97 protein-coding genes and 3 tRNA genes (1 of these 100 only partly in view) are annotated in these 91,344 nt (G+C 34.8%); 68 read left to right on the forward strand and 32 right to left on the reverse strand.

Translation table 11 applies throughout. The features are described from left to right. The 3 genes from RLT85_RS00835 to RLT85_RS00845 form a co-directional block, all read left to right on the forward strand. Window positions 1-872: the 3' portion of an efflux RND transporter periplasmic adaptor subunit gene (locus RLT85_RS00835; protein ID WP_311400144.1), read on the forward strand. Its footprint begins 865 nt before the window's first position; 872 of the gene's 1,737 nt are visible here — the last part of the coding sequence; its start codon lies off the left edge, out of view; it ends in the stop codon at window positions 870-872. 80 nt (window positions 873-952) lie between these two features. Continuing rightward, window positions 953-2,812, forward strand: a complete 1,860-nt coding sequence (locus RLT85_RS00840) for a PLP-dependent aminotransferase family protein (protein WP_311400145.1) — start codon at window positions 953-955, stop codon at window positions 2,810-2,812. A 151-nt stretch (window positions 2,813-2,963) separates the two neighbouring features. Continuing rightward, window positions 2,964-5,021: an acetate--CoA ligase family protein gene (locus RLT85_RS00845; RefSeq protein WP_311400146.1), complete on the forward strand. Its 2,058-nt coding sequence runs from the start codon at window positions 2,964-2,966 to the stop codon at window positions 5,019-5,021. A gap of 71 nt (window positions 5,022-5,092) precedes the next feature. Here the strand turns inward: RLT85_RS00845 and RLT85_RS00850 are convergent, their stop codons facing one another. Then, window positions 5,093-6,904: a hypothetical protein gene (locus RLT85_RS00850; protein WP_311400147.1), complete on the reverse strand. Its 1,812-nt coding sequence runs from the start codon at window positions 6,902-6,904 to the stop codon at window positions 5,093-5,095. 396 nt (window positions 6,905-7,300) lie between these two features. Here RLT85_RS00850 and RLT85_RS00855 point away from each other — a divergent pair, with 396 nt between their 5' ends. Beyond that, the gene (locus RLT85_RS00855) at window positions 7,301-7,798 is read left to right on the forward strand and encodes a hypothetical protein (protein WP_311400148.1); all 498 of its coding nucleotides are present in this window, start codon (window positions 7,301-7,303) and stop codon (window positions 7,796-7,798) included. A 177-nt stretch (window positions 7,799-7,975) separates the two neighbouring features. Here the strand turns inward: RLT85_RS00855 and RLT85_RS00860 are convergent, their stop codons facing one another. Further along, complete coding sequence (locus tag RLT85_RS00860; protein WP_311400149.1) at window positions 7,976-8,563, reverse strand: hypothetical protein; 588 nt, start codon at window positions 8,561-8,563, stop codon at window positions 7,976-7,978. A 383-nt stretch (window positions 8,564-8,946) separates the two neighbouring features. On the opposite strand from RLT85_RS00860, the gene RLT85_RS00865 reads away from it, so the two are divergent. The 9 genes from RLT85_RS00865 to RLT85_RS00905 all read left to right on the forward strand — a co-directional run bounded on the left by RLT85_RS00865 (window position 8,947) and on the right by RLT85_RS00905 (window position 17,733). Beyond that, window positions 8,947-10,029, forward strand: a complete 1,083-nt coding sequence (locus tag RLT85_RS00865; protein WP_311400150.1) for an NAD(P) transhydrogenase subunit alpha — start codon at window positions 8,947-8,949, stop codon at window positions 10,027-10,029. A 7-nt stretch (window positions 10,030-10,036) separates the two neighbouring features. Continuing rightward, window positions 10,037-10,339, forward strand: coding sequence for an NAD(P) transhydrogenase subunit alpha part 2 (locus tag RLT85_RS00870; RefSeq protein ID WP_308864192.1), 303 nt, complete (start codon window positions 10,037-10,039; stop codon window positions 10,337-10,339). Between the two features lie 5 nt (window positions 10,340-10,344). After that, window positions 10,345-11,736, forward strand: a complete 1,392-nt coding sequence (locus tag RLT85_RS00875; protein WP_311400151.1) for an NAD(P)(+) transhydrogenase (Re/Si-specific) subunit beta — start codon at window positions 10,345-10,347, stop codon at window positions 11,734-11,736. A 28-nt stretch (window positions 11,737-11,764) separates the two neighbouring features. Continuing rightward, a complete protein-coding gene (locus RLT85_RS00880) occupies window positions 11,765-12,880 on the forward strand; it encodes a sensor histidine kinase (RefSeq protein WP_311400152.1) in 1,116 nt (371 codons plus the stop codon). Then, window positions 12,880-14,220: a sigma-54-dependent transcriptional regulator gene (locus RLT85_RS00885; protein WP_311400153.1), complete on the forward strand. Its 1,341-nt coding sequence runs from the start codon at window positions 12,880-12,882 to the stop codon at window positions 14,218-14,220. Before RLT85_RS00880 ends, RLT85_RS00885 begins: the two co-directional genes overlap by 1 nt. A 403-nt stretch (window positions 14,221-14,623) precedes the next feature. After that, window positions 14,624-15,904, forward strand: a complete 1,281-nt coding sequence (locus RLT85_RS00890) for a Glu/Leu/Phe/Val family dehydrogenase (protein WP_311400154.1) — start codon at window positions 14,624-14,626, stop codon at window positions 15,902-15,904. Between the two features lie 138 nt (window positions 15,905-16,042). Beyond that, on the forward strand, window positions 16,043-16,414 hold the full coding sequence (locus RLT85_RS00895; protein WP_311400155.1) for a GreA/GreB family elongation factor: 372 nt from the start codon (window positions 16,043-16,045) through the stop codon (window positions 16,412-16,414). A 5-nt stretch (window positions 16,415-16,419) separates the two neighbouring features. Beyond that, window positions 16,420-16,827, forward strand: a complete 408-nt coding sequence (locus RLT85_RS00900) for a hypothetical protein (protein WP_311400156.1) — start codon at window positions 16,420-16,422, stop codon at window positions 16,825-16,827. Window positions 16,828-17,328: 501 nt separating this feature from the next. Then, window positions 17,329-17,733 (forward strand): DinB family protein, encoded by a 405-nt coding sequence (locus RLT85_RS00905; RefSeq protein ID WP_311400157.1) that lies wholly within the window; start codon window positions 17,329-17,331, stop codon window positions 17,731-17,733. A gap of 60 nt (window positions 17,734-17,793) precedes the next feature. On the opposite strand, the gene RLT85_RS00910 is transcribed toward RLT85_RS00905, so the two are convergent. The 3 genes from RLT85_RS00910 to RLT85_RS00920 are packed head-to-tail and all read right to left on the reverse strand — an operon-like array spanning window position 17,794 to window position 18,879. Next, the gene (locus RLT85_RS00910; protein WP_311400158.1) at window positions 17,794-18,183 is read right to left on the reverse strand and encodes a rhodanese-like domain-containing protein; all 390 of its coding nucleotides are present in this window, start codon (window positions 18,181-18,183) and stop codon (window positions 17,794-17,796) included. Further along, the gene (locus RLT85_RS00915) at window positions 18,173-18,559 is read right to left on the reverse strand and encodes a rhodanese-like domain-containing protein (protein WP_311400159.1); all 387 of its coding nucleotides are present in this window, start codon (window positions 18,557-18,559) and stop codon (window positions 18,173-18,175) included. The genes RLT85_RS00910 and RLT85_RS00915 overlap by 11 nt, the downstream gene beginning before the upstream one ends. A 5-nt stretch (window positions 18,560-18,564) precedes the next feature. Then, window positions 18,565-18,879, reverse strand: coding sequence for a rhodanese-like domain-containing protein (locus tag RLT85_RS00920; protein ID WP_311400160.1), 315 nt, complete (start codon window positions 18,877-18,879; stop codon window positions 18,565-18,567). Between the two features lie 468 nt (window positions 18,880-19,347). Here RLT85_RS00920 and RLT85_RS00925 point away from each other — a divergent pair, with 468 nt between their 5' ends. From RLT85_RS00925 to RLT85_RS01035, 23 genes are all read left to right on the forward strand, one after another. After that, on the forward strand, window positions 19,348-20,742 hold the full coding sequence (locus RLT85_RS00925) for an anthranilate synthase component I family protein (RefSeq protein ID WP_311400161.1): 1,395 nt from the start codon (window positions 19,348-19,350) through the stop codon (window positions 20,740-20,742). Window position 20,743: 1 nt separating this feature from the next. Beyond that, a complete protein-coding gene (locus RLT85_RS00930) occupies window positions 20,744-21,310 on the forward strand; it encodes an anthranilate synthase component II (protein ID WP_311400162.1) in 567 nt (188 codons plus the stop codon). A gap of 10 nt (window positions 21,311-21,320) precedes the next feature. After that, on the forward strand, window positions 21,321-22,313 hold the full coding sequence (trpD, locus tag RLT85_RS00935; RefSeq protein ID WP_311400163.1) for an anthranilate phosphoribosyltransferase: 993 nt from the start codon (window positions 21,321-21,323) through the stop codon (window positions 22,311-22,313). Then, on the forward strand, window positions 22,313-23,116 hold the full coding sequence (trpC, locus tag RLT85_RS00940; protein WP_311400164.1) for an indole-3-glycerol phosphate synthase TrpC: 804 nt from the start codon (window positions 22,313-22,315) through the stop codon (window positions 23,114-23,116). Before trpD ends, trpC begins: the two co-directional genes overlap by 1 nt. 10 nt (window positions 23,117-23,126) lie before the next feature. Next, window positions 23,127-23,738 (forward strand): phosphoribosylanthranilate isomerase, encoded by a 612-nt coding sequence (locus RLT85_RS00945; protein WP_311400165.1) that lies wholly within the window; start codon window positions 23,127-23,129, stop codon window positions 23,736-23,738. Continuing rightward, complete coding sequence (gene trpB, locus RLT85_RS00950; RefSeq protein ID WP_311400166.1) at window positions 23,735-24,922, forward strand: tryptophan synthase subunit beta; 1,188 nt, start codon at window positions 23,735-23,737, stop codon at window positions 24,920-24,922. The genes RLT85_RS00945 and trpB overlap by 4 nt, the downstream gene beginning before the upstream one ends. 89 nt (window positions 24,923-25,011) lie before the next feature. Continuing rightward, the gene (gene trpA / locus RLT85_RS00955) at window positions 25,012-25,797 is read left to right on the forward strand and encodes a tryptophan synthase subunit alpha (protein WP_311400167.1); all 786 of its coding nucleotides are present in this window, start codon (window positions 25,012-25,014) and stop codon (window positions 25,795-25,797) included. 99 nt (window positions 25,798-25,896) lie between these two features. Then, window positions 25,897-26,040, forward strand: a complete 144-nt coding sequence (locus tag RLT85_RS00960; RefSeq protein ID WP_311400168.1) for a hypothetical protein — start codon at window positions 25,897-25,899, stop codon at window positions 26,038-26,040. 534 nt (window positions 26,041-26,574) lie between these two features. Then, window positions 26,575-27,225: a flavin reductase family protein gene (locus RLT85_RS00965; protein ID WP_311400169.1), complete on the forward strand. Its 651-nt coding sequence runs from the start codon at window positions 26,575-26,577 to the stop codon at window positions 27,223-27,225. Next, window positions 27,212-27,340, forward strand: coding sequence for a DUF2256 domain-containing protein (locus RLT85_RS00970; protein ID WP_311400170.1), 129 nt, complete (start codon window positions 27,212-27,214; stop codon window positions 27,338-27,340). Before RLT85_RS00965 ends, RLT85_RS00970 begins: the two co-directional genes overlap by 14 nt. A 2-nt stretch (window positions 27,341-27,342) precedes the next feature. Then, a complete protein-coding gene (locus RLT85_RS00975) occupies window positions 27,343-28,644 on the forward strand; it encodes a DASH family cryptochrome (RefSeq protein WP_311400171.1) in 1,302 nt (433 codons plus the stop codon). A gap of 2 nt (window positions 28,645-28,646) precedes the next feature. After that, complete coding sequence (locus RLT85_RS00980) at window positions 28,647-30,182, forward strand: cryptochrome/photolyase family protein (protein ID WP_311400172.1); 1,536 nt, start codon at window positions 28,647-28,649, stop codon at window positions 30,180-30,182. A gap of 185 nt (window positions 30,183-30,367) precedes the next feature. Continuing rightward, entirely contained in the window at window positions 30,368-30,610 is a 243-nt protein-coding gene (locus RLT85_RS00985; RefSeq protein WP_311400173.1) for a hypothetical protein, read from the forward strand. Between the two features lie 162 nt (window positions 30,611-30,772). Then, window positions 30,773-30,928, forward strand: a complete 156-nt coding sequence (locus RLT85_RS00990; RefSeq protein WP_311400174.1) for a lmo0937 family membrane protein — start codon at window positions 30,773-30,775, stop codon at window positions 30,926-30,928. A 50-nt stretch (window positions 30,929-30,978) separates the two neighbouring features. Further along, a complete protein-coding gene (locus RLT85_RS00995; protein ID WP_311400175.1) occupies window positions 30,979-31,119 on the forward strand; it encodes a hypothetical protein in 141 nt (46 codons plus the stop codon). Between the two features lie 57 nt (window positions 31,120-31,176). Then, window positions 31,177-31,872 (forward strand): hypothetical protein, encoded by a 696-nt coding sequence (locus RLT85_RS01000; protein WP_311400176.1) that lies wholly within the window; start codon window positions 31,177-31,179, stop codon window positions 31,870-31,872. Between the two features lie 80 nt (window positions 31,873-31,952). Next, window positions 31,953-33,221 (forward strand): kynureninase, encoded by a 1,269-nt coding sequence (gene kynU, locus RLT85_RS01005; RefSeq protein WP_311400177.1) that lies wholly within the window; start codon window positions 31,953-31,955, stop codon window positions 33,219-33,221. Window position 33,222: 1 nt separating this feature from the next. Continuing rightward, complete coding sequence (locus tag RLT85_RS01010; protein ID WP_311400178.1) at window positions 33,223-34,620, forward strand: FAD-dependent oxidoreductase; 1,398 nt, start codon at window positions 33,223-33,225, stop codon at window positions 34,618-34,620. Window positions 34,621-34,646: 26 nt separating this feature from the next. Continuing rightward, window positions 34,647-35,408 (forward strand): 2-keto-4-pentenoate hydratase, encoded by a 762-nt coding sequence (locus RLT85_RS01015; RefSeq protein ID WP_311400179.1) that lies wholly within the window; start codon window positions 34,647-34,649, stop codon window positions 35,406-35,408. An 80-nt stretch (window positions 35,409-35,488) separates the two neighbouring features. Beyond that, complete coding sequence (locus RLT85_RS01020) at window positions 35,489-35,920, forward strand: RidA family protein (protein WP_311400180.1); 432 nt, start codon at window positions 35,489-35,491, stop codon at window positions 35,918-35,920. After that, window positions 35,907-37,364: an aldehyde dehydrogenase gene (locus RLT85_RS01025; protein ID WP_311400181.1), complete on the forward strand. Its 1,458-nt coding sequence runs from the start codon at window positions 35,907-35,909 to the stop codon at window positions 37,362-37,364. Before RLT85_RS01020 ends, RLT85_RS01025 begins: the two co-directional genes overlap by 14 nt. 23 nt (window positions 37,365-37,387) lie before the next feature. Continuing rightward, window positions 37,388-38,470, forward strand: coding sequence for an amidohydrolase family protein (locus RLT85_RS01030; RefSeq protein WP_311400182.1), 1,083 nt, complete (start codon window positions 37,388-37,390; stop codon window positions 38,468-38,470). Then, on the forward strand, window positions 38,470-39,111 hold the full coding sequence (locus RLT85_RS01035; protein ID WP_311400183.1) for an O-methyltransferase: 642 nt from the start codon (window positions 38,470-38,472) through the stop codon (window positions 39,109-39,111). The genes RLT85_RS01030 and RLT85_RS01035 overlap by 1 nt, the downstream gene beginning before the upstream one ends. Here RLT85_RS01035 and RLT85_RS01040 read toward each other — a convergent pair. From RLT85_RS01040 to RLT85_RS01070, 7 genes are all read right to left on the reverse strand, one after another. Beyond that, window positions 39,088-39,663: a phosphatase PAP2 family protein gene (locus RLT85_RS01040; protein WP_311400184.1), complete on the reverse strand. Its 576-nt coding sequence runs from the start codon at window positions 39,661-39,663 to the stop codon at window positions 39,088-39,090. The genes RLT85_RS01035 and RLT85_RS01040 overlap by 24 nt on opposite strands. A gap of 6 nt (window positions 39,664-39,669) precedes the next feature. After that, window positions 39,670-39,942, reverse strand: coding sequence for a Sec-independent protein translocase subunit TatA/TatB (locus RLT85_RS01045; protein WP_311400186.1), 273 nt, complete (start codon window positions 39,940-39,942; stop codon window positions 39,670-39,672). 69 nt (window positions 39,943-40,011) lie between these two features. Next, window positions 40,012-42,327, reverse strand: coding sequence for a M1 family metallopeptidase (locus RLT85_RS01050; RefSeq protein WP_311400187.1), 2,316 nt, complete (start codon window positions 42,325-42,327; stop codon window positions 40,012-40,014). Between the two features lie 27 nt (window positions 42,328-42,354). Then, a complete protein-coding gene (locus RLT85_RS01055) occupies window positions 42,355-42,861 on the reverse strand; it encodes a DUF6702 family protein (RefSeq protein ID WP_311400188.1) in 507 nt (168 codons plus the stop codon). Then, complete coding sequence (locus RLT85_RS01060) at window positions 42,848-43,633, reverse strand: carboxypeptidase-like regulatory domain-containing protein (RefSeq protein ID WP_311400191.1); 786 nt, start codon at window positions 43,631-43,633, stop codon at window positions 42,848-42,850. Before RLT85_RS01060 ends, RLT85_RS01055 begins: the two co-directional genes overlap by 14 nt. A gap of 85 nt (window positions 43,634-43,718) precedes the next feature. Beyond that, window positions 43,719-44,492: a BamP family beta-assembly machinery protein gene (locus RLT85_RS01065; RefSeq protein ID WP_311400192.1), complete on the reverse strand. Its 774-nt coding sequence runs from the start codon at window positions 44,490-44,492 to the stop codon at window positions 43,719-43,721. A gap of 30 nt (window positions 44,493-44,522) precedes the next feature. Next, on the reverse strand, window positions 44,523-45,314 hold the full coding sequence (locus RLT85_RS01070; RefSeq protein WP_311400193.1) for a BamP family beta-assembly machinery protein: 792 nt from the start codon (window positions 45,312-45,314) through the stop codon (window positions 44,523-44,525). 102 nt (window positions 45,315-45,416) lie between these two features. Here RLT85_RS01070 and pepE point away from each other — a divergent pair, with 102 nt between their 5' ends. Both pepE and RLT85_RS01080 read left to right on the forward strand, forming a co-directional pair. After that, window positions 45,417-46,121, forward strand: a complete 705-nt coding sequence (pepE, locus tag RLT85_RS01075) for a dipeptidase PepE (RefSeq protein WP_311400194.1) — start codon at window positions 45,417-45,419, stop codon at window positions 46,119-46,121. Then, window positions 46,121-47,032: a glutaminase gene (locus RLT85_RS01080; RefSeq protein ID WP_311400195.1), complete on the forward strand. Its 912-nt coding sequence runs from the start codon at window positions 46,121-46,123 to the stop codon at window positions 47,030-47,032. Before pepE ends, RLT85_RS01080 begins: the two co-directional genes overlap by 1 nt. Window positions 47,033-47,065: 33 nt before the next feature. On the opposite strand, the gene RLT85_RS01085 is transcribed toward RLT85_RS01080, so the two are convergent. After that, a tRNA-Gly gene (locus RLT85_RS01085) sits at window positions 47,066-47,138 on the reverse strand. A gap of 173 nt (window positions 47,139-47,311) precedes the next feature. On the opposite strand from RLT85_RS01085, the gene RLT85_RS01090 reads away from it, so the two are divergent. The 11 genes from RLT85_RS01090 to RLT85_RS01140 all read left to right on the forward strand — a co-directional run bounded on the left by RLT85_RS01090 (window position 47,312) and on the right by RLT85_RS01140 (window position 54,909). Beyond that, the gene (locus RLT85_RS01090) at window positions 47,312-47,599 is read left to right on the forward strand and encodes a GNAT family N-acetyltransferase (RefSeq protein ID WP_311400196.1); all 288 of its coding nucleotides are present in this window, start codon (window positions 47,312-47,314) and stop codon (window positions 47,597-47,599) included. A 1-nt stretch (window position 47,600) separates the two neighbouring features. Next, window positions 47,601-48,041, forward strand: a complete 441-nt coding sequence (locus RLT85_RS01095) for a GNAT family N-acetyltransferase (protein WP_311400197.1) — start codon at window positions 47,601-47,603, stop codon at window positions 48,039-48,041. Beyond that, window positions 48,038-48,778: a M15 family metallopeptidase gene (locus RLT85_RS01100; protein ID WP_311400198.1), complete on the forward strand. Its 741-nt coding sequence runs from the start codon at window positions 48,038-48,040 to the stop codon at window positions 48,776-48,778. The genes RLT85_RS01095 and RLT85_RS01100 overlap by 4 nt, the downstream gene beginning before the upstream one ends. Window positions 48,779-48,846: 68 nt before the next feature. Beyond that, on the forward strand, window positions 48,847-50,358 hold the full coding sequence (gpmI, locus tag RLT85_RS01105; RefSeq protein WP_311400199.1) for a 2,3-bisphosphoglycerate-independent phosphoglycerate mutase: 1,512 nt from the start codon (window positions 48,847-48,849) through the stop codon (window positions 50,356-50,358). Beyond that, window positions 50,355-50,954, forward strand: coding sequence for a TlpA family protein disulfide reductase (locus RLT85_RS01110; protein WP_311400200.1), 600 nt, complete (start codon window positions 50,355-50,357; stop codon window positions 50,952-50,954). Before gpmI ends, RLT85_RS01110 begins: the two co-directional genes overlap by 4 nt. A 5-nt stretch (window positions 50,955-50,959) precedes the next feature. After that, a complete protein-coding gene (locus RLT85_RS01115; RefSeq protein ID WP_311400201.1) occupies window positions 50,960-51,370 on the forward strand; it encodes a BT0820 family HAD-type phosphatase in 411 nt (136 codons plus the stop codon). Window positions 51,371-51,376: 6 nt separating this feature from the next. Next, window positions 51,377-52,180 (forward strand): type I methionyl aminopeptidase, encoded by an 804-nt coding sequence (gene map, locus RLT85_RS01120; RefSeq protein ID WP_311400202.1) that lies wholly within the window; start codon window positions 51,377-51,379, stop codon window positions 52,178-52,180. After that, window positions 52,155-52,742 carry an HNH endonuclease gene (locus RLT85_RS01125; protein WP_311400203.1) on the forward strand — a complete coding sequence of 196 codons (588 nt, stop codon included), beginning with the start codon at window positions 52,155-52,157 and terminating at the stop codon, window positions 52,740-52,742. Before map ends, RLT85_RS01125 begins: the two co-directional genes overlap by 26 nt. Further along, the gene (locus RLT85_RS01130; protein WP_311400382.1) at window positions 52,742-53,512 is read left to right on the forward strand and encodes a class I SAM-dependent methyltransferase; all 771 of its coding nucleotides are present in this window, start codon (window positions 52,742-52,744) and stop codon (window positions 53,510-53,512) included. Before RLT85_RS01125 ends, RLT85_RS01130 begins: the two co-directional genes overlap by 1 nt. Before the next feature lie 76 nt (window positions 53,513-53,588). Beyond that, window positions 53,589-54,104 carry a tetratricopeptide repeat protein gene (locus tag RLT85_RS01135; protein WP_311400204.1) on the forward strand — a complete coding sequence of 172 codons (516 nt, stop codon included), beginning with the start codon at window positions 53,589-53,591 and terminating at the stop codon, window positions 54,102-54,104. Between the two features lie 100 nt (window positions 54,105-54,204). Then, a complete protein-coding gene (locus tag RLT85_RS01140; protein ID WP_311400205.1) occupies window positions 54,205-54,909 on the forward strand; it encodes a TlpA family protein disulfide reductase in 705 nt (234 codons plus the stop codon). A gap of 159 nt (window positions 54,910-55,068) precedes the next feature. On the opposite strand, the gene cls is transcribed toward RLT85_RS01140, so the two are convergent. From cls to RLT85_RS01155, 3 genes are all read right to left on the reverse strand, one after another. Continuing rightward, window positions 55,069-56,523 (reverse strand): cardiolipin synthase, encoded by a 1,455-nt coding sequence (gene cls / locus RLT85_RS01145; protein WP_311400206.1) that lies wholly within the window; start codon window positions 56,521-56,523, stop codon window positions 55,069-55,071. Next, window positions 56,524-57,480 (reverse strand): lytic transglycosylase domain-containing protein, encoded by a 957-nt coding sequence (locus RLT85_RS01150; RefSeq protein WP_311400207.1) that lies wholly within the window; start codon window positions 57,478-57,480, stop codon window positions 56,524-56,526. Window positions 57,481-57,576: 96 nt separating this feature from the next. Next, complete coding sequence (locus RLT85_RS01155) at window positions 57,577-58,290, reverse strand: alpha/beta hydrolase (RefSeq protein ID WP_311400209.1); 714 nt, start codon at window positions 58,288-58,290, stop codon at window positions 57,577-57,579. Between the two features lie 158 nt (window positions 58,291-58,448). On the opposite strand from RLT85_RS01155, the gene RLT85_RS01160 reads away from it, so the two are divergent. Further along, window positions 58,449-58,748, forward strand: coding sequence for a GNAT family protein (locus tag RLT85_RS01160; RefSeq protein WP_311400210.1), 300 nt, complete (start codon window positions 58,449-58,451; stop codon window positions 58,746-58,748). On the opposite strand, the gene mtaB is transcribed toward RLT85_RS01160, so the two are convergent. Beyond that, on the reverse strand, window positions 58,745-60,079 hold the full coding sequence (gene mtaB / locus RLT85_RS01165) for a tRNA (N(6)-L-threonylcarbamoyladenosine(37)-C(2))-methylthiotransferase MtaB (RefSeq protein ID WP_311400383.1): 1,335 nt from the start codon (window positions 60,077-60,079) through the stop codon (window positions 58,745-58,747). The genes RLT85_RS01160 and mtaB overlap by 4 nt on opposite strands. A 259-nt stretch (window positions 60,080-60,338) precedes the next feature. Between mtaB and RLT85_RS01170 the strand changes: the two genes are divergently transcribed. The 3 genes from RLT85_RS01170 to RLT85_RS01180 are packed head-to-tail and all read left to right on the forward strand — an operon-like array spanning window position 60,339 to window position 63,102. After that, a complete protein-coding gene (locus tag RLT85_RS01170; protein ID WP_311400384.1) occupies window positions 60,339-61,901 on the forward strand; it encodes an ABC transporter substrate-binding protein in 1,563 nt (520 codons plus the stop codon). 45 nt (window positions 61,902-61,946) lie between these two features. Further along, window positions 61,947-62,741, forward strand: a complete 795-nt coding sequence (locus RLT85_RS01175; protein WP_311400211.1) for a HipA family kinase — start codon at window positions 61,947-61,949, stop codon at window positions 62,739-62,741. Beyond that, window positions 62,719-63,102, forward strand: a complete 384-nt coding sequence (locus RLT85_RS01180) for a DUF3037 domain-containing protein (protein WP_311400212.1) — start codon at window positions 62,719-62,721, stop codon at window positions 63,100-63,102. Before RLT85_RS01175 ends, RLT85_RS01180 begins: the two co-directional genes overlap by 23 nt. Before the next feature lie 113 nt (window positions 63,103-63,215). On the opposite strand, the gene mltG is transcribed toward RLT85_RS01180, so the two are convergent. The 3 genes from mltG to dapF are packed head-to-tail and all read right to left on the reverse strand — an operon-like array spanning window position 63,216 to window position 65,555. Beyond that, window positions 63,216-64,259: an endolytic transglycosylase MltG gene (mltG, locus tag RLT85_RS01185; RefSeq protein ID WP_311400213.1), complete on the reverse strand. Its 1,044-nt coding sequence runs from the start codon at window positions 64,257-64,259 to the stop codon at window positions 63,216-63,218. After that, window positions 64,249-64,782 carry a GNAT family N-acetyltransferase gene (locus tag RLT85_RS01190; protein WP_311400214.1) on the reverse strand — a complete coding sequence of 178 codons (534 nt, stop codon included), beginning with the start codon at window positions 64,780-64,782 and terminating at the stop codon, window positions 64,249-64,251. Before RLT85_RS01190 ends, mltG begins: the two co-directional genes overlap by 11 nt. Continuing rightward, on the reverse strand, window positions 64,776-65,555 hold the full coding sequence (dapF, locus tag RLT85_RS01195; protein WP_311400215.1) for a diaminopimelate epimerase: 780 nt from the start codon (window positions 65,553-65,555) through the stop codon (window positions 64,776-64,778). The genes RLT85_RS01190 and dapF overlap by 7 nt, the downstream gene beginning before the upstream one ends. A gap of 125 nt (window positions 65,556-65,680) precedes the next feature. On the opposite strand from dapF, the gene RLT85_RS01200 reads away from it, so the two are divergent. The 6 genes from RLT85_RS01200 to RLT85_RS01225 all read left to right on the forward strand — a co-directional run bounded on the left by RLT85_RS01200 (window position 65,681) and on the right by RLT85_RS01225 (window position 73,592). Further along, window positions 65,681-67,096, forward strand: coding sequence for a trypsin-like peptidase domain-containing protein (locus tag RLT85_RS01200; RefSeq protein WP_311400216.1), 1,416 nt, complete (start codon window positions 65,681-65,683; stop codon window positions 67,094-67,096). 127 nt (window positions 67,097-67,223) lie between these two features. Then, a complete protein-coding gene (locus RLT85_RS01205) occupies window positions 67,224-68,669 on the forward strand; it encodes a glyceraldehyde-3-phosphate dehydrogenase (RefSeq protein WP_311400218.1) in 1,446 nt (481 codons plus the stop codon). 163 nt (window positions 68,670-68,832) lie between these two features. Continuing rightward, window positions 68,833-69,426: a hypothetical protein gene (locus RLT85_RS01210; RefSeq protein ID WP_311400219.1), complete on the forward strand. Its 594-nt coding sequence runs from the start codon at window positions 68,833-68,835 to the stop codon at window positions 69,424-69,426. A 15-nt stretch (window positions 69,427-69,441) separates the two neighbouring features. Continuing rightward, window positions 69,442-70,119, forward strand: coding sequence for a tRNA (guanosine(37)-N1)-methyltransferase TrmD (gene trmD / locus RLT85_RS01215; RefSeq protein ID WP_311400220.1), 678 nt, complete (start codon window positions 69,442-69,444; stop codon window positions 70,117-70,119). A 114-nt stretch (window positions 70,120-70,233) separates the two neighbouring features. Continuing rightward, the gene (gene rplS / locus RLT85_RS01220) at window positions 70,234-70,590 is read left to right on the forward strand and encodes a 50S ribosomal protein L19 (RefSeq protein WP_311400221.1); all 357 of its coding nucleotides are present in this window, start codon (window positions 70,234-70,236) and stop codon (window positions 70,588-70,590) included. A 782-nt stretch (window positions 70,591-71,372) separates the two neighbouring features. After that, window positions 71,373-73,592, forward strand: coding sequence for an NADP-dependent isocitrate dehydrogenase (locus RLT85_RS01225; RefSeq protein WP_311400222.1), 2,220 nt, complete (start codon window positions 71,373-71,375; stop codon window positions 73,590-73,592). Window positions 73,593-73,955: 363 nt separating this feature from the next. On the opposite strand, the gene RLT85_RS01230 is transcribed toward RLT85_RS01225, so the two are convergent. The 6 genes from RLT85_RS01230 to RLT85_RS01255 all read right to left on the reverse strand — a co-directional run bounded on the left by RLT85_RS01230 (window position 73,956) and on the right by RLT85_RS01255 (window position 78,861). Then, window positions 73,956-74,231 carry an ATP-dependent Clp protease adaptor ClpS gene (locus RLT85_RS01230; RefSeq protein ID WP_311400223.1) on the reverse strand — a complete coding sequence of 92 codons (276 nt, stop codon included), beginning with the start codon at window positions 74,229-74,231 and terminating at the stop codon, window positions 73,956-73,958. A 53-nt stretch (window positions 74,232-74,284) separates the two neighbouring features. Beyond that, window positions 74,285-75,118 (reverse strand): 50S ribosomal protein L11 methyltransferase, encoded by an 834-nt coding sequence (prmA, locus tag RLT85_RS01235; RefSeq protein WP_311400224.1) that lies wholly within the window; start codon window positions 75,116-75,118, stop codon window positions 74,285-74,287. 2 nt (window positions 75,119-75,120) lie between these two features. Continuing rightward, complete coding sequence (gene tpiA / locus RLT85_RS01240) at window positions 75,121-75,870, reverse strand: triose-phosphate isomerase (RefSeq protein WP_311400225.1); 750 nt, start codon at window positions 75,868-75,870, stop codon at window positions 75,121-75,123. A gap of 10 nt (window positions 75,871-75,880) precedes the next feature. After that, window positions 75,881-76,957 carry an ABC transporter permease gene (locus RLT85_RS01245; protein ID WP_311400226.1) on the reverse strand — a complete coding sequence of 359 codons (1,077 nt, stop codon included), beginning with the start codon at window positions 76,955-76,957 and terminating at the stop codon, window positions 75,881-75,883. A 248-nt stretch (window positions 76,958-77,205) separates the two neighbouring features. After that, entirely contained in the window at window positions 77,206-78,303 is a 1,098-nt protein-coding gene (locus RLT85_RS01250; protein WP_311400227.1) for a BT_3928 family protein, read from the reverse strand. A gap of 6 nt (window positions 78,304-78,309) precedes the next feature. Further along, on the reverse strand, window positions 78,310-78,861 hold the full coding sequence (locus RLT85_RS01255; RefSeq protein WP_311400228.1) for a DUF1599 domain-containing protein: 552 nt from the start codon (window positions 78,859-78,861) through the stop codon (window positions 78,310-78,312). Between the two features lie 67 nt (window positions 78,862-78,928). Here RLT85_RS01255 and folP point away from each other — a divergent pair, with 67 nt between their 5' ends. The 3 genes from folP (at window position 78,929) to RLT85_RS01270 (ending at window position 81,740) form a co-directional block, all read left to right on the forward strand. Beyond that, window positions 78,929-79,747, forward strand: a complete 819-nt coding sequence (gene folP, locus RLT85_RS01260; protein ID WP_311400229.1) for a dihydropteroate synthase — start codon at window positions 78,929-78,931, stop codon at window positions 79,745-79,747. Window positions 79,748-80,047: 300 nt separating this feature from the next. After that, a complete protein-coding gene (cdaA, locus tag RLT85_RS01265) occupies window positions 80,048-80,833 on the forward strand; it encodes a diadenylate cyclase CdaA (RefSeq protein ID WP_311400230.1) in 786 nt (261 codons plus the stop codon). A gap of 169 nt (window positions 80,834-81,002) precedes the next feature. Next, a complete protein-coding gene (locus tag RLT85_RS01270; protein ID WP_311400231.1) occupies window positions 81,003-81,740 on the forward strand; it encodes a DUF3667 domain-containing protein in 738 nt (245 codons plus the stop codon). Between the two features lie 20 nt (window positions 81,741-81,760). On the opposite strand, the gene RLT85_RS01275 is transcribed toward RLT85_RS01270, so the two are convergent. Further along, entirely contained in the window at window positions 81,761-83,530 is a 1,770-nt protein-coding gene (locus tag RLT85_RS01275) for an ABC transporter ATP-binding protein (protein ID WP_311400232.1), read from the reverse strand. Continuing rightward, window positions 83,520-84,275 carry a tRNA pseudouridine(38-40) synthase TruA gene (gene truA / locus RLT85_RS01280; protein ID WP_311400233.1) on the reverse strand — a complete coding sequence of 252 codons (756 nt, stop codon included), beginning with the start codon at window positions 84,273-84,275 and terminating at the stop codon, window positions 83,520-83,522. Before truA ends, RLT85_RS01275 begins: the two co-directional genes overlap by 11 nt. A gap of 75 nt (window positions 84,276-84,350) precedes the next feature. Here truA and RLT85_RS01285 point away from each other — a divergent pair, with 75 nt between their 5' ends. The 5 genes from RLT85_RS01285 to RLT85_RS01305 all read left to right on the forward strand — a co-directional run bounded on the left by RLT85_RS01285 (window position 84,351) and on the right by RLT85_RS01305 (window position 88,240). Then, a complete protein-coding gene (locus tag RLT85_RS01285) occupies window positions 84,351-84,845 on the forward strand; it encodes a metallophosphoesterase family protein (protein WP_311400234.1) in 495 nt (164 codons plus the stop codon). 504 nt (window positions 84,846-85,349) lie between these two features. Continuing rightward, window positions 85,350-85,907 carry a GLPGLI family protein gene (locus tag RLT85_RS01290; RefSeq protein ID WP_375712327.1) on the forward strand — a complete coding sequence of 186 codons (558 nt, stop codon included), beginning with the start codon at window positions 85,350-85,352 and terminating at the stop codon, window positions 85,905-85,907. Window positions 85,908-85,939: 32 nt separating this feature from the next. Continuing rightward, entirely contained in the window at window positions 85,940-86,629 is a 690-nt protein-coding gene (locus RLT85_RS01295) for a carboxypeptidase-like regulatory domain-containing protein (protein ID WP_311400235.1), read from the forward strand. A 551-nt stretch (window positions 86,630-87,180) separates the two neighbouring features. Further along, complete coding sequence (locus RLT85_RS01300; protein WP_311400236.1) at window positions 87,181-87,594, forward strand: hypothetical protein; 414 nt, start codon at window positions 87,181-87,183, stop codon at window positions 87,592-87,594. Further along, window positions 87,560-88,240 (forward strand): hypothetical protein, encoded by a 681-nt coding sequence (locus RLT85_RS01305; RefSeq protein ID WP_311400237.1) that lies wholly within the window; start codon window positions 87,560-87,562, stop codon window positions 88,238-88,240. The genes RLT85_RS01300 and RLT85_RS01305 overlap by 35 nt, the downstream gene beginning before the upstream one ends. 155 nt (window positions 88,241-88,395) lie before the next feature. Here the strand turns inward: RLT85_RS01305 and RLT85_RS01310 are convergent, their stop codons facing one another. Then, the gene (locus RLT85_RS01310; protein ID WP_311400238.1) at window positions 88,396-88,806 is read right to left on the reverse strand and encodes a DUF4293 domain-containing protein; all 411 of its coding nucleotides are present in this window, start codon (window positions 88,804-88,806) and stop codon (window positions 88,396-88,398) included. A 206-nt stretch (window positions 88,807-89,012) separates the two neighbouring features. Between RLT85_RS01310 and rho the strand changes: the two genes are divergently transcribed. After that, window positions 89,013-90,647: a transcription termination factor Rho gene (gene rho / locus RLT85_RS01315; RefSeq protein WP_311400239.1), complete on the forward strand. Its 1,635-nt coding sequence runs from the start codon at window positions 89,013-89,015 to the stop codon at window positions 90,645-90,647. Window positions 90,648-90,874: 227 nt separating this feature from the next. Here rho and rpsT read toward each other — a convergent pair whose 3' ends face one another. From rpsT to RLT85_RS01330, 3 genes are all read right to left on the reverse strand, one after another. After that, window positions 90,875-91,123: a 30S ribosomal protein S20 gene (gene rpsT, locus RLT85_RS01320; RefSeq protein WP_311400240.1), complete on the reverse strand. Its 249-nt coding sequence runs from the start codon at window positions 91,121-91,123 to the stop codon at window positions 90,875-90,877. Window positions 91,124-91,155: 32 nt separating this feature from the next. Then, window positions 91,156-91,227 (reverse strand) — tRNA-Glu (locus tag RLT85_RS01325). A 43-nt stretch (window positions 91,228-91,270) separates the two neighbouring features. After that, window positions 91,271-91,342, reverse strand: a tRNA-Glu gene (locus RLT85_RS01330). Between the last annotated feature and the right edge of the window lie 2 nt (window positions 91,343-91,344).

The following is a 91,344-nucleotide window of genomic DNA, read 5'->3' on the forward strand; positions in this document are numbered from 1 at the left end:
ATCCTTTACTCAATAATGCGACCCGTACGGTAACGTTAAGAGCAACGCTTAAAAACACAGATAATTTATTTAAACCAGGAATGTTTGTGACTGGAAAACTGGAAGGTTCTACAGAAAATGCAAGCGAAAGAATTTCTGTTCCTTCAAGCGCGGTGATGTGGACGGGAGAGCGATCTTTAGTTTATATAAAAACCAATCCCAATTCTCCCGTTTTTGAAATGCGGGAAGTTTCAATTGGTGCTCGTACTGGAGAAAATTATGTAATTAAAGACGGCTTAACAAGCGGAGACGAAATCGTAACGAACGGAACTTTTACAGTTGATGCCGCAGCACAATTACGAGGCAAAAAATCTATGATGAATAAGGAGAAAGAAGATAAATCGGCAGAAAATATGCTTGATATGAAAATCAATCTATCAGTAAGCTTTCAGAAGAAATTCATAGAAGTTCTCCCTCCCTATCTTGAAATGAAAGATGCGTTTGTTGCCAGCGATGCCGCTCAAGTTTCTGTTTCCGCGAAAGCGACATTAAACGTATTAAAGTCTTTAAAATTAAGCCAATTAGGAAAGATGGAACAAGCACATATTCAGAAAAGTATAGAGATGCTTAGCGCCATCGCGCAAAGTGTAGCTTTAGAAAACCAACGCGAGCATTTTGTAATTCTAAACGAAAATATGATTCCAATCGCGATGAATATTGAAAAAGCTGACCCAGTTTTTTACGTTCAAAAATGTCCTATGGCAAATAATAATAATGGCGGCATGTGGTTGAGTACCGAGAAAGATATTCTGAATCCGTATTACGGGGAGGCGATGCTCACTTGTGGAAGTGTGATTGATTCGGCTTTGGGAAATGCGGTCAAAGCACCATAGTTTAGCATAAGTTTTTGAAAAATTATAAAACTAAAAAGACTAGATCATGTATATTATCGACCTCACAAAAGATTATAATTATGAAGGAAAATAAAATAGTAGCTTATCTCAATGATGTCCTAGAAAATATACCATCTGACTGGTTAAATTTAACTACACATCGCCTAGATATTTATAAGGAAGAATTGGCTAAAACCGATTTTTTAGAACAATTTGAAAATTTATATAAGGATTATAACTCCAAAACATCTGCTTTAAGTAAATTACCTACTGCCTACGACTATATACGATTAGGCCATCCCCTATCGTGTATTCTAGAATGGGCAATTGCTAACTTAAATCATTTAGATCCAGAACATGTGATTAGTTTTTCCTCTAAAACGATTCCAATTTTAGCGATTCTAAGAAAAAATTCATTAGAACATAAAAGCACACAAATTCTCTATAAAGATGAAATCCCTGAGGAATTTGATGCGGAGCTAGTACAGCGCGTTTATGGATATCAATTTGAGCTAAAAAAAGTGGAAAAACCAGAAGATATTTCCGCGTTTGACGGCAGCAGCATTTTTATCTCGCAAAATGATGAAATGGGTAGCATTGATCTTAATGCTGATATCGATTTTTTCATCAGCGTCCAAGACCAGCTCGGAAGTATTTTACTGATCAATGGAGCGCAGAATCAACATTACATTTCAGACATTCAACACGTGCGAAGAAGAGAAACCATTGCTATGACTCCTGCTGATTCTCTCACCGCTATTAAATTATTATTGAATAAGTCTTCTATTGAAATTGAAAAAAATAAAACCGATAAGCATAAAAGAGAGACAGACAAAGCACAAGTTTTAGCTTCTATCGCCGCCATTACGGGATCTAACACAAAAGGATTGGTTGCCTCAAGTGGACTATCTATGCAATATGCGATTATGATGGGGCTCGTTAATGATGCCATTGAGAATCATAATGGAAAAGCTATTAAATTTATTGTTCCGCCAAATTGTTACGGTGGTACAAACGATCAAGCGCGACGCGTTGCAGCTTCTTTAGATCATGTGGAAGTGGTGGATTTGCCAGTGGATGGAGATAATGATATGGTTAAAAGTATTGACTCTATTTTAGATCAAATAGCTAAGGAAGATGCTGTTCCTTATATTATTGCTGAAATCCCTACCAATCCTAGAGTGGAAGTTCCTAATCTTAAAAAGTTAAAAGAGGTTCTAAGTGCAGAACGTAAAACTGGAAATGACGAGATTGCAATACCTCCCGTTTTTATTTTAGATCAAACTTTTTGCCCAAATTATCACTTTCTAGGAGAAGGGGAAATACTTTCCGCAGTGAGAACCATTTCTTATGTTAGTGGATCCAAATTTCCTAGTGGCGGAAAATGTACTGCCGGCTATTGCGTAGGAAATACACATACGGAAGGGCTCATGAACCATATAGAAAAGCATCTAGAACTTTGCGATAATGAAGCCACCTCGCTTCAATATGAAATATTGGCTAAGCAAATGCCTTCTATGAATCAGAGAATTGCTGATGCGTATACTAACACGCGTGAATTTGTAGACTTTATCCACGATGCTTTACCAACAGCAAAAATTAACTTTGTATCAGAAGAATTAGCAAAACACGGCTTTACTCCGTCTGTATTTTCATTAGACCTTCCCACCAAGGGCGATACAGAAGCCGAAAAGGAAGCGTATAAAAGAAACTTAAATCTCAAATTAATCAATTTAATGATTTCTGAAATTCCAAAGGAAAGCAAGTTTTGCGTGAGCTACGGGCAATTAAAAGGATGCTATTGGACTATTCCCGCAACCTCTACTCAGGGAACTACGAAAGAAGGCGATAAAGATTATATAGTTCGGGTTTCAGTTTCTCCTAATTTAGATCTTGAACTTCATAAAAAAGTTTTTTTGAAATTTGTTGAGAGCATCTAAGTTTTGGATGAAGTCAAAAATAAATTACTGCCAATTCCTTATACAGAATTGATAAAAGTATAAGGCAATAAAAAGGCCTGAAGTATGACAATTGTTAGCTTTAAAATTAAAGTATCTTATTACTATTGTGTTCCTATAATTTATAATAATTATGATCAACAAACAACTTCTACAACCTGAAAGTATAGTAGTCATAGGCGCTTCCAACGACATTAAGAAACCTGGAGGCAATATGCTAAAAAATATAATTTCAGGTGGTTTTAAGGGAGAATTAAACGTCATAAATCCGAAAGAGGAAAAGGTTCAACATATTAAAAGCTATACCTCTGTTCATGAAATCCCTAAAACGGATTTAGCAATTCTGGCGATTCCAGCGAAATATTGTATAGAAACTATCAAAATTTTAGCAGAAGAAAAGAACACGAAAGCTTTTATTATTATTTCCGCAGGTTTTGCAGAGGCAGGAGAAGAAGGTAAAAGGTGGGAACAAGAAATAGAAAAAACCGTGAACAGCGTAGACGGCTGTTTAATTGGTCCCAATTGTATTGGTGTTATTACCAAAAATTATAAGGGGGTTTTTACAGCTCCCGTTCCTCCTTTTCAACCCAAAGGCTGCGATCTTATTTCGGGTTCTGGTGCTACGGCGGTCTTTATTATGGAAGCCGGAATGGCATTGGGTGTTTCTTTTGCGAATGTTTTTTCCACGGGTAATGCCGCACAAACTAGTGCAGAAGACATCTTAGAATATATGGATCTTCATTTTGATCCAGAAGTAGATCCTTTAGTGAAACTGCTCTATTTGGAAACTATATCCGATCCAAAGAAGCTTTTGAAACACGCTTCTTCTATTATTAAAAAAGGTGCTAAGATTGCTGCGATTAAAGCTGGAAGTACTGCGGAAGGAAGTCGCGCGGCCACTTCACATACGGGAGCAATTGCAAGCAGCGACATGACGGTGCGTGCATTGTTTAACAAAGCAGGAATCGTATACTGTAGTAGTAGAGAGCAACTTTTGAGTGTTGCAGCGATTTTCAATTATAAAAAATTACAAGGAAAGAATATTGCTATCATTACCCACGCTGGAGGCTCTGCCGTGATGTTGGCCGATCAACTTTCTAAAGGCGGACTTAAAGTTCCCGAAATAGCTGGTCCAGATGCAGAAAAGCTAAAATCTTTTTTATATCCTGGCTCTTCCATTGCCAATCCTATAGATTTTTTAGCGACAGGAACAGCCGAACAGCTGGGAATTATTATTGATTATTGCGAACATAAATTTGATCAAATAGATGCGATGATCGTAGTATTTGGAAGCGCTGGCCTGTTTGATGTAGAAAATGTGTACAATGTGCTAAGTGTAAAACTTGAAATATGCAACAAACCCATTTTTCCAGTCTTACCATCGGTTGTAAATGCACAACGAGAAATTCAATCTTTTTTGAAGAAAGGCCATATTCATTTTCCCGATGAAGTTGTTTTAAGCAAAGCTCTTGCTCAAGTTTTCAATACGCCTGAACCTATGCCTGAGGAAATTTCAGGATTTGAAATAGACACTAAAAAAATTAGAAAAGTAATTGATTCCGCTTCCGAAGGATATCTTTCCACTTCTCAAACTGTCGATTTGTTGGATGCGGCGAGCATTCCACGTGTGCAGGAAATCGTGGAAAATTTAAAAGAAAAATTGCTTGCTGCGATACAAACCACAGACTTTCCCATCGTAATGAAAGTGGTTGGGCCAATTCATAAATCGGATGCGATGGGCGTGGTGATGAATATTGCCAATAAAGATGAAGCTAGCGAAACCTTTGATGTCCTCATGAAAATTGAAGCTGCAACCGCTGTGATGGTGCAGCCACAATTGGTAGGATTAGAATTATTTGTTGGTGTGATGAAAGAACCCGGGTTTAACCATACTATTTTATGTGGTCTAGGCGGAATTTTTATTGAAGTTTTAAATGATGTTTCCGCAGGATTGAGTCCGATTTCTAGAAATGAAGCTGAAAAAATGGTACAATCTCTCCGTGGTTATAAGCTTATTCAAGGTGCCAGAGGAAAAAAAGGTGCCAATGAAGGCATATTTATAGAAATCATTCAACGGCTTTCTGCTTTAGTAGAAGCGGCACCAGAAATTTTGGAAATGGATATTAATCCATTAATTGGTACGCAACGCGCCATTACTGCGGTGGATGCGAGAATACGAATTGGAAAATAAAAAAATCCACTTTCATAAAAATAAAACTTTATGAAAATGGATTTCTAACTCGTTTATAGGATTGTAGTATTTTATTTAGCGGTCTCTAAGAGATTTTCCCGTACAAGAAGAATTTCATGTTGAGCTTCTTTTAAATCTTCTTCCAGTTGAATTCTATTTTTTATCACATAATTTGTCGCCATTTCACGATAGTGTTCTATCCCGTCTAAAAGATTCTCACTAAACTTTTTCCAGTTTTTAAAATCGCGGGGAGATGCGTTGTAAGACCTCTGGATTTCCTTTTTTAGAAAATCAATATAAAGTTTCAATTCTGTGACAAACATAGAAGTTCTATTGAGATTTTGCATAGCATCACTTCTCCCGTAAATATGATTGGTCATTTCTTGAAGACTGCTAATTTTAGAGAAATTAACAATATTTGGACCAGGACATATGGTAACCGCAGTTAATTTTTTTAGAAAAGGAGCTTCATAACTTATAGGCGCCGCATTACTCAAACCAACACAAAGACATTCTTTGCTTAAAACATCTTCCACTTGTTGCGTATATTCTACTTCAGGTAGATCTAGGGTTTTCAATTGTTCTAATTTCAATTTTTGGTATTTTCTAGAAGCCGTACATATAGGGGTTTTGGTAAATTCCGTATTAGATTCTAAAAGCTTTTCGGTACAAGGACTGCCAGGTTTTTCGTTTTCAATTCTACCCAAACGCTCTTTTTCGGCAGTAGTTCCTTTTAGATAATTAAACTCCACACCTAAGGGAGAAGCTTTGCTTCGTACCACATCATTCTCTTTCGATTTTGCTAATAAATCTAAGGTATTTTCATCTACAGTAGTAGCTTCAGGACATAATAAAAATGGCGTTCCCCATCCGGTACCGTCCACTCCATAATAATTTTGCAGCAAAAGATCTTCTTCACTAGTTCCAATTCCGCCTTGAACCGTAATTTTAATAGGATGTGGATGAGAGAAACCTGTTTGTCCTTTTGCGATAATTGCAGGGTTATAGAGTTCAAAAATGCTATTCTGTAATTCTTGTTTTTTCTCTTTAAATTCCTGAAGAATGGGTCCCATAAGCAAACCTTGCGTAGCAAAAACATGACCGCCGCAATTGAGTCCAGATTCAATTCGGAATTCACTCACCCAAATTCCTTTTTTTGCCAGGTATTTTCCTTGAATCAATGCTGAACGATAATCGCTTACTTTAATAATTACTTTCTTATGAAAACCACCCCACTCGTAGGCATCAAAAGCCGTGAATTCTTCCATATAATTATACAAACGCGGATTCATTCCTGCGGAAAGAACTACAGCAGAGTTGCTTAACTCACAGTCGGCATATCCCTTTAGAGCCGTAACGGCATCGGATCCATTTTCTATAGGTTGCTTATTTTCATCTAATTGTTCTTTGTCTACTTTGGTCATAATATTAACCTCGATAGCGCCAGGCAGCATACTTTCTCGTAAGAATTTTTCAGCTTTTTGTTTTTCTTCAGAATCAAATAAAGAAATCCATTCGTGGTATTTCTCCTTTAGAGAGCTAGTCTCTGGAAGCATTTCAAAATATTTCACAATATCTGAACCCGTTTCAAAAGCAGAAGATTTTAAATTTTCAATTTTTGAATTTACAATGCGTTGCATCAAATTGAGATAATCTGTGATGCGGCGCGATCTAGAATGCTCTTCTTTTATGTCAATTGGAGTATATGTATCTTCGGTTTGTTGGTAATAATGTTTTCGCATTACTTCAATCAAATTATCTTCAATGATAGAAATTACTGAGTTTATTCCGAAGTGAGCAACTTTTATGGGAGAATCAATGGTATAAGCAATTCCCATTACAGGAATGTGAAAGCTATGTATGCTAGGCGTTTGAGTTTGCATTTAAATAAAATTTTAGTTCAATTATGTAAAGGTTGAAAATATCATTCCGTAGAAATATGATTTAAATCACCATTAGTTAATAAAATTTTAAGATGAAAATGAAGGTATCGTTAATGTTTCTCAAGAATAAAACTAGCATCAAGTCTTCAGAAATAATTCAGAAAAAAAATCAGAAAAAATCATCTCATCTATTGAGAATAGTGGCTGCTTAAACCCATGAGTTTCATCTCCAAGTGTAGAAGAATATGTATCTTTAAGCTTTCAAACAGATACTAAAAAAGTAGCTTTTAAACGAGAGTGGATAGAGTGAAAATAACAAGATCATCGCATATTTCTTCGGAATTAATTTACAGTAAACTATTTAAAATCAATTTAATATATTAAAAATAAAAGATTATGAAAAAAACAATTCTAACTACTGCCATCATTTCAGCGCTTTTAATAAGTTGTAATGAAACTAAAAATGAAAGCAAAAATACAGAGGAAGCAACTGAAGTTATCGAAAAAGACCATACCAAAGAAATGGCCGCAGAATCCCATGATGCTATGAGCAATGCTTGGGTAGAGGAGATAAAATTAGACGATGGTAACAAGTGGGAGGCCAATACGGAAACAACAGATGGTGTTGATAAAATGCTAAACCTTGTAAAATCTAGCAAAACAGAATCAGTAGAAGAGTATCACAGCCTAGCATCAGATTTAAATGAAACAAAAAACTTTGTAGTAAAAAAATGTACAATGGAAGGTGCTTCCCACGACAATCTACATGTATTCCTTCACCCACTTATTGAGAAAATTAATGCTTTGGGAAAGGTTTCAACTACAGAAGAAGGAGTAAAAATTAAAGAGAGCATTCGAGAAAACTTAAAGAATTACTATACTTATTTTCAATAAATTAAAGTTGCCTACATAGAGTCGCAAAGCACTTATGTAGGCAGTTTTTATGAAATGTATTCTATTCTTAATTTACACCTCAGGATATTATTCCTAAATATTGATGTAGTATTTCATATGTATTCTCTTTTCCTATTTTAAAGAATAGAGTCTTGCTTCCTTTGCTAAGTTAAAAACCTATTTACTAACTGGCGTAATCATGATATGCGAACGGTGCGTATCTGCATCCATTAACCAAGGCATTCCTGGAGCTTCAGGTTTTGTAGGGAGACCAGTACTTTCGCCCGTCATATAAGGCTTATAAAGTACGTATCTAATTTTGCTATCTTCAAGTTCTCCTGTTTGATCATTGTAGCCATTTTCTTTTCCTGTTAAAACGTAAACCATAGAAGGTTCAGCAGGCATTCTCAAAGTTTTAGCATCTATTTCTTTCTTACGGATTTCACGTTTTTCTAGATTTGATTTACCTTCAGTAGCCAATTCTCGACCACGAGCCATAAAGGGCTCCAATTCTTTAGCATAACATGCCACATGTATACCTTCTTTTTTAGGATCGTCTGCTAAACATACCATCCCATTGCTCCCTGATCGTAGGGTTATAAGTTTTCCTTCTTTATTGTATCCAAGCACAGTCGCCTCTTCTTGATACATTTTAGGTGCAGCTAGAATTGCTATTTCTATCTGAATCTTTTTTGATGAAATATCTCCTTGTGAAAATGCGGAAAATGCAAAGGCAAAAGCAAACAGAGTGAGTAGTTTTTTCATAATTAGAATTTTTTAAATAAACCTATAAGATACGAAAATTTGAAAGATAATAAAACTTCCTTAAGACAGAATTCAATTCCGTAGAAATAGAATACGCTAGCAAATTTAATAATATTATATAGGTTAAAAAGTACTCCATAAAAAATCAAATTCATCAAAGTTGAAAATTCACCTCAAATGTTATTCTTTATTTCAAGTGACTATTCATGGTTCTCAAGGAATCAATCGGGTAAATTCTACCCAGTTTTAAATAAATGTCGATATTTGACAAAATTCTTACACTCAACTTCTTAAGCTTTAAATAAACGATAAAATAAGTTTATGGTATAAAAATTGGCAAGAAGCTGTTCAGAAATAAGCTAACAACCTATTGAAAAACATCTATGAAACACCATTTAGGTCTAATTAAAGAGCCTTCTTACGAAACAAGAGTTGCTTTCTTACCTGAAGAGGTAAAAAAACTAATCGACAAATACGAAGTCAAAATTAGTATAGAAAAAGAGTACGGATCTCCATTAGGCATACCCGATGCGGAGTACACTACCGCTGGTGCTACTATTAGTTCTAAATCTGAAATTCTGCAAAACTCAAACCTCATTCTCTCTATAAATGATGCGATGGGAGAACAAGAAAGTATTCCTGCGGAAACTTCTTTTATTGGTATTTACAATCCGTTATTTTTTCCTGAACGCCTTCAGAAGTACAAAAACCAGCAAGCTTTGGTTTACAGTTTAGACCGACTCCCACGCACCACTTTAGCGCAAGCGATGGATGTACGTTCTTCTTTAGATGCGCTTTCTGGTTATAAGGCGGTTTTAAAAGCCACAGATTATTACACCAAAGTTTTTCCTATGATTACCACCGCAACAAAAACGCTGAAGCCTGCTCGGGTTTTGGTGCTTGGCGCTGGAGTAGCGGGATTACAAGCCATTGCTACCGCAAAACGTTTGGGTGCTATCGTACACGCTTTTGATGTAAGAAAAGCTGCAGGAGAAGAAGTGAGAAGCTTAGGTGCTCAATTCATCGAAATTGAAGGAAATAAAGAAGAAACCAACGCTGGAGGTTATGCTGTAGAACAAGCAGATGATTATAAAAAGCGTCAGCAGGATCGTATCAACGAACAACTTCTCGCTACAGATTTGGTGATTTGCACAGCCAATATTCCAGGAAAAAAAGCGCCTATTCTTGTAGATGAAGACGGAGTTAAAAATATGCCTTCGGGCGCTGTAATTATAGATTTGGCAGCAGAGCAAGGTGGTAATTGCAGTCTCACCAAAAATAATGAAATAGTGAATTACAATTCGGTTAAAATTTTGGGCGATTCTCACTTATCTAGAGAACTTCCAGATGCCGCGTCTCAATTGTTATCGGGTAACTTTTTCAACTTTATCAAACACATGATAGAAAAAGGAGCAGACAACGATCTTATCACTGCCACTCAAGTCATTCAAACAGAAAATACTTAAACCAACTATGGAATTTTTAGAAAATAATTTAGAAGCCATTTACATTGTATTGCTTTGTGTTTTTATAGGCATAGAGGTACTCTCTAACGTTCCCGCTGTTTTGCACACGCCACTTATGTCTGGTGCCAATGCCATTAGCGGCGTAATTACCGTAGGTGCCATTGCTTTGGTGCTTAGTTTGCCAGAAGATGCTCATTGGGGCGCTCAAGTTTTGGGAGGAATCGCAGTGTTTTTAGGAACCCTCAATATTGCCGGAGGTTTTTTAGTCACCCGCAGAATGTTAAAAATGTTTACCACTAAAAAGTCTTAAGCCTTATGAGTATTTTAATGAATATTGGCTATTTAATAGCCTCGTTTTCTTTTATCATCGGTTTAAAATTAATGAGCTCTCCAAAGCACGCCAATAAGGGTAATACCATTGCTGCTGCGGGAATGTTGATTGCCTTACTTAGTGTTTTCACCGGAGTTGTTACAGATAATATCAACTACACCAACCTTACGATTATCCTCGTCGCTATTTTACTCGGAGTCGTGGTAGGAAGACAAATGGCCGTGAAAGTAAAAATGACAGAAATGCCTCAAATGGTATCGCTGCTCAATGCCACAGGTGGTGGTTGTGCGATGCTTTTAGGTTGGATTGAAGCCATACAAATAACTTCGTTTATTGGAGTTGGATCTCAGGTGCTTCTCAATTTAGGAACCCTTACAGGAGCTATCGCTTTTTCTGGAAGTGTTGTCGCTTATTTAAAACTCGCAGGAAAACTAAAGGATTACAACTCGGTGGTAGTTAATGTAACTTCCAAGCTTTTAATTTTTATGTGTATCGCACTTCCTGTAGCCTATGCAACCCAAGTTTTATCTATCTCTTTTTATGAATTGACGATGGTTTTATTAGCATTAGGTTTAATTTATGGAATTTTATTTGTGGTGCCTATTGGCGGAGCAGATATGCCTGTGGTGATTTCTTTACTGAATTCTATTACAGGAATTGCTACGGCTCTCGCCGGACTTTTACACGATAACAAAACCATGATTGCAGGTGGTATTTTTGTGGGAGCCGCAGGAATTTTTCTAACTATTTTGATGTGTAAAGCGATGAATCGTTCTCTATGGAAAGTCATTGCAGGTACTAGTAAAAGTAAAAAAGCGGGAACTGCATCTGCACAGGAGCAAGAAATTCAAGAAACCAATGTAGCCGAAACGGTTACCAAACTGCTTCTTGCCAATAAAATCGGAATTATTCCAGGTTACGGAATGGCTGTTGCCCAAGCTCAACATACGTGTTTTCAGCTTCAGAAATTATTGATGCAACAAGAAAAATCCTTAGATTACATTATTCATCCCGTGGCCGGAAGAATGCCAGGACATATGAATGTGCTGTTGGCCGAAGCAAAAATTGAGTATGAATACCTCAAAGAAATGCACGAAACCAATGACCATATGGAAGAGTATGATTTATTATTGGTGATTGGAGCCAACGATGTGGTGAACCCAGTTGCAGAAACCAATCCTGAAAGCCCTATTTATGGGATGCCTATTATTAAAGCACATTTAAGTAAGAATGTAATTGTCTTTAAACGTAGTATGAATCCAGGATATGCAGGTATTCCTAACGAATTGTTTGAGAAAGAAAACTGCCAAATGCTGTTTGGAGATGCACAAACTAACTTGCAAGAAATCGTTCAGCAATTGAAAGTTTTAAGCTAAGATTTTATAAAATCAGTAGAACATAAAAATGCCTCCTAAAGACAAAAAGAAACCTATGGATACCAATCAAAATTTAGCAGAGCGGGTGAAGGAACTAAGTTGTCTTTATGAGGTTTCTTCTATTTTTCAGGAACACGATCAACAAGACACCAAAAGCATTTTATATAAGGTTGCGCAAGTACTTAAAAAAGCTTTGCGTAATTCGGTTGAAGCTTGTGTTGAAATTGAAACTCCTAAACACCATATAAAAACCGAAGAAATTCTTTCAGATAAAGTAAGCCAATCCAGTGCTATTTTTCTGTTTAAAAAGCCTTCAGGAACTATTTATATTCATTACCCTACTTCTCAGTTTCAAGAAGTGGATTTTTTGGAAGAAGAACAAAAGTTACTGAATAAGGTAGCTTATGAAATTAGTATTTTTATTGAAAAAAGAGAACTTCAGGAAAAAGAAGAATGGTTGCAGCGCAGTGCTCAACGCAACGATCGCTTGGCCATATTAGGAGAAATTACTGCGGGCATCGCGCATGAGCTCAATACCCCCTTAGGAAATATGCTAGGCTTTGCCGAGTTTATTGAAGAGCAAACTACAGATGCTTCGATTAGGCGCGACAGCAAGAAAATTATAGAAGCTGCTATTTTCTCTAGAGAAGTGGTGAAAAAATTGATGTTTTTCGCTTGTGAAATGCCGCAAAACCGAGAACACATCAATATAAAACCTGTGGTAGAACAAGCGCTGAGTTTATTAAGTCAGAGTTTTAAAAAAGGAGAAGTACATGTAAAGTTGGTAGCAAAAGAAGATGTAGAATCTCAAATTGACAGTATTCAACTTACGCAAGTTTTATTTAACTTGTTGATCAATGCTATTTATGCTTCACCGCCAAACAGTACGATTACTTGCAGTTTAACGCAGGATGATGATCGTATTTATATCGATATCGCCGATCAAGGAAAAGGAATTCCAGATAAGTTTGCTAAAAAGATATTTGATCCTTTTTTTACGACCAAACCCGTAGGTGAAGGTTCTGGCTTAGGATTAAGTGTGGTGCACGGAATCATAAAAAGCCACAAAGGAACGATTAGCCACAGCCACAATACACCCAAAGGAACCATTTTTGAAATAAGCATTCCAAAACAATATAATTAATGACTTTAAAGCGTGAAAATATTTTAATTGTAGATGATAACTATGATATGCTAGAGGTGTTGCAACGCAACCTAAAGGCATTGAATTACCATATTTATAAAGCTTCTTCTGTAGGAGAAGCGCTAGATATTCTCAAGCTTTCTGCCATCGACTTATTAATTACCGATATTCAGATGCCTGAAGTGAATGGTCTCGAATTATTAAAATTTGCGAATGAGCACTACCCTTTTCTTCCCAAATTGGTGATTACAGGATTTCCATCGGTTAATTCTGCCGTGGATGCTATTCAATCTGGCGCAACAGATTATTTGGTAAAACCTTTTACCAGTAAAGAGTTAAAAAGCTTGGTGCAAAAGTCGTTAAAAAACAAGAAAGCGAGTCCGATTCAATTCAGTAAAAAAAACAAAGAAAACAGCGAAAGTTCTTTCGTCTATGCTGGAATTATTGGTAAATCTACTCCCATTCAAAAAGTAATTGAAAGCATTGAACGGGTAAAAAATAACCGTGCTACAATTTTAATTCAAGGAGAAAGCGGTACAGGGAAAGAACTTATTGCACGTGCCATTCACTACAAAGGATCTTTTGCTGGCAATCCTTTTATTGCGGTGAATTGTGGTGCTATTCCTGAAAATTTGTTAGAATCTGAATTATTTGGATACGAAAAAGGATCTTTTACGGGAGCCAATCAAACCAAAGAAGGCTTTTTTCAAGCAGCCAATTCAGGAACCATATTTTTAGATGAAATTGGAGCAGCTTCCGCCAGTGTACAAGTACGTTTATTACGGGTTCTACAAGAAAAAGAAGTGACTAAAGTGGGCAGTACAAAACCTCAAAAAATTCAAATTAGAGTTATAGCCGCCACCAATGAAGATGTATATCAGCAGGTAAAACAAGGGATGTTTAGAGAAGATCTATATTATCGATTAAATGTGGTAGACATACATGTTCCCACTCTTCAGCAGCGAAAAGAAGATATCCCTTTATTGGCGCAACATTTTTTAACCAAATACGCTAAAGAATATGCTAAGGATAAGCTAAAACTAAGCGATGGCATATATAAAGTATTTCAGCGATATGCTTGGCCAGGCAATATTCGAGAACTGGAAAATTGCATTCAGAAATTGATTATTATGAATGACAATCAAGCCGACTTACCCCAACTTCCTGCGCACTTTAAATATAAAATAGAAGCTTCTGGAGAGGAAAAATTTGTAGCTTTAGAAGAAATGGAAAAACAATATATTCAAAAAGTATTATCTTCGGTAAATAACAATAAAACCAAAGCTGCGGAAATCTTAAAAATTAACCGAAAAACATTGCGGAACAAACTGGAAACTTAGAAGCTTATTCTATGTTTATTTTTAGGAAACTTAATGAACTTAATTCCTTGAAATTATACTACATTTATAATTGCTAAGAAAATAGGAAAGCTTCCCTAAAGAAAATCGGTACATAATTCTTCTTCTGGGTAAATATAACTCGGTTGTTCTAAAATTTTAATTTACAAAAACCCACCTAAATCATTGATATTCAGTTTTTTGTATAAATTAAAAATGAATTTAGAAATAATGGTACACCTATTGAGCAAAACTTAATTATAATATGAAAAGTTAACGCATAGATTAGTTGATTAAATATCAAGCTTACGTTTAAAATTAATTCGGAATTGTGATGTACGGCACTACATTAACGGATAAGAAAATAATATAACTCAAACTTTTACTGCTAAAATTATAAATAATTATGAGCGAAATCAAAGAGAAGAAGCCAGCCACTATGTATGAAAATGTGATGCAACAATACAATCAAGTTGCAGACTCCATGGGGCTAAATAAGAATATAAAAAAAATATTAGGGATTACCAATAACGAGATTATCGTCAACTTCCCTGTGAGAATGGATAATGACGAGGTCAAAATTTTTACAGGGTATCGCGTTCAGCATAATAATGCTTTAGGACCTTATAAAGGAGGTTTGCGTTACCACCCAACCATTGATGTGGATGATGCTAGAGCTTTAGCGATGTGGATGACTTGGAAAACTTCTCTAGCGGGTCTACCATTTGGTGGCGCCAAAGGAGGAATTAAATTAGATCCTAGAGACTATTCTATAAGAGAATTAGAAAGAATTACAAGAAGATTTACATATGCCTTAGGAGATAATATTGGACCAGATCAAGATATTCCTGCTCCAGATGTTAATACCAATGCACAAACGATGGCTTGGATATTAGACACTTATATGTCTACCAAAGCACCATCTGCTCGTTCTCAAAATAGTCATATTGTTACTGGGAAACCCGTAGGATCTGGCGGATTAGAAGGTAGAGATCGTGCCACTGGATTTGGAGTTTTTCTTACCATTAAATTATATTTAGCTTCTCAAGGAAAAGACTTAAAAGATAAAACGTTTATTGTACAAGGTTTTGGGAATGTAGGACAATGGGCTTCTCGCTTTATGGTAGAAGAAGGTGCCAAATTAATTGCAGTGCAAGATGCGCATGCTACGCTGTACCATAAAGAAGGAATTGATCCTATAGCGCTGGCAGAACATACCAAGCCAAGAAAGGGATCTATTGAAGGTTTTGAAGGGACAGAAGAAATTAAACCAGAAGATTTCTTTGGTTTAGAATGTGACGTTCTTATTCCTGCAGCTTTAGGAAATCAAATCAATAGAGACAATGCACCTCTTATTCAAGCCAAAGTAGTTGCTGAAGGTGCCAACGGACCAGTTACTGGAGAAGGTGAGAAAATATTATTAGAACGTAACATCATCATTATTCCAGATATTCTATGTAACTCTGGCGGGGTGATTGGTAGTTATTTTGAATGGCTTCAAAATAGACACGGTGAGATTTGGCAGCTAGATGAAGTGATGCAAAAAATAGAAAAGAAACTTACAGAAAACTTTAAAAAAGTAGAGAAAGCTGTAAAAGAAAATAAAGTAGACTGGAGAACTGCAGCGTACATTATTGCTATTTCTCGTATTGAGCTGGCTTATACGCAAAGAGGAATCTTCCCATAAAAGTAATTTTAGTTAAAAATACTTGTGATGCGTAACTTTAGAGGTTTATAGTACATTCATAAACTTTATTGAGCTAAAATTATAGCGCAGCACAAGTACTTTTTTAATGCAATTTTGAATATGAAATATGAAAATTTAATGATAGAAAAAAAGGAATTTGGTTTGATTAAAAGAATCATTTCCTTAGGTCGTTATCAACAAGATGATACGTATAGAACTTCTATATCTAAGTTGAAAGAAGAATTAACCAAAGCAAAAGTGGTTAAAGAAAAAGACATGCCAGAAGATGTGATTCGCTTTAACTCTTTAGTAACGATCAAGACTCCGTCTTTAGAAAAAACATACCAATTGGTAACCCCAGAACATGGCGATTTAAAAAATAATAAAATTTCTTTTTTAGCTCCCATGGGTCTCGCCTTATTTGGTTATGCTAAAGATGATGAGATTACTTGGCATTTTCCCTCTGGAGAAAGTGTAATTAAAATTATTGATGTAAAACAGACCACATAAATACCATGGAAAATCCTATACAAGAACACCACGACGACGATGATATTCAAAGAATCAATCTTGAAAAAGATGTGAATGAATGGAATAAAGAAATTGAGTTTATACAACAAGAACTTATTTTTTACTCTAAATTATTAGACTCTGAGCTTGTTAGAAAAGCAAATGCAAATGCAGAAGAAGAATCTTATATTTTAAAATCAGTTAAGCAACTTACAGAGAAAAACAGTCAGTTTCAATTGCAATTGCTAGATTTCGAAAACAAATCAGAAGATATTGTAGAGTGCGAAGACGTACAATGCGAAACTTTCTTTCTTAACGAACACTTTACCTTTAAGCAAAAACTTATTGATCATGTGGCAAAAGTAAGAACGGTTAAAAAGAAGATTTTTGATTTTTTTGAGTCCAATTTGTAATAAAGTATAATTTACAAAACACCAAACCCATAGAGCAATTGTTGTATGGGTTTTTTGCTTTTAAGTTGAATTATTTTCTCGCTTTCGCGGAATTTGTTCCGTAAAGAAAAGAGACATTCTTGTACTATTTATGAACCTAACTAAATTTTAATCCTTTCTATAAAACGTATTACCACGGAATAATTTATTTAAAATGAGCTTAACAACAATTCAGATGTGACCTAAATTTATTCATATATGAGGTGCGAAAACGGATGATAGTTTTCTATTCTAAGATTCACACAGTTCTTTTGTTATGAACTAAATTTCATGTTTTATATATTCATTATAGCAATCCAAGATACAAGTTGTATTTTAGCTGATATTAATGCCCTCTCTCTAACAAAACACATGAAAGTAGCCCATTTACCCACATCAGATTTTGAACATTATCTAAAAAATTACCTGCAAAAAGTTCCAGATCTTTCCGTATTGGAGAGTTTGGAATAAAGTAGGAAGTTAGTGACAAACCTATACAAGGAGATGTCTTTTGAAACATTAATATATAGGTATGCAGAAGATAAATGGACTCCAAAAGAAATGCTGCTGCACCTTATCGATAGCGAAAGAATATTTTGCACGAGAGCTTTAAGGTTTGCAAGAAAGGACAAAACTCTATTATCTGGCTATGATCACGAAGATTTTGTAAAAGAATCTGGAGCCAACACGCGTAGCCTAGAAAGTTTATTAGAAGAGTATAATATGCAAAGACAGAGCTCTATACTTCTATTTAAATCCTTTACTAAAGATATGCTGCAACGTAAAGGAAACGCCAACGGTCTCGAAGTATCTGTAGCGGCATTGGGATTGATTATTTCTGGTCACGAATTGCATCACGTACAAATTTTAAAAGAACGATATCTATAAAACTAAGAAGCGGAACTGAGTAAAAATCAATTCCGCTTTTCTTTTTTAATGTAATTCTGTTTACTCCAAATTATCTTTATAGGTCCAGGCTTCATACCCACCTTCCAATTCATATATTTTCTCGAAACCAGCTTTCTTAAGAATGCTCGCACATTTTTCGCTTCTTCCACCTGTTCTACAGTACACCGCAACAGGTTTGGTTTTATCTAAACCAGAAATATTAGCCTCAAAATCTTCATCATATATAATGTTTTGAGCATCGGTAATGTGTCCAGATTCGTATTCGTTAAAGTCTCTTACATCAATCAACTGCGTTTCATCTAAGCTTATAATTTTTTTCATTTCTTCCGAAGAAACCATATTCACTTGGTTACCTTTCGACTCTGTACAAGAATTAAAAGTTAGAAAAGTGCTGAGTATAAAAAGAAACATCCAATTGTTATTTTTCATAGGTATTCGTACTATTCAGATTACTTTCCCAGCTTGAATAGCTGTCCATTACAAAGTAAACCAGTTTAAAATCCGCTTTAAACAAAACGGAAGCCGCTTTCATCGCCTCATCTTCCTTTTCGGCATATACTACTATAGTTTTGTCTTTATCAAAATCTTTCATAGTATCTTGAAAAGCATCCGTAAATTCTACATTTTGCGCACCAATTATATGGTCTTTTTCATAGCTTTGTCTATCCCGAAGATCTATCACAAGAAGGCTTTCTTCTTTCATGGTCTCCTGCAATTCTATAGGAGTGATAGATTTCATCTTCTTGGGCTCACAGCTTATAAATATGACTGCGATAAATCCTAATAAAAGAAGCTTTCTAAACATCTGTCTCAATCTTGTTCTGTTTTTCCCTTCCAATCAGAAAAACCACCTTGTAAATTATGCGTTTTCTCAAAGCCCATTTGATCTAGTATTTGACAAGCCTGCGTACTTCTTCCGCCAGCGCGACAATATACATAATACTCTTTAGATTTATCGAGCTTATGAATTGCGTCCATAAATTCTTGAGGTTGCTGAATATCAATTAAAGTTGCACCAGGAATATAGCCTTCATCCCACTCTTCTTGAGTTCTTACATCCAAAATTTCTACATTAGCTTCATTTTTGATTGCTTCTTGCCACTCTTCTTGTGTTAAATCTTTCATCTATGCTATTATTTTAGTAAAGCGCAAATTTACTATTTTAAACTCAATTGAAGTATGCGGGCTGTAGGAAGTTGTAAAAAAGTTGTACCCTTCTCCTAAATTTTAGAGCACGCAAAATATTCTATGTAAAAAGTCTTAATTTGTAACAGTAGAAGCATCACCATAGAGTTAAATTAATTCTAAGAAAACATCAACTTGACCTACATCAATCTACTCATAATCAAACAAGTAATTTCTATTAAAACGATCCTGACTCGAAATAAATCTAAAATTTTATTTTAAAATCTTGTAGAAAAAGAAAAACGTATATATATTTGCAGTCATGTTTATAACAACTGTATATACTTGGTGGTGGAATAACTTACGTCAAATGTCGTGAGCTAGCTACTAGTTTGTATAATCTATTATATAAAAAAGGCTTGTCATTTACGACAAGCCTTTTTTCATGCCTAAAATTAAATTATTGCTATGTACACATTAACGACTTCATCCAAAAAAATAATCGCAGATACCATCACTCCTGTGAGTATTTATCTAAAATTGAGAGATAAATATCCTCATAGTATTTTATTAGAAAGTAGCGATTATCACGCAAATACTAATAGTTTTTCCTATATCTGTTGTAATCCCATTGCTTCTATAGAGGTTAAAAATGAAATGATTCACATTCAGTATCCAGATGGAAAATCAGAAAATAAATCGATTACAGACCAAGTTAACGTGATGAAAGAAATTCAAGCTTTCGCGGAAGAATTTCAAACTGAAGATCAGCCGTATTCCTTTATTCATAATGGTTTGTTTGGTTATACGGGCTATGACGCCGTTAGGTATTTTGAAGACGTACCGATTGAACAAAAAGAAAATAAGTTAGATATTCCTGATTTGTATTATGCCGTATATCAAAATATCATTGCTATTAATCATTTTAATAATGAAGCTTACTTATTTTCTCATACCTATAAACAAGAAGACAATTTAGAGGAAATCTATAATTTAATAAGCATTCAAGATTTCGCCGAATTTAATTTTGAACTTAACGGAGAAATCACCTCTAATATAGATGATGAAACTTACCGTAATAATGTCTTAAAAGCAAAAGAACATTGTGCGCGAGGAGATGTATTTCAGCTTGTACTTTCCAAACGCTTTTCACAAAAATACAAAGGAGATGATTTTAATGTATATCGTGCCTTAAGAAGTGTTAACCCATCTCCCTACTTATTTTATTTTGATTATGGTAATTTTAAAATTTTTGGTAGCTCTCCTGAAGCTCAAATTGTGATACAAGGAGACCTTGCTGAAATTCATCCCATTGCAGGAACTATAAAACGCACGGGGGATGATGAGAAAGATGCCACTGCTGCACAACAACTGGCGAAAGATCCTAAAGAAAATAGTGAACATGTGATGCTCGTAGATTTAGCTAGAAATGACCTAAGTAGAAATTCTTCTGAAGTTAAGGTGGAAACCTACAGAGAAATTCAATTCTTTTCTCACGTTATTCATTTAGTGAGTAAAGTAACAGGAAAAAAGAAAAAAGACATTCCTAGCTTACAATTAGTAGCAGATACCTTTCCTGCAGGAACACTTAGCGGAGCACCAAAACACAAAGCACTTCAACTTATCGAGAAATATGAAACTGTTAACCGTACTTTTTACGCTGGTGCAATTGGAGTAATGGATTTTAAAGGAGATTTTAACCACGCCATTATGATACGAACTTTTCTAAGTAAAGATCATCAACTGCATTGGCAAGCAGGAGCAGGAATTGTAACCGATTCTACTCCAGAAAATGAATTACAAGAAGTCTATCATAAATTAGCCGCTCTTACAAAGGCTTTACATATCGCAACACAACTTTAATATGAAAAAAATTTTAGTCATAGATAATTACGACAGTTTTGTGTATAATCTGGTACATTATTTAGAAGATCTTAATTGCCAAGTCACCGTCAAGCGGAATGACCAACTTTACCTAGAAGAGGTAGAAGATTACGATAAGATTTTACTTTCTCCTGGACCAGGCATCCCTAATGAAGCAGGTTTATTAAAAGAGATTATCCAAACTTACGCCGGTACAAAACCCATGTTGGGCGTTTGTTTAGGACAACAAGCAATTGCAGAAGTTTTTGGAGGGAAAATTAACAATCTAGATAAAGTATACCACGGGGTTGCAACTTCTATCGACATTATAGAGGAGGAATCTGTCTTGTTTAAAGATCTTCCCAAAAAACTTGAAGTAGGCCGGTATCACTCTTGGATAGTTCAAGAACTTCCTGATGTTTTAATTCCCACGTCTTATGATGAAAACGGACAAATTATGTCTCTAAAACACAGAGATTTTCCTGTCTTTTCGGTACAATTTCATCCAGAGTCGGTGTTGACTCCGTTAGGAAAAAGAATACTAGAGAATTGGGTAAATCACGCTTAAAAATCATGCAATGAAAGAGGTTTTAAACAAATTAACGCACCACCAAATCTTAACCAAAGAGGAGGCTAAAGAAAGTATACTTCAAATTTCTAAAGGAAGTTACAATCCCACACAAATTGCTTCTTTTCTAACCACGTACATGATGCGAAGTATTCGAATTGAAGAATTAGAAGGTTTTAGAGAGGCTTTATTAGAACTTTGTATTCCTATTGATCTATCGGCTTATGAACCTATTGATTTATGCGGAACAGGTGGAGACCATAAAAATACCTTCAATATTTCTACGCTGGCTTCTTTTATTACCGCAGGAGCAGGAGTTGCCGTTGCAAAACATGGCAATTATAGTGTATCCTCAATTAGTGGAAGTAGCAATGTTCTAGAATCATTGGGGGTTAAATTCTCTAATGATGAGAAGTTTTTACAACAATGTATAGATGAAACCAATCTTTGCGTTTTGCATGCACCACTATTTCATCCCGCTATGAAAGCGGTGGCGTCTGTGCGAAAAGATTTAGCCGTTAAAACCTTTTTTAATATACTGGGGCCCATGGTAAATCCCGCTTTTCCCAAAAAGCAAGTTGTAGGTGTTTTTAGTCTAGAATTGGCGAGGATGTATCACTACTTATACCAAAAGACCTCTAAATCTTATACTATAGTTCACGCTTTAGATGCTTATGATGAAGTTTCTCTTACTGGCGATACAAAAATTTTCACCCCTAGTAAAGAAAATGTTTTAACACCTCAAGATTTTGGCTATTCCAAAATTAATCCACAAGAAATTTATGGCGGTAATTCTGTAGAGAAGGCAACAAAACTTTTTTATACTATCCTTAGGGGAAAAGGAACCGAGTCACAAAATGCCGTAGTGATTGCTAATTCCGCTTTAGCGATAGCAACTGCCAAAAATATAAATTTACCAGAAGCCTTAGCTGCTGCAAAAGATTCTCTACTTTCTAATAAAGCCTTAAACGTATTACAGAGAATTCAAAAAATTAGTGCCTAATGGAAAACATATTAGATAAAATAATACAACAAAAAAAGAAAGAGGTTATGCTTAAAGAAAGTCTCGTTTCTCGTAAACAACTAGAACATAGCGAACTTTTTAAACGCCATACTTTTTCATTGAGTAAACAAATAAAAACTTCTCCTTTAAGTTTTGGAATTATTGCAGAACATAAAAGACGATCTCCATCTAAGTCTAGCATAAATACTTCTTTACTGGTTCAAGAAGTATTGGAGGCTTATGAAAATGCCCGTGTTAGCGGAGCTTCCATCTTAACAGACAACAGTTTCTTTGGTGGTTCCATAGAAGATTTACTTTTAGCGAGAGCTACCGTAAAACTCCCACTCTTAAGAAAAGATTTTATTATAGAAGAATATCAAGTGATAGAAGCCAAAGCTTTTGGTGCAGATGCGATTTTGCTTATCGCTGCGGCATTAACTAAACAACAAGTAAACTCTTTAAACAAATTAGCTCAAAACTTAGGTTTAGAGGTATTATTAGAAATTCATAACCTTAAAGAACTAGAGCAGAATATTGATGCTCCCGTACAATTAATTGGAGTTAATAATAGAGACTTAACAAGTTTTGAAGTAAACATAGAGAACAGCTTAAGCTTAATTAAAAATATCCCAGAAGAAGTCGTAAAAATTTCTGAAAGCGGAATCAATTCTGCGGAAGCAATAAAAACCTTACACGATGCAGGATATGATGGTTTCTTAATTGGAGAACATTTTATGAAAACCCATGCTCCAGGAAATGCTGCACACGAATTTATAAAAGAAATTTCCCAACTTATTGTTTAAAAAAGAAGCTATGAAAATTAAAATTTGCGGAATGAGAGAGTCAGAAAATATGAAAGAAGTTGCCGCGCTTTCTCCAGATTATATAGGCTTTATTTTCTATAAAAACTCTCCCCGTTACATCACACAAATTCCTACAAATGGTCCACATCAAATTAGAAAAACTGGGGTTTTTGTAAATGAAGAATATGATCAAATTATGAAAAAAGTTGAGCTATTTGGTTTGCAAGCAATTCAATTGCATGGAGAAGAATCTGTAGAATTATGTGAAAAATTGGGAGATCAAAACTTAGAAGTCATCAAAGCTTTTTCTGTAGACGACGACTTTAATTTTGAGAAAATCCATTCGTATCAAAAAGTTACCGACTATTTTTTATTTGATACCAAAGGAAAAAAATATGGAGGAAATGGCCATGCTTTCAACTGGAGTAGGTTACAAAATTACACCCTCAATCATCCATTCTTTTTAAGTGGAGGAATTGGTTTAGAACACAGCGAAGAAATCAAAAAAATATACGATTCCTCTCTACCATTAGCAGGAATAGACCTTAACAGCAAGTTTGAAATAGCCCCTGGAATAAAAGACATCCAAAAATTAAATAAAATGAAAGAATCTCTCTTATGAAAAATTCATATCATATCAATAAAAAAGGCTATTATGGTGAGTTTGGAGGTGCATTTGTACCCGAAATGCTTCAACCTAATTTAGCCGAATTAAAAGATCACTATCTAGAAATTCTTCAGGATAAAAAATTTCAAAAAGAATTTCAAGATCTGCTACAACATTACGTTGGCAGGCCTACTCCGCTCTACTACGCAAAACGCTTAAGCAAAAAATATAACACTAAAATCTACCTCAAAAGAGAAGACCTTTGCCACACCGGCGCACATAAAATAAACAATACTGTAGGACAGATTTTGCTAGCCAAACGCCTAGGAAAAAAAAGAATTATTGCCGAAACAGGTGCCGGCCAACATGGTGTAGCTACAGCGACCGTTTGCGCGCTTATAGGTTTGCCTTGCGTCATTTATATGGGCGCTATAGATATGGAAAGGCAAGCGCCAAATGTTGCTCGCATGAAAATGTTAGGTGCCACGATTGTTGCTGCTACATCGGGCAGTAAAACTTTAAAAGACGCTACCAACGAAGCCATTAGAGACTGGATTCAAAATCCTAGCGACACCCATTATATTATAGGTTCTGTAGTGGGACCGCATCCCTATCCAGATTTGGTGGCGCGATTGCAAAGCGTGATTTCCAAAGAAATTAAAACGCAACTTTTAAAAGCCGAAGCTAAAGCAAATCCCGATTATGTGATTGCCTGCGTTGGTGGCGGCAGCAATGCTGCAGGTGCATTTTTTGATTTTCTCGAAGATGAAAAAGTAAAGCTTATCGCTGTAGAAGCTGCGGGAAAAGGCATAAATTCTGGCGAAAGTGCAGCTACTTCTATCTTAGGAAACGTAGGAATCATTCACGGCAGTAAAACTTTGTTAATGCAAAATAAAGACGGTCAAATCACCGAGCCTTATTCTATTTCGGCGGGATTGGATTATCCTGGCGTAGGTCCCTTACACGCACATTTATATCAAACCAAAAGAGCAGATTTTATGGCCATTACAGATGATGATGCGATGAAAGCCGGACTTCAATTGTCACAACTAGAAGGCATCATTCCCGCGATAGAAACTTCCCACGCCCTAGCGGTTTTAGAACAAAGAAAATTTGAAAAAGATGAGATTGTAGTTATCAATCTATCTGGGCGTGGTGATAAAGATTTACAAACCTATATCGATTATTTTAATTTTTAAGGGCGTTCGAGCGGGTCATCCGCTATATCTTTTGCTTTTTTCAACGCAAAAGGATGCCGCTTCTACCCCTAACGCAAAAAAAAACAGTAATGAATAGAATACAAACACGATTACAACAAAACAAAAAAATTCTCTCTATATATTTTACAGCAGGTTTCCCTAAGTTAGAAGATACAGTACCTATTATTAAATCTTTAGAAGAGAATGGAGTAGATATGATAGAGATTGGGTTACCGTTTAGCGATCCGCTAGCAGATGGACCAAGCATACAATCCAGTTCTACGCAAGCGCTCAAAAACGGAATGACTTCCAAAATTCTTTTTGAGCAACTTAAAGATATCCGCGAAAGCGTAAAAATTCCCTTATTAATTATGGGTTATTTTAATCCTATTTTTCAATATGGGGTAGAAAAATTTTGTAAAAAATGCCAAGAAATTGGTATTGACGGACTTATAATTCCAGACCTACCTCTAGAAGTTTATGAAGAAGCGTATCAATCTATTTTTGAGAATTATGGTCTTTTACATATTTTCCTCATCACTCCGCAAACTTCCGAAGAACGTATTAGAAAAATTGATGCTATTTCTAAAGGTTTTATTTATATGGTAAGTTCGGCAAGTGTAACTGGAGGAAAAAATAATTTTGGAGAAGAACAGCTTCAGTATTTTGAACGTATTTATAACCTCAACTTAAAAACTCCAAAAATAATTGGATTTGGAATAAGCAATAAAAATAGTTTTTTGCAGGCAACTCAATTTTCTAATGGAGGGATTATAGGTTCTGCCTTTGTAAATTTCTTAAAAGCAAATTCAATTGAGCAAATAGATACTTTTACACGCAAATTTAATTCTATTAAAAAATTAATTACAAACTAAACTCCCTACTTCACATATGCTTAACAAGAAATTACCAGTGTTTTAATAGAAATAATTTTTTCTATTAGTTATCTTTAGCTTGAATCAAAACATTAAATTATGGGACGTATTGAAGATAAACATAAAGAAAGAAAGAGCAAAGACGTAGATAATCCTTTAGGAGAATTAGGAAATAGAAATGAAAAAACAAATAAGGTAGACATCGATAAAAAAACGATTAAAGGACAACAAAATAAGGAATAGTACTTTATTTAATAGGTTTTATAAGCTATCTAGAAAGCGACAAGTTTTACATCAACTTATTGTTTTCTAGATGGCTTTTTTATTTGATAAAATTATAACTGTATATCCGTTTAGTTTCCAGTATAATCAAATAATAGTTTTAATGTCGTGTCGAGCGGAGTCGAGACGCTTTTGTTTAACCTTTCGACTCCCCGCCAGAATGAATTCTTTCGGGCTGACGCTCAAAATGACAAAAACTAATTTGAGGAATGAAAGCGGATAAACAATCGGTTCTATAAGCTATTTAGAAAGCGACAAGTTGTCCATCACCTTATTGTTTTCTAGATGTTTTTTTTATGGTAATATTATAATCATAATCCAGTTGATTTTTAAAAATTATTTAAGTTTAATTTCTTTCACCATCTTAGGTATAATTTTATGTTTCGTATTGAATTTTTCAAGTTTAGAATATGAAACTATTTATTTTGTTTAATTTTATTATATTTTTGTTAAACAAAATTGTAATTTAGGCTTCTTAAATAAGGAGTCCATTTTATGAAATTTTTAGACCACAAAGATATAGATCAACTGGAAAGCAGATTTAGAGCGCATTTTATCAATAGCCTTAGCGGAATTAAATCGGCCAATCTCATTGCAACAAAATCAGAAAATAATATTAGTAATGTTGCCATTTTTAGTTCGGTCATTCACTTGGGAAGTCATCCCCCACTATTAGGTTTTATCTTAAAACCTGCCGCCGTGAAAAGAAATACGTATGACAATATTGAAAAGACTGGTTATTTTACTGTAAATCATATTTCTGAAAATCTTATTAAAGATGCGCACCATACTTCAGCAAAATATGACGGAGAAACTTCTGAGTTTGATAAAACGAGCCTTACAGAGCTTTATCAAAAAGATTTTTTTGCTCCTTATGTGAAGCAAGCACAAATTCGAATAGGTTGCTCTTTTCAAAACAGTTATTTTATTGAAGAAAATGGATGCTATATGATCATTGGCAAAATAGAGCAGGTTTTTTATCCAGAAGCAATTCAAAGTAAAGAAGGATGGATCAACCTTGCAATGGCTAAAACTGTTGGGGTTAATGGTCTAGATGCTTATGCTAAGCTTAGTATCTTAGACCGTTTTCATTATGCAAAACCTAATAGCGAAACCACTTCTAAACAGGACGATGAAGAAATCTAAACTACCTACAAAAATATGTCCCGTTTGCCAACTCCCGTTTACTTGGAGAAAAAAGTGGGAAAAAAATTGGGACGACGTAAAATATTGCAGTGAAAAATGTAGAAGAAACAAATAACTATGAAAACAGGATTAATTTGGTTTAGAAACGATTTAAGAACTAGGGACCAATTGTCTCTCTATAAAGCACAGCAAGAGTGTGACAAACTAATTGCAGTGTATTTTTTTAATCCAAATCATTATGAATTGACTAACTATGGCTTTAAAAAAACAGAGAAATTTAGAGCCCAATTCTTAATAGAAACGGTAGAAAATCTGAGAGAAAATTTAAAGAAACTTCACATAAGCCTACTTGTCTTTAAGGAACAACCTCACGAAGTAATAGATAAATTAATACAGGAGTTCTCTATAGAAGATATTTTTTATCAAGAAGAATGGACATCTGAAGAGGTACTGGAAGTAAAAAAAGTTAAAGATTCGGTTTCAAATAATGTTGCTTTTAATTCCTCTTACGATCAGTTTTTGATAGAACCTCCCGCTTTGCCATATTCTGATTTTGAAAAAATTCCGGAAGTATTTACGCGCTTTAGAAAAAAATTAGAAAAAGATTGGCAGGTCTCTTCATGCACTCCGCAAATAAAAGCTTTCCCTTACGGTAACTTAATTCAGCAAACTACAGCAATTCCTACTTTAGAAGAATTAGGTTTACTTAGTTTTGAAAAAGATTCCAGATCTGCTTTCCCGTTTAAAGGCGGAGAAGAAGAAGCACTTAATCGACTCTTCAACTACGTGTGGGAAACCGATCGTATTGCAGTCTATAAAAAAACGCGCAACGGACTTTTAGGAAAAGATTATAGCTCAAAGCTTTCTGCATGGTTGGCCAACGGATCTATTTCCGCGAAAGCGATCTACTGGGAAGTGAAGAAGTATGAAAAAGAACGTACCAAAAATCAAAGCACCTATTGGCTTATTTTTGAACTCTTATGGCGTGATTATTTTAAATACATATCTCTTAAACACGGCGCTAGCATTTTTAAATTGCAAGGAATTTCCTCTAAAAATTTAGAATGGAATCAAGATAAAGAAGCTTTTGAACGATGGAAAAATGGTACCACCCAAAACTCTTTTATAAATGCCAATATGCTGGAAATTAGAAAAACCGGGTTTATGAGTAATCGCGGTCGGCAGAACGTGAATAGCTATTGGGCAAAGGAGTTATATCAAGATTGGCGCATAGGCGCGGCTTATTTTGAAAGTATGCTTGTAGATTATGACGTACATAGCAATTGGGGAAATTGGATGTACAATAGCGGAGTGGGAAATGATCCCAGAGATCGCAAATTCCATATAAAATCCCAAGCAGAACGTTATGATCCTCGTGGAAAATACCAACAAACTTGGTTGCAGGAAAAACTGTTTTAAAAATGAAAAAATTACGATTAATCTTAGGCGATCAGTTAAACTACAAGCATTCTTGGTTCTCTCAAAAAGACGATGATGTTCTCTATGTGATGGCAGAAATGCTACAAGAAACTAACTATGTAACTCATCATATTCAAAAAGTGGTAGGCTTTTTTGTTGCGATGCGAAATTTTAAAGATCATTTTAAAAATTTAGATCACAACTTTAAGTATTTCTCAATTCAAGATAAAGACAACTTACAGAAGCTTCCTAAAATTATTTCTGAATTGGTAAAAAAACATCAAATTAAAAAATTTGAATATCAATTACCTGATGAGTATCGATTAGATGTACAATTAAAAGAAATATGCGACAGTTTAACTATTAAAAGTCAGGCTTTTTCTACAGAGCATTTTTTAACTTCTAGAACAGATCTTGCTCATTTCTACGAAGGCAAAAAGCAAATGGTAATGGAATATTTTTACCGCGATATGCGAAAGAAATATGATATTCTAATGCAAGATTCCAAAACACCAGAAGGAGGAAAATGGAATTTTGACAAAAGCAATCGCAATAAATGGAAAGGAGAAATTGAAATTCCTAAAGAGAAAGGCTTTCGCAAAGAGGTGACGTCTATAGTAAATGAAATAGAGGATGCAGGAATTAAAACCATGGGAAATATTGACCCAAAGCATTTTAATTGGCCTACATCAAGAGAGGATTCGCTTAAAGTATTAAATTATTTTTGTGATGAATTATTGGTTCATTTTGGAGATTTTCAAGATGCGATGCACACCCAAGAAAAGTTTTTGTTTCATTCGCGCTTATCTTTTGCTCTCAACACCAAAATGCTTTCGCCAAAAGAAGTGATTGACAAAGCTGTAGAGGCTTATTATGATCAAAAAGACGTGATAGAAATTTCACAAATTGAAGGCTTTGTAAGGCAAATTCTGGGCTGGAGAGAATATATGCGCGGTATTTATTGGAAAGAAATGCCTAATTACCAACATTCTAATAATTTGGATAATCAGCAAAAATTACCTAATTTTTACTGGACAGGAAAGACCAGAATGAATTGTTTGCACCACGCTATAAGTCAGAGTTTAGATGAAGCATACGCGCATCACATACAACGTTTAATGATTACAGGAAATTTTGCATTACTTACCCAAACGCAGCCAAATGAAGTAGACGCCTGGTATTTAGGAATTTATATAGATGCGATTGAGTGGGTAGAAATGCCCAATACTAGAGGAATGAGTCAGTTTGCAGATGGCGGTTTGGTAGCTACCAAACCCTATATTTCTAGCGGTAGCTACATTAATAAAATGAGCAATTACTGTAAAGATTGCGATTATAGCGTGCATCAAAAGGAAGGGGAAAAAGCCTGTCCTTTTAATTCTTTATATTGGAATTTTCTCGATGATAAATATGATATATTAAAAGACAACGCTCGTATGCGAATGATGTATAGTGTACTCCACAAAATGGATAAAACAACTTTGAACAAGCATAAGCAAAGGGCGGCAAAAATTATTGAGAACCCAGATAATTTTTAAAGACAATAGATTAAACCTTAAATGTGAGATCATTACAATTGATTAAATCTAAGACTTTTTAGAATTGATTTTTTACAAAATCTTTTTTAACATAAGACACTTAAAATTCCTAAAGAATGGTTAATAAGGTATTTAAGCATTCACAAAAAGCTTAAGTTTAATCTTAACCTTTAAAAACATAAAAGATGGATCAAGAAAAGTTAGACCACATGCGTTCGGTTTTAGATAAACTAGAAGACATTAAAAATAGTCAAGAAAGTATAATTGATAAAATTAATCATGTGATTACAGATCTGTTTCAGCATCCCGATGAAAAACTAGAAAAAGTGATGGAAGATGCACATCAAAAATCTTCAGATAATGTAGATGCAGTTCGGGAGGCGTTGGAAGCCTACGAAATGAGAATTAATAAAATTGAAAACGAATAATAGACTTAATTTTCTCTTTTTATTCTAAGCCTTAATTTGGATAAAATTTTATGATAAAACTAAAATCAATATTAAAAAACAGTTAATAAGTCGTTAAATTAGATTCGAATAATTGTTTATTGGCATACATTTATTCCATACTAACTAATAAAATAGAATATTATGAGAGATTTAGTTTGGCTAATTGTGGTAATTTTAGTGATAGGATGGCTTGTAGGTTACTTTGCTTTTCCAGATTTAGGAAGCATTATACATATACTACTTGTTTTGGCTGTTATTATGATTATTTATAAGCTTATTACAGGAAGAAATGTTTAAATGGTAGCATTTAAATAGTAACTTTATAACATTAATTAAAATTTTAAATTATGAATATCAAGAAATTATTTTTAGGCCTATTTATTATGGGAACTGTTGCAACTACATTTACAAGTTGTAGAAGTGAAGGAGAAAAAGTTGCTGATGACATTGAAGATGTTGCAGATGATGTTGGTGATGCAGTAGATTAAATTATAAAGCCTCTAATTTTAGAGGCTTTTTTTTACCTTTCCATTAAAGAAAAATTCATGAAAAAAATACTACTTTTCCCATTATTCGCCATTTTGGTCTTCATTTTAGGAAGTTGCGAAGAATCCGCAGAAAAAAAAGCGGAACAAGTTCAAGATAAAGATTCGAAAGAAATTTCATTATTGCAAAAAATAGCCAATGCCAACGGTTTTCAAGAATGGAAAAATGTGGACCATGTTTCTTTCACATTTAATATAGATAGAGATACTACTCATTTTGAAAGATCGTGGGAATGGAAACCAAAAGAAAATAAAATAAAAATGTTAGCTTCTAATGATACGTTAGAGTACCACACCAACCACGTAGAAAAAGATTCTACATTGGCTAAAGCAGATCAAGCTTTTATAAATGATAAATACTGGTTGCTATTTCCATTTCAACTGGTATGGGACCAAGGGTTTACCCATTCGATTAAAGAGAATGTTATCTCTCCGCTAAAGAATGAAAAAGTAACGGAATTAACGATAGATTATAATGCGGAAGACGGTTACACACCTGGAGATCGTTATAAAGTTTATATCGATTCTAATTATACGATAAAAGAATGGGCATATTATCCTGGGGCTAGCAAAGAGCCTCGTATGACTACCACTTGGGAAGACTATGAAACTCAAAAAGGAATTAAATTTGCCAAAACGCATAAAGACAGCACAGCTAATTTTAAACTTTACTTCACCAAAGTATCAATTCGGTAATTGAGTTTCTATTTATGAAGAACACTCATTAATTATTGCTAAATTTGTAGTAAACCTACCAGTTTAGAAAATAATCAATAATGACCAACTATAAAGACACGCTAGAATTTGCTAAAGAATTAGACCAAAAAGATCCTTTAGCCGATTTTAGAAACCAATTTCATATTCCTACCAATCCAGATGGCTCTCAGCAAATTTATCTTTGCGGAAATTCATTAGGATTACAACCTAAAAAAACCAAAGAATACCTTCAAGAAGAATTAAACGATTGGGCTAATTTAGGTGTTGAAGGACATACCGAAGCCAAACATCCTTGGATGCCTTACCACGAATTTTTAACCGAAAAAATGGCTAAAATCGTAGGAGCAAAATCCAGTGAAGTAGTCATGATGAACACCTTAAGCGTTAACCTTCATTTAATGATGGTCAGCTTTTACCGTCCTACTTCAAAAAAATATAAAATTCTTATTGAAAGTGATGCTTTTCCTTCAGATAAATATGCGGTAGAATCTCAATTGAAACTACACGATATAGATCCTAAAGACGGACTCGTCTTATGGAAACCTAGAGAAGGAGAGGAATTATGCCGACTAGAAGATTTAGAGAAAATCATGAAAGAGCAAGGTGATGAAATTGCTTTAGTAATGATTGGAACCACCAATTATTATACGGGACAATCTTTTCCTATCAAAGAAATTACAAAATTAGGGCATCAATACAGCTGTAAGGTTGGTTTTGACCTTGCTCACGGAGCAGGAAATATTCAGCCGCAGCTTCACGATAGCGAAGCAGATTTTGCGGTTTGGTGCAGTTATAAATATTTAAATAGTGGCCCAGGAAGTGTGGGAGGCTGCTTTGTACATGAAAAACACGCCAACGATAAAAATCTAAAACGCTTTGCTGGTTGGTGGGGACACAACAAGTCTACACGTTTTAATATGCGTCACGATTTTGACCCTATTCCAGGAGCAGAAGGTTGGCAATTAAGCAATCCGCCTATTTTATCTATGGCAGCCATTAGGGCTTCTTTAGATGTATTTGATGAAGCAGGATTTGATAATATTAGAGAAAAAGCCGTAAAACTTACTGGTTTTTTAGAATATTTATTGCTCCAAATTAAGGATGATCGCATAGAGTTGATTACCCCTACAAATCCGCAAGAGCGAGGTTCACAAATCTCCATCAAACTTAAAGGAGTTACAAAACAATTATTTAACGATTTGATGAAAGCTGGAGTAATTAGCGATTGGAGAGAGCCTAATGTAATTAGAATTGCCCCTATCCCACTCTACAATTCTTACCAAGATGTATTTGGTATGGTTCAAATTCTAAAAAAATCACTGAAATAATATGAAAGAACAAGAACACATTCTAGTGATTGGTGCAGGTCTCTGCGGAAGTCTTCTCGCTTTAAGATTAGCTCAGAGAGGTTATAAAGTAAGCTTAGTCGAAAAAAGACCCGATTTAAGAAGCACCGATATTTCTGCAGGAAGATCCATTAATTTAGCATTTTCAGACCGTGGTATTAAAGCCATGAATCTTGTTGGATTAAAAGGAAAAGCAAAAGATTTGTGTATTCCTATGCACGGAAGAATGATTCATAATCTAGAACAAGAAGAATATTTATCTCGCTATAGCGGATTAGAATCAGAATACATCAACTCCATTTCTAGATCAGATTTGAATGCTTTATTACTTGATGAAGCCGAAAAAATGCCCGATGTAAATATTTTATTTAATCAAGCTTGTATCGATGTAGATTTACAAAATGCTAAAGCTACTTTTGAAGATTTTACAAGTAAAGAAAAATCTACCATAGAAGCCGATATTATTTTAGGTACCGATGGTGCTGGCTCTGTGGTGAGAAAGAGCATGTTAGAGGATAATCTATTCTTATTCAGCTTTTCTCAAGATTATTTGTCTCACGGTTACAAAGAGCTTACTATTCCTGCCACAAAAGATGGAGGTTTTAGAATAGAAAAGAACGCGTTGCACATTTGGCCAAGAGGCGAAAATATGGTGATTGCACTCCCTAACCTTGACGGAAGTTTTACCGTAACGCTATTTCTATCTTATGAAGAAGGAGAAGATAATTTTAAAAGTCTAGACACTTCCGAAAAAGTAAAAGCCTATTTTGAAAAGATGTATCCTTCCGCGGTAGCGCATATGCCTACCCTAACAGAAGATTTTTTCAACAATCCTACAAGTCCATTAGGAACCGTAAAATGTTCCCCTTGGAATAGCTTCGGAAAAGTGATGTTATTGGGAGATGCCGCTCACGCTATTGTTCCGTTTTACGGACAAGGAATGAATGCTTCCTTTGAAGATGTGGTGGTTTTTGATGAGATTTTAGATAACTATGAAGGAGACTGGCAAAAGGTTTTTAAAGAATATCAGAAAAAGAGAAAAGTAGACACCGATGCAATTGCTGAATTGGCTATTGATAATTTTCATGAAATGAAGGAGCACACCGCTGCACCTATATTTCAGAAAAAAAGAAAATTAGAAACTGCATTTGAGCAAGAATTTCCAAAAGAATATGCTTCAAAATATAGGCTGGTGACTTTCCAAGAAGACATTAGCTACTCTGAAGCCTTAAAAAAAGGAAGAGCACAAGATAAAGCCATTTTAAATTTATTGGCTCAAGATAAAATAGATGAAAATGCTTCTTTACAAGAAAAACTTCATTTAGTGAATAAGGAAACGCAAGAAATATTAGAAGAAGATGCCGTTTTAAAAACAAACTAATTTTAAAATAGCAAAAGCCATTTATTATGAATAACGAAGAAATTGCAAAAATACTTGACCAAGCTGCAAAAGATGCAACGGCAGTAGGACAAATGGGTGAGAAACACGACTTTTCCCTAGAAGACGCCTATGAAATACAACGTCATTCTATCAATAGACGTTTGGATCGCGGAGAGAAAATCACAGGATTTAAACTAGGATTTACCTCACGTGCAAAAATGGAGCAAATGGGAGTTCACGATCTTATTTGGGGAATTTTAACCGATGAAATGGAGTTAAAGCCTCAAGAAGAAGTGAATTTAGACCGATGGATTCATCCAAGAGCAGAACCAGAAATCGCGTTTAGAATTTCTAAAGACATTGAAGAGTCTATTGGGTTAAAAGAGATTCACAAGTACGTAGATGCAATGGCTCCAGCCTTAGAAATTATAGATTCTAGGTACGAAAATTTTAAATTTTCTTTAGAAGATGTGGTGGCAGATAATTGCTCTTCCACAGGATATGTAGTTGGGGATTGGCTAAATTTAAATACAGAAATTTCCGATTTAGATATCGACTTACGTATCAATAAAGAAGTAGTACAGTCTGGAAAAACATCGGCTATACTTAACAATCCGCTTCAATCTTTAGTAGAATTAAGTAGGCTGGCTTCTAAAGCAGGAATCATAATTCAAAAAGGACAAGTGGTTTTAGCGGGAGCAGCGACTGCAGCGGTTTACTTAGAAAATAATCAGCATATAGAAGCGCACGTAGAAGATTTAGGAAATATTTCATTTCAAACCAAGTAAAAGTGAGATGGTAAGATTTGGGAAATAAGTTGAGAGAACACAATATGTAAACTCCGCCTCTTACCTAAAAAAATACAATTATGGATAAAGGAAAAGTAATTGAAGGCAAAGCAAAACCAAGAGGAAAATACCCACACGTTAAAAGAGTGGGAGATTTTATCTTTGTTTCAGGAACCAGTTCACGTCGTGCTGATAATACATTTGCAGGCGTAGAAGTAGACGAAATGGGAACCACAAGTCTAGATATCAAAAAACAAACCGCTGCGGTATTAGAGAATATAGATAGTATTCTTCAGCAAGAAGGAGCGAGTTTAAAAGATGTGGTAGACGTGACCAGCTTTTTAGTAAATATGAACGATTTTAAAGGTTACAATGAAACTTACGGCGAATTCTTTGAGCCCGAAACTGGCCCTACCAGAACCACCGTTGCCGTTCACCAATTACCACATCCTCATTTATTGGTAGAAATAAAGGTGATGGCTTATAAAAAGCAAGCTTATGCAGGACATTAAAAATTTTATTGGCGGCAAACTTCAAAACTCATTGAACAATAAATGGTTGGATAATTACAATCCTGCCAATGGGGAAGTTTACTCAAAAATACCTGCTAGCAATGCAAAAGATGTAGAGCTAGCGGTAGAAGCAGCACAAAAAGCTTTTCCCATTTGGTCACAATATACTGTAGAGCAACGTAGTAATGCCCTTCATGAAATCGCCGATAAAATTGAAGAAAACCTCATCGCTTTCGCGGAAGCAGAATCATTAGATAACGGCAAACCTTTAAGTTTGGCGCTAACGATTGATATTCCTCGAGCCATAAGTAACTTTAGATTTTACGCCCAAGCCATTACACAGTTTGCCAGTAAATCCCACGAAACTGTAGGCACCAATAGCATCAATTTTACATTAAAAAAACCTATAGGTGTGGTGGGTTGCATTTCTCCGTGGAATCTTCCCTTGTATTTATTCTCTTGGAAAATAGCGCCAGCTCTAGCCGCAGGGAATTGCGTGGTAGCTAAACCGAGTGAAATCACGCCAATGACGGCTTTCTTACTAAGTAAAATTTGTAAAGAAACCTGTTTGCCAGAGGGCGTGTTAAATATTGTTCACGGCACTGGTCCAGGTACTGGGCAGGCGATTGTAGAACATCCAGAAATTAAGGCTATTTCTTTTACAGGAGGCACCAAAACTGGTGAGATGATTGCTAGAACTGCAGCGCCCATGTTTAAAAAATTATCTCTAGAGCTTGGCGGAAAAAATCCTAACCTCATTTTTGCCGATTGCGATTATGATAAAATGCTACAAACTACACTCAAATCTTCTTTTGCCAATCAAGGACAAATTTGCCTTTGCGGAAGTCGAATTTTTGTAGAAGAAAGCATCTACGAAAAATTTAAAACCGATTTTGTTTCCGAAGTAAAAAAATTGAAAGTAGGACCACCTTCCGAAGCATCAAGTAATTTAGGCGCTTTGGTGTCTAAAGAACATTTAGAAAAAGTGTACAAGCACATTCATAGTGCACCTCAACAAGAAGCTACTATTTTATGTGGCGGAAATAAAGTAAAGGTGAAAGACCATGAAAATGGCTACTACCTAGAACCTACGGTGATTGAAGTGAAAAGCAATTCCTGTGACCTCAACCAACAAGAAATTTTTGGCCCCGTAGTAACCCTCATGCCTTTCTCTTCAGAAAAAGAAGCTTTAGCTTTAGCCAACGATGTTCGCTACGGACTATCGGCCACAGTTTGGACCAACAATCTCAACCGTACCATGCGACTTAGCAATACACTAGAAGCAGGCATTGTTTGGGTAAACACATGGCTCAACCGCGATTTAAGAACTCCTTTTGGCGGTATAAAAGATAGCGGTGTAGGTCGTGAGGGCGGTTTCAATGCTTTAGAATTTTTTACCGAACCCAAAAATATTTGTATACAATACGCCGACGAAACCCATTAACCACTACATAACCTAAGCATCCTATGAAAAAGAAACTTCGCATCAACGGACATTCACATTTATTACCTTATCCACATCAAATTCCTGCTTTTATGAAAGAAAAGGAAATCTTTTGGGTAGATGAAGAGCGTAAATATATGCTCCAAAAGAACTGGAAAAGACCTGTGACCGATTCTAGTTTCTTTTTAGATGAAAAATTAGAATGGATGGAGCGTTATAATATTGATCATGCGGTAGTTCTCAATCTTTCCCAACTATACGGAAATGGTTTACGCGTAGAAGAAATGAAAAAAGCATTGCGTTTTCAAAATGATTTTAATGCCAAAGTGCAGCGAGATCATCCTTCTAAATTTACCTGTGGCTTTGTAGTACATCCTGGTTTTGTGAGAGGAGCCTTGTGGGAAATTGAACGTTGTGTAGAAGAATTAGGAATGCAGTTGCTATGTCTCCCAACGCATTATATGGACAGTATTGGAACATGGCGTTGTATTTTTGATGAAGAAAATGAGCCCATTTTTGAAATGGCAAGTAAATATAATTTAGCGGTAGAAATACACCCGTATGACGGAGAGAAATTTATTTTACTAGAAAATACGTCTTGGCGTTTTCACTTAATATGGATGCTGGCTCAATGTGCAGATGCGTATCACTTTTTAACGCTAAATGGCTACCCAGATAAATATCCTAATATGCGTGTTTGCTTTGCTCACGGCGGTCAATTAGCACAAATTAACCTAGGAAGAAGAATACAAGGTTTTGACGGTAGAGCTGATTTATTTGAGGGAAAAACGCATCCGAGGAAATCTGTAGGCCATAAAAATATCTTTTTTGATACCTTGGTACACGACACAGGTTCTTTAAAATTATTGGTAGAAAATCAAAAACCAAAACAAATTATTGCTGGTTTAGATGATCCTTATCCATTGGGAGAAATGGATAGTGAGAAGCAATCTTCTTATCCTGGCAAAATATTAGATTTAGCCGTAGAAAGAGATATTTTAACACAAATTCAATGTGATGATATTTGGGAAAATAACGTGATTCAGTGGTTGTGTGGTGATGATCAAGAAGCTAAAGATAAATTGGTAAAACGAATCACGGGCTAATGCATTTTTTATCGGAAGAACTTAATCATTATATAGAGCAGCATTCTCAAAAAGAACCCGAATTGCTTCAGCAGTTGCATCGAGAGACGTATCAAAAAATCTTGCAGCCACGTATGTTAAGTGGCCATTTTCAAGGTAGAGTTTTAAGTATGTTAGCAAAGCTTATTGGGCCTAAAAACATATTGGAAATAGGAACTTACACGGGGTATTCTGCTTTATGCTTAGCGGAAGGAATGCAAACTAACGGAGTTTTACATACCATAGATAAAAACGAGGAGTTGGTTGATTTTCAACGTAAGTATTTTAATCATTCTTCTTGGGGAAGTCAAATTCATCAGCATTTAGGAGATGCTTTAGATCTTATTCCTAATCTAGAAGAAAACTTTGATTTGGTATTTATTGATGCCGACAAGCAAAATTATCCCAATTATTTTGAACTTATTTTACCAAAAATGAATTCTGGAGGAATTATTTTATCAGATAATGTGTTGTGGAGCGGAAAAGTAATAGAAACTTTAAAAAAAGGAGATGTAGACACAGAAGCTTTACTTCATTACAATAAGCTACTTAATAAAGATCCAAGAGTAGAAACAGTACTTTTACCTATTCGGGATGGATTAACTGTTACCCGGGTACTTTAATTTGGTATCGATAAGTTTTTTATAGAGTAGATACACAATAATAGCGCAAATTAATCCAACAATAGCTCCGCCTAAAATATCGCCAGGATAGTGTACTCCCACATAAATTCTACTGGTAGCGAATAAAATTGGCCATAGATAGATGATATAAATCCATTTCCATCGTTTTCTTAACATCAAAACTAAAAACGTACTAATAGCTACAGACGTGGAAGTATGTCCAGAAACAAAACTATAATAACTTGGTTCTTGAAGTATTCTTATTACATCTTTAAACTCGGTAACATTATTGGGTCTCACTCTAGCGATAGTAGCTTTAATAACACGCGTTACCCCAAAACTAACGGCAAAACTGGCTAAAAATGAGAGTATGCCAATGATAATATTTTTTCCGCTGTGAGAAATGATTACTAATGCAAAGAATAAAATATAAAGAGGAATCCAAGTTTGTTCTTGCGTGACAAAAATCCAAAAGTCATCAAAGCGTTCTATTCCTAATCCGTTAAGATAAATAAAAAGGTCACGATCCCATTGCTTCAACTGTCCAATCATAGGTGATTATCGCTTTCTACTAATGGAACCTGTAATTTCGTCAATTTCTTGTTTTACCTTATCTACTTCTTCCTTAATATTCTTACCGCCCATTTCTCCTATTTCTTTATTAGAAGTAATTTCTGATTTAATATCATTGGTCGCATCTTTAACAGTGCGTATGCCTTTCCCTAATCCTCTAGCGATTTCAGGAATTTTATCTGCGCCAAATACCATCACCAATATAAAAACGATAAAGGCTATCTCGGCACCACTTATAAAAAAAGGTAGTATTTGCATGAGACAAATATAACATGAAAAAAAAAGCTGACTCGTTAAAGTCAGCTTAAAAATTAAATCTGTTCCGTATTAATCATTCTTTTTCTCTTTTTTAAATTTTTCAAACTCGTTACTTTCCTTTTTTTGAGGCCAAGAATTGTTGGCAGTATCTACATCTGCAGTTTCCATATCTGGATCTACTATTACAGACTCTAATTCTTTATTGGTAGCCAATACGCGAGTTACTTCTTTATCATTTTTTCTCCAGATTTGTGCGGGATACGTCATCTTTTCTGAAGTACCATCTTTATATTTATATTCTACGATAAGTGGCATTACAAGACCTCCTGGCTTATTGAATTTAATTTGATAGAAATGTTTAGGAATAGTCATATTTTGACGTTCTTGTTCCGTAAAGTTATCCATCATAAAAGATTTTAACTTAGGCGCATTTTCTTCTGTAGATTTACTTTTCATTGCTGAAGTAAATTCGTCGCTATCTTCTTCTACCACGTACAAAGCATCCACTTGAGAAGGATCTTCGACCCCATAGCGCTCCAACATTTCTTTACCTGCTTTTGTTGGCGCGTCTGTTACATAGTAAGATTTTACGTCTTCTACTCCAATATCTACAAAATCTGTGGTGTAAAACCAGCCTCTCCAATACCAATCTAAATCCATCCCTGAAGCATCCTCCATGGTTCTAAAGAAATCTTCTGGTGTTGGGTGTTTAAACATCCATCTTTTAGAATAAATTTTAAACGCGTGATCAAACATTTCTTTTCCCATCACGGTTTCTCTTAAGATGTTTAAGGCTGTCGCAGGTTTACCATAAGCATTATTCCCTAATTGATGAACTTGCTCTGGATTACTCATAATAGGACTAATAAAATCTTGATTCCCCTTCATGTAATTGGTGATTTTTGAAGGTTCTCCCCTTCTTGAAGGATAGTTTTCTAAGGGCGCAATCGCTTCAGGAAATCTCTTTCCAAACTTCTGTTCAGATACAAACTGCAAGAAGGTATTTAAACCTTCATCCATCCATCCCCATTGGCGTTCATCGCTATTCACAATCATTGGGAAAAAATTATGTCCTATTTCATGAATAATTACACTCACCATTCCAAATTTGGTGCGCTCGCTATAGGTTCCATCTTCATTAGGACGTCCATAATTCCAACAAATCATAGGATATTCCATCCCTTGATTTTTGGCATGAACCGAAATTGCTTTGTGGTAAGGATAATCAAAAGTCATATCGCTATAACTTGTCAACGTATGCGCAACTGCTTTGGTAGAATACTCTTCCCATAATGGGTTTCCTTCTTTAGGATACAAAGAAACTGCCATCACTTCACGATTTCCTATTTTGACATTTTGCATGTCCCAAATGTACTTTCTAGAGGATGTAAAAGCAAAATCTCTTACCATATTGGCCTCAAACTCCCAAGTTTTAGTCCTGTTAGAAAAACCCTTTTCAGCTTTTTCTGCCTCTTTCTGGTTTACAATTACTACTGGCTTATCAAAAGATTTCTTTGCCTGCTCGTAGCGATTCATCATGGTTTTAGAAAAAACATTTTTTCTATTTTGCAATTTCCCTGTAGCATCTAAAATATGATCTGCAGGAACGGTAATTTTTACTTTATAATCTCCAAAGGGTAAAGCAAACTCACCGTCACCCCAAAATTGATAGTTTTGCCACCCTTCTACATCGTTATAAACTGCCATTCTTGGAAAAAACTGAGCAATCACATAAGCGTAATTGCCATCTTTCTCGAAGAATTCATATCCAGAGCGGCCTCTATTCTTTACGTGATCATTAATATTATACCACCATTTTATAGAAAACTCTATATCATCTCCCGGCTCTAAAACCTTAGGAAGATCTACACGCATCATCGTTTGATTGATGCTATAATTTAGCGGAGATCCGTTTTGAGTTACTTTTTCTATATTAAAACCTCCATCAAAAGGCTCTTCTATAAATTGAGAAACAAAACGACCGGTTTGATTCACCTCAGAAATTCCATTGCCGTTTTGTAGTTCAGATTTACTATCTTTTGCTCGTATATTTTGATCTAATTGCACCCATAGATATTCCAACTTATCTGGAGAATTATTGGTGTACGTAATCGTTTCTTCCCCATATAATTTCTGATTTTTATCATCTAAAACCACTTCCATATCATAGTCGGCGGTATTTTGATAATATGCCGGGCCTGGAGCTCCAGAAGCTGTTCTATATTGATTGGGAGTTGCAAACTCTTGGTACAACTGTCTAAACTTATTGGTGTTGGTGTGTCCTTGTTTTGCTTCTTCTTTTTCAGGTGTATCCTGCGCAAAAACAGTCACACTTGCCATGGCAAAAATGAAGGTAATTGCTATTTTAAAATATTTTCTATTCATAAAATATAGTTTTAAGTATTGATGGTTTTAATCAAATTTTATTACATCTGTTGGTTTATCCTTCACGAACAAAAGTGATTTTGTTTCGCCATGTTTTTCAAAATGAACCAAGTTTTTTTGATCTTCAAACAAATCAGTTAACAGTAGGTTCGTGATTTTTACCGAAGAAAATTCTCTCACCTTCTCAATTTCAAAGTAACAAATAATCAAATCGTCTTCATAGCGCTTTCCTATAAAATTAAGTTTAAGATCTTGATTATGAGTATTTATCTTTAATTTTTTTCTGAAATACTTCTCAATATAAGCATTGTTTACTGCAAGATCTTGATCTCTTAATAACTCTACCTTACTGTCATAGCGAGTTTGAAGTAATTTCTGAAAATCGTCTACAAAAATGCGAGTGATGAGTTGAACCGAAGAAGATTCTTCCACATATTCTGCATTGGTAACACTTAAGTAAAACTTATGGGTTCCTCTAAAAGAAAAGCAGGAACAGATTAAAAGTAAAAAAATAAGTTTCTTAAGGTGTTTCAATATTAATTTCTTTAAATTTATGATAGCTCATAGCGGTTTCTTTTAAAAACTTGATTAAAGCTAAAGTGGGCTTTTCTTTGACTATCAAATCTTTAAAAGGTTTAAAACCGATGCAATAATAAATAAAATCTTCGATTAGAGCTTCTGGTATTTTTAATTCTTCGGTGTAAAAATCAATTGGAAAAATGTAGTAAGCTTTTTCCATCGCTGCTTTTTCGTTTTCGTAATCCAATTGACGGTATACCATCGCCAATCTCCCCGAGAAATAATTAATAATGGGGTCTATAGGAATAATTCCGCCGCCGGTAATGGTTGCAGTGTAAATTCTTCTTTCGGCTAGAGTAGATCTGTTTTTTACTACGGGTAATCCAAAACTAGCCGCATTTAAATAAGGCTGAGTTTCTATAGTTTCTACATCTTTATCGAGTAATCCCGTTAGATAAAGATCAGAAATATTCACTTCTTCCAACTCATTCACCAAGGGCAATAAATAGATTCTTTTTTCTCCTGTAAAGTCTTCCGCAGCGACGGTAATTTGATACGGTTCATATTGCAAAGAAGAAAAAAATAAAGTATCCCCTGCTTTCGCGGAAATTTGAAATCTCCCATTCGCATTGTTTATGGTTCCTTTTTTAGAATTTAGATTCACCACATTTACCTCTCTAATTGAAATAGAGTCCGCTATAATTTTTCCAGAAAAAACTCTTTTTTGCGCGTAAATAGCTCCTGAAAACAACAAAAAAGCAATTAAGACAGGAATGTGTGATTTCATAATTTTACTCGTTCTATGGTGTTATTTTTCATTACAAAAGGCTTCTGCTGCGAAGGAAAACGATATAATTCTGCTTCAGAAAAAACTATTCAGAATTTTCTTTTTTAAATTTCTTGTATGCTGTTTTTTGATTTCTAAAAAAATCAATCATCACAAAAGGATCTTTTTGATTGACGGTTGTTTTAAATTCTTCTTGATTAGAACAGAAATACAAGAAATCGTCTATCAAAATAGGATCTATCTTTAGGGTTTCCACAAAGAAATTATTAGGAACCAAGTGCTTGCTTTGTTGAATAAGCAGTTCTAAATCTGCATATTTCTTTTGTCTATTTAGCATTTCCATTCTTCCGCTAAGGACATCAATTAAAACTCCTATAGGTCCGCCAGAACTTGCTGTATAAAGCCTGCGTTCTTCCACAGTTAACCTAGGAGCAGTTCTAATGGGGATGCCCAAATCTTGGGCGCTTAAGATAGGCTGTAACTCCATATTATTAGCATCTGCCAATAAATCTCTTGTTAAAGTTAAGGAGGAAATATTTACCTCTTCCAGCTCATTCACCATTAGAAAAAGAATGATTTGGTTGTTTCTCTTCTGAAGCATTTCTGAAGTAATTTCTACGGTATGAGGTTCATATTTTACCGAAGAAAAAATAACCTTATCTCCTTCGCTTGCTTGAATAGAAAATTTACCAGAAGCGGCATTTACCGTTCCCAATTTATTCGTATAATTGACGATATTCACCTGAATTTCTGCAATAGAATCGGCTACAATAGTTCCAGAAAATTCTTGGTTATTTTGCGCATTAGTTTCCCAGAAACTACAAATACATATAAGGAGAAAAAGGTAGTTTTTTAACATAAAAAGAGTTACTTCTCTCTTAAAGACGCTTTAATTTTCTTGTTGTTGCATTTTGTAGGCTTTGCTTTTTTCAATTAAAAACTCAATGAGATCCAATTCATTGCCTTTTTCTAGCATGCGCTCTTCCAATCCATTTTCTTGTGCGTAGAAAATAAATTCATTTATATTTTCTTTCTTTACATCTAGGTTACGCTTAAAAAAATCGTCGTTATATACTTTTCTTACAGATACATCCATATCTTCTGCCGTAAGCTTTCTCTCTTTTGTATTAGAATTGAATATGGTTCTGAAAATATTAGCAAAATTAAGACCGTTGGTGAGGTAACCTTTATCCATGGCGATATTCTCCACTTTAGAATCTTTATCGTCTCTAAACTTATAAGCGTAGGTATTTACCATTTCTTCCGAAGATAATTTTGTACGATCTACGTTTACGGTCGTAATCTTAGCAACATCAGCTTGTACATTTCCAGAAAGATCATAAGGTTTTAGAGTTATTTCCTCCAATTCATTAACGGCCTCGCTAATTTTTATATTAATGGTTTTATTCTTAAGAACTCCCGCATCTATAGTTACTATAAATTTTTGGTATTGTATAGAAGAAACCATAAGCCTATCATTTAAGCCTACCTTGATGATAAACTCGCCGTATTTATTGGTGGAGACCCCTTCGGTAGTGTTCATATTATAAATATTAATATCTCCAGCATCCATATAACTATCTACACTCACTTGTCCTTTAATAAATACGCGATTTTCAATTTGAGCTTGAATAAAGCTTAAATTCAGCAAAAAAATCAGTAATAATAATTCTTTTTTCATAATGCTTAGGGTTTTAAGTAAATCTTATAGAAAACTTAAAAGAGTAAAATTTCTTTTTTGTAGCTTTTCAATACTATAAATTTACATAAAAAAAATCGATATATGAATTGTATTATTGCCAGTACTTCTACTGTTCACGGTAGTAGCTATTTAGGTTATTTTCATGATGCCTTAACGGAATTATTTACAGGAGTGAAAGAAATAATTTTTATCCCCTACGCAAGACCCGGTGGTATTTCTCATAAGGAATACACTAAAAAAGCGCAGGAAGGATTAAAGTTTTTAAATATTGACGTTGTGGGATTGCACGAAAAAGAAAATCCCAAGCAAGCGATTGAAAATGCGCAAGCAATTTTTACTGGCGGGGGAAATACATTCTTATTGGTTTCCCAATTGTACAAAAATGATCTTATGAACAACTTAAGCGATAAAATAAAAGCAGGATGTGCTTATTTGGGTACTAGTGCAGGCAGTAACATTTGCGGAAAAACGATGCATACCACCAATGATATGCCTATTGTTCACCCGCCTTTGTTTGACACGTTGGGATTATTTCCGTTTAATATCAATCCGCATTATTTAGATCCAGACCCTAATTCTACCCATAAAGGAGAAACTAGAGAAACGAGGATAAAAGAATTTCAGCAGCAGCACAAGATTCCTGTTGTTGGGTTGCGGGAAGGAAGCTGGATTCGCATAAAAGATCAAGATTTAGTTTTAAAAGGAGACTTAAACGCTCGCGTGTTTATTCCGCAGAAAGAAGCTATAGAAGTGAAGCCTAATCATTCTTTTAAAAACTTATCGTAATGGATTATCAAACCCTTTTAAATATAATTGAAAAAGATTTAGAAACTTTTGAGCATGAAGGAAAAGTAGCCGATTATATTCCTGAACTTGCTTTTGTTCCCGGCGATAAGTTTGGAATGCACCTGCATTGTATCAATCAACAAGATTACTCCATTGGCGATAGCGAAGAGAAGTTTTCTATACAAAGTATTTCTAAAGTGTTTAGTCTAGCTTTGGCTAAAATGCATAAAACCAAAATATGGCATCGGGTGGATGTAGAACCCTCAGGAAACCCTTTTAATTCTCTTACACAATTAGAAATGGAAGCTGGAATACCACGAAATCCTTTCATTAATTCTGGGGCTTTGGTAATTTCAGATATTTTGCTGAGTTGTTTGAAAAATCCCAAAGAAGAACTGTTAGAATTTGTAAGACATCTAGCTCAAGATGATGATATTTATTACGATGAGGAAGTGGCTATTTCTGAGAAAAAACACGGATATAGAAATGTAGCCTTAGTGAATTATATGAAGGCTTTGGGAAACATCAATAACGATGTAGACGACATTTTAGATTTTTATTTTTACCAATGTTCTATTGCTATGAGCTGCAGTCAATTAGCAAAAGCCTTTATGATGTTTGCAAATAGCGGAAAAAATATAGGAACTCAAGAGCGAATACTAAAACCTAAAAGTATTAAACGAATTAACGCTATTATGCAAACTTGTGGTTTTTATGATGAGGCAGGAGAATTTAGTTTTAGAGTAGGTTTACCAGGAAAAAGTGGTGTTGGTGGTGGTATTGTAGCGATTCATCCGCATCATTACACGGTGGCAGTTTGGAGTCCTAAACTTAACCCTAACGGAAATTCTGAAAAAGGAATGCGCGCTCTAGAAGAATTGACTAGTCTTACTGGATTATCTATTTTTTAACATAAAAAAAGCCTCTTAAGAAAGAGGCTTTAGAGCGGGAGACCAGGTTCGAACTGGCGACATTCAGCTTGGAAGGCTGACGCTCTACCAACTGAGCTACTCCCGCATTGCGAGGGCAAATATAGTAACTATCTTTAATTTGAAGCAAATAAAAATTTAATTTTTTTATAAAATTGATTTATTTTGCAATCCAAGCATATATCTTTTCTAAAATAACTCTAAATTAGAACAAAAAATTAGAACAAAAGATGGATATCAATTTTAAAAAAATTTCTACTTATGGATCAATCAATTAAGCATAAAGAGAATGAAACCAATGGCATTTTTTATTTAGAATTAGAGAATAAAATAGTATCTGAACTCACTTACGTAAAAAAGGAACCCAATATTTTGATTATTGATCGTACCGAAACCAAAAAGGCGGAAGAAGGAAAAGGTTTGGCTTCAAAATTAGTAGAATATATAGTTATGTATGCTAAGGAGAATAATTATAAAATAGATCCGCTTTGTCCTTTTGCTGAAGTAAAATTTGATGAAAACGAAGCCTATCAAAAAATAAGAGCATAAGTTGAACATAGAAATGAAAGAAGTAGATGCTGCGGTAGTTTTACCTATACGCCAAAAAGTACTTAGAGAAGGAAAGCCTATAGAAATGTGTAAAATGCCTGGAGATGAACTTTCGTCAAGCATTCATTTAGGTCTTTTTTACGAAAATAAATTGGCAGGAATTGCTACTTTAATGGTAGATGCACATCCAGATTTCCCCGATCTTTCTCAATTACGCTTGCGCGGAATGGCGGTTTTGCCCGAATTCCAGAAAAAGCAATTAGGTAAATTATTAATAGAAGAAGCGATCAATATTTCTCAAAAAAAACATGCTGACATTCTGTGGTTTAATGCTAGAGAAACGGCCATTGGATTTTATGAAAAATTTGATTTTTCCGTAAAAGGAAATGGGTTCCTCATTGAAGACGTAGGCAATCATTTTTTGATGTATAAAGAATTATGAATAGAAGAAATTTTATAAGCAAAAGTACTGGCACAGCCGCAGTTAGCCTACTTCCAGTCTCTTTTTGGAGCTCTCTTTGGCTGCAAGAATTCACAATAGAAGAACTTACAGGAAAAGCGAATGTATCATTTTATGGTAAAAATTATCAACTTCGGAAAGAAGTAAACAAAGCATTTTTAAAGATGCAAGCCAAAGCTAAAAAGGAAGGGATTCATATTCAAATTGTTTCTGCTTATCGCAGCTACGAACGACAAACACAAATTTTTAATGCTAAATTTAATCGGTATACCAAACAAGGTTTATCTGGAAAAGATGCGGTCAATAAAATTATTGAATACTCTACCATTCCAGGAACTTCTAGACATCATTGGGGAACCGACATCGATATTATTGATGCCAACGCCAAGCAGCCTAAAAATGTTTTAATGCCGAAAAATTATAGTGAAGATGGTCCTTATTGCGATATGAAAATCTGGCTAAATAAACACAGTGAAAAATTTGGCTTTTATATAGTGTACACAGATAATCCCAAGAGAAAAGGTTTTTATCCTGAACCATGGCATTTCTCCTATAAGAAAACTTCTGTAGCGATGTTAAAAGCCTATCAAGATATAGATTTTAAAAAAATCATCACTCAAGATACAAATCTTAGAGGAAGAGAATTTTTAACGGAATCGTTTTTAAATACGTATAAAAAAGAGCATATTTTAGATATTAATCCGGCATTACTTCCGTAAAGTAATTTTAGCATAACTTTATATGAGAAAGAGCACTAACTTCTTTAACTTTGCGACAAAACAAAATCATGTCGAACAAAGCTATTTTAGTCATTTTAGATGGCTGGGGAGAGACAAGCAATAAGAGTGTATCTGCTGTAGACCGAGCCAATACTCCTTTTATAGATTCCTTATATAAAAAATATCCACACGCTTTATTGCGCACCGATGGGGAACATGTAGGCTTGCCTAAGGGGCAAATGGGAAATAGCGAAGTAGGACATCTTAATCTGGGAGCAGGAAGAATTGTATATCAAGATCTTGCCAAAATAAATAAAGCCGTAGAGCATAAATCTCTAGGCTCAGAGCCTGTTTTAGAACAGGCTTTTGATTATGCGATAAGTCACGAGAAACCTATTCACTTTATAGGTTTACTTAGTGATGGCGGAGTTCATTCTCACATCAATCATTTAAAGGGACTGTTAGAGTCTGCGCACACGTTTGGCGTTAAAGATAAATACGTACACGCTTTTACCGATGGTAGAGATGTAGACCCTAAGTCGGGATTAGGTTTTGTAAAAGATTTACAAAGTGACTTAGAGAAAACGGATAGTACTTTAGCTTCTGTCATTGGAAGATATTATGCTATGGATCGTGATAGACGCTGGGAAAGAACCAAAAAAGCCTATGATTTATTAGTAAATGGCGTGGGAGAAGAAACTTCTTCTGTATTAAGTCATATTCAAAAAAGTTATGAGAAAGATATAACCGATGAGTTTTTAGAACCCATTTTAGTAAATACGGAAGGAAAAACTCATACCATTGAAAAAGGAGACGTTGTCATTTTCTTTAATTTTAGAACTGATAGAGGTAGGCAATTAACGCACGCTTTGACGCAGGAAGACGTGGCTCAATATAATTTAAAGAAGCTTCCGTTGTATTTTGTGACGATGACCAATTATGACGATACTTTTTCTAATATTAACGTGGTATTCAATAAAGATCACATCAAAGCAACTTTGGGAGAGACCCTAGAATATGTAGGAAAAACCCAGTTAAGAGCTGCAGAAACAGAGAAATACCCTCATGTTACTTTCTTTTTCTCTGGCGGAAGAGAGACACCGTTTAAAGGAGAAGAACGCATTTTAGTACAATCGCCAAAGGTTGCAACTTACGATTTGCAACCCGAAATGAGTGCGGTAGAATTAACCGATAAGCTCGTAGATAAGATTGAAGACAACGATAAAGATTTTATTTGTATTAACTTCGCTAATCCAGATATGGTAGGACACACTGGTGATTTTGACGCAGCGGTTAAGGCTTGCGAAACTGTTGATGCTTGTTTAAAAAGAGTGGTAGAAGCGGGAATGGAGAATTATAACTTTATTATCCTAGCAGATCATGGCAATAGCGAGAAGATGAAAAACGAAGATGGTTCTGCCAATACAGCACATACTACCAATCCTGTACCTGTTATTTTAATTTCTTCGGAAGAAAAACAAATAAAAGACGGAATTCTAGGCGATATTGCTCCTACCCTTTTAGAGCTCATGGAGGTCAATAAACCCGAGTTGATGACGCAAAATAGTTTACTAGTATGAAAACAACAAGCCTCTTTTTAATCGTCGCATTAGCCTTCTTTTCTTGCAAAAGCAATGAAGAGGTGCAAAAAGAAACTACACATACTACAAGTGTAACTACAAGTGTAAAAACAGAGGCAAAAAATTCTTCCGAAGTAAAAATTTCTCCGCAAGAGGAGGAGTACACAGGAATTATTACCGAAGAGGATCTTACATCTGGAATTTTAAAAGTTTGGTTTATGCCTGGCTATGAAGCTTACGATCCAGATCAAGAAACTGTAGATAAAATTGATAAAAATATTGACGACTACAGTATAAAGGTATTTATGGGAACCTGGTGTTCCGATAGTAGGCGCGAAATTCCAAAATTTTTTAAATTATTAGATAGAATAGATTACAATCAAAATAACTTGGAGGTAATCACTACTGATTTATATAAAACAACAAAACAAGGATACGAAAAAGAGTACAACATAGACTTTGTTCCTACCATTATTTTTATTGATAAAAATGGAGAAGAAGTAAATCGTTTTGTAGAATTTCCACAAGAATCCTTAGAAGAAGATATTTTAAAAATTGTAACCAACCAGCCTTATACAAATAGTTACGCAGATTAAATATTATGACAAATAATAAATCCTTATTGATAGCAGTCGACTTTGATGGTACCATTGTAGAAAATAAGTATCCTAAAATTGGAGAACCGACTATTTTTGCTTTTGAAACTTTAAAAAAGCTTCAAGAAAAAGGTCACCGATTGATTTTGTGGACGTACCGATACGGAAAAGAGCTAGATGAGGCTGTAAAATTTTGTGAAAAACACGGTGTTGTTTTCTATGCTGTGAATCAAAGTTTTCCAGAGGAGGAATACGATTCTAAAGTAAGTAGAAAAATCAATGCAGATCTTTTTATCGATGATAGAAATATTGGAGGATTAGTGGGATGGGGTGAAATCTATCGAATAATCCTAGAGGAAAAACCAGAACATTTAAAACCTAAAAAAAAGAAAGGTTTATTTTCCTTTCTTAAATAAAAGTATATGATTATAACTAAAACCACAGAAGAGATTGAATTAATGAGAGAGAGCGCTTTAGTAGTATCTAAAACTCTTGGAGTGATTGCTAAAGAAGTAAAACCAGGTGTTACCACCTTACAATTGGATAAGCTTGCGGAAGATTTTATAAGATCTGAAGGTGCCATTCCCGGTTTTTTAGGTCTTTATGACTTCCCCAACTCTCTATGCATGAGTCCCAACGCACAAGTTGTTCATGGGATACCTAATGATGAGCCGCTGCAAGAAGGAGATATTATTTCTATTGACTGTGGAGCAATTAAAAATGGGTTTTATGGAGATCACGCTTATACTTTTGCCGTGGGAGAAGTGGATGAAGAAGTGAAAAAATTATTACAAGCAACCAAAGAATCTTTATATAAAGGAATTAGAGAGTTTAAAATTGGAAATCGTGTGGGCGATGTAGGTTATGCCATTCAAAAATATGCCGAAGACCACGGTTACGGTGTAGTAAGAGAATTGGTAGGACATGGTTTAGGAAAAACAATGCATGAAGATCCAGAAATGCCCAATTACGGAAAAAGAGGAAGAGGAAAGAAATTTGTAGAAGGAATGGTCGTTGCCATAGAACCTATGATTAATATGGGAACAAAGAATATAAAACAACTTAAAGATGGTTGGACAATTCTTACTCGAGATGGTAAACCTAGTGCGCATTTTGAACATGATGTAGCATTAGTAGACGGTAAGCCAGAGCTCTTATCGACATTTGATTACATTTATGAATCTTTAGGAATTGAAAGTGATGAAGAAAGAGAATTTAGAAAATAAAGAAAGTTTCTATCTTAACAATAATCTCTTAGAAGAATGGAAATTTTATTTTGAAGATAACTGGGCAGAAGGCTATGAAGTAGCCCTTTCTAGCAAAGGCAGGATAATGAATTTTGTAAGGAGTAAAGGGGGAAAAATTCTTAAAGGCAGCAAAATTAATGGCTATCCTATCTTTAATACACGTTTAAAAAACGGAAAAAGAAATAATTTCTATACGCATAAGATAATGGCAAAAGCTTTTCTGGAAAAGCCAGAGGATGGTTTATTTGTAATTCATAAAAATTATGATAAAACCGATAATAATCTAAATAACTTGCAATGGGTAAACCGAAAACAATGGGAAGCTCATCAAGACAATAATCCAAAAGTTATCGCAAAAAGAAAAAGTAAAAGTAGAAGCTTCTCTAAACTCAGTTTTGGCCAAGCAACTATTCTTAAGAAAAAACTTTTAGATCCTAATAGACGAACAAGATTAAAAGTACTGGCCAAACAATTTGGAGTTTCAGAAATGCAATTGCACCGTATTAAAACTGGAGAAAACTGGGCTGATATAAAAGTATGATCAAAAAAGGATTTCGGTTTATTCTAAACCACATTCCCAGGCCTATACTTATTAAATTAAGTTATTTGGCAAAACCCATTTTGGCGGTTGGTCTTAGGGGTGATAAATATACAGATCCTATTGACGGTAAAAGTTTTTCTTCTTTTTTACCTTACGGATATGTGCATCAACGTTCTAATGTATTATCACCTTCCACCTTATCTTTAGAAAGGCATCGTTTATTGTGGTTATATCTAGATAGAAAAACAGACTTTTTCATCAAGCCGCGAAAAATGCTTCATTTTGCGCCAGAACAGGCATTTTACAAAAAGTTTAAAAACTTAAAACATCTAGATTATACCACCACCGATTTAAATTCACCTTTGGCAGATGTAAAAGCCGACATTTGTGAGCTTCCTTTTAAAGATAATAGTTATGATGTTATTTTTTGCAATCACGTACTAGAGCATATTCCGAATGATGATGTGGCTATGGAAGAATTGTATCGGGTTTTAAAACCTGGTGGCTTTGCTATTTTGCAAATTCCGCAAGATCTAGAACGAGAAATCACTTTTGAAGATGATAGCATTACCGATCCAAAAAAAAGAGCTGAAATTTTTGGTCAATACGATCATGTACGAATTTATGGTCAAGATTATTTTACGAAGCTAGAAGCAAAAGGTTTCGAGGTAGAGCAAATCTGTCTTGGCAATGAGCTTACTTCAGCAGAAATTGACCGCTATCGCATTAATTCAAAAGAAATTCTACCGGTTTGTCGTAAACCTATTTAAAAACTAGAATACTTCACATATAAATAGTCAAAATTTTCATTTCTTTTATACCTTTGCGCTTCCTAAAAATGAGATCATGTATCACAAGAATATAAAACTTTTTTTAGCTGCCGCGATCATCGCATTTGCAGTGTACCAATTTATTGAAGGGAATATAGGAAACGGGATTGCTCTCATTCCGCTTGCGGGAATTTTTGTCTTTTTATACTTCAAAAATGAAATGATTCTTTTGGCTTTTATGCGTTTGAGAAAGCAAGATTTTGAAGGTGCAAAAAAATGGTTGGATAAAATTAAAGATCCTGAAGCTGCTTTAACTACCAAACAACAAGGTTACTATTACTATTTACACGGTCTTATGTTTTCTCAAAAAAATATGACCAAAGCTGAAAAGTATTTTAAGAAAGCCATTAAATTAGGACTTTCTATGAGTCAAGATTTAGCGATGGCCAAACTAAACTTAGCGGGTATTGCTATGTCTAAAAGAAGAAAACGAGAAGCACAAATGCTGTTGAAGGAGGCTAAAAAAGCAGATAAGCATGATATGCTTGCTGATCAAATCAAAATGATGAAACAGCAAATGAAAAAAATATAAATTTCTTACTAAAAATACACACTTAAATCATTTATTTAACAAAAAATCTCGGCTTTGTCGGGATTTTTTGTATCTTCAAGTGAATCTTAACAGAATAAGTGTGAAATTATTTCTACAAATTCTATGTATTGGCTTATTTAGTGTATCTGTTGCAGCTCAAACACAGGAAAGAAAGGTATTTTTTTCTGAAGCTGTAGGGATTCATGTGCCCAAATATAAAAAGAAGGCACAAAAGGCCTACCGAGAAAGGAATACAGAATACGCAGAGTTCTTGTTCGATTCTATTGTAAAAAATCATCTCGCAGGTACTTATATTGATAATTTTAATATCAATTGTATCAAAAAAAGCAGGAAATGCTTCAATGATTTTAAAAAACCAATTTACTTAACCACATATGCTTCATGGTGTGTTCCGGGGAAAGGCGAAATACCTGCACTCAATGAACTGGCAAAAAAATACAAAGATAAAATTGATTTTATTGTTCTTTTTTGGGATCAGAAAAAAAAGGTAAAAGAGGTTATCTCCGATTATAAACGATTTATCGATATTGTATATGTAGATGAATTAGAAAATAAAGATGCCTATATCGTAAAGACAATGAAGCATTCTTTGGGTTTTCCTACCACCTTTTTTATAGGCTCTGATAAGAAAATAATTCATATTGATCGTACGGCAAAACTTCCATATACAGATCCTTTCGAAAATTCTTACAATCTTAATTTCAACAGTTTATCTTCGGGAGTTTCAGAGATCTTGGCTCACGAGGAAGAGCTTCTGGCAAATACTCCGTTTACTTTAGATTGAGAACTCTAGACAGTTTAGCAGTGTGTTGGTAATATCTTTGTTTGTCATTTAGAACGCAGCTTGTGGAGTAAAAAATCTTTATTCCGAAAAAAGAATTTCTCCTACGGGAAAATAAAAGCTTATTATAATTTTAATACTTTTTTAAACTACAGTCCAATTCTATAATAAAGGAGCCCAAAGTCTACAAAAAGATTCTTTTAAACGCATCCTAATTCCTCTTTCCTTCCAAGTATCCATATCTACAGATTCACATTCTTCTATATCCTTTTCATATATAGAAATCATCTTTTGGCTAATTTCTGCATTATAAATTAAAGCATTTACCTCAAAATTAATTTCAAAACTTCGATAATCCATATTAGAAGTTCCCACAGTAGTAAACTCTCCATCAACCACCATAGATTTGGCGTGAATCATTCCCTTACAATAATGATACACTTTAATATCTGATTCTAAAATATCTAATATGTACGAGTTTGTCGCATATTTTGCCGCCCAAGAATCTCCTTTTTTGGGAATCAAAAGTTTTACCTCTACACCTCTCCTACTAGCAGTTTTTAAAGCGGTTAAAATTTGATCATTAGGTATAAAATACGGAGTGGTAATATGAATACTTTTATTGGCAGAATTTATTGCGGTAAATATTGCCTCCATAATGTGTGGCCAATTAGAATCTGGTCCACTAGCTGCAATCTGCACTGCTACTTCTCCTGAGTTTTCCATCTTCGGAAAAAAGCGATCGATGATTTTTATTTCTTGGTTGGAAACAAAATTCCAATTCAGTAAAAAATGCGATTGTAAAGACTTTATCGCATTACCCTCTATGCGAAGGTGCGTATCTCTCCAATATCCCTTTTTACAAGGGTTTACGTAATCATCAGAAATATTAACTCCGCCCACGTAACCTAAAGTGCCATCGATAATCGCAATTTTTCGATGATCTCTATAATTTAATTTTCGAGTTAAATTAGGAAACCAAACCGGCATAAAGGGAAAAATCTCAATTCCAGCAGATTGCATTCGCTTTACTTGTTTTCCGTTAAGAATACTTCCTACATAATCATAAATTACTCTTACCCTAATGCCTTCTTGAGCCTTTTTACATAAAATTTTTATCAATTGAAGCCCAATACTATCTGAATTAAAAATATAATACTCCAGATGAATATGGTCTTTGGCTTGTTTTAAATCGTTAAAAAGAGATTCAAATTTTTTCTCTCCATTGAGAAGTATTTTTACATCATTTCCAAAAGTGAGCGGTTTCTTTTGGTTATTTTGAAGAAGTTTGACAATATTCACATGGCTATTTAAAAAACTATCTTCATATTTTTCTAGTTTTTGCTCTCCTAGTAAAAGCTTCTTTTCCCATCTCTTTACTCTTTTATCGTTAAACACTTTGCGACGTTTAAACATCTTATCTTTTCTATATTCTTGTCCGAAGAAAAAATAAATCAGTAAACCTACAAAAGGGAGTACGATAAGCGATAAAATATAGGATACCGTGGTGATGGGATTTCTATTATTTAAAATAATAAAAAACGCCGTACCAATTGCTATCACATAATTGAGGATAAGCAGACTAAAAAAAACATGATTCTGAATAAACTCTAGCATCTAAGGCTTATAAGTATACGTGCCCTTTTCTGGAATCTCAATTTGATATGCCTTCCTAGATGCATTATTAAGATGAGCTTCTCTTAACCAAGGATTATGAATTTTTAAAATTTTATAATTGATTCCAAATTCTTTCGCAAACTTACCAAAATCGCTTACCGCAGTATCCACTTTTACCTGATTTACCTGAATGGGTTCATACAAATCATCTTCCGTAAAGTTAAATCCATAATTTCCTGGATCACTCAATATTGTTTTCAAGGCTAAAATTCTAAAAACATATCTTCCAGTTTCGCTGTTTAAAAGTAGATCGTAGTAATCGTGCACATATTGGCGATCTTGTTGACGCGTAATCCCATAGTTACCAGCATTATAAGCCGCAGCTGCCAAAGTCCAACTTCCAAACTTAGCTTTAGACTCTAATAAATATTTACAAGCGGCTTCTGTAGATTTTTGAATATGGTAGCGTTCATCTACGTTTTCATTTACTTCTAAGCCGTGTTCTTTCGCAGTAGATTTCATAATCTGCCAAAATCCGGTTGCGCCTGCTGGAGAAACAATTTGTGTAAGTCCGCTTTCTGCTACTGCTAAATATTTAAAATCATCTGGAATACCGTGTTTCTTTAAAATTGGCTCTATGATAGGAAAGTACTTTTCTGCCCTTTTAATTAAAAGCAAACCGTTAGATTGCCAGTAGGTATTTACCAACAATTCTCTATCCATACGTTCTTTAATATCTGGGTTTTCTGTTGGCACTTTTTCACCTGCAAAATTCAAATTCTCAGGAATAGCTAAAGCATAGATGTTATAATCTTTTACTGCCTTTTCAGGATCTTTTTGTTGTAAGATGTACTCTTGGGGAGCAGGAAGTTGTGTAAAAGAACTTATGGCTTGCACTCCTACTCCTGCAACGGTAACCGCGCCTATAATGGTAACTATATTTTTTATTGCTTTCATTGCGTATTTTTATATGCTCTTGGAAGATTCTCAACTGCTATTTTACCAAATTTTAGTTCAAATTTTCCTTTATGATTATTTTTTTACAGTCTAACTTTATTTCGGTTTTACCGACTCTTTTTCTACTTTCTTCTTCTTCATTTTACCTTCCAAAATAAGTTCGGGTAAATGCTCATTAAACCACCTAAATCTATCTACCACCATAATGTGAGTTCCATTTTTAATCGTGATACAATCTTTTATATTCTTATGCGGAAAAATGATATCCTTATCTCCGTGAATATGAATCACATTAGGCAAAGTATCTTCTTGATCCCAAAACAACATTTGCTCTAAAGCCCAATCTATATAAGTTTGGTCACTTACAGATAAATATTGCTGGTACAATTGTGCTCTTTTGGTTAAATAATTTCCTACCGGCAATTTTTCTAAACCTTCTATCTTATCCACTAAACTTGTAGGTAAAATTTTGTAAAGTGCTGTTTTCTTAGCAAAACGCATAGATGTTGGCAATTCAAATTTATTCTTTACCGTAGAAATTAAAATTAATCGCTTTACGCGGATTTGCTTACTCATCTCCTGTACAATAACTCCGCCAAAAGAAACTCCAATCAAAACAGGATTTTCATGATGGACGTCTGCTAACATTCTGGTCGTATACTCTTTTAAACTTTCCTTAAGAATGGGAATCTTCCATTCTAACCAATGCATCTTAAATTGATTTTCGGGTAGTTTTATATGCTCAAATATACTTGGATTCGCCGCCATTCCAGGCATAAAATAAACGTGAATCAACTTATCTTGGTTCATCTTTTAACACGGGTTTACACTAAAACGATAAAAATATAGAGTAAATTTACAGGTAAAAATATTTGATAAATTCGGTTTTACCACAAATAAAAGGTTAAAACTAAATCAATTTTATTTTTACTTCACCCCATTTCAATATAGAACCTAATTTACCTATTATGGAAACCATCGAAGTTAAAGACAATGAATTTTTACGACAGTTTGAAAGCCTCGTGGAAGAAGAGTTAATCACCCTCGAATATTCCAAACAAGAAAGAAAAATTTTCTTATCTAAAATACAGATTTCTGACGAAAAAAGAGAAAACGGTACTCTAGAAAAATTTTTAACGGCCGTTTTTGACCATATAGAAGAAGCGAGCCGCATTCGAGTTGTACCTACCAGTAAAGAGGTGGTTAAGTTTTTTAGAGCCAACAAATCTAAATATTCAGATTTGCTTCCTATTGGAATGAATATTTAAGCCATCACTTTTTCTTTAGCAAACTCAAAACGTACCAATCCATCTTCATCAATTTCCGTTAAGGTAACTTGATACAAGGTATTTACATAAGATGGATCCCAAGGCATTTTTACTTTTACGTAGTTTTCCGTAAAGCCGTGAATATACCCTTCCTTATTTTCACCTTCAAAAAGTACTTCTAAGGTATTTCCTAGCTGACTTTCATAAAATGCCCGACGTTTTTTAGCGGAAAGACCTCGCAACATTTTGCTTCTCTTCTTTCTCACTTTAAGCGGAACAGCATTTTCCATTTCGGCTGCAGGCGTATTATCTCTTTCAGAATAGGTGAAAACGTGCAAGTATGAAATATCGAGCTCGTTTAAGAAGTTATAGGTTTCTAAAAAAAATTCATCTGTTTCTCCCGGAAAGCCAACAATCACGTCTACCCCAATACAAGCATTTGGCATCACGCGCTTAATTTGCGTTACGCGATCTACGTACAAACCGCTCATATAACGACGTTTCATCTTTTTGAGTAATTCATCGCTTCCGCTTTGCAACGGAATATGAAAATGCGGCACAAACGCATTGCTTTGCGCTACAAAATCTATAGTTTCATTTTTTAACAAATTAGGCTCAATAGAAGAAATACGCAATCTTTCAATTCCCTCCACCTCATCTAGAGCTTTTACCAAATCTAAAAATGTATGTTCGTGGCGTTTGTTGCCAAACTCTCCTTTTCCATAATCTCCAATATTTACACCGGTGAGCACAATTTCTTTAATATTTTGCTCAGAGATTTCTTTAGCATTTTGAAGCACATTCTCTAAAGTGTCACTTCTAGAAATACCTCTGGCCAACGGAATAGTACAATAGGTACATTTATAATCACAGCCGTCTTGCACCTTTAAAAAGGCACGCGTACGATCTCCAATACTGTAAGAACCCACATAAAAGTCGGCTTCATCAATTTCACAGGAATGCACTTCTCCCATGTCGTTTTTAGTAAGATCGTTCAGGTAATCGGTGATTTTAAACTTTTCGGTAGCGCCGAGTACTAAATCTACGCCGTCTACATCTGCTAATTCTTCTGGCTTTAATTGGGCATAACATCCAATAGCTACTACAAAGGCATCGGCATTTACTTTTTGAGCTTGCTTTACGATGGTTTTAAAACGCTTATCGGCATTTTCGGTAACGCTACACGTATTGATCACATAAATATCTGCCCTCTCTGTAAATTCTACTTTAGAAAAACCTTCATTTTTAAAAGTTCTGGAAATCGTAGAAGTTTCAGAAAAATTTAATTTACAACCTAAGGTGTAAAAAGCCACTTTTTTATTTTCGTGCATCATAAAGCTCTTTCGTAATCTTTTAGTAATATTGCTTTTAAAGTAAAATCCTAAAATGTAAAGGAAATTTTTCCGCCAAACGGAAAGAGTTCAAACTTCCTTTCAAACATTTATCAAAGGAGTCTTCATCTTTGGTTTACATACCAACTTCTGAATTACTTTAAAAATGCGTGCAAATATACGACCTTAAATTTTTATACTCAAATTGAATAGAATTGCTTGCTTCATAAAAACCAACTATTTAGCCTTATTATTTCTAATGATGCTTTTCACCTCTTGTGAAAATACCTCAACTGCCAAAAAAGACCATTTGGTTTTTAGGTATAATGAGCACGCCAACATTACTTCTCTAGATCCTGTTTTTGCCAAAGACCAGCGTAATATTTGGGCTTGTAACCAACTCTACAATAGTTTAATTCAGTTAGATGACGAACTCAATACGCAACCTGATATTGCTAAATCTTGGGAGGTTTCTAAGGATGCAAAAACCTACACTTTTCATTTAAGAAAAGATGTTTATTTTCATGAACACCAAATTTTCGGAACCAAAAAAACGAGGAAAGTAACTGCTAAAGATGTGGTATATAGTCTTGAGCGCTTAACCGATTCTAAAATTGCTTCTCCCGGAAGTTGGGTTATGCAACAAGTAAAAAACATTTCTGCCAAAAATGACTCCACGCTTGTCGTCGAATTAAATCAAGCATTTCCTGCTTTTTTAGGTTTACTTTCTATGAAATATGCCAGCATTATTCCTACGGAAATGGAAGAACTCGATTTTAGAAAAAATCCTATTGGCACGGGACCTTTTCATTTTAAACGCTGGGAAGCCAATGAAAAATTAGTCTTTAGAAAAAATGATCTTTATTTTGAAAAAGATAAAAATGGCAAGGCGCTTCCTTACCTCGAAGCTGTTGCCATTACTTTTTTACCCGACAAGCAAAGTGAATTTTTACAATTTGCTCAAGGAAAAATAGATTTTCTTAGCGGATTAGATCCTTCCTATAAAGATGAATTATTAAATGCAAAAGGAGAATTACAACCCAAGTATCAACAGCGCATTCAAATGTTACGCGCGCCTTATTTAAACACCGAATATTTAGGGCTCTATCTAGATTACCCTTCTGCGGAGTTAAATTCTCAAAAGTTGCGTCAGGCTATCAATTATGGTTTTGACAGAAATACGATGATCACTTATTTAAGAAACGGAATTGGCACTCCAGCTACTTCAGGATTTATCCCCAAAGGCTTGCCTGGATTTTTAGATTCTACGTATTACGAATACAATCCGCAGAAAGCGAAGGCACTTATCGAGGCATTTAAAAAAGAGACAGGAGAACAACATCCTAAAATAAGCATTAGCACCAATGCTTCATATTTAGATTTGTGCGAATACATTCAGCGGGAGTTACAAAAAGTAGGTTTGCAAGTAGAAATCGATGTGATGCCTCCTTCCACTTTACGTCAACAACGCTCGGCAGGAAAATTAGCTGCTTTTCGTGCCAGTTGGATCGCCGATTACCCCGACGCAGAAAACTACCTTTCCTTATTTTATAGTGAAAATTTTTCTCCGCAAGGTCCTAACTACACTCACTTTTCTTCTGAAACTTACGACGAAATCTACCGCCAAGCTTTAGAATTGGGAAACTTGGAACAAAGGATTCCGCTTTATCAGCAAATGGACTCTATTATGATGACTCAAGCAGCAGTAGTTCCTTTGTATTATGATGAAGTAATTCGGTTTACGCAAAATGATGTGGAAGGTCTAGGAATTAATCCCATCAATTTATTAGATTTAAAACGGGTAAAAAAATTGAAGGAGTGAGAATCCTAAATTTCTCTACGTATCTTTACAAAAAAATTACCTGAAATGAGTCGTCGTATAGAATTGAGAAACGTAAATGTTACGCGCTACATCACGCCTTTACGGGAAGGAGGATCGCTGCCCGCGGTAGCTGATGCCGATGACGGATTTAAATATGTGATTAAATTTAAAGGTGCTGGTCACGGTGTAAAAGCTTTGATTGCCGAATTGATTGGCGGCGAAATTGCAAGAAAATTAGGTTTTAAAGTTCCAGAATTGGTCTATGCACATCTAGACGAAGCTTTTGGAAGAACCGAAGCCGATGAAGAAATTCAGGATTTATTAAAAGGAAGTCAGGGTTTAAATTTAGGCTTACACTTTTTAACGGGCGCCATCAATTTTGATCCTGTAGTCACTACAGTAGATGCCCAACTAGCCTCAGAGATTGTATGGCTAGATGCATTTATCACTAACATAGATCGTACGTTTAGAAACACCAATATGCTTATTTGGAATAAGGAGGTTTGGCTTATAGATCACGGTGCCGCCTTATATTTTCATCATTCTTGGACCAATTGGGAGAAGAGCGCTCAAAGCGTTTTTCCTTATATTAAAGATCACGTTTTATTGCCTCAAGCCAGTCTTTTAGCCGAAGCAGATCATAAATTAAAGCAATTACTGAGTCCAGATGTATTGCAGAAGATTGTCAACCTAATCCCTAAAGAATGGTTAACTTGGGAAGGTACTCCAGAAACCTCAGAAGAGATTAGGAACGTTTACTATAAGTTTTTAACGACCCGCTTAACCTATTCTAATTTATTTTTAAAAGAAGCACAGCATGCAAGGGAAACACTTATATGAATATACCATCGTTAGGATTGTACCCAAAGTAGAACGTGAGGAGTTCTTTAATGTTGGGATTATCTTATATGCTAAACAAAGCAAGTTTATTGATATGCGCTATCATTTAAATCCTCAAAAACTAAACGCATTTTGTCCTGATCTAGATCTAGAGCAAATCAAAAAAAACTTAGAAGCTTTTAGAGCGATAAGTTTAGGTCAAAAAGAGGCTGGTCGTATTGCCGAAATGGATATGGCTTCGCGTTTTAGATGGCTTACCGCGACTCGTAGCTCTGTGATACAAACCTCCAAAACACATCCTGGCTTTAGCGATTCTCTCCCCGAAACGGTGCAATGTCTTTTCAACGAATTGGTATTATAACATCAGTATTTTTTGCGTTAGGGATTGCAATGGAAATCCTTTTTCTTTCTTTTTGAAAGAAAAAGATTGTAGTGTAAAGCCCGACCCGCTAGGGTAACGCCCATATAAAAAAACTATCTTTTAATTCCCATTTTGTTGATCCAGCGCACATAATCTTGGCGGTTATTATTGTGCTGCCTTAACGTCTTGGCGAACTTATGATAACCAGGATTTTCTGGATTTGCCACAAAATAAAAGTAATCGTGGTTTTCGTTTTGCAGCACCGCATCGATGGATGAAATATCTGGCATCGCAATAGGCCCAGGCGGTAACTCTCTGTTTCTATAGGTGTTATAAGGGGATTCTATCTCTAAATCTTTGTATAAAACACGTTTAATTACGGTATCAAAATCATTGTTTGCTTTTTTAACAGCATAGATTACCGTTGGGTCAGCGTCTAATTTCCAACCATTTTTGTGTCGGTTCATATAAACTCCCGCCACTCTTTTTCTTTCATCTACTTTGGCAGTTTCCTTTTGCACAATAGAAGCGACTACGCTTACTTCCTTAGGATTCAGATTTATTTTTTTGGCTTGCTCTAAACGAGAAGTATTCCAAAAGCGATGATATTCTTTAAGCATTCTTGCTCTAAACGCTTCTGCGGAAGTGTTCCAATACAATTCATATTGGTTGGGAATGTACATAGAAAGTGCAGTCTCTGCCGAAAAATCGTTTTCCTTTAAAAAAGTAGCATCTTGCATTACGGTGAGTAAACTTAGACTGTCGGGTTCTATTTGTTGCGCCACTCTTCCTGCCAAATTCTCTAAGCGCTCTTGGTTATTAAAAATCACAGAAACCGGTTCATTTTTACTTCTAAGCGTATTGATGATCTCATTATTATTCATTCCTTTTTTAAGAATAAATCTTCCTGCTTTTAAATGAGAAACATATCCTTTTCGCTTTGCCACCTGATCAAAATCACTTAAATCTTTTACCAAAGGTTTTAATTCTTCTAAAACGTCTTGGTAAGAATCCTCACTAGACACATATACTGAGGCTTCTTGCTCAGAAAATTGAGTATTGGGAGAAAAGATGGTGTTATAAATAAAATAACTAAAAATAGCGATCACTACCACTCCTAAAATAACGATTATTACTAATATTTTTTTAATATACATGCTTAATTAATTGGTATAAGATTTCATTTTTATAGGTGCCATCTACAAGCATCCAATCTTTTTTTGTTCCTACTTGCACAAATTCAGCTTTTTTAAAAAGCTTCCTACTTGGCATATTATCCTCTGGAATATTGGCGTAAAGTTGGTGTAATTTTAGATGAGTAATCGCATAATTCGTCAGCAATTTTAAACTTTCTAAAGCAAAACCTTTTTGTCTCATTTTAGACGAGGCAATTACAATGCCTACTCCTGCTCTGCGATGAGCAGGATCAAAATCAAAAATATCTATAAACCCCAAAGGTTTTTGAGTTTCTTGAGAAATAATAGCCAAACGTAATTGCTTGGTTTCATAAATATCTAAATGGCTACTTTCTAAATACTTTCTAAGTATAAATTTAGAGAAAGGAACTTGCGTTTCGCTTACTTTCCACAAACTTTCATCATTTTCTACTTCTTCCAAAAAAAGCAAATCTTCTGGCTCTAAAGCTCTTAAATATACTAATTTTCCTTTTAATGTTAACATAGAATACTGCCTTCAAAAACAAATTGAGCCGGCCCCGTAAGCCATACATTTTTATAATTTCCATTCTCTTCGTCAAAGCTAACGGAAAGACTTCCGCCTTGAGCGACGATGGCAACTTTATCATTTTGAATTAGTTTTGCTTTGTGCGCAGCGATCGCCACGGCAGTTACGCCTGTTCCACAAGACAAAGTTTCATCTTCCACGCCTCTTTCGTAAGTTCTCACTTGCAAATAATCCTCTTGAGGGCTTACGAAATTTACATTCACACCTTCTTTTTTATAGTCTTCGCTGTAACGGATTTTTGCTCCGGTTTCTTTAATATTCAGCTGATCTACATTTTCCATAAAACTCACATGATGAGGAGAGCCCGTATCTAAAAAATAAGCATCATTTACTTTCTCCACCTTCAAAACATCTTGCATTTGCAAGCTTACCAAATGCTCTTCAATACGAGCAGAATGTTTCCCATCTATCGCCGTAAAAGTGGCTTTTTCTTTAATGACACCTAAGAACTGAGCAAATTTCACGAGACATCTTCCGCCATTTCCACACATGGTGCTTTCATTTCCGTCAGAATTAAAATATACCATTTTAAAATCATCCTCAGGATCTTCAGAAGCTTCTAGAAGTATGAGTCCGTCTGCTCCAATACCAAATTTACGGTCACACAAAAAAGCGATGCGTTTGGTATCATTTTTGAAACTATGATCCCGATTATCAATCATGATAAAATCATTTCCGGTTCCTTGGTATTTATAAAATTTTAATGTCATTTCTTCGTTTAGTAAAATGCAAAGATACAATTTCCTAGCATAGAAAAAGACGTTAAAGTGACGTTAACCAAAGAAGGAATAGAAATTGATTTAGTTAATTTTAATATTTAAAAAGCGAAACGATTATGAAAAAAATATGGACGCTAGTCATAGTATCAGTTCTAGGTGGAGCGATTACTTTGGGCGCTTACAAAATGTTTTTGGAAGAAGATGGCGTACAAATTACCACCTCTTCTCAAGAAAAAACCTCCCCTATTAACTATGTTTCTAATTCTAATTACAGCAAAAACTTTAGCAGTAAAGATGCCGATTTTACAAAGGCTGCTGAAGAAACGGTGCATGCAGTAGTCCACGTAAAAAATGTAGCCATAGGAAGAAGTCCTGGCAGCATTGCTGAATATATGGAATATATGCGAAGCGGAAAAAGAAGCAGCCCTACTCAGCGTGCGATTCAGGGAGCAGGCTCTGGAGTAATTATTACGGAAGACGGATATATTGTAACTAACAACCATGTAATTAAAGGCGCTTCAGAAATTGAAGTCACCTTAAATAATAACCTTACGTACAAAGCAAAAATTATTGGAACCGATGAACGCGCCGATATTGCGTTGATAAAAATAAACGCAGACCAATTGGATTATCTTCCTTTTGGGGATAGCGATCAAATAAAATTAGGAGAGTGGGTTTTGGCCGTAGGAAATCCTTTTAATCTTACTTCTACTGTAACTGCTGGAATCGTGAGCGCGAAAGGTCGTGATTTGAGCAGAGGAGATCAACGTATGCAATCTTTTATACAAACCGATGCTGCGATAAATCCTGGAAATAGTGGCGGAGCTTTGGTAAATATTAATGGTGAACTTATTGGAATAAATACAGCCATCACCTCACAAACGGGTAGTTATATTGGTTATGGTTTTGCCGTTCCCAGCAATAATGCTAGAAAAATAATAGAGGATATTTTAGAGTACGGAGACGTTCAGCAAGCTATTTTAGGAATTACAGGCGGTACTTTGAATCCTGAAGCTGCCAAGCAATACAAACTTTCTATTTCTCAAGGAGTTTATATTAATTCTACAGAAGACGGCGCGAAAAAAGCGGGACTAAAAGAAGGAGATCTTATTACTAATATAGACGGTATTAGAATTAGAAAATTAGAAGATTTAACTTCTTACATTCAAACTAAACGGCCTAATGACGAAGTGCAAATCAATTATTTACGCAACGGAAGCGAAAAAATCACCAAAGTAAAACTTACCAAATTTGAAACCTTTGTCATTGAAGCGGCGGGAATAGAAATTACCAATGCGGGAGAATCTTTCTTAAGTCAATTTAATTCTACTGGTGGGGTGAAAATTTACCGACCATTATCTGATCAAATTGATATTGCAGTAAACGAATTTATCATTACCAAAGTTAACGATCAAAAGGTAAGCGATGTAGAAGACGTTAAAGAAATTCTCAAAAACATTCCGCAAAATCAAGTGACTAAACTTACATTTATGAACAAACGAGGGCAAGAAGAAAGCTATATTTTTAGGTAGAAATCTTATCAGAAAAAATTTTTAAAATCCTCTCTTACAAATACGTGAGAGGATTTTTGCTTTTTAGCCTATGAATATGGTTTAAATAATTATTTTTGCACGACCTTAAATCTTAACACAACATAAAATGAGTCAAAACGAGAAATACGAAAAGGAACTTGCTTTTCAAGCAGATAGAAGGAAAGCTACGGTAGAATTTATTAAAACCGTAAATGATTTATGGTATGATAAAGCGATAGAGCTTGTTCTTTTCAAAAATCAATTGATTGATAAAAGCGTTAGCGAAATTCTAAACCTGCACGAATATGCAGGAGAATTTGTAGAAAAACCAGTTTCGATATTTGACTCGGTTGAAATTGCTGAGGCTATTAAAACCATTGACCTTCCGCCAGCAAAATTGGATATCGGAAAACTAACTTATGAGTACCAAAAAGAAGCAGACAAATACAACAATGCGACTGCTTTTGTAAACGGGAAATTGGGAGAAGCCAAAAACTACGAAGATATAGAACCAAAAGATGTAGTTTTATATGGTTTTGGTAGAATTGGAAGGCTATTGGCTCGGGAACTCATGTCTAAAATGGGCAAAGGAAGTCAGCTTCGTTTAAGAGCTATCGTTCTAAGAGGAAAAATCGACGAAACTGTTTTAGAAAAAAGAGCATCTCTCTTACGAAGTGATTCGGTTCACGGAGATTTTTTAGGAACCGTTTCTTATTCCGTAGAAAAAAGTGCTTTAATTATTAATGGGACTACGGTTCATATTATTTCTGCCAACCAGCCCGAAGATATTGATTATACAGAGTATGGCATCAACGATGCTTTAGTGATTGATAATACAGGTGCTTTTAGAGATGATGAAGCTTTAAAAAGACACTTAACCAAAGGAGCTAGCAAGGTTTTACTAACTGCTCCAGGAAAAGGAGTTCCTAATATCGTACACGGCGTTAATCACAAAGAGCACAATCCAGATGAGGTTTCTATCTTCTCTGCCGCTTCTTGTACCACCAATGCGATTACGCCAGTTTTAAAAGCCATTGAAGATTCTTTAGGAGTAGAGCACGGTCATTTAGAAACCATACACGCTTACACCAACGATCAAAACTTGGTAGACAATATGCACAATAAATACAGACGAGGTCGTGCAGCCGCATTAAATATGGTAATTACAGAGACGGGTGCAGGAAAAGCAGTTGCCAAAGCACTACCTGTATTAGAAGGGAAATTAACCTCTAATGCTATTCGTGTTCCAGTTCCTAACGGTTCTTTAGCTATTTTAAACTTAAACATTAAAAAAGCGGTTACTTTAGACAAGTTAAACGACATCTTAAAGAAATATGCTTTGGAGGGAGATTTAGTAGAGCAAATTAAATATTCTATAGATAACGAATTGGTTTCTTCAGATATTGTGGGTTGTTCGGCGCCATCAATTTATGACAGTAATGCTACAATCGTGACCGAAGATGGTAAAAACATTATCTTATACATTTGGTACGATAACGAATACGGTTATAGCCACCAAGTTATTAGGTTGGCAAAATATATTGCCAAAGTAAGAAGATTCACTTATTATTAATAGACATATAACGTACTAGAACCTACTGTTTTCGCAGTAGGTTTTTTTATTAGAAAAAAGAAAGCATAAATTAGTATCTTTGCCGCTTTAAAATTGAACTCAACTTATATACAATAAGTAATAATTTTAAGACGTTGTGCTTACAAACTATAAAATACCTGAAATGAAAAAATCGTTTTTTAGCTTCTTTCTTGTTCTATTTCTTTGCGGAAGTGTTTTCGCTCAAGAAGAAGATTCACAAGAAAAAGATAACTCCATAAACGCACAGTTTACAGAGATGATTGAGGACGCCAACAACTATCAAGAATATAAAGTTGTTAAGCAGTTTAAACTTAATCAGCTTCAAAAAAACACCGTACAAGAACTTGAAGGTTTAAATAAAACCATTAAAGCTTCCAGTGATACGATTCAAAACCAAAGAAAAGAAATCGCTAAGCTTCAGCAGAAGTTAGACGAAACTAATGAAGATTTGGCTAACATTACACAAGAAAAAGATGACATTCAATTTTTGGGAGTTGCCACCAATAAAGGAACCTACCAAACTACCATGTGGGTGATTATTTTAACTCTTGTGCTTATTCTTTTGTTCTTTATCTATAAATTTAAGAATAGTAATGTACTTACTAAAGAAGCAAGAAAAAACTTAGCAGAAAATGAAGCTGATTTTGAGGAATTTCGTAAAATGTCGCTGGAAAAACAACAGAAACTAGGAAGAATGCTTCAAGACGAGAAAAATAAACAAGCTAATAAAAGCTAAAAACAGGTCTTAAGCATGCGAATAGATATCATCACGGTTGTCCCAGATATTCTTAAAAGTCCTTTTGAAGCTTCTATCTTAAAAAGAGCTATAGAAAAAGGTTTGGTAGAAGTGCATTTGCATAATTTAAGAGATTATGTAACCGATAATTACAAGCAAATTGATGATTATCAATTTGGTGGAGGTGCAGGTATGGTGATGATGGTAGAACCTATTGATAAATGCATTTCTCATTTAAAATCGCAACGCGATTACGATGAGGTCATTTATATGACTCCAGATGGAGAAACGCTCAACCAAAGTATAGCCAATCAACTTTCTTTAAAAGGAAATATTATTTTGCTTTGCGGACATTATAAGGGAGTAGACCAACGCGTGCGTGATCACTTTATTACCAAAGAAATTTCAGTAGGCGATTATGTACTAAGTGGCGGAGAGTTGGGGGCTGCCATAGTTTGTGATGCGGTGATTCGATTAATTCCAGGTGTGTTAGGGAACGAAACCTCTGCCTTAACAGATTCTTTTCAGGATGATTTGTTGGCACCACCTATTTATACTAGACCTGCCGAGTACAAAGGCTGGAGAGTTCCAGAAGTGCTAACTAGTGGTAATTTTGGGAAAATTGAAGCTTGGAGAGAAGAACAAGCCTACCAAAGAACACAAGAGAAAAGACCCGATTTATTAAAAGATTAAATAGATAAGCTTGTTGAATTAAAAATAAATATTATTTTTGCACTCGCTTCTAGATCAACCTCTGGCGATAATCGCGAATGTTGTTTTAGTTTTACTTAAATACTATAAAAAATTATGGAATCGTTAATCCAATTTGTACAAGACGAATTCGTTACTAAGAAAGAATTCCCAAAATTTGCAGCAGGAGATACTATTACAGTATACTATGAAATTGCAGAGGGACAAAAAACGCGTACGCAGTTTTTTAGAGGAGTGGTTATTCAAAAGAAAGGAACAGGAACAGCACAAACGTTTACAATTCGTAAAATGAGTGGAACTGTTGGTGTAGAACGTATTTTCCCAATGAATTTACCTGCTCTTCAAAAAGTAGAAATTAATAAAAGAGGTAAAGTTCGTAGAGCTAGAATTTACTACTTTAGAGAACTTACTGGTAAAAAAGCAAGAATTAAAGAGCGTCGCTTAAAGAAGTAACCTCCAATTCTAATCATTAAAAAGTCTTCCTCTACGGAAGACTTTTTTATTAACAATTCATCGTGTCCAACTTAGATGTTCGATCGCTCCGCTTTTAGATTATAGAAGCTAGACTTAACTGGAACCACCTAGAAAACTATAATTTAATTTTTAAATAATAGTTACTTTCAGAATGATTAGCCTAGCCTAAAAAAAGAACTGCGTATCCGTTTAGTCTCCAATATAATCAAATAATAGTTCTAATGTTGTATCGAGCGGAGTCGAGACGCTTTTGTTTAACTTTTCAACTCCCCGCCAGAATGAATTCTTTCAGGCTGGCGCTCAAGGTGACAAAAACTACTTTGAGAAATGAAAGCGGATAAATAAAAAAAGGAATGTATAATTATTTAACTACTTTCTCTTTCACTTCCATCACTACTGCTAAAATAGCAAAGTAATGTCGCATGAAAACTCGTTCATTCTCCTCCCGAAGTTTCGGGAATATTTTCCCACCCGTGCCAGTCGGACGGGTTGCTCATACATTCCCTAGCTTAGACTATTCGGACAAATCGCAGTGTCCTATAACGAAAAAACAACTTAGCTTTATTTACGAAATTTAAAAACTAATTTAGCATATGCTGTTTGCCATTTTTAAAGCTTTAACAGACTAATAATAATTAACAATATTCTAATAGTTTAACACTTTCAACCTGGAGGCTAATTCCTTATATTTGTGAAATTAGAGTAGTAGATTTCTATCTTCTATTCTTTTTAAATATTAATTAGTAACATAAAAATGAACTATGGCAAACCAATCCAAAATTATATATACCAAAACCGATGAAGCTCCATTTTTAGCAACGCATTCTTTATTACCCATCATAGAATCGTTCACCAAATCTTCTGGCATCGATGTAGAAACCAAAGATATTTCTTTAGCTGGTAGAATATTAGCTCTATTTCCAGAAGTGTTAACTAGCGATCAACGTGTACCAAATGCCTTGCAAGAATTAGGAGAATTAGCAAAAAAACCAGAAGCTAATATTATTAAATTACCTAATATTAGTGCCTCTGTACCGCAATTAAAAGCTGCCATAAAAGAATTACAAGAAAAAGGCTACAAACTTCCAAACTATCCAGATGAGCCAAATAATGCTCACGAGGAAGATGTAAAAGCCAAATACAATAAAATTAAAGGTAGTGCCGTAAATCCTGTTCTTCGTGAGGGAAACTCAGACCGTCGTGCACCCAAAGCGGTAAAGAATTACGCTAAAAAGAATCCGCATAGAATGGGAGCTTGGAGCAAGGATTCTAAGACGCACGTTTCTACGATGACACACGGTGATTTTTGTCATACCGAAAAATCTCTAACGATTGAGAAAGCAGGAAATGTAAGTATAGAACATACAGATAAGAATGGGGATGTTAGTATTTTAAAAGCCAAAACAGAACTTCTAGAAAAAGAGATTATTGATGCTTCTGTGATGAGCAAAAAAGCATTGCTAGATTTCTTAACAGCGCAGGTGGAAGATGCTAAAAAGCAAGGCGTTTTATTCTCGCTTCATATGAAAGCTACGATGATGAAGGTTTCAGATCCTATTATCTTTAGTCACGCAGTACAAGTATTTTTTAAAGATGTTTTTGATAAATTCGGAAAAGAATTAGAAGAAGCTGGAGCAGATACAACAAGTGGTTTTGGTGATGTCTTATTAGCCATTAACAGCTTACCCGAAAATCAGCAAAAAGAAGTGAACGCTGCTATTGAAGCAGAATATTCTAAGCGTCCTTCTCTAGCCATGGTAGATTCTGATAAAGGAATCACTAACCTACACGTTCCAAGTGATGTAATTATTGATGCCTCTATGCCAGCAATGATCAGAACTTCTGGACAAATGTGGAATACCGATGGAAAAACACAAGACACTAAAGCTGTAATTCCAGACTCTAGCTACGCACCTCTTTACCAAGCAACAATCGACTTTTGTATTGAACATGGAGCTTTCGATCCTACCACTATGGGAACCGTTCCTAATGTTGGATTAATGGCTCAAAAAGCCGAAGAATATGGTTCTCACGATAAAACATTTGAAATTCAATCTGATGGGGTCGTTAAAGTGATTAAAGACGGTCAAACCATTTTAGAACATGAAGTAGAGCAAGGTGATATTTGGAGAATGTGTCAAGTAAAAGATGCACCTATTCAAGATTGGGTAAAACTTGCTGTAAACAGAGCAAAAGATACGCAATGGCCAACCATATTTTGGTTAGATAAAGACAGAGCGCACGATGCAGAATTAATCAAAAAGGTAAACTTGTACCTTAAAGATCACGATACTGAAGGTTTAGACATTCAAATCATGTCTGTTGAAGAAGCGACTACATACACTTTAAAACGTGTGAAAGAAGGAAAAAATACCATTTCTGTGACAGGAAACGTATTAAGAGATTACTTAACAGATTTGTTCCCAATTTTAGAATTAGGTACCAGTGCAAAAATGTTATCCATTGTTCCTTTAATGAATGGCGGCGGACTTTTTGAAACGGGTGCAGGAGGTTCTGCTCCAAAACACGTTCAGCAATTCTTAGAAGAAGGTCATTTAAGATGGGATTCTCTGGGAGAGTTTTTAGCTTTAGCGGTTTCCTTAGAACATTTAGGGAAAAAATACAATAATAAAAAAGCGCTAGTTCTATCTGAAACCCTAGATGATGCTACAGATAAATTTTTAGCCAATGACAAATCCCCGTCTAGAAAAGTAAACGAGATAGATAACCGCGGAAGTCATTTCTTCTTAGCGATGTATTGGGCCGAAGCTTTAGCAAATCAAGATAAAGACGCCGATCTTAAAGCTGAATTTGCTGAAATTGAGAAAGTGATGAAAGAACATCAAGAAAAAATTCTTTCTGAATTAATTGATGCACAAGGAAGCCCCGTAAATATTAAAGGATATTATAAACCAGAAGAAAAACTTGTTTATGATGAAATGAGAGCGAGTAAAACTTTAAATAAGATTATTAATAAGTAATTGTAAATCCATTTAGTGTGCAATATAATTAAAAAAATAGTTTCAATGTCATGTCGAGGGGAGTCGAGACGCTTTTGTTTAACCTTTCGACTAAAGCCTGTCTTGAGCGATAGTCGAAAGGCTCAACGTGACAAAAACTAATTTTAGGCATAAAAATCTATATAAAAACAAGTAATCTATTTACTCTATAAAACCAAAAAGAAGCTGTCTAAAAAGTTTTGAAAACTGTCATTCTGAATTTATTTCAGAATCTCATCATACTGGTACACAAAATAGTATGAGAACCTGAATCAAGTTCAGGTTGACAGAAATTGACTTTTTAGACAACCTCTTTTTTATATTTATTAGCGAAAACTAAGAAAGCTAATGTATTTCTGCACTAATTCCTGCATCTAAAAGCTGGCTGCATCGGGGTTTTAAATCATCATAATCACCCGTTTTTACAGCACATTTTCCTTTATAGTGAATAAGCATAGTACATTGTTCTGCTTGTAACGGGTCGTGATCACATGTTGCAATTAGCATATCGATAACGTGATCAAATGTATTTACCTCATCGTTAAATACAACAATTTCATTTTGCTTATTTACTTTTTCTTTAATCTCTACTTCTTCTAAAACATCTTCTTGTACACTCATTCTATTCCATTTTTCTACTTTACAAAAATAAAGCTATTTAGCTACTTCATCAATTATTTAACAAATTTTGCTGCGGTCCAGTTTTCTCGAACCAAATGATTGTCAAAATTTAAACCTAGGTCTTTACATTTATCGGTAATAATTTCTAAGTCTTCTTCGTAGAATCCGCTTAGATAAATTTCGCCATTTTCCGTTAAGCAATTGGCGTAAGTGGGTAGATCATTTAGTAAAATATTACGGTTAATATTAGCGATAATCATGTCGTAAGTTCTTTCCATTAACAATGCGGCATCTCCTTCTTCTACTTTAATAGTTTTACAGTTATTGCGTTCCACATTCTCTAATGTATTTAGGTAACACCAATTGTCTATATCAATTGCTTCTACAGGCTCTGCACCTTTCATTGCAGCGAGAATCGCTAAAATTCCAGTTCCGCAGCCCATATCCAATACGCTTTTGTGGCGCATATCATCTTTTAAAATATGCTGAATCATCATATGCGTCGTAGCATGATGACCTGTTCCAAAAGACATTTTAGGTTCAATTACAATATCGTATTTGGTGTCTTTCTTAGGGTGAAAAGGCGCTCTTACTTGGCAAATATTATCTACCATAATGGGAGAAAAATTATTTTCCCACTCTTCATTCCAATTCACTTGCTCAAACTCTTGAAGCTTGTAACTAATTTTAAAATTGTCATTTTCTAAAATGTCAATTTCTTTCACTAATGCTTCCTCGTGATTGTCTTTAATAATGTAGGCTTCAATTCCATCTTCGGTTTCTACAAAACTATCAAAACCGATTTCTCCCAATTCTGCGATTAAAATATCAGAAGCCGGCTGAAGCGGTTCTATCTTAAAAAAATAACCTATATATACAGGAGTCATACTTAAAATGAATTAATGATTTGTGTGAAATCTTGCGCTTTAAGAGCTGCTCCACCAATGAGTCCGCCATCTACATCTTTCATCGCAAAAATCTCTTGTGCATTGTTGGGTTTCACGCTTCCGCCGTATAAGATGGAAACCTTTTCCGCTACAGCGGAAGAATACGTATTGGCAATCATTTTTCTAATCTCGGCGTGCATATCTTGTGCTTGCTGCGGACTAGCAGTTTCTCCCGTTCCTATTGCCCAAACGGGTTCATAGGCAAGAGTAATTTTATCCCATTCGCTCTCAGCTAATTCAAAAACGCTATCGGTTAATTGCTTTTTAACTACTTCTACGTGCTTATCACTCTTTCTAGCTTCCAACTCCTCCCCTATGCAAAAAATGATATGCAATCCGTTAGCTAAAGCCGTTTTTACTTTGGCTGCCAACAACTCGTGGCTTTCTTTATAAATACTTCTGCGTTCGCTGTGTCCTAAGATTACCGTTTTTAAGCCTAAGCTAGTCAGCATTTTTGCCGAAACTTCTCCGGTAAACGCTCCGTTTTCTGCTTCATGCATATTTTGAGCCGCCACTTCTATGTGGCTGTCTTCTAATAATTCTTTCGCAGGGTAAAGATTGGTGTACGATGGCGCTACCATCACTTTTACATTTTCTTTAAAGTCTTGCTTTTTTAAATCGTTTAACAAGGTTTTCATCTCTTGCACATCACAATTCATTTTCCAGTTTCCTGCAACAATTTGGTCTCTCATAATTTTTATTTTAAGTGTTGGCGATTTTTGGATCTAACCAACCATAAATAATATCTACAAAAATATTAATAAGTATAAACATAAGCGCAATAATTAATACCGCTCCCATAATTACAGGCAAGTCTAAAGTATTTAGCGCATTTACAATTTCTTTTCCTAGGCCATTCCAGCCAAAAATATATTCTACAAAAACCGCTCCTGCTAGCATCGATGCAAACCAACCCGAAATTGCGGTAATCACAGGATTTAATGCATTTTTTAACGCATGTCTTCTTATGATATTCGGCATAGACAATCCTTTGGCCTTCGCCGTTCTTATGTAATCTTGTTGTAAAACTTCTAACAGCGAATTTCTCATCAACTGGATTACCACCGCCAGAGGTCGAATCCCCAAAACAATGGCTGGGAGAATCAGATTTTTAAGCACCAAATGATTTTTTTCTCCAAAGTCGTCTAGTTCGTATAAGCTTCCGGTGGTGTTTAAATGTGTGTATTCTCCCAGCACATAAGCAAAAAACCATGCGAAAAGTATGGCACTAAAAAAGGATGGAACACTCATCCCAACGGTACTTAAAATCTGAATGCCTTTATCGAGCCATGTATCTTTTTGAAGGGCAGAAATTATTCCGAAGAAAATTCCGATGAGCAAAGCAATAGTAATCGCAGAAAATGCCAACACAAAGGTATTGGGCAAAGTTTCGGCAATTACCGAGGATACTTTTTTTCCGTTCTTCTGAAAAGATTCTCTTAAATAAGGCGTTTTTAAGGCTACCGAGGTTTCTCCAATGATAAATAAACTAACCGCATTATACTTATCCTCGTCCAAATAAGTATAATCTTCTTGCTTTACGGAATGAAAGGAAAGCGGAGATAAATCATTTAAATAATACATATACTGAATAGGAATAGGCTGATCAAAACCATACTTGGCACGTACCGCCTGCAATTGCTCTTCACTCTCATTTTGTCCCAACATCATTTGCGCAGGATCTCCTGGCAACACGGTAAACAGAAAAAAGATAATACTCACCACGCCAAACAGCGTGAGTAAAGCATAACCTATTTTATTTAAAATATATTTTAGCAAAATCTCTTTTTTAAAAGTATAAGTGCTTAGAAATAATCCACCAATTGACCTTAATTTTCTTCTCAGAGTTATTTCTAATGATTTTATATATGGGTGAAAGTAAGTAAGAAATCATACTCAACAGTAAGAACCATACTTTCGCATAATTAATCTCAATAAGGCTTGAAAAGGAATACCATAAAACTGCAAATATGATTAAACTAATACATACGCAGCTTAGCATTACTTTTGATTTTACCCACACGAGATTACTTCAAATTTAAATCTTCGGCATCGTTCCAATGGAGTTTTTGCATAATAGTTCCTTCTTCTAAGGTTACCAAACCAGGATTGGAACGTACAATTGTCTTTATCGCGGTTTCATCAGCAAAATAGAAGTCGATTTCTATTCCGTAGATATCTTTAATTTTAGCAATTTCATTAGGTCCAGAAGCCGATAAACCAACTACATGATAGCCCTTTTTATGAGCCTCGTTTATTTTATTTTTAATAGCGCTCCACCCAGCTTTTTCACTTTTAGCTAAATTATAAGCAGACACCATCAAGACTTTTTGTTCACTTAGAATTTCTTCCGTAAAGTCTTCTCCATCTTGCTGCAAGGAGAAATCATGAATTGGTGGCACATAACCTTCTTCCACAACTTCGGTATTTACCTCAATAAACTCTCCGTCTATAGATGGGTAACTTCCTTGCGTTGTGATTATTTTTTCTTCTCCATCTATATTAAATTTCCAATTATAATCATAAACGGCTTGTTTTGCATCCTTTGGCATTTTCATTCCTTCAGATATATTTACCCCCACTTTATAGGCTCTAAAATCTATGGCAGGCAAATGCATTAACACATAATAGGCAAAACCTAAACAGCCAATAAACGCCAAGAAGAAAATCCATTTATGAGAGCTAGGATTAAATATAGGCCTTATATATTTTTGATTAAAAAAGACGATTAAGATTAAGATGGTTAGCACCACATCTTTAGAAAAAGATTCCCAAGGTGTTAAAGGCAACGCATCTCCAAAACAGCCACAATCTGTCACTTTATTAAAATACGCCGAGTAGAAAGTGAGAAACGTAAAAAAGAGAATCATTAATAGTAAACTCCATCGCGTTATGTTCTTCAAATAGCCTAAAATAAGCGTGAGTCCCAGCAGCAATTCTACAATCACTAAAAATATAGCCAATGGTAGAGCGAAAGGAACCAAAAATGGAATGTCTAGTACACCCGGACTAAAATATTCTTGTAATTTATAAGAAAAACCAACAGGATCATTGAGTTTTACAAAGCCACTGATGATAAATAAAATGCCGACAAAAATTCTGGCAAAACCTACAATTACTTTCATAATAAATTATTTTAAAGATTCGTGGAAGTTAAGAAGAATGAGAGAAAAAACAGCATAATTTACCATGTCTTGGTAGTTGGCATCAATACCTTCGCTTACACTGGTTCTTCCTTGGTTATTTTCTATTTGTTTTACGCGCAGTAATTTTTGCAAAATCAAATCGGTTAAAGAGCTCACGCGCATTTCTCGCCATGCTTCTCCGTAATCATGATTTTTATTTTCCATCAATTGCTTGGTAATTTTAATTTGCTTATCGTAATGCTTCAAGGCTTTTTCTGTTGAAAAATCGGGTTGATCTGCTACTCCGTTTTCTTGCTGAATCAGTGCCATAATGCAATAATTGATGATGCCTATAAATTCAGAAATTTCTCCCTCCTCTACTTTTTGTTCGGCATTTTGCTGCAAACCTCTTATGCGTTGCGCTTTAATAAAAATTTGATCGGTTAGTGATGGTAAGCGTAAGATTCGCCATGCGCTACCATAATCATTCATTTTATGTTGAAATAATTCTCGGCACTTAGAAACCACCGAATCATATTGTAAAGAAGTATTTTGCATGAAAACGCCGTATTTTGCGTAAATTTCGGAGAAATATTTCAACTATTCAAAGTTATTTAATCTTAATATGACAATTAATTGCAACGGCAAGCTTATTTCACTAGAAAGCCCTAAAATCATGGGGATTCTTAACCTTACCCCCGACTCCTTTTTTGATGGCGGCAACTATAAAAATGAAAAAGAAATTCTTCAGCAAACAGAGAAAATGCTGCAGGAAGGTGCTTTTTGTATTGATGTGGGCGCCTATAGTTCTAAACCAAATGCTAAAAACGTTTCCACGGAAGAAGAGCTGCAACGCTTGCTTCCTATCGTAAAGCTTTTAACAGAAGAGTTTCCGTATATTATTTTGTCTATCGATACCTTTAGAAGTGAAGTAGCAAAAAAAGCGATAGAGAATGGAGCGGCGATGATTAATGATATTTCTGGCGGAAGTCTTGATGAGCAGATGATGAAAACCGTAGGCGAATTAAAAGTTCCTTATATTTTGATGCATATGCGCGGCAATCCTCAAACGATGCAATCGCTAACGCAATACGATGACCTTTTACAGGATCTTGTGTATTATTTTTCTAAAAAAGTAGCTCAGGCTAGAAGCTTCGGAATTAACGATATCATCCTAGATCCCGGCTTTGGGTTTGCAAAAAACACCCATCAAAACTTTGAGTTGCTTAAAAACATGAAAATCTTAGAAGTCTTAGAACTCCCAATTTTAGCTGGACTCTCCAGAAAATCTATGATTTTTAAAACTTTAGAAACCTCGGCAAAAGAAGCCCTAAACGGAACTAGTGTTTTAAACACTATAGCCTTACAACAAGGTGCAAAAATTCTAAGAGTACACGACGTAAAAGAAGCACAAGAATGTATAGAGCTTGTTGCTCAACTTTAGGATTTAAGTTTAGTCGTGTCCCACTAAGATACAAGGCTTACCCGTATCGAAAGAATACGTTCGGACGGGCCGCTTCGCTGAAAGACGTAAGATAAAGGTCTTGACACATAATAGCTTAAAAACCAAGTTAATTAAATAAAGAATAGGTGTTTATTTTTTAAATTTTAATTTTCAACATCGTAGCAAGCTGTACCGTCCATAAAAAGTTTAAAAACTCTATTATACTTGTAATAACAGAAATCTGTAATATTTTTATCGAACACTAGTGATTAAATTTATAAATTTACAAAAAAGTACTATTTGGAAACCTTCAATTTTCTAGACTTACGCATTCTTGATGTCATTGATATTTTATTGGTGGCAATTCTTCTTTATTACATCTACAAATTAGTAAAAGGAAGTGCGGCTATCAATATCTTTATTGGGATTGTGATTGTGTACTTGGCTTGGAAGTTTACTCAGGTGTTACAAATGGAAATGCTAAGTAGCATTTTAGGCCAATTTATTGGTGCAGGAATGTTTGCTTTGATTGTTGTTTTTCAGCAAGAAATAAGAAAATTTTTATTGATGGTGGGTTCTACCAATTTTGGAAGCAAACGAAGACTCATCAAACATTTGCGCTTTTTACGAGATGATGACAAAGAAGTCACCACAGATATTTCTGCTATAATTCGTGCCTGTGAGAGTATGGGAAAGACCAATACAGGAGCTTTAATCGTGATTGGAAGAAGTACCAAGTTAGAGTTTATAAAAAACTCTGGAGATACTATGGATATTGAATTGAATCAGCCCATTTTAGAATCTATTTTCTTTAAAAATTCTACCCTACACGATGGCGCATTGGTGATTGAAGAAAACCGAATTACCGCAACTAGAGTGATTTTACCCGTAAGCAATGATAGGACTATTCCGCTTCGGTTTGGGTTAAGACATCGCGCTGCTGTTGGTATTACCGAAAAAACGGATGCGCTTGCTTTGGTGGTGAGTGAGGAAACCGGACAAACCTCTTATATAAAAAATGGTTCTTTTGAGATGTATGATTCTTACGAGGATTTAGGAAATAAATTAAAAGAAGATTTAGAGTAGAAAAATTAGATTTTAGATCATAGAGACTAGAAACTAGACATAATGAAGAAGGATAATTTAAAATTTTGATTGGATCTAAATCTGGAAATTTATAGTTTATACTAAAACCTATTACTTCTCTATTGTAAGGATTATAATATAAAGGTTATCAAATCACTTTTGTAAAATAATGAAATGTAAAAACTGTTCTTCTCAATTAAGTACTGAAAACAACTATTGTGAACATTGCGGTGCTAAAGTGATCAATTATCGCTTAAGTCTAAAACAACTTTGGGGTGAATTTAAGCTCAATTTTTTAAGTTTTGATCATACTTTCTTTAACACCTTTTGGAGCTTACTCACGCAACCTCAACACGTCATTAATAGTTATATTGGAGGAACGCGTAAAAAATACTTAAATGTAGTTAGCTTTTTTGTAATAGCCTTAACCCTAGTAGGATTTCAGCTCTTTATCCAAAGAAAATTTTATCCCGAAAGTCTGCAAGTAGGAACCATGTTTGGCACCGATTTCTTTGGAACGAACCTTGATTGGATCTATGAAAATTATTCTTTGATACAACTGGTTAATTTACCTTTGTATGCCTTTATCGCAAAATTATCTTTCTTTAACTATAAGAAATTCAACTATACTGAGCATTTAGTTGTTATGACTTACCTCACCGCAGAAAACACGATTCTCACTTCAATTTTCTTGCTTATTGCAGTCAATTTTGGGGGAAATATGTATGAACTGAGTAATTATTTCAACTTATTTTTCTTTTTGTATACCTGTTACGCTTATAAAAAACTTTATCCCTTAAGATGGATCGAGTTATTTACTGCCACAGTTCTGTTTATTACAATAATTACAATCTTAATGGTATTTTTAACTATGGTTGGAGTGGGCTATGCTTTTATGACCAACTAAATTTAGATAAAAATTAAAGCCTATTCTGTAACCTCTTCTTCCATAAACTGAACCTCATAGAGGTTTCTATAGTATCCGTTTTCTTGCTGAAGTAATTCTTGGTGGGTTCCTATTTCTACAATATTTCCCGCATCCATCACAATAATTTTATCAGCCTTTTTAATCGTGGCCAAACGGTGGGCAATTACAATAGAAGTCCGCCCTTTGGTCACCTTATCTGTAGCATCTTGCATGAGCTGCTCGCTATAACTATCTACAGAAGAAGTGGCTTCATCTAACACTAAAATAGAAGGATTACTCACGTAAGCTCGTAAGAAAGCAATCAATTGACGTTGCCCGCTAGAAAGCATAGCTCCGCGTTCTTTCACATCATAGTGATATCCGTTAGGCAGCGAAGAAATAAACTCGTGTACCCCTATTTCTTTAGCAGCATTCATCACTTCTTCTTCGGAAATGTTAGGATTTCCTAAGGTGATATTTTTCATAATGGTATCGGCAAACAAAAAGACATCTTGCAATACCACCGCAATTTCATTCCGTAAAGACTTTAAGGTAAAATCTTTAATATTCGTATTATCTATGAAGATTTCGCCGCTATCGGTTTCGTAAAACCTACTCAACAAATTAATAATGGTACTTTTTCCTGCTCCCGTTGCTCCCACAATGGCAATGGTTTCTCCTGGTTGCACTTCAAAAGAAATTCCTTTGACCACTTCTTCTCCTTGAATATAGCTAAAGCGGACATCTTTAAACCTAATTTCACCTGTTAAGTCTTCCGCAGTAATGGTACCTGTATTTTCTATAACAGATTTTGTATCTAAAACGGCAAATACTCTATTGGCGGCCACCATGCCCATTTGCAGGGTATTAAACTTATCGGCGATTTGTCTTAACGGTCGAAACAGCATCTGAATAAGCTGAATAAACATCACAATAATCCCCAAATCTAAAGCATCTCCGTTAGTAATTTGCAAACCACCAAACCACACCACCAAACCAATAGCGATAGAACTAGACATTTCGGCGATAGGAAAAAAAATAGAATTATACCAAACCGTCTTGATCCAAGCTTTTTTATGTTTGTGGTTAATTTCTTTAAACCGCTCGTATTCTACATCTTCCCGACCAAAAATTTGAAGAATTTTCATCCCTGTAATGCGCTCTTGAACAAAAGAGTTGAGATTAGAAACTTGTGTTCTCACTTCCTCAAAAGCGATTTTCATCTTCTGCTGAAAAACACGCGTTGCGTATAGAATAAACGGCATCACTGCTAACACCAAAAAGGTAAGTTTCCAATCTTGAAAAAACATAAAAACCAATACCACCAGCATTTTTAGCAAATCACTAATAATCATAAACAAACCCTGACTAAAAATACTAGCAATGGTTTCTATATCGCTTACGGCACGGGTTACCAATCGTCCTACGGCAGATTGATCGTAATATTGTTTTTTAAACTGAAGCATGTGATCAAAAAGATTCACCCGAATATCCCGAATCACCTCTTGTCCCAGCCAGTTGGCGAAGTAAATAAAACAAAATTGAAATATAACTTCTAGAATTAACACACCAAACATTAACGAAACATATAAAATAAGGTTGTCATTGTCTTTGGGTACAATGCTATCGTTAATGGTAATTTTGGTAAGGTAAGGACGTAAAACGGCCAGCAATGATAATAGCACCGCAGCAAAAGCTACAAAGTAAAAAGTTACCTTGTAAGGGTTGGTGTATCTAAGCAAACGCCTAAATAAATTAAAATCAAATGCACTCCCTGTTTTACTTGCCATTTCTTACTTCTATTCTTTTGGGATATTCTACTTGTGTTAAAAATAATCCTTTGGCTGCTACAGATTTTCCCGCGGCAGACCTGTCTTTACTTTTTATGATTTGATGTAAATCATTTAAACTGCGTTTACCCACCCCTATTTCTAACAAGGTGCCTACAATGGCACGCACCATATTGCGCAAAAACCGATCTGCTTTAATAGTGAACACCAATTGATGTTCTTTCTTTTCCCAATGGGCATATACAATCTTACAATTATACGTAAACACATCGGTCTTTACCTTAGAGAAACATTGAAAATCTTTATAGTCTAATAAGATTTTCGCGGCCTCATTCATCGCCTCTACATCAATACTTTTTTTAATGTAACAAGCCATCGCATTGGTAAAGGGATTTTTTTGCGTGTCTACATAATATTTATATTCCCTCGCCGTAGCATCAAATCTTGCGTGGGCATCGGGGGAAACTTCAAACACATCATTTACGGCAATGCTGGGTGGCAACATTGTATTCAGTTTAAATATAAAAGCGGTGATATCTTTTATTTCTCCCGTATCAAAATGAGCAAATATTTGTTGGGCGTGTACTCCTGCATCGGTTCTACCTGCGCCTACAACTTCTATATTTTCTTGTAAAGCAATACTCAATTTATCTTCTACGACTTCTTGTACACTAATCACATTAGGTTGACGCTGCCAGCCAAAAAAGTCTTTTCCGTTAAAAGATAAATCAATAAAATACCTCAATCTTAATTCTTATTTTTACGCTGCAAAGATACTCAAACAAATTTTTCTAAGCCTCAAGAAAACTACATAATCATTTTGAAAAAGATTTTACTACTCAGCGATAATCACAGCTATATAGATGACCGGATTTTAACTTATGCCCGTCAAGCGGATGAAATTTGGCATGCGGGTGATATTGGCGATTTAAAAGTGACCGATGAACTTAAAAAAATAAAACCCCTAAGAGCTGTTTTTGGAAACATTGATGGTCACGAGGCACGAAAAGAATTTCCGCTTCACAATCGTTTTATGTGCGAAGAAGTAGACGTATGGATAACGCATATTGGCGGTTATCCTGGGAAATATTCGCCTGCGATACGCGAAGAAATAAGAGCAAACCCTCCAAAACTTTTTATTTGCGGCCATTCGCACATTTTAAAAGTAATGCCCGATAAAAAACTCAACCTACTGCATATGAATCCTGGAGCTTGTGGCAAACACGGTTTTCACCAAGTAAGAACCATGCTTAGGTTTGAAATTGAAGGTAAAGAAATTAAAAACTTGGAAGTAATTGAGTTGGGGAAACGATAAAATCACATCTTAACCTAAAAAAAAAGAGTTAAACGTTTAATTTTTCCTAATAATCTAATAATTTAGAGGTGTTGTAACAATAATTTTGCTTGTTACTATTTCATGGAAGATTTTACTTATTTTGGTTTAACAATAAAGCACGGTCACAAAATAAGGAAATGGCTATTAAAAAAAGAGATGTGTCCATTAAAACCACAACACAAGTGCTAATTGATCTTAATACCTAAACAAAAAAACTACTATAACCAACCACCCTTTTTAAAATCTGCGATGAAATATTTAGTTTACATTTTTTTTCTCACTTTTTTTTATGCTCACTCACAAAGTGGGGTTATCAATTATAACTCGGTTCTTAATTTTGGTAATGCTGCACCTCAAGAAACTGCAAACTAATTATTTTTTAATTAGAGTTACTCTTTATATAAAACAGCAAGTAATGATGTAAAAGAAAAGAAAACCACCACAGAGAATACTTATATAGATGATCATAGTACCGGTAAAAATATCAATCAAAAATACACCAATACCATACCTAATGAATATTACTTCAATTTATATACGCAGACTTTTATTTGTTTAGAAACCGCTTTTGAGAATAAAAAATTTCAACCTTATATCTATAAACATAACATTGCCGGAAAAATGAAATGGCAATTAGAAAATGATTTTAAAATGATTTCTGGTTATCGCTGTCAAAAAGCGACTATCCGCTTTCGCGGAAGAAATTATATCGCTTGGTTTGCTCCTAAGATCCCATTACCTTATGGCCCGTGGAAGTTAAACGGCTTACCAGGTTTAATCTTGGAAGCCTATGATGATACTAAAGAAGTTTACTTTAGTGCAAACCAAATTACCATTCCTTTTGACGACACTCAAGAGAAACTTAAAAAGCCTACTGCTGTTAAGGAAATTGCGTTTAAGGCATTTATTGAAAAAAGAAAGCAAGAATCTGAAAATGTTATCAAATCGATTCAAGCAAGGTTACCTAAAGGAAGTAAAACTGTTTCTACCAATGTAGAACGAAAAGGACTAGAATTAACATACGAGTGGGAAAAAAAGTAAAAACATATTTCATTGTAATCATAAATTGCCTGATGCTTCTGTTATCGGGCAATTTTCTTTTTGCTCAAACTATTAAAGGAAAAGTTACCGATAGTCTGCAAAAATCAATTCCGTTTGTAAATATTTATCTAAAAGAATTAAAAAATGATGCGATTATTGAATTCACCACGACTAATAAAAATGGCGATTATAACTTAGAAACAGACAAAACTGGTGATTATCAATTAAGTTTTAGTAGTATTTCTTACCTCACTGCGTCTTATATGTTTAAGCTCGAGAAAAACAAAACGCATACTATAAATCCAACATTAAAAGACAATACATTTTCCTTAGATGAAGTTATTATCAATAGTGAAAAAGCAATTAGCATAAAAGAAAACACTATTATGTACAAAGCAGCAGCGTTTAAAAAAGGGAATGAAGAAGTTGTTGAGGATCTTTTACGCACTCTTCCTGGAGTCACTGTGAGTGAGGATGGAACAATTAAATTAAAAAACCGTGAGATTGAAAAAGTGATGGTTGACGGCGACGATCTATTTGAGAAAGGTTATAAATTTCTCACGAAAAACCTTGAAGCACAAGCTGTAGATCATGTAGAAGTTTATAATCATTATTCTGCAAATAGATTATTAAAAGGAATCGAAGAAAGCGACAAAATAGCCATAAATCTCACGTTAAAAGATTCTTATAAAAATAAAGTCACAGCTATGCTTCGTCCTTGATATGGTTTGGCTTCTGAAAATCGATATGACTTTAAAGCGAATCTCATCGCCTTCCAAAAAAAAAGTAAAACTTATGGGTTTTTCAACTTTAATAATGTTGGAGAAGATGTAATTGGGGAAGATTTACAAAAATTTATTTCTACCGATGATAATTCTTCTCAAATTAGTAATGCATTTTAATTTATTGATTTAATACAGCACCCACCTGATCTTGGCAAGGAAAGAACAAACTTTAATAATGCAGAATTGGTCTCACTTAACAACATTTATAAATTAAACCAAAACATCACTTTAAAAACCATTGGGTTTCTTAATTGGGATGAAGTAGATTTTTATCGGCAGACTGCTCAAACCTATTATTTATAAGATTCTACCTCTACGAATACTGAAGACTACACTCTTCGAAATAAAAAATTAAGAGCATTTTTAAAAACAGATCTTTTTGTTGATATTTCTAAAACGCAAACTTTAATTATGAAGGTAGTTATGCAAGTTTAAGTGAAAAAGTAAATACCAATTTAATCTTCAATCAAAATCAGTCCAATGAATCTTTGCGTAATAAGTATCTTACCAGCTTACAAAAGCTTCGTTATTCCCATAAAATGGCTCCCAATAAGGCACCCATTTTAACAGGACATTTTCTAGTAGATCAAAAGCCGCAAGATTATCAAAATAATCGCTTCTTATTTCCAGAATTATTTCAAACTCAAGACTCCATTCAACATGTGAAGCAAAAAAGCATGGATCGATCTATGGATGCTGCTTTAATAGGAAATTTTTATAGCAGAAGCGAAGCGGGTCATTTAACAAAAATCAATGCGGGGATTAATTATAAAACACACCATCTAAATAGTCAATTTAATTTACTTCTTGATGAAAACTTAATGAGTAGTCTACACTGTAGAGGCTTCAACTTATTTTTTAAACTATATGGCAGGAACGCCCGTAAGTACTTTTTATGCTAACACTACTTTTCTTTACCGTGATACAAGAAATTATCAAGCTTTAAACTCAACCATTAATCGCCAATATCTATTAACTCGTTACTTTAGGGGAAATGATAAATCATTACTTAATATTCAAACTGAATTAAATTTTTATTGGGAAGACCTTTCTGTCAACACAAAAGCCATTTTGAACTATACAAATCAGGAATATCAAAACATAGTAAATGACGGCTTGAGAGATATTAAACTATTAACTTACAATTATGGAATTGAATTTCGTTCGGCATTTACAAAACCTTTCAATTTTCATTTTGGTACTACTTGGTTCTATTACAAAATAAAAAGCCTTAATGCTCAAAATAATACGACGAACAAAACCTTTATAGATTTGGTATACCAACCTTTAAAGAAATTTACCTTTAGTTTAAACACCGAGCGTTTCTATTTTTCTGATTTAAGAAACACAAAGCCTTCGTATTATTTTATGGATGCAGAAGCGAAATATAGCCTTGTAAAAAACAAATTTTCTATAGGAATTGTTGGTAAGAATTTACTAAATACCCAAACCTACACTTATCTCAATATTACAGATACCCAAAGCTTGGTTTCTTCTTACCGATTATTAGAACGTTTTTTTCTATTAAAAGCGACTATTCACATCTAAACTTTTGCAAAAGGGATAGCAGCGACATCCTTTTTTGTTTTTTTCTAAACAAAAAAGATATAGCGGATAGCCCGACCCGCAGGGATTTGCCAATAAAAAACCCAGAAGTAAATTACTTCTGGGTTTCACGCACTAATACTACTAAGATATAAGGTTTATCGTAAACGGTCTACAGATTTTACGAGTGCTTCGTCCTTTTTGATGGCTTTATTGGCCATCACTAGTAAAACGATAGAAATAATAGGAAGAAACATCCCAATACCATTCTCAGAAATTTGCATTTCTCCAGGTACCATTAGCGACCAGTAAACAAAAAATCCTAGTAAAATAAAGTTTAATATGATGTTCAATCTGTTCACAACAAATTGAAGTTTTCTATTTTTATATAAGAATATGCTAATCAATGCCAATACAGCACTTAACGCAAAAGCTCCTAGAACATACAGCCTATCTATAATGTAAACACTTTCTCCACTCTCATTAGTCCAAAGACTCAAAAAGTAGGAGCCTAAGCCAATAATAATTATGATAAGGAACAAGTAGATGCTTTGTATTCTTTGAATCATTTTTCTATTCTCTAAAGCACAAAAATATAATATTAATTGTATTCTAAAACTTTATTTTTAAAAATAAAGTTGTATAATTGCACAAACTAGTCGTAACCACTTCAATAAAGGTTACTTATAACTTCAATTTTTTTCAAAAAAAATCTACTTTGAAATTTTAGGAATTACATTCTAAAAGAAAAATTATCATTATACCTCATTATTAAATGTTAGAAATATCTGAATTAAAGGCAAAGAAGCTTCCTGAGCTTCAAGAAATTGCAAAAACGCTTCATGTACCTAAGTACAGAACTTTAAAAAAATTAGACTTAGTTTATCAAATTCTAGATTATCAAGCTGCGAATCCTAATAAGGTGAAAGAAGCACTAAAAGATGATACTATAACAGATAAGCCAGCGCCTAAAAAAACCCCTGTAAAAAGAGAACGCAAAGCAGCTCCTAAGCGGGAGAAAAAGGAAGAGACTTCTTCCGCAGAAAAGAAATCTGCTCCCAAAAAGGCTACTCATAAGCCTAACAAAAGAGAAGATAAAAAAGAAGACAAAAAAGAGGAACCTAAGACTTCTACCAATAAGCCTTCTACTAAAGATGAAGAAAAGAAAAGCCCTCAGCGTAAGTCAAGCAAGGACACTAACACGAGAGGTAAAAAAGATCATCCAAAATCTAGCAATCAAAAAAGTAACGGAAATAGAGATAAAAGAAATCGATATCGTGATCCAGATTATGAATTTGACGCTATTATAGAAAGTGAAGGAGTTTTAGATATCATGCAAGATGGCTATGGTTTCTTAAGATCATCTGACTATAACTACCTTTCTTCTCCTGATGACATTTACGTTTCTCAATCGCAAATAAGATTATTTGGTTTAAAAACTGGAGATACGGTTCTAGGACAAATACGACCTCCTAAAGAAGGAGAGAAATATTTTCCTCTAATTAAAGTAAACAAAATTAACGGTCTTGACCCGCAAGTGGTAAGAGATCGTGTTTCTTTTGAACATCTAACTCCGCTTTTTCCAGAAGAGAGATTCCATATTGCTGAAAAGCAAAGTACCGTTTCTACCAGAATCATGGATTTATTTTCTCCCATAGGAAAAGGACAAAGAGGAATGATTGTTTCTCAGCCTAAAACTGGTAAAACCATGTTGCTAAAGGATATTGCAAATGCTATTGCAGCCAATCATCCAGAGGTATATCAAATTGTTCTCTTAATAGACGAACGTCCCGAAGAAGTAACCGATATGCAGCGTAATGTTCGCGGAGAGGTAGTAGCTTCTACATTTGATAAAGAAGCCCACGAACACGTAAAAGTAGCTAATATTGTTCTTGAAAAAGCAAAACGATTGGTAGAATGTGGTCACGACGTTGTGATTTTATTAGATTCTATTACACGTTTGGCTAGAGCTTACAATACCGTGCAACCTGCCAGCGGAAAAGTTTTAAGTGGTGGTGTAGATGCAAATGCGCTACATAAACCCAAGCGTTTCTTTGGTGCTGCTCGTAATATTGAAAATGGAGGCTCTCTCTCTATCATCGCTACTGCCTTAACCGATACAGGTTCTAAGATGGACGAAGTGATTTTTGAAGAGTTTAAAGGAACTGGAAATATGGAACTTCAATTGGATAGAAAAATTTCTAATAGAAGAATTTTCCCAGCCATAGACCTTACTTCTTCCAGCACACGACGAGATGATATTCTATTAGACGAAGGGACCATACAAAGAATGTGGGTACTTAGAAAATATTTGGCAGATATGAATCCTATAGAAGCTATGGAGTTTATAAATGACAAAATAAAATCTACCAGAAACAATGAAGAATTTCTTGTCTCTATGAATGGTTGATCAAAATGATCACCTATAGAAAAAGCCTCAAGTAAAATTTACTTTAGGCTTTTTTTAGTTTCTAATCTGTCTTATAACCAAACGATATGATCTCAACCTATTTTATGCGATGCTATCAATCTAACGAGCTTTGTTCCTACCTCCCAGTTTTAAACAATAGCGCATAAAAAAAACGCTTTCTTTGTAAAAAAGCGTTTTCTATATAATTTAAGTCAACTTATAAATTCTTATAATGCTGCTACGTGCTTTGCCAATTTAGATTTTAAGTTAGCGGCTTTATTCGAATGTATTACATTACGTTTCGCTAATTTATCAATCATTGCAACTACAGTAGGGAATAATGCCTCTGCCTCTTTCTTATCTGCACCTTTTAATTTCTTTATGGCATTACGCGTCGTTTTATGCTGGTAACGGTTTCTTAAACGCTTTACCTCACTATTACGTATTCTCTTTAATGCCGACTTATGATTTGCCATAACTCTTTGCTTTGTTTATTTATTTTTGATTGTAGTCCGTAGGGGAATCGAACCCCTGTTACATGGATGAAAACCATGCGTCCTAACCCCTAGACGAACGGACCATTAATTATTATTATTTCAATTGAGCATTCTGCTCAGAACTTGTAGTCCGTAGGGGAATCGAACCCCTGTTACATGGATGAAAACCATGCGTCCTAACCCCTAGACGAACGGACCAT

This window comes from Mesonia ostreae (genome assembly GCF_031845265.1).
GTDB classification, from domain to species: Bacteria; Bacteroidota; Bacteroidia; order Flavobacteriales; family Flavobacteriaceae; genus Mesonia; species Mesonia ostreae.

What these genes read in the sequence shown, in the direction of transcription:
- RLT85_RS01115 (WP_311400201.1), top strand. Translation starts at nt 50,960, where the DNA reads ATGACAAATAATAAATCCTTATTGATAGCAGTCGACTTTGATGGTACC.
- RLT85_RS00970 (WP_311400170.1), top strand. Translation starts at nt 27,212, where the DNA reads ATGAAGAAATCTAAACTACCTACAAAAATATGTCCCGTTTGCCAACTC.
- tpiA (WP_311400225.1), bottom strand. Translation starts at nt 75,870, where the DNA reads ATGAGAGACCAAATTGTTGCAGGAAACTGGAAAATGAATTGTGATGTG.
- rplS (WP_311400221.1), top strand. Translation starts at nt 70,234, where the DNA reads ATGGAATCGTTAATCCAATTTGTACAAGACGAATTCGTTACTAAGAAA.
- RLT85_RS01210 (WP_311400219.1), top strand. Translation starts at nt 68,833, where the DNA reads ATGAAAAAATCGTTTTTTAGCTTCTTTCTTGTTCTATTTCTTTGCGGA.
- map (WP_311400202.1), top strand. Translation starts at nt 51,377, where the DNA reads ATGATTATAACTAAAACCACAGAAGAGATTGAATTAATGAGAGAGAGC.
- RLT85_RS01060 (WP_311400191.1), bottom strand. Translation starts at nt 43,633, where the DNA reads ATGAAATCACACATTCCTGTCTTAATTGCTTTTTTGTTGTTTTCAGGA.
- RLT85_RS00910 (WP_311400158.1), bottom strand. Translation starts at nt 18,183, where the DNA reads ATGAAAAATAACAATTGGATGTTTCTTTTTATACTCAGCACTTTTCTA.
- RLT85_RS00920 (WP_311400160.1), bottom strand. Translation starts at nt 18,879, where the DNA reads ATGAAAGATTTAACACAAGAAGAGTGGCAAGAAGCAATCAAAAATGAA.
- RLT85_RS01250 (WP_311400227.1), bottom strand. Translation starts at nt 78,303, where the DNA reads ATGAAAGTAATTGTAGGTTTTGCCAGAATTTTTGTCGGCATTTTATTT.
- RLT85_RS00840 (WP_311400145.1), top strand. Translation starts at nt 953, where the DNA reads ATGAAGGAAAATAAAATAGTAGCTTATCTCAATGATGTCCTAGAAAAT.
- RLT85_RS01065 (WP_311400192.1), bottom strand. Translation starts at nt 44,492, where the DNA reads ATGTTAAAAAACTACCTTTTTCTCCTTATATGTATTTGTAGTTTCTGG.
- RLT85_RS01000 (WP_311400176.1), top strand. Translation starts at nt 31,177, where the DNA reads ATGAAAAAAATACTACTTTTCCCATTATTCGCCATTTTGGTCTTCATT.
- RLT85_RS01230 (WP_311400223.1), bottom strand. Translation starts at nt 74,231, where the DNA reads ATGAGTGTACAAGAAGATGTTTTAGAAGAAGTAGAGATTAAAGAAAAA.
- trpD (WP_311400163.1), top strand. Translation starts at nt 21,321, where the DNA reads ATGAAAGAGGTTTTAAACAAATTAACGCACCACCAAATCTTAACCAAA.
- RLT85_RS01275 (WP_311400232.1), bottom strand. Translation starts at nt 83,530, where the DNA reads ATGGCAAGTAAAACAGGGAGTGCATTTGATTTTAATTTATTTAGGCGT.
- cls (WP_311400206.1), bottom strand. Translation starts at nt 56,523, where the DNA reads ATGCTAGAGTTTATTCAGAATCATGTTTTTTTTAGTCTGCTTATCCTC.
- folP (WP_311400229.1), top strand. Translation starts at nt 78,929, where the DNA reads ATGACAATTAATTGCAACGGCAAGCTTATTTCACTAGAAAGCCCTAAA.
- RLT85_RS01050 (WP_311400187.1), bottom strand. Translation starts at nt 42,327, where the DNA reads ATGAATAGAAAATATTTTAAAATAGCAATTACCTTCATTTTTGCCATG.
- RLT85_RS00985 (WP_311400173.1), top strand. Translation starts at nt 30,368, where the DNA reads ATGGATCAAGAAAAGTTAGACCACATGCGTTCGGTTTTAGATAAACTA.
- trpC (WP_311400164.1), top strand. Translation starts at nt 22,313, where the DNA reads ATGGAAAACATATTAGATAAAATAATACAACAAAAAAAGAAAGAGGTT.
- RLT85_RS00975 (WP_311400171.1), top strand. Translation starts at nt 27,343, where the DNA reads ATGAAAACAGGATTAATTTGGTTTAGAAACGATTTAAGAACTAGGGAC.
- RLT85_RS00900 (WP_311400156.1), top strand. Translation starts at nt 16,420, where the DNA reads ATGGAAAATCCTATACAAGAACACCACGACGACGATGATATTCAAAGA.
- RLT85_RS00860 (WP_311400149.1), bottom strand. Translation starts at nt 8,563, where the DNA reads ATGAAAAAACTACTCACTCTGTTTGCTTTTGCCTTTGCATTTTCCGCA.
- RLT85_RS01180 (WP_311400212.1), top strand. Translation starts at nt 62,719, where the DNA reads ATGCAAGGGAAACACTTATATGAATATACCATCGTTAGGATTGTACCC.
- RLT85_RS01010 (WP_311400178.1), top strand. Translation starts at nt 33,223, where the DNA reads ATGAAAGAACAAGAACACATTCTAGTGATTGGTGCAGGTCTCTGCGGA.
- RLT85_RS01025 (WP_311400181.1), top strand. Translation starts at nt 35,907, where the DNA reads ATGCAGGACATTAAAAATTTTATTGGCGGCAAACTTCAAAACTCATTG.
- rpsT (WP_311400240.1), bottom strand. Translation starts at nt 91,123, where the DNA reads ATGGCAAATCATAAGTCGGCATTAAAGAGAATACGTAATAGTGAGGTA.
- RLT85_RS00870 (WP_308864192.1), top strand. Translation starts at nt 10,037, where the DNA reads ATGGAATTTTTAGAAAATAATTTAGAAGCCATTTACATTGTATTGCTT.
- pepE (WP_311400194.1), top strand. Translation starts at nt 45,417, where the DNA reads ATGAATTGTATTATTGCCAGTACTTCTACTGTTCACGGTAGTAGCTAT.
- RLT85_RS01100 (WP_311400198.1), top strand. Translation starts at nt 48,038, where the DNA reads ATGAATAGAAGAAATTTTATAAGCAAAAGTACTGGCACAGCCGCAGTT.
- RLT85_RS00960 (WP_311400168.1), top strand. Translation starts at nt 25,897, where the DNA reads ATGGGACGTATTGAAGATAAACATAAAGAAAGAAAGAGCAAAGACGTA.
- trpB (WP_311400166.1), top strand. Translation starts at nt 23,735, where the DNA reads ATGAAAAATTCATATCATATCAATAAAAAAGGCTATTATGGTGAGTTT.
- RLT85_RS01080 (WP_311400195.1), top strand. Translation starts at nt 46,121, where the DNA reads ATGGATTATCAAACCCTTTTAAATATAATTGAAAAAGATTTAGAAACT.
- kynU (WP_311400177.1), top strand. Translation starts at nt 31,953, where the DNA reads ATGACCAACTATAAAGACACGCTAGAATTTGCTAAAGAATTAGACCAA.
- RLT85_RS00845 (WP_311400146.1), top strand. Translation starts at nt 2,964, where the DNA reads ATGATCAACAAACAACTTCTACAACCTGAAAGTATAGTAGTCATAGGC.
- gpmI (WP_311400199.1), top strand. Translation starts at nt 48,847, where the DNA reads ATGTCGAACAAAGCTATTTTAGTCATTTTAGATGGCTGGGGAGAGACA.
- RLT85_RS01160 (WP_311400210.1), top strand. Translation starts at nt 58,449, where the DNA reads ATGGAAACCATCGAAGTTAAAGACAATGAATTTTTACGACAGTTTGAA.
- prmA (WP_311400224.1), bottom strand. Translation starts at nt 75,118, where the DNA reads ATGACTCCTGTATATATAGGTTATTTTTTTAAGATAGAACCGCTTCAG.
- RLT85_RS00885 (WP_311400153.1), top strand. Translation starts at nt 12,880, where the DNA reads ATGACTTTAAAGCGTGAAAATATTTTAATTGTAGATGATAACTATGAT.
- RLT85_RS00995 (WP_311400175.1), top strand. Translation starts at nt 30,979, where the DNA reads ATGAATATCAAGAAATTATTTTTAGGCCTATTTATTATGGGAACTGTT.
- RLT85_RS00875 (WP_311400151.1), top strand. Translation starts at nt 10,345, where the DNA reads ATGAGTATTTTAATGAATATTGGCTATTTAATAGCCTCGTTTTCTTTT.
- RLT85_RS01110 (WP_311400200.1), top strand. Translation starts at nt 50,355, where the DNA reads ATGAAAACAACAAGCCTCTTTTTAATCGTCGCATTAGCCTTCTTTTCT.
- RLT85_RS01020 (WP_311400180.1), top strand. Translation starts at nt 35,489, where the DNA reads ATGGATAAAGGAAAAGTAATTGAAGGCAAAGCAAAACCAAGAGGAAAA.
- RLT85_RS00865 (WP_311400150.1), top strand. Translation starts at nt 8,947, where the DNA reads ATGAAACACCATTTAGGTCTAATTAAAGAGCCTTCTTACGAAACAAGA.
- RLT85_RS00980 (WP_311400172.1), top strand. Translation starts at nt 28,647, where the DNA reads ATGAAAAAATTACGATTAATCTTAGGCGATCAGTTAAACTACAAGCAT.
- RLT85_RS01035 (WP_311400183.1), top strand. Translation starts at nt 38,470, where the DNA reads ATGCATTTTTTATCGGAAGAACTTAATCATTATATAGAGCAGCATTCT.
- RLT85_RS00850 (WP_311400147.1), bottom strand. Translation starts at nt 6,904, where the DNA reads ATGCAAACTCAAACGCCTAGCATACATAGCTTTCACATTCCTGTAATG.
- RLT85_RS01135 (WP_311400204.1), top strand. Translation starts at nt 53,589, where the DNA reads ATGTATCACAAGAATATAAAACTTTTTTTAGCTGCCGCGATCATCGCA.
- mltG (WP_311400213.1), bottom strand. Translation starts at nt 64,259, where the DNA reads ATGTATATTAAAAAAATATTAGTAATAATCGTTATTTTAGGAGTGGTA.
- RLT85_RS01270 (WP_311400231.1), top strand. Translation starts at nt 81,003, where the DNA reads ATGAAATGTAAAAACTGTTCTTCTCAATTAAGTACTGAAAACAACTAT.
- trpA (WP_311400167.1), top strand. Translation starts at nt 25,012, where the DNA reads ATGAATAGAATACAAACACGATTACAACAAAACAAAAAAATTCTCTCT.
- RLT85_RS00915 (WP_311400159.1), bottom strand. Translation starts at nt 18,559, where the DNA reads ATGTTTAGAAAGCTTCTTTTATTAGGATTTATCGCAGTCATATTTATA.
- RLT85_RS00925 (WP_311400161.1), top strand. Translation starts at nt 19,348, where the DNA reads ATGTACACATTAACGACTTCATCCAAAAAAATAATCGCAGATACCATC.
- rho (WP_311400239.1), top strand. Translation starts at nt 89,013, where the DNA reads ATGTTAGAAATATCTGAATTAAAGGCAAAGAAGCTTCCTGAGCTTCAA.
- RLT85_RS00855 (WP_311400148.1), top strand. Translation starts at nt 7,301, where the DNA reads ATGAAAAAAACAATTCTAACTACTGCCATCATTTCAGCGCTTTTAATA.
- RLT85_RS00930 (WP_311400162.1), top strand. Translation starts at nt 20,744, where the DNA reads ATGAAAAAAATTTTAGTCATAGATAATTACGACAGTTTTGTGTATAAT.
- RLT85_RS01045 (WP_311400186.1), bottom strand. Translation starts at nt 39,942, where the DNA reads ATGCAAATACTACCTTTTTTTATAAGTGGTGCCGAGATAGCCTTTATC.
- RLT85_RS01175 (WP_311400211.1), top strand. Translation starts at nt 61,947, where the DNA reads ATGAGTCGTCGTATAGAATTGAGAAACGTAAATGTTACGCGCTACATC.
- RLT85_RS00890 (WP_311400154.1), top strand. Translation starts at nt 14,624, where the DNA reads ATGAGCGAAATCAAAGAGAAGAAGCCAGCCACTATGTATGAAAATGTG.
- mtaB (WP_311400383.1), bottom strand. Translation starts at nt 60,079, where the DNA reads ATGCACGAAAATAAAAAAGTGGCTTTTTACACCTTAGGTTGTAAATTA.
- dapF (WP_311400215.1), bottom strand. Translation starts at nt 65,555, where the DNA reads ATGACATTAAAATTTTATAAATACCAAGGAACCGGAAATGATTTTATC.
- RLT85_RS01295 (WP_311400235.1), top strand. Translation starts at nt 85,940, where the DNA reads ATGCTTCTGTTATCGGGCAATTTTCTTTTTGCTCAAACTATTAAAGGA.
- RLT85_RS01255 (WP_311400228.1), bottom strand. Translation starts at nt 78,861, where the DNA reads ATGCAAAATACTTCTTTACAATATGATTCGGTGGTTTCTAAGTGCCGA.
- RLT85_RS01090 (WP_311400196.1), top strand. Translation starts at nt 47,312, where the DNA reads ATGGATCAATCAATTAAGCATAAAGAGAATGAAACCAATGGCATTTTT.
- RLT85_RS01155 (WP_311400209.1), bottom strand. Translation starts at nt 58,290, where the DNA reads ATGAACCAAGATAAGTTGATTCACGTTTATTTTATGCCTGGAATGGCG.
- trmD (WP_311400220.1), top strand. Translation starts at nt 69,442, where the DNA reads ATGCGAATAGATATCATCACGGTTGTCCCAGATATTCTTAAAAGTCCT.
- RLT85_RS01125 (WP_311400203.1), top strand. Translation starts at nt 52,155, where the DNA reads ATGAAGAAAGAGAATTTAGAAAATAAAGAAAGTTTCTATCTTAACAAT.
- RLT85_RS01030 (WP_311400182.1), top strand. Translation starts at nt 37,388, where the DNA reads ATGAAAAAGAAACTTCGCATCAACGGACATTCACATTTATTACCTTAT.
- RLT85_RS00990 (WP_311400174.1), top strand. Translation starts at nt 30,773, where the DNA reads ATGAGAGATTTAGTTTGGCTAATTGTGGTAATTTTAGTGATAGGATGG.
- RLT85_RS00895 (WP_311400155.1), top strand. Translation starts at nt 16,043, where the DNA reads ATGATAGAAAAAAAGGAATTTGGTTTGATTAAAAGAATCATTTCCTTA.
- RLT85_RS01305 (WP_311400237.1), top strand. Translation starts at nt 87,560, where the DNA reads ATGGCAGGAACGCCCGTAAGTACTTTTTATGCTAACACTACTTTTCTT.
- RLT85_RS01310 (WP_311400238.1), bottom strand. Translation starts at nt 88,806, where the DNA reads ATGATTCAAAGAATACAAAGCATCTACTTGTTCCTTATCATAATTATT.
- RLT85_RS01150 (WP_311400207.1), bottom strand. Translation starts at nt 57,480, where the DNA reads ATGAAAGCAATAAAAAATATAGTTACCATTATAGGCGCGGTTACCGTT.
- RLT85_RS01070 (WP_311400193.1), bottom strand. Translation starts at nt 45,314, where the DNA reads ATGAAAAAAGAATTATTATTACTGATTTTTTTGCTGAATTTAAGCTTT.
- RLT85_RS01205 (WP_311400218.1), top strand. Translation starts at nt 67,224, where the DNA reads ATGAGTCAAAACGAGAAATACGAAAAGGAACTTGCTTTTCAAGCAGAT.
- RLT85_RS01200 (WP_311400216.1), top strand. Translation starts at nt 65,681, where the DNA reads ATGAAAAAAATATGGACGCTAGTCATAGTATCAGTTCTAGGTGGAGCG.
- RLT85_RS01170 (WP_311400384.1), top strand. Translation starts at nt 60,339, where the DNA reads ATGATGCTTTTCACCTCTTGTGAAAATACCTCAACTGCCAAAAAAGAC.
- RLT85_RS00945 (WP_311400165.1), top strand. Translation starts at nt 23,127, where the DNA reads ATGAAAATTAAAATTTGCGGAATGAGAGAGTCAGAAAATATGAAAGAA.
- RLT85_RS00965 (WP_311400169.1), top strand. Translation starts at nt 26,575, where the DNA reads ATGAAATTTTTAGACCACAAAGATATAGATCAACTGGAAAGCAGATTT.
- RLT85_RS01015 (WP_311400179.1), top strand. Translation starts at nt 34,647, where the DNA reads ATGAATAACGAAGAAATTGCAAAAATACTTGACCAAGCTGCAAAAGAT.
- RLT85_RS01040 (WP_311400184.1), bottom strand. Translation starts at nt 39,663, where the DNA reads ATGATTGGACAGTTGAAGCAATGGGATCGTGACCTTTTTATTTATCTT.
- RLT85_RS00880 (WP_311400152.1), top strand. Translation starts at nt 11,765, where the DNA reads ATGCCTCCTAAAGACAAAAAGAAACCTATGGATACCAATCAAAATTTA.
- RLT85_RS01190 (WP_311400214.1), bottom strand. Translation starts at nt 64,782, where the DNA reads ATGTTAACATTAAAAGGAAAATTAGTATATTTAAGAGCTTTAGAGCCA.
- RLT85_RS01225 (WP_311400222.1), top strand. Translation starts at nt 71,373, where the DNA reads ATGGCAAACCAATCCAAAATTATATATACCAAAACCGATGAAGCTCCA.